This window comes from Rhizobium sp. USDA 4016, from assembly GCF_056279705.1.
In genome coordinates, this window is the sequence record NZ_JBWCCY010000004.1 from 599,059 (window position 1) to 714,401 (window position 115,343).

The window sequence follows — 115,343 nt, forward strand, 5'->3', positions numbered from 1 at the left end:
GTGGCTATCCCGTCATTTGCGTCGACAGTTATATCTCCGGCTCGCGGGACAATGTCCGGCCGTTGACGAACCATCCGCGTTTCCGGCTCATCGAGCAGGACGTTTGCGAGTTTCTGGAAATAGACGAGCCGGTAGACCAGATCTACAATCTGGCCTGCGCCGCATCCCCGCCGCGATATCAGGCGGATCCCGTCCACACGATGATGACCTGCGTCGCCGGCACGGGGAACCTGCTTGCCCTTGCCGAACAGCACAAAGCCTCCTTCCTGCAGGCTTCGACGAGCGAGGTCTATGGCGACCCGGCCGAACATCCGCAGCGGGAGGACTATCGCGGCAATGTCAGCTGCACAGGACCGCGCGCTTGCTACGATGAGGGAAAGCGCGCAGCGGAAGCTCTTTGCTTCGACATGCTGCGTGCCAGTCGCGTGGATGCGCGGGTCGCCCGCATATTCAACACCTACGGGCCGCGCATGCAGGCGAATGATGGGCGGATCGTCTCCAATCTGATCGTGCAGGCGCTTTCGGGAAAGCCCCTCACCATCTATGGAAGCGGCATGCAGACCCGCTCGTTCTGCTATGTCAGCGATCTTGTGGGTGGTCTGATGGCGCTCATGGACGTCGAGCCCAATCCGCGCATGCCGGTCAATCTCGGCAATCCGGGTGAATTTACCATCAATGAGCTTGCCGAGATGATCCGTTCGATGGTGCCGACCCGTTCGGCGATCATCTATAAGCCGCTGCCGAAGGATGACCCGCAGCGTCGCCGGCCGGATATTTCCCGTGCGAGCGAACTGCTCGACTGGCAGCCGACTGTGCCACTTCTCGAAGGGCTCGGGAATACAATCGACTGGTTTGCCTACAACCTTCGCGATCGCAAACAGCGACGGGCGGCAACGCCGCGTCGTCATCGCAGCACGGTTGTTTCACAATCGGTCTCCGCGCAAAACTGACTTGAACGGATCCAAGCGATGAGGGACCTAACGCTCAAACGTCGCATCAGCGAACTCGGCCCCTGGTTTCAGAACATGCGGCTCGGTGAGGTTGAAACCGCCCCCGATCATTTTCTCGGCGACTATCCCGCGTTCAAATGGCAAGGCTTCAAGCATGTCGTGCCGGAGGATCTGGGCGGGCGCAGCGTTCTCGATATCGGCTGCAATGCAGGTTTTTATGCGATCGAGATGAAGCGGCGCAACGCCGGGCGGGTGCTCGGCGTCGATTCCGATCCGCGCTATCTCGCGCAGGCACGTTTTGCCGCCGATCATTTCGGCTTCGACGTCGAATTCGAGCAGATGTCGGTTTACGATGTGCCGAAGCTCGGGGAGACCTTTGACCTGGTGCTCTTCATGGGCGTGCTTTATCACCTCCGCCATCCGTTGCTGGCCCTCGATCTCCTCTACGAACACGTGGTCGGCGATTTGATGCTGTTTCAATGCCTGCAGCGCGGCGACGAGCGGATCGCCACACTGGAAGAAGATTATGACTTTTCGGAATGGGCGGTGTTCGATCGGCCGGATTTTCCCAAATTGTTCTTCGTCGAGAAGCGTTATGCCGCTGATCCCACCAATTGGTTCATTCCCAACAAGGCCGCGGTCGAAGCGATGCTGCGCAGTTCCGGGTTCGTGATAGAGGCCAATCCCGAGCGGGAAGTTTATCTCTGCCGCCGAGGGCGGCGACCGTACATGGTCGAGCCACAGCCTATGTAAGGCAGGCGTTCATGGGCGATCCCGCTTGTTTCCTTCTCGATCTGTTAACCGCACCGCATCCGCCTTTCGCGTCCGGCGATCCCGTACCGACGCCGGAAGACGCCAAGCACGGCAGCCAGGTATTTGCCGCGGGTGGTGTTGCCTCCTGTCTTCACCGGGCCAGCCCGACCCGAAGAGCAAGCGAGGCAGCTCGAGACGAGGCTACTTGTTCAGATCCTTTGCCATCTGCAGGTGATGCTCGAGAGCAGGGCGTGTCTTAGCGGCCCAGGCTTTCAACTCGGCGTTCTCGCCTTCATCGCCATACCGCTGGAACAGGTCGACGGCGTCCTCGTGTACTGATTCCTGATCTGAATGGTATTGCTTTGTGAAATCGGCTCCCTTCAAACCCCGGAGCTTTTCCAGCATGTCCTGTTTTGAAGAAGTGATGGCGGTCGGGAGTGTCGCCTGAACCTTGCCACCGCTCAGTAGCCCGTTGAGCTCTTCGGTCGTTTTTGTATGGTCGGTCATCATCTGTTGGGCGAAGGCCTTGGTCGGTCCGTCCGCCCGCTCCAGCGCAAGCTTGCTCGACTCGATTTCGAACATGTCGCTCGTCGCGGCCTCCTGCACAAAATCCTGGGTGCTCGGCGCCACTCCAATCAGGCTGTTGACGCCGGTTTTTTCGGTAGCCGATTGCGCGAGAACAGGGCTTGCGATCAGAAGTACGATCGAGGCAGTGGCGAAGCGGTTCATGGGGATCTCCTTGAGACTATCTTCAGTGTGCTCCCAACTCGGCATGCGCCGAACTGTTCCCGAAGTTGTCTAACGACTGTTTTCTTCGGGAGCGGTTATGAAAGTGCGCGGAATGCTCTTGGTCGGCACTTCGCGATAGAGTTGGCCACATATCGTCAGCGATCGGCGCATGGCGGCTATGCGATCTTCGGCATCTTCGAAGGAGTAGGCCCATATGTCGGTCGCCCAGATCTTTCCGTTCATCTTGTATTCCAAAGCGAATCTGAACATTGGGCGTTCGTCACCGTCGACGATCACGAATGGCATATCCGGATCGTTATCGCCTTTCCTGATTTTCTTAAGCTCCAGGACTTGCACTGGCTGCTCCTTGGGATTGCAGATGACATTGCGCATGCGCATTCGATTCGCTCGGTCCCTGAGATGCGCAAGGCTTGTAAGCTCGTTCAATTCACCTTGCGGCCCTCGGATGCCTCGTCAATGAATGACCAGATTTGTCTCTTCGGCTGCGGCCTGAAATTCAATACGGGCATCTTCAGGATTGATTCGCCCTTCGACCGCTCCCTTGCAGGCTTTTTTGCCCTGATGAAACGAGCGCCGGAGCGATTGGGCCACATATCGGTCAAGCAGATCAGCGTTCTGCGGCTATGGCAACAAGCTTTTTTCAGGCGACGCTTGAAAGGCACTCAACGATCCATATGGTCATCAGACGCTCCCTCGTCGTTCAATGGAACGCAGGAACTTGCTGATTTTTCATAGGAACGTATCTGCTGAAAGCCAGCCGTGCACGCATGGAAAACTTGATTTCTTCTAAGCGCGGTTCAACCGGCAGCGGAACAACGTGAGCCTTTCTGATGCTCACCTACATGCCCGACACCAATATCTGCATCTATGTGATGAAGACCTACCCGCTGGAGCTACCGCATGAATTCAACACGCTGGCCGAACAGCTTTGTATATCGAGCATCACGCTCGGAGAATTGCATTACAGGGCGGAAAAATCGGCTCGCCGCATCGAGGACCTGATTGCGATCGAGCATTTCGTGGCGCGGCTGGAGGAGCTGCCTTTCGGAGACAAGGCGGCGGCGCCCTACGGGCGGGTCCGGGCCGAGCTTGAGCGAGCCAGAACGCCTTGCGGTTCCCATGACATGCTGATTGGCGGCCATGCTCGCAGCGAAGGATTGATCGTCGTCACCAACTACATGCGGGAGTTCGCCTGAATACCGGGTGTCCGGGCGGAAAACTGGGTGTAATCTTCAACCGTTGACCAACGTTGAGCATTGGTGGTTCGCCCGCCCTGCGAGCGGCCGACAGCCCTCAAATTCGCAACCCGCAAATGCAGAAGATTTGCCGCCAGATTTCAGAAGGAACGGCTTCGCGGGTGCGCCATGCACAAGGGCATAGCCTGCAATGGCGGCGGGAACCGCGAAGATCACGGCGATGGCAAAGGCGCAGGATCGGTGAGCGCAGCGCGACCGCGCCGACTATCTGGCTCAGGTGACAAAGGCGAAGCAATTGCTCTTAATTAAGGCGCTATAAGTCGCCAGTGATTTCACCTTACGCAGGGTTTTAACTCCCCTGGAAGCTGCGAATTTTCTCCAGGATCTCCGGGGCGATCTCAAACCGTCGCGCCTTGCCGCGCCCCATCGAGTTCTTCACGAAGCTCTCCGTCAGCAGCCCGCGCCGAACCAACGGGTCTACCGTTTCGGTTACGCCGGTGCGCGTCAAACCGGTGGTTTCGACGATATTTGAAAGCGTTAGCGGCTGATGTCCCTGGTGCATGATGTAGAGGACACTCATCATGCCGATCTGCTTCAACCGCGACTGAGGCGTTTCATCCTCCAGCGGATTGTCAAAAATCTCGTGGAAGATGAAGGCTGAAAAGGCAAGGTTGTGCCATTGAACGTTGAGTGCTCTTGTCATCTGTTTAACTGCATAATATAAGGCTGTATAAATTTCCAGACGACACAGGCGCCGGCGGGCATCGTTGGCGTGTTGATTGCGGAGGGACGGCTCATGAAAAACCTTCTGATCAGGACGTTCGTGGCTCTTCTCAATATCTCGCCATCATATCTCATTTCAGGGAGTCATGCGCGGGCCGATGATTGGGGATGCGAGGTTATCCTATGCCTTTCCAATCCCGGCGGCGCAACGCAATTTACCGAATGCCGCCCGCCGATTGAGAAACTGTGGAGAGAACTTGCAAAGGGCAACGAATTCCCGAGCTGCAACGGCCATGACTTTACGGCATCTCCGCCCGGATACGCCCCTTACTATTGCGACAAAGGCTACCGCTTAACGACGCGATACAGCGATCGCGGACGGCAGGTAAGCTGCATCTCGACCACACCGCAGACTGTCTCAAACAATGAATGCTACCCAGACAGCGAGCGCGGAGTTCTTTCATCCGCCTGGCACTGGAATGACGGGCAGCGACAGTGCCGGCGCTACGTTACAATGCGGCCGCATATGCGCGCGAGGCCGCACTACGTCGACGTCACCATTGACGGGGTCGGAAACCAAAGGGTGTGGTACTAAGCAATGCCAGTCGCCTTCGTCGATCTTGCGCAGGCATGCGCTCCCAACATTGCGATCGAGACGATTGCTGCAGTTGTTAGCCTGGAGAGCAGTTTTCAGCCCTATGCGATCCGCATCAACAGTGGCCCGCCGCTTTCGGATCGGCCGGCATCGAAGGCGAAGGCAATTGAGCTCGCCACTTCCCTCGTTGCGGCTCACCAGGACATCCAGATCGGTCTTGGCGGTCTCGGCTTGGAGGAACTGCACAAGCTGAAGCTTTCCATATCGGATGCATTCGATCCCTGCATGAACCTCAAGGCCACCGCCACTCTTCTCGATGGGTATTATCGCCGTGCCTTGCGCGCAGGCGCCGATGCGGCGCAAGCGGAAAACATCATGCTTCAGTCTCATTACGGTCGAGACGATCCGTCGCTGGGCAAACTGGTCGGATATGACGAGCAGGTCCGCCAGGAAATGGTCCGGCTGTCCCCCAAACTGGCATCGCTTTCCATTGCCGAGCCGCGCATTGAAGCTCGCTTCGAGAAACCCGCAGACATTCAGGATGTGTCAGCGGTCGCAAAACGCCTTCCCCAAGTCGATGAGACCGCCTCATGGGACGTCTTCAATTCCCGGCGGCGATCTTCGGTTCTCGTGTTTCAGAATGATCGATCGGAGCAAAGTGAATGACTTCAAAATCCAATCTTCGCCCTGTCGCTGCCTCTGCCTTGATGGCCGCAGCCATCGTTGCATGCATGGTCGAACCGGCCTTCGCCCAGGCCGCAGGCATCGAAACCGTCCTGCAGAATATCGTCGATATGCTGACCGGCAACATCGCCCGCCTGCTTGCGGTCATCGCCGTGATCATCATCTGCATCGCCTGGATGTTCGGCTACATGGATCTGCGCCGTGCCGGCTACTGGATCATCGGCATCGGGGGGATCTTCGGTGCCACCGAACTGGTGAACACCATCGTCGGGAGCTGAGCGACATGGCGACAGCTCCCGACATCGAAGAAGACACCCTGTTCCTGGCCTGCACCCGGCCGGCGATGATTGCCGGTGTGACGATGGAGGCGATGGGCTTGAACATCGTGCTGACGACGATCCTCTACATCACGGCGGGATCGATTGCCTATGCGCTTGTCGGCGTCGTCTTCCATTTCTTGTTCCGAACGCTCGTCAAGCACGACCATAACATGTTCCGGATCCTGGTTTCTTGGATGGAGACCCGCGGTCGATCGCGCAACACCTCCTATTGGGGCGGGGCTACGCTCTCGCCGCTCAAGCTCACCAGACACTATGACGAAAGGGACCTAAGCCTTGCCTAGGAACGCAACGCTTCGATCCCGCGAACTCGGGCCGGAGACCTTTATTCCTTATGTGCGCCATATCGACGAGACGACGATCGGGCTCGGCACCAGAGCGCTGATGGTGATGATCGCGCTCGAAGGCGTCTCCTTTGAAACAGCTGACGTCATCGACCTCAACAGCCTGCACCGCAACCTCAACACGCTCTACCGGAATGTCGCCGATGAGCGCCTCGCACTTTGGACGCATGTCATTCGCCGTCGCGACAACGGCTATCCGGAAGGACAATATGCCAATCCTTTCTCCGATGCACTGAATTCAAGATATCGCGCGCGCATGATCGGCGAGGATCTGTTTCGCAACGATCTCTATCTTTCACTGGTCTGGCATCCCGCACGCGATCCCGCCGAAAGAGCCATGAACCTTCTCTCCCGACTGCGCAGGGCACGCAAAAGCGATGTCGAGCTCGACGAAACGGCGCTAAAGCACCTGCGCAGCAAGCTATCCGACATCACCGCCGGCCTGAAACGCTTCGGGCCTCGCGTGCTGTCCCTCTACGAGCAGGACGGCATCCTGTTTTCCGAGCCGAGCGAAGTCCTTCATCAAATCGTGGGTGGCCGGCGCGAGCCCATTGCGTTGACGGAAGGAAGGATTTCATCGGCGATCTATTCGGATCGGGTGATTTTCGGCCGCGAGACCATCGAGATCCGTCACGAGGCCGAAAGCCGCTATGCCGGGATGTTTGGGTTCAAGGAATATCCGGCAGCGACCCGCAGCGGCATGCTCGACGGCATCCTGACGGCCCCGTTCGAGCTCATCCTCGCACAATCCTTCGCCTTCACCTCGAAAGCGGATGCGCGCAGCATTATGGGGCGCAAGCAGAACCAGATGGTCAGCGCCGGCGACAAGGCGGCGTCCCAGGTCGAAGAACTCGACGCTGCGATGGACGATCTCGAATCCAACCGCTTCGTACTCGGCGAGCATCACCTCACGCTTTCAGTCTTCGCTTCCTCAGTCAAAGCGCTCACTGACGATCTGGCGGAGGCCCGATCGCACCTTACCAATGGCGGCGCGGTCGTCGCGCGCGAAGATCTCGGGCTTGAAGCGGCCTGGTGGGCACAACTGCCCGGCAACTTTCGCTACCGCGCGCGGTCTGGCGCCATCACATCCCGGAATTTTGCAGCACTTTCGCCTTTCCATTCCTATCCGACCGGGCAGAAGGACGGAAATGAATGGGGACCAGCCGTTGCCCTGCTGAAGACTGCGTCCGGCTCGCCCTTCTACTTCAACTTCCACCACCGCGACCTTGGCAACACCTTCATCTGCGGTCCCTCGGGTGCCGGCAAGACCGTCCTTTTGAACTTCATGCTTTCCCAACTCGAAAAGCACGATCCGCATATGGTCTTTTTCGACAAGGATCGTGGGTCGGACCTTTTCGTCCGGGCGGCGGGTGGCGCTTACCTGCCGGTGAGGAATGGCGTTGCCACCGGCTGCGCGCCGCTGAAGGCACTTGAGCTGACTGCGGAAAACAAGGTGTTTCTCACACGGTGGATCGGCAAGCTGGTCGGATCGGCGAAACGTGAACTGACGGTCACGGAGCTGCGCGACATCGCCTTGGCCGTCGACGGCCTGGCGGACCTGCCGGTCGAACGGCGTTCCATCGGCGCCTTGCGCGCCTTCCTCAACAATACCGACCCGGAGGGTATCGCCTCGCGGTTGAGGCGGTGGGAAAGGGGAGGGCCGCTTGGCTGGGTATTCGACAACGAGGCCGACGAGATCGGGATCGGCGCCAAATTCGTCGGATACGACATGACAGATTTCCTCGACAACGAGGAAATCCGCACACCGTTGATGGCCTATCTCTTCTTCCGCATCGAGCAGCTGATCGACGGGCGCCGCATCATCATCGTGATCGATGAATTCTGGAAGGCCTTGCAGGACGAAGATTTTCGCGACCTCGCCGAAAACAAGCTCAAGACGATCCGCAAACAGAACGGGCTCATGCTGTTTGCGACCCAAAGCCCGCGCGATGCCATTGTCTCGCCGATCGCCCACACGATCATCGAGCAGTGCCCGACGCAGATCTTCCTTCCCAATCCGCGTGGCGATCGTGCCGACTACGTCGATGGTTTCAAACTCACCGAACGGGAGTTCGAGCTTGTCGCTCGCGAACTGTCGGCCGAAAGCCGCCGCTTCATCGTCAAGCAGGGACACAACAGCGTCGTCGCAGAACTGAACCTCAAAGGCTTCGATGACGAACTCGACATATTGTCCGGCCGCACCGCCAACGTGGAACTCGCCGAGGCGATCAGGGCGGAGGTCGGTGACCGGCGAGAGGACTGGCTGGCGGTATTCCGGCAAAGAAGGAGAGCGGGATGATGCAAAGAAAAAGCGCAGGGTTTGCTCTTATGGCGGCAGCTGCCTTGCTGTCGGCCGCAATGGCATCCGCACAGGGCATTCCGGTCATCGACCGGACGGCGATCGTAAAGCAGATCGAGAGCATCACACAGCTGAAGTCGCAGCTCGACACGCTGAACCAGCAGCTCCAGCAAGCCGAGCAGCTTTATGGGTCGTTGAACAAGATCACCAACATGGCAGATGTCGCAAGCCTCTTGAACGACCCTTCGATCCGCAAGGCACTGCCACGCGACTTCAGTGCCGTCGAAGGCCTGTTCAAGGGGTCAGGTACCGGCGTCTTCGGCAATTCTGCTTCGAAATTCCTTGAGAGCAACTCGACCTATCGCACCGACGCCAATGATTTCTACGCCCAGGAATTGTCGCGCGTCCAGAACCAGAATGCAGGGCAGATGAGCCTTGGCCAACAGATCTATGATGCAGCCACTAAGCGCATCGAGGGCATCGATCAGCTGCGCCAACAGATTTCCAGCGCCGCCGATGCCAAGGACGTCGCCGATCTTCAGGCGCGGCTGCAGGCCGAGACGGCGTTTCTTCAAACCGACCTGCTGCGCATGCAGGGTTTGCAGATGGTCCAGCAGGCGCAGGTGCAGGTCGATGACCAGCGAGAGGCGGAGGATTGGCGCAAACGCATGGACGCAATGGGGGCGGCGCTCAAATGAAACATGCCCTTCCTGCAGTGATCGCGTCCGCCCAGCCGGTTTGCGCCGGCCAGACAGATGCGGGTGATGAGGCTTTGCTCGCCAACGTCATGGCCGAGTGCTGCAACAATCCGGTCAGACATGCTGACACGCCCAACACTACAGAGGCGGCGGGGCTGCAGCTTCTTCGAATTCGCAAGTTACCCGGAGGCTAAGAGATGTATCAGGTCTTCAGTTTCGTGGACGGGCAGTTCAAGTCGCCCCTGGAGACGTTCATCTCGTCGGGCACCGCAAACATTGCCGCCTGGGTGAGTGGGCCGCTCACCGCGGCGCTGACGCTCTACGTCGTGCTTTACGGCTACCTTGTGCTGCGCGGTTCCGTCCAGGAGCCCATCCTCGAGTTTGCGTTCCGGGCAATGAAGCTTGCAATCATCGTCATGCTGGTAAGGAACGCCGGCGAGTACCAGACCTATGTCACCGGTCTGTTCTTCGAGACGCTGCCCAAAGAGATTTCCGAGGCGCTGAACTCGGGCACCGCGCCGAGCGCCTCTACGTTCGACAGCCTGCTCGACAAGGGTCAGAAGGGCGCCCAGGAAATCTGGGCCCGTGCGTCCTGGCCGGTCGACATCGTCACCGGCATCGGCGGGATGATGGTCATTGGCGCGAGCTTTATTGTCGCGGCGATCGGTTACATCGTTTCCCTCTATGCGCGGCTGGCCCTTGCCATCGTGCTTGCGATTGGCCCGATCTTCATTGCGCTTGCAATGTTCCAGCCCACTCGCCGCTTCACCGAGTCCTGGATTGCGCAGCTTGCCAATTTCGTCATCCTCCAGGTCCTGGTCGTTGCGATCGGTTCGTTGTTGATCACCTGCGTCGACACGACGTTCACGGCGATCGAAAGCTATTCCGACGTGCTGATGCGCCCGATCGCGCTCTGCGCCATCTGCCTTGCAGCGCTTTACGTCTTCTATCAGCTGCCCGGTATTGCGTCGGCTCTCGCCGCAGGCGGGGCATCCTTGACCTACGGCTACGGCGCTGCTCGCGACGCTCACGAAAGCACGATTGCCTGGGCAGCCTCGCATTCGGCAAGAGCGCTCGGGCGAGGAGCCCGCCCGGTTTCGCGCCGTCTCAGACCGGGAGGGGAAAAATGACGTTCGCTCTCCTCAAGAAACGGACAGGTTGTGTGCGCATGCTTCGCATCGTTTCATTGTTTCTCATCGCCGGGGCACTTCCCGCCTGCAGCTCGATGACACACCCGCTTCCCAAATGTGACGGCTACTTCCGCCGGCCCCTGAACCGGGCCATGTGGCAACGGGAGGACGACGGCAAGCTGAAGCAGCCTGCGTCCGCCCCGGCAAGCCATGCCGCCTCCTACGCGCAGCAACCTGCCCCGGCCACGCCAGCCGCCTTCGCACACTTCGATGTCGAAGGTTCTTACCGTCCGTGCAAGGGCAAGTGACATGGTGACGCCGGATAATCTGAAGAGCTACTTCGACAAGGCGCGCCGGTTCGATCAGGATCGGCTGATCCAGGTGGAGCGTTCCGCCCGCATCGCCTGGTTCGTCGCTGGTTGTGCCGGCATCGTGGCCGTCGTCTCCGTCTTCGCCATTGCCGGGCTCACCCCGTTGAAAACGGTCGAGCCCTTCGTGGTCCGCGTCGACAACTCCACCGGCATCGTCGACGTGGTCTCCGCATTGACGTCGGCCGCCGGGAGCTATGATGAGGCCGTCACCAAATATTTCGCCGCCAAGTATGTGCGCGCGAGAGAAGGCTATGTGTGGAGCGAGGCCGAGGAGAATTTCCGGATCGTTGCCTTGCTCTCCACGCAGCCAGAGCAGACGCGTTTCGCTAGTGTCTACCGAGGCAGCAATCCGCAATCTCCGCAGAATATCTACGGCCGCAGCGCGACGGCGCGCATCAGCATTGTTTCCATCTCCCTGATCAATGCCAACGTGGCCTCCGTGCGCTACATGCGCACGAACACCCGCGGAGACGACGTGCGCACCACGCACTGGGTCGCAACGCTCACCTTTTCCTATGTCAACGCGCCGATGTCCTCCACCGACCGGCTGGTCAATCCCCTGGGCTTTGCCGTCAGCGAATATCGCGCCGATCCGGAGGCCGTCGATTGAAACAGATATTGCTGATCGCCTCGGTTCTGAGTTTTGGTCTTTCATCGACGGCGGTTGGCCTGGAAATTCCCCGCGGCGCATCAAAGGATAGCCGTATCCGCTTCGTCGATTATCAGCCCTACAACATCACGCGGATCGTCGGGACGTTGCGGTCGTCGGTGCAGATCGAGTTTGCCGCCGACGAGGAGATTGCCCATGTCGCGCTTGGCAATAGCGTTGCATGGGAGGTGGCGCCGGCAAGCAACATCCTGTTCCTGAAGCCGCGGGAACATCAGCCGGTGACCAATATCTCGGTTGTGACGGCCAGGCGCGACGGATCGACCCGCAGCTATCAGATGGAACTGACGGTGCGGGACGGAACGGTCGAAGCCGGACAGAACACCTATTTTTACGTGAAGTACCGCTACCCGGCCGATGAGGCGGACCGGCGCCGTCAGGAGGCCGCCGCCCGTGCCCAGGCTGCTGAGGCCGGTCGGGCGGACCAGGTGCTCTCGCTCCACGAGGCCTATGGGCCGCGAAACTGGCGCTATTCGGCGCAAGGTTCCGTGTCACTCGAACCGCAGGCCATCTATGACAACGGCAAAGTCACCACTTTCGCCTTTGCCGGCAATCAGGAAATGCCGGCGATCTACATGGAAAACTCCGACGGCACCGAGGGCCTGGTTCCAAAATCCGTCGACGGCAATCTGGTGCTGGTTCATGCCATCAGCCGCAAGTTCATTCTGCGGCGGGGAGGGGATGTACTGTGCGTGTTCAACGAGGCCTACGATCGTGTCGGGGTCAACCCTGAGACCAACACGACGTCACCGTCCGTCGAGCGTGTCGTCAAGACGCAACCCGCTATCGCGCAATAGGAGAGTGTCATGGCTGCGGAAGACAACACACCGATCCCTGGAGAGCGCGCGGAAACATCGACCGGGCGGCGCCGGCTCGACAACAGCCCGATCCTGAAACGCGGCGCAGTTGCCGTTGCGATCGTTGCCTTCGTTGCTTTTGCGCTCTGGTCGATGCGCGGTCAGAACAAACCGCCAGAAGGAACCCACCCCGAGCGCGTCGTTATCCGCCAGACGTCGGATTTCGAGCCCGCCAGGGAGCCGGTTCAACCAGTCGTGATCCCGACGGAGGTGCAGCTGCCAACGCCTGTGGTGACCGAGGAGCCGCCGGCTGAGGAGGATAAGCTCCTCGACGCTGCCCGCCGCGCGCCAGTGATCGCTTATGGCGGCGAAAAGGCGCCGGCTACCGACCGGCAGAACCAGAGTTCGGATGCTCCATCGAACGACTTTCCGTTCGACGCTAATCCAGGCACTCTCGGTTCGCAGGCGGATAACGAAGACCAGCGGTTCAACAGGATGCTGACGCCGACGCAATTGCAGGGCTCGCGCGCCGGCATGCTTGGAAATCGCGATTTCATCGTCGCCATGGGAACGTCCATCCCTTGCGTGCTCGAAACAGCGCTTTCCTCGGACCAGCCGGGCTTTGCAAGCTGCGTCATCAACCGCGATGTGCTGTCGGACAATGGCCGGGTCGTGCTGATGGAGAAGGGCACCCAGATCGTTGGCGAATACCGCGGCGGTCTTCGCCGCGGTCAGAAGCGCCTGTTTGTTCTTTGGAGCCGTGCCAAGACGCCGAAGGGCGTGATCATCACGCTCGCGTCGCCTGCGACCGATACTCTCGGACGTGCCGGCATGGACGGCTTTGTCGACACCCACTGGTGGGAGCGTTTCGGTAGCGCGATCCTGTTGTCGATAGTCGGCGATGCGACCTCCTACGCGAGCAGCCGGCTGCAGGAAGGCGATGTCGAGGCGCCAGATACCACGAGCGCCGGCCAGCAGGCCGCGGCGATCGCGGTGGAACAGTCGATCAATATCCCGCCGACGCTTCTGAAACACCAGGGCGACCTGGTCTTAATCTTCGTGGCGCGGGATCTTGATTTCTCTGACGTTTACCGGCTTCGCGTGACGGAGCCTCGCAACAGGATCTATGACCGCGCCATTTTCGGGGATTTCAGCCCGGCTTCAACTCTGGTCACCAAATAGGTACGCCGATGACGGAAGGAGCAGATTGCGGTGTCGTGCGCGAGCTTCTTGCACCAATCTCCGCCTTTCTGCGCGACATGTCGCTTTACGAGATCATCGTCAACTGGCCAGGTCAGGTGGTGACCGAGGGGAGGGCCGGATGGCAGACCCACGATCTGCCGGATCTATCGTTCGACAAGCTGATGCGTCTCGCCCGCGCTGTCGCAAGCTATTCCAATCAAGCGATCGATGAAACACGGCCGATCCTGTCGGCCACCCTGCCAGACGATGAGCGAATCCAGATCGTGATCCCACCGGCAACGACGAAGGGAACGGTCAGCGTTACGATCCGAAAGCCGTCGTCCGTTTCGCTAAGCCTCGACGATCTCGATGACGGCGGCCTGTTCGACGATGGCGTGAAAGCCGAAAGAGACGGCAACGCGTCGGGCCGCAAGCTTTTGGGGTTCTACAGGAACAGGTCCTACAAGGCGTTTCTGCGCGAAGCCGTCCAGGCGAGAAAGAACATCATCATTTCCGGCGCAACGGGCTCCGGCAAAACGACCTTGTCGAAGGCGCTGATCCGTCATATTCCGTCAAGCGAGCGGATCATTTCGATCGAAGACACGCCCGAGCTGGTCATCCCGCAATCGAACCACGTTCGTCTCTTTTATTCCAAAGGAGGTCAGGGCCTGGCGAAGATCGGCGCCAAGGACCTGCTGGAATCTAGCCTGCGCATGCGGCCGGACCGAATTCTGCTGCAGGAACTGCGAGACGGAACGGCATTCTATTACATCCGCAATGTCAATTCGGGGCACCCAGGTTCGATCACGACAGTGCATGCCGACTCCGCGCAGCTCGCCTTCGAACAGCTGACATTGCTGGTCAAGGAATCGGAAGGCGGCAGGGACCTCGACAGGCATGATATCCGTGAGCTGTTGATGATCGCCATCGACGTCATCGTCCAGTGCAAACGCATCGATGGACGGTTTCGGGTGAGCGAGGTCTATTACCGGGACGCGCAAGCACCCGGGAGCGGCGTCGCCGTTGTGAAAGCCGGTCAGAAATGGCCAGCTTGTGGGGGCCGCAGGACTGAGAGGCAGAGGGGGAGGTAAGCTCGTGATGGTTGAGGTGGTCGGAGAGAGGCCCTGGCCGCTCCTTCATGGAGCACCGCGGGTCTCGAAACCAATTGCGATCAGGAAACAGAATCCCAAGGTGGTGTTTGAAGGCACGGTCGAGGATGTCCGCGGCTATCGCGACGACGTGCGCGATCCTGACAACATCTCGAAGCGTCTGGCGGAAACCGAGGGCGCTCGGATCGCGAAGGAGGAAGCTGAGGTTGCCGAGATCGTCGAGACGGAGCGCAAAAATTCCGACGCCGGCTTCCTGACGTTTTAACCAGTAACCGCTATAGCCGAGCCATCATCAGGAAAGGCACATGACGGACACCGAGGACGAGCAGCAATTCACCACGAAAACCGAACTGTTGCGATGGAATGAGACCTTGAAACACCACGCTTCCTGGTGCAATACGATTTCCGGTGGTATCTTGTCCGCAGGGCTCTTTTCGCCGATTGTGGCACTCTTGGCACATCGCGACGTTGTGACCATCGCGACCGGCTTCGGTTTCTTTGGCTATTTAATTGCCGCGATTCTGGCCCATATCTATGGCGAAGGCTTCATTTTGAAGCTCAAAGGAGATGATAGTGTTCGACCAAAGTAACCTGTTCAACATCATCTACATTGCCCTGCCACTGGTCGGGATCGTTATCCTGGGCGGCCTGATCTATATGCAACGCCACCACTAAATTCCGTCTTGCGCCAGCCCTAGGCCGTCGTCGCCTCTGACGAGGAACCTCAGCTTATAACTCATCGATGCTGACCTCGATCTCCTTTTGCCCCTTGCGGGCATCGGCGATCGCATTCAGCTCGAAATCCTCCAGCTGGTCCATCAGAGCTTCGAAAGACTTGGCCGGCACGCAGTAGAAGGCCGGCTCGTTTCGATTGAGAATAGCTACGGGAAAACCTTCACCGGCGGCGACTGTGCCCATTGGGCTTTTCTTTAGCTCCGAAACGCTTGCCGTTATCTCGGCGAGGATTGTGTGCGGCATTTTTAACTCCCTGAAATCGGTACCATAGATAGCATTCTAAAGAGGCGATTTCGATGGCTCGAGAGCGGCGTCGTTGTCGTGAAAGCTGGTCAGAAATGGTCAACTTGTGGGGGCCGCAGGACTGAGAGGCAAATGGAGAGGTAAGTTCGTGGTTGAGGTGATCGGAGAGAGGCTCTGGCCGCTCTGCTCCACACCAACATTGCCAACCACGTCATCAAGGGCGATCGGCCCGACATTGGTCCGTGTTCAGTTCCCTGGGAAATACGCGATACGACGGGATCCCGCTGCAGGCGGCGAGCGGCAAGGTCAGCGTGGTCGTATTCGCATGCGGCGGACATACCAGGGTGTCCGGCGAGAGTCGATCGGCAAATCTGTGTGATATCGCGACATTGAAAAGTATTCTAAGTGCTATTATATTAGCCCTTAAGCTCGGTAACTAAGATATGTGCTATTATGTTCGCATTTAATTTGAGTTCTCCCGCCGAGGTAATAAAAGATCTCTCATCAAGAATGAAGCGTCGACGTATTGACGCCGGCCTCACGCAGAGGGAGCTCGCGACAAGGGCTGGTGTTTCATATGGATCTTTAAGACTGTTCGAAGAGACAGGAAAGATTTCGCTCGAAGCTATCGTGAAGATCGCGTTTGTCCTAGAAGCCGAGGCTGAGTTCGAGCACCTGTTTCCGCCTCGGCCGCCGAAGACAATTGACGATGTCGTTGGCCGACCTGTCAGGCAGAGGGTGCGGAAGAAGTGAGATTCACGCCGATCCGAAAAATGAGTGTCGTTCTCGATATCGAGGGGAGGCAGAGAAATCTAGGGACCCTCGCGTGGAGCAGCGACTCAGCCACCGCCAGGCATCGTTGAACTACGAACATCTCCATAAGCTGACGTTGATGATGACACGTGACAGTTCCGAAGTCCTCCGCATGTTTCGGCATATGGTCTTCAACGTGTATGCTCGGAACCGAGACGACCACGCGAAAAACCACGCCTTCCTTATGAGCGCAGACGGACGATGGAAGCTCTCTCCCGCCTATGACCTTACCTTCTCCGATGGGCCTGGCGGAGAACACAGCGCTGACGTTGCGGGCGAGGGGAGAAATCCAGGCGTGCAGCACATGCTGGCCGTCGCTAGGACAGCATCGATCCCTGATCGCGACGCCAAGGATGTCGTCGATCAGGTCCGAACAGCTATTGAACGCTGGCCACAATTTGCTGAGCAGGCGGGACTATCGAAGTCCCGGACAAACGAACTTGATCGGATTCTTAACGATAGGAGGCCCGCTCAGGCACTCCGCCATGACGATTCGAGATAACTCCATCCCTGCACGTTCGCGGAAACCAAAATGCAGGGATGATGATGACGGCGGCTACGATTCGGGCGGAGCAGCCTCCGACCTAGGCGCTGATCGCCACGAGCTCGTTGCGGCTGTGATGAATATCGCCGGAAATGGAACCGGCGACACGATCTGGAAAGTGCCGGGGTTCTCGACTGGTCGACGATGACGCACAACCCTTTTGTGGACGTGACCAAGGACACCACCACGCTCTACGCCAGCGATCGTGATGTCTTTTTGTTTTTGGTCGACGATACCCGTCCGATCGAAGCCGGGCGGCTGGCGAATGGCGAACCGGACCTTTATTTCCGCGGCTTCTATGCCTGGAACTCCGAAGTCGGATCGAAGTCCCTCGGCATTGCTTCCTTCTATCTTCGCGCGGTCTGCGCCAACAGGAATCTCTGGGGCACGGAAAATTTCGAGGAGATCAATATCCGGCACTCCAAGTTTGCCGGTCAGCGTTTCGCGCACGAGGCGGCGCCCGCATTGACAAGTTTCACGAATTCCTCGCCCGCACCCTTCGTCGCCGGCATCCGGGCGGCCCGCGAGCGGATCGTAGCCAGCAACGATGAGGATCGCCAGACCTTCCTGCGCCGGGCGGTTTCTCGAAGAGCGAGACCGGCAAGATTATCCAGACGGTCCTGTCCGAAGAAGGCAGGCCGCCGGAATCGATCTTCGATTTCGTCCAGGGCATCACGGCCTTGGCGCGCGATAAGACCCATCAGGACACCCGCCTCGAATTGGAAGGCAAGGCTGGGAAACTGCTCGAGCAGGCGTCCTGACCATCGGCCAGTCTGGCTGGCTAACCCGAAAACGTCAGACATCTCCCCGAGAGAACTCGTTGCCCGGCGATCTGCCGGGCTTTTTCCCCTCGGCTGACATCGGCGCTGGCTTGCATTCGAGCGCTGGCGGCGAGATCGAGGCACCTTCGCGCAAGCTCGCTCGGAAGGAGCGGCCGATCGTCACTTGGTTCTGGCATGCTGGTATCACAAGATTACAACTTGCGGCGTTCCGCACTTTCAGCTAATTTAGCCGCCGCTGTATGTTCGTTTGAGGGGCGGCTTCCAGCCGACGTTCACATGTCCTACGATCTTTCAGTCAATGGTAAGAACTACGCCGTCGATGTGGATGGCGATATTCCGCTTTTATGGGTGCTGCGCGACACCATAGGTCTCACTGGAACGAAATTCGGCTGCGGCATCGCCATGTGCGGAGCCTGCACGGTGCATGTCGATGGTGTGCCCGTGCGCTCGTGTGTGATGCCGGTCGCCGACGCGGCCGCCAAGCCGATCACCACGATCGAGGCGATTGGCGAGACTGACGAAGGCGCTCGGGTACAGAAGGCCTGGCTGGACATCGATGTCGTCCAATGTGGTTACTGTCAGTCTGGACAGATCATGTCCGCCACCGCGCTACTTGCTGCCAATCCGTCGCCCACCGACGACGATATCGATGCCGTCATGGCCGGAAATATCTGTCGATGCGGCACTTATCCGCGCATTCGGGCGGCGATCAAACTGGCTGCCAAGGCGGGGTGATGCGATGTCCATCCACGACCAAGTCAACCTTGCTGTTTCGCGTCGGCATTTTCTGATCGGCGCATCGCTGAGCGGAGCAGGCCTGGTCATCGGCCTTCGGCCGTCGCCGTCATGCGCTGCCGCAGAGGCGTTTGAAGCAAATGCCTTCATTCGCATTCCTGCAGAAGGCAAGATTGTTTTCATCATGCCCTCCGTGGAGATGGGGCAAGGCATCTATACCTCGGTGGCGATGCTGCTGGCCGAAGAGCTGGAAGTCCGCCTCGATCAGGTCACGCTGGAGCATGCACCTGCTGATCCTGCACGTTATGCAAATCCTTTGATAGGTGATCAAATCACCGGCGGTTCCCTTGCCATTCGCGCTGTTTACGAGCAGATGCGCAAGGCAGGTGCCACGGCCCGGATCATGCTGGTAAACGCTGCTGCGCATGGTTGGAACGTCGCAGTGGATACGTGCAAGGCCGAGGCCGGGCATGTCGTTCACGCTGCAAGCGGCCGCCGCGCCGACTACGGGAGCCTGATACAGGCTGCAGCATCAGAGCCCGTTCCGCAGGAAGTTCCGCTAAAATCCGCGTCCAGCTTCAAAGTGATCGGCCAGTCCATCCGACGTCTCGACAGCCCCGAGAAGGTCAACGGCACGGCCAAGTTCGGTATCGACGCCCGCCCGGAAGGCGTGTCCTATGCGGCGATAGCGATCTGTCCCCACTTCGGCGGGAAACTGCGATCGGTCAAGGATGGACCGGCAATGGCGGTCAAGGGGGTCCGACAGGTCGTCCGGATCGAGGATGCAGTCGCCATCGTGGCCGACAATACTGGTGCCGCACGCAAGGGGCTTGCAGCACTTTCCATCGAGTGGGAGCAGGGCGCCGATGGTGCTCTCTCGCTGGCCGATCTCGAGAAGCGCGCGGAGGACGCGATCGGCGGCAGCGCCTTGCCCCACATAAACGAAGGCGATGTCGCAAAGGCGGAATCCGAACACAAGCCCGCCCTTGAATTCGTCTACCGCCTACCGATCCTCACGCATTCGGCGATGGAGCCGATGAATTGCACGGTTCACGTCCGCAACGATAGCTGCGACGTATGGGTCGGCACCCAGGTGCTGGGCCGGGCAAGACAAGTGGTTGCTGACGTCACAGGCCTCCCGTTGGATAAGGTCGTCGTGCACAACCACCTTCTCGGTGGCGGTTTCGGCCGGAGGCTCGATGTCGACGGCGTCATTCTGGCGGCGAAGATCGCAAAGCAGGTGGATGGCCCGGTTAAGGTCACCTGGAGCCGCGAGGAAGACATCCGCCACGACTGCTACCGCTATCTAAATTACAGTAAGATCACCGCGACGCTGGGTGCCGATGGCATGCCGGTTTCCTGGCGGCATCGCGTCATCGGCCCATCCGTGATGGCGCGTTGGCTACCGGCCTTCACGCGCGATGGCATAGACCTCGACATCATGACTGGTGCGGAGACGCCGTATGCGATCCCGAACAAATATACGGACTTCGTGCGCCACGAGGCTCCGGACGGAATGTTGACGGGCAACTGGCGCGGCGTCGGTGCCACGCGCAACGTCCCGGCAATCGAAGGCGGCGTCGACGAACTGGCTCACGTCGCGGGCATCGACCCGCTCGATTACCGCAGGCGGCTGCTTCAGCATAAGCCGCGCCTTCTAGGTGTCCTCGACCTAGCGGCGGAGAAGGCGGACTGGTCGACCACTCTCCCCCAAGGCAAGGGAAGGGGTATCGCCCTTTTGGAGGATTTCGGAAGCTTTGCCGCGATGATCTCCGAAGTAAGCGTAGGGGAAGATGGCAAGCTCAAGACCGACCGCATCATCTGCGCTGTCGACTGTGGCCAGATCATCAATCCAGACACGGTAGAAGCCCAGATACAGAGCGGCATCATCTACGGCCTCAGCGCTGCACTCTACGGACGCATCACGGTCCAGAACGGTGCCGTAGTGGAGGGCAACTTCGACGATTCTCCCGTTCTGCGAATACACGAGACGCCGAAGATCGAGGTGCATATCGTGCCCAGTTCCGAGGCACCAGGCGGCATAGGGGAGGTTGGCACACCCGGTGTTGCACCCTCGCTCTTCAATGCGATCTTTGCGGCAACCGGCAAGCGGCTGCGGTCGCTGCCGATCGATCAGAACGAATTGCGGAGAGTGTGATCATGGCCAAGCGGTTTCTCGCTATCCCGCTCGCCGCTGTTGTCGCTACGATCGGGAGCGTTGCCGGCTTAGGACCATTGGGCTATGCCGAAACATCGGATGGTGGAGCGCTGAAGACCGTCTCCGATTTCGATGCGATAACGGAGACCAGCGCGCGCTCGAAGGCTATCTTCGAAGAAGCCAGCCGTGTCATGACGCATCCGCGCTGCATAAACTGCCATCCGGCAACGCGCAGCCCGACGCAGGGAGAAGACTTGCATCAGCATGTGCCGTTGATGAATGCCAGCCAAAGCTCGCTGGGTCCGGCTGGGCTTGTCTGCAGCACTTGCCACGGTGCGGAGAATCGTCCGATCGTAGGCAGCCGCATGAAATCCATTCCGGGCAACGCACACTGGTCATTGGCACCGGCCAGCATGGCCTGGCAAGGGCTGACGGTGGGTGACATATGTCGGCAGGTAAAAGATACAAGCCGGAACGGCAATCGTTCGCATGCCGACCTCATACGCCATATGGGCGAAGACCATCTGGTCGGCTGGGCTTGGCATCCGGGGGAAGGACGCAGTGCCCCTCCAGGCTCGCAGGAGACCTTTGCCGCGCTCGTCGCCGCCTGGGTCGAGACTGGTGCCGAATGTCCAGATTGAGCAATGGCACTCTTCTAGACAGCCGTTGGCGAACCGCCACCCTTGTAGCATTTGCCAGCGTAACTCCGGAATTTTAACGCAGTTCACGGAGCTTGCATCCCCCACGGGGCCTACTCTGTTGTGGTTCGTCCAGCTGCGCCGTCCTGTCGAACTGGCAGCGACCGGCTGATCGCGAGACAGGTTGAATCGGCGTCATCATCTTCCCTGGCTCCGGCATCACCGGTAATCTCGCCGACAAGGCCCGCCGCCTCGGCATTCCCGTCTGGCAGGCATCAGGAGACGGCGCGTGAGCGCCGTTTTCCTGCAAGTATGGAAATTATGGATATTATGGCGGTCAAGGAGGTGAGCTGACCATGAAACAGTTTACCACGGGCGATCTCAACAAGCGGATTGGCGATGTCACGGATGCGGCGGCGCGTGAACCAATCGTGATCACCCGGCATCGCAAGCCCCGTTATGTGCTAATGAGCTATGAGCACTATGAGCGCATACGCGCCGGCGCTGATCCACGCCGAACCGTGAAGGCGAGTGAGATGCCGGATGAGCATGCCGAACTTTTCGCCGACGCGCTCGATCGACTGTCACGCGGCGAAGGATATGACGATGGTTCGTGAATATCGTCCCGGCGAAATCGTCACCTATCCCCACCTCTGGACCTGGCAGCAGGACCCCGGTGGAACTAGGGACGCAAGGAGCGGGCCTCGTCTGCGTTGGGATCGCCGTTCGCTCAATCTGCGATAAGTACTAATTAATTGGCTTGCGCTTGCATAGCGTGAAGCTGTCCTGTGGCATTCGGCCTTGCCCAATTCCAGAAGATACCCGGGCAGTTTGACAAAAGGGGCCGGTTCCCGGATCGTCTGTGCTCGACGGCAAGCTTGGAAGCCGTGTTGGCGAGATTTCAATTCGAATGGGAGGATGGCATGAACGACCACGTTTACAAGAAGGTCGAACTGATCGGCAGTTCGAAGACCTCTGTCACGGAGGCGATCGAGACGGCGATTTCGCGGGCCTCAAAGACGATGAGAAACCTCGAATGGTTCGAAGTCGATCAAATCCGCGGACACATCAAGGATGGTGCGGTGGCCCACTACCAGGTGGTCATGAAGGTCGGGTTTCGCATCGACGACTGATGCGCTGCGATTGGCGAGAACCCTGCCAACTCCCACATTGTCTTCTGTCATGGACCCAATGGGCAAAGACGTCTGATGCACTCGCCCTGGAAGGGGCGAACATGGAAATGGCGTTGGTGTCGAGAAGAGAGCTCACAGATCAACTTTGCGGGAGGAGACCGGGTTGCGGGCGAAAACATCGTCGTCGAGATCGAGATCGGCCGGAAAGGTCTTCAGGTACTGGACCAGGCTAGGCCGATCCTTCCGGAGTGCCTTCCTTGCTGCCTCTGCGGCTCCTACGCTGACGAGGGCGGCGGCGGCGCGACCGTGCGCGTGATCGTTACAAACTCGCCAGCGGCGGCTTTATCGATAACATGAGAGAACGACGCCTTTGCGTCCTTTAGACTAACTGTTGACACTGCGTGTCTCCTGAAAAAGGGTCATTTGGGACTCCTTTTGGAAATTGACGCCGACAAAATCAAGCAAGAATTTCAACCGCTTGCCACGTTGGTTGAGTTTTCTCGCAGTGCGCGGTGCTGTGCCCATTCGTGCTCACCTGGATCATGCAATCCCGCCACATGCTTGAACTCGTGGCCAGGACCAGCCCGCTGGCCCTCGCCTTCCGGCGATCAGCAGGTCGTAACGTCCGATCGGCGTCCCCCTGGCGGTGAGGGGCGAATTTCCCCGTCATAATGCGCTTGACGCTAAACTCGTTATGTGAGGTCGAAATTGCCACTGAAATATGATTTTCTCCAAAATTCCCGTCGTTCACTTCAAGCAAGGATAATGGCACCCGCACGTGACGTGCTGTAATATGCTGTTTGAGGCTCACCCAGGAAGATCTGGTATGGAGCGCCGTCTAGCAGCAGTCCTGATTGCGGATGTCGTCGGCTACAGCCGAATGAGCGAGGTCGACGAAGAGGGAACGCGTGTCCGCTTCCACGCCGACCTGCACGAACTCTTCGAGCCGAAGATCGCCACGCATCACGGCCGCCTGGTAAAGACCATGGGCGACGGCGTGCTCGTAGAGTTCCACAGCGTGGTGGATGCCGTGCACTGCGCGGTGGAGGTTCAACAGGAGAAAGCCGAGCGCAACACAGCACTGCCGCCCGAACAGAGGATGGTTTTCCGCATTGGCGTCAATCTCGGCGACATCATCGTCGAAGGCGAAGACATTCACGGCGACGGTGTCAACATCGCCGACCGCATGCAGGTGCTGGCGGAACCCGGCGGCATCGCAATATCCGGAACCACCTATGACCAGGTGAGATCGAAGCTCGCGGTCGGTTACCTTGCGCTGGGCGAGCGGAGGGTCAAGAACATTGCCGAGCCTATCCGGGTCTATCGCGTGGTGCTTGACCCCGCAGTGGAACGCAGCACCATCGGAGCGACGAGGACCCTGCGAGCTTGGGCTATTCCCGCAGCCGCCATGGGTATCGCTGTCTTTCTATTGGCGGGATTGGCATGGTGGCAACCTTGGCAGACGGAGGATGCTGCCTCCATTGCTGCTGTCGACACCCGACCGTCCCTCGTCGTGTTGCCTTTCGACAACCTCAGCGATGACAAGGAGCAGGGCTACCTTGCCGATGGCATTACCGAGGATTTGACAACGGAACTGGCACGCATTCCCGGCCTGTTCGTAATTTCGCGCAATGCTGCATTCACCTTTAAAAACAGGGCCAGCATGCCATCAGAAGTTTCGACCCAATTGGGCGTTCGATACATCCTGGAGGGCAGCGTACGTCGTGCCGGGCCCGAAATGCGCATCAATGCGAAACTCATAGACTCGACGACCAGTGGCAACGTGTGGGCGGAGCGGCTCGACGGGGCATGGAGCGACGTGTTCGAGCTTCAGGACAAGATGGTTGGGGAGATCGCAACCGCCCTCAAGCTTCGCCTGGTCACGAGCCATCAAGTTGCATCGATCGCTGGTGGAACAAATAACCTCGCCGCATACGAGGCATATTTGCGCGGTCGCGAACTGGAACTGAGGGAAAGGCCGGAGGACTGGGTGGAAGCCGTAAAGTACTATGAGCGGGCTCTGGCGCTTGATCGCGCATTTGGCAATGCTGCGGCGGCACTCGCCTGGATGTATCGGGAAGCACATTGGACCGAGGCACGGTCGAAAGTGTTGGGGCTTACGCAGGATGAAGCCCGCAGCAAGGCAGACGCCTATTTCACGCAGGCCGCCAAGAATCCCTCTCCGGCGTATTACAGACTCCTCACGGCAAAGCTGAACCAGATGCAAAGGTCCGATGAGGCGATCGCCGCCGCGGAGCGGGCCATAGCGCTCGATTCGAGCGACCCTTCCAATTACGAGTGGCTGAGTGCGGCGATGATTTTTAACGGCAGGGCCGAGGATGGTCTCGGCTACCTTGATGCCGCAACACGTGTGGATCCCGATTGGTCACGCTGGCGCTACTTGCTTGCCGGGCTCGCCTACTTCTCGATGGACCGCTTCGAGGAAGCTGTCGTTGCCTTCGAAAAGATTGCTCCGGAATCGAAGGAAACCTCCTATTGGGACTTTTGGTCCAATTACCAGGGCCTGATGTTGCTCATCTCCGCCTATGGGCAACTGGATCGACACGCTGATGCTGCCGCCGCCCGTGAGAGGTTGAAGCCCTACCTGGCCCAAGCGCAAGAACCTGAATACACAGGGCTGATGGCTGCGGTCGAATTCCCGTTCAAGAATTACGTCGACCTGGAAAGAGTGCTCGTGGGTATGCGCAAGGCAGGCGTGCCGGACCTGCCTGAGGGTTTCAGCCCGAAGCCGGAAGATCGCCTCGACGGCGACGCGATAAGGTCTCTCCTCTTCGGTCACGAAATCCAGGGGCGCAATATCGAGACAGGCGAGGCATATCGGCGAGTGACGGCACCAGACGGCACGACAGTGATCACCGTCGGAGAATGGTCCGATCAGGGGAGCAGCAAAATCGAGGGCGATATGCTCTGTTCCATCTACCCGACGCGGTGGCGTTTCTGCGGCGTCATTGTCCGCAATCGCGACGGCACGTTCGCCCAAAAGAACGAGTATCGGTTGATTCTTCAGTGGGACAGGTTCGAATTCTCGATGGTGAAGTGAGCTGCGGTCTGACTGAAGTACACTTAGGCGGCCGGTGCAGCCTAACTCCGCGAGATTGTGCTCCATCCTCGGGCTCCTATGCGCCCAGCAATAGAACTTGTGCACGACAATCGCGGAGAAGCCGATGCGTCGTTTCGCAATCATCAATCGCGGGGCCGACGATCTTCAACGACTTTGCTGAATGAGTGGCGGCGGATCGGTTCATAGCCGTGATGGATGTGCAGCTTGCCGCGCCCAGACAGAGCTCGCCGATGGTGTCCTCGATATTGGCAAGCGCCTGCGCGCGACGATGCAGGCCGATCTGTCCCGCGTGGTCAAAGCCGGGTGGAGCTTCCGCGCCTGTTGAGACTCGGCGAAGACCTTTGGCAGAGACCGGGATTGGTCAGGGCGAGGTTCCCGAAGATTGCCGCGCCAGGCTGGCATCGAGCGAAATACGTCCCTGTGGTCGGGCGGCGAGGCGGCGGCGCAGCGATACCGCCGTGAGGCACTGAAGTCTGGCGGTGAGGCATGCCAGGCTCGCTTGTGGGCGAGGATGGACGAGGAGGCGTTGATCCGGACGGTGCCGTGCATCATGGGCGCGGGCGGTCTGCAGCCGGGACGAATCGGATGGCCACAGATGGACATCTCGCCCATCGGCCGCATCGAGGACCATTCCCGTTTTATGCCGCCTTTTAAGGGGCCGGCCGCCATCAGCGTCAACCCGCAAGGGGTTCCCCTGCGCTTGCGCTCCGGTGACGCCTGCGGCTCGGCCCCTTCTTCGGGCGCCATCGGGAATGGTCCCGAGCAACCGAAGGAGACAATACCATGGCCACCACGATCGCAACCCTGACGCAGAAGACCGACGGCACCCTCGAAGGCGTCTTCGCCACCATCCGGGTCAATGCCCCGATCGCCATCATCCCGAACGCCAACAAGGCGAGCGAGGAAGCCCCGGACTACCGCGTCATCCACCGCAAGACCGGCTTTGAAATCGGCGCCGCGTGGGCCCGCATCGCCCGCCAGACCGGCGAGGAATACCTCTCCGTCAAGCTGGAAGCACCGGAAATCGGCGTGATCTTCGGCAATCTCGCACCCGCTCCAGGTGGCGAACCGAACCGCAAGGTCATCCTCTGGAACAATCCGGCCTAATCCGGAATGCCGGCCCTGGCAACGGGGCCGGCCCCACCCGCGAACGCACACGCATCCGATCCGAGGAGCCTCCCATGAGCCGCTACACGATCACCGTCAAGAAAACCGCCTCCCGCCATAGCGATCCCGACGCCGTCATCGGCTACGACCGGCCGCTGCAGACCTTCTTCCTGCAGGCTTTTCCGGACGAAGACGGCGATGACCTCGCACTCTGGCTCGGGACCGAATTCCGCGCCTTTGAGACCATTTGCGCCCGGCGAGCAGCAGCGCTGGCGAAAGGTTATGATTTCATTCCGATCTCATCGGGCACACTTGGGAAGTTGCTCGACGACTACTCGCGCGAAGCCCTTCGATCCGTGCCGGACGGCATCATCCAGGATCTTCTGTCCAGTAGAGCCCCGAGCGACTGAGGCGTCAGTATTTCCGTACACAGGCAAAAACCCGAGGCTTCCGGTCGAGCTCGACCACCTGAGCTTCCCGGCTCTGGTCTACGCGACGCGAGCCGAAGACGGTATCCAACATCTGGTCCGCCCCAACCGGACTGAGATCCCGGCCAACCAGCCGCCTCGCAAGCGGACACGGATAACATACAGCATTTACAACAATGCTGTATCTGGCGGATTTGTGTCCATAAAGACGCTATAATCGCCGGCACCAAATACCTATGGAGACCAGCATGCCCCGCACAGGTGGTTCCTATTCGACAAGTGATCTTTCCCGGAAATCTGGCGATATCATCGCCGAGGCACTGCGCCATCCAGTCACGATCACCCAACGCAACAAGCCGCGCCTCGTGCTTCTCAACATCGATGACTACGAACGCCTGATGCGGCAATCCGATGTCCGTTCAGTCGGCATGCTTGAAACTATGCCGCGCGAGTTGCTCGACGAATTCGAGGCCGCGGTCGACGCCTATGCGGAGACCGACGAGGCCAGCCGGTGAGCAGCTATGACGACATACAGACCGCGACGGTCATCCGCTATCCCTATCTCTGGGCTAGAGAGGCCGGCAACAGCAAAGCCTTTTTCCTTCCCCTTCTCCGCGAGTTCATAGCGCGTCGCAAGTCGTTTACCGAGGTCGGCCGGTCCAGATAATGCCCAGAATTTGCCCCCGCCAGCGGGGCGGGGCTGGGCTCACCCTCGGCCTGGAGGAACCCGGCGGCATGCGGCTGAACTCTTAGGAATACGGTCGCGACCCCTGGTCGGGGTCGCGGGTTCTCTTCTTTCTGCCCTCCCATTCTACGGCTGCTCAGCCCGCGTCAAGGACGAGCGTGGGCCCCCGGTTTTATCTCCGCTCCGGTTCCCTGCGCTCCGACAAAACCGGCACCCCACTCGCCGGCCCCTGCCGGTCGCGTTCCGCGATCCCTGACACGCGCGTCGTGCGCACGTAGTCCCGTTGACGTCATCAAAAGGAGACGATCAACATGACCACTATCGATCAAGTCAACGAACTGCGTGCCGAACTTCGGAGCTGCTACTTCACCAAGGAAGAACGGGCCAAGGCCGAAGCTGAACTCACCGCCCTGATTGCACAGGCGCAGGCCGGGGACGAGCAGTTCGAACGCGAGATCGAAATATTTCTCGCTAACCTCGAATGACGTCAGTGAAGACGAGGGACAGTGAACCTCTCCTCGGCGCTGGCTGGGCAACGCGGCCGACGTGCTGGCCGTCAATGCTCCTGATCGCCAATTACTTGCCGTGGCGACGTCGGCGAGGATTTTCTCAGATAACTGAAAAAACAGTGCCAACCGGAATAGTCAGTCGGCTCTAGACATATCTGTCGTCTCTCCGCTGAACTCTCCTGCGCTTGAAATGTAGATAGATTGATATACATTATAGTTGATTCCATCTACATGTGAGCGCCATATGGCAATCAATGTCAATAATCCGGAAGCCGATGCTCTCACGCGCAAGTTCGCACAAATGGCAGGGGTTACGATCACAGAAGCGATCGTCATCGCCATGAAGGAAGCGATAGAGCGCCGGCGCAATACCGAAACGCCGCTGCAGACCGCGAGACGGCTGCGGGAGAAGCATCGGATCGCCATCAATGACGTAGCGAGGAAACCGCTTCCACGCGAGGCCTTCGATGAGATGTGGGACGAAGACTGATGTTTGTTGACGCCTGCGCGATCATCGCCCTTCTATCGGAGGAGCCGGAGGCGGAGCGGGTCTCAGAAGCGATCGCTTCGACGAAAGGCCCGATGACATCGCCGATCGCCGTGCTGGAAGCTGCTCTGGGGCTTGCCCGTCCGGACAAGTTCAACATTTCGGTTCAAGCCGTAGAGCCACTGCTGCTCGAATTTCTCGACGAGCGAGGGGTCGAAATTCGCGAGCTGCCGCCGGCGATGGAGACGACCCGGCTTGCATTGTCGGCGGCGCACCGTTACCGCTCAGGACGCCATGGTCTCAATCTCGGCGATTGTCTGCATTACGCTTGCGCCAAATATTATGACGTGCCGATCCTGGCGACAGATGACGAATTTCGGCAGACCGACGTCGAAACGGTCCCATGACAAGCTTCCCTGGTGACGCTCCTAGTGCCGGTCAGTGCAATCATACTGAGTGCGTTATTTCTCGGTGAGCGGTTGGAGCCGTTCGAATTAGCCGGGATGGCATTGATCATGGCCAGCCTGATCTCATAGATGGCAGGATTTTCCGCCGCTGAAGCAGTCAATGTATAGGGCGCTTTTAGCCGCATAAATTGCCCCTGACGCGTGCCGCCGACTTTGAAACTGTCCTTGCTGCAATCTGAAGGTGCGCGAGCGGCGATAATTGGATTGCTCAGCCCTCCGCGCGCTCCAGTTTCGCGCATCACGCGCGAGCAGCCGGAATAGGATTAATTAACGTCCCGGAGAAGCAACGAAAACCTATACCTAATATTGGCGAAATACGGCCTTCAACTCGCAGACTTCATTGTGCCAAAATAATCTTATTTTGCTATACTCTCGACGAGAGGGTTTCGCGATGCTGCTCGATCGAGAGGGTCCACTCGAAACGTTGCTGAGCGCAATGCGGAGCGCTGCGGCCGGGCACGGCAGCACTGTGCTGCTCGAAGGCGAAGCCGGAATCGGCAAAACCTCTCTCCTGCGCGAGTTCGCGGAGCATGCCGACAAAGGCTGCCAGGTATTGTGGGGCTGGTGCGAGGCGCTTTTCACGCCGTGCCCGCTCGGACCCATGCAGGACATTGGGCAACTGCTTGACCCCCGTGTGGCAGCACTGCTCGATCAGGCGGCTCCGCCGGAGCGGCTCTTTCCGGCACTGTTGAATGTGCTCCAGCACGCCAGTGTTGCGATCGTACTCATCTTCGAGGATGTCCACTGGGCCGACAACGCGACGCTCGACCTGATAAAATACCTCGGTCGCCGCATCTCCTTGCTTCCAGTCGTGCTAGTGCTCAGTCTGCGCAGCGATGAAATCGGCGCCGATCATCCCCTGACGCATGTCCTCGGCGATCTTCCGTCCGCATCGGTCACCCGCATTGCGCTTGAGCCGCTGTCTCCCGAAGCGGTGACGGTGTTGGCTGAGCAGGCGGGCCGCTGCGCCGCCGATCTCTATCGCGTTACGGAGGGCAATCCCTTTTTCATCACCGAACTTTTGGCAAGCGGCGAGGCGGAGCCAGGGCGTGTACCAGATTCGATACGCGATGCGGTCTGGGCGCGCCTGTCTCGACTGACAGCGGGTGAACGCAAAGTGCTTGAGGTGATCAGCATTGTGCCAGGCAGCGTGGAACCGTGGCTCATCCGGCCTCTGCTCGGTGTCGAGGCCGAAGCACTGGTAGACCAATGCGTGGCGCGCGGATTGTTGCGGCAAGACGACCAAGGCGCCGTGATGTTTAGACATGAACTTGCTCGGCAGGCGACGCTCGACCGGCTGCCGCCGAACGTTCAAAGGTCGCTCCATGCAAAGGTGGAGGCGGCGATATCGCAACTCCCCACGACCCATGCGTCTGCCCTGCTTTCACGCCGGGTACACCACGCCGCCGGGGCCGACGATGGCGCGCGCGTTCTCGAACTGGCGCCACAAGCCGCGGCACATGCGGTGCGCCTAGGCGCTCACCGGGAGGGGGCTTCACATTTGGCGACAGCTCTCAGATACGTCACGCAAGCCACACCGGAGTTGGCCGCCCAGCTTTACGAGGACTGGGCCTACGAGGCGGGACTGGCTCTGCTCGTCTATGAACCGGTGATTGAGGCGCATCATCGTGCTATCGCGATTTGGCGCGAACTCGGACGCACCGACAAGATCGGTCCTAATCTGTGCAGGCTGTCACGGCTGCACTGGCGCCGCGGCGAGGGCCAGCCGGCGGAGGACTACGCAGACCAGGCGGTGCGCGAAATGGAAAAATTGCCGCCTGGCTCGGAGCTCGCGATGGCCTACAGCACGCGCTCTCAACTTCACATGCTGCATTATCGCTTCGACGAAGCGATCGATTGGGGCTTGCGCGCGATCTCACTCGCCGACCAACTGGGCGAAATCGAAACGCGCGTCCACGCTTTGAACAATGTCGGCACCGCGCTCCTTTTCGCCGACCGTCCGGGCGGCCGCGAGCGGCTGGAGGAAAGCCTGGCGCTGGCGCTTGAGCACGGATTTCATGACCATGCGGCGCGAGCCTACACCAACTTCGCGGAATGCGCGGCCGTGTCCAAGGACTTTGTCCTGGCTGAACGCTTGTTGTCCGAAGGCATCGCATTCGCCACTAGGCACGATCTCGATTCAGCGGCGCAATATCTGCTCGGCCGGCAGGCGCAGCTTCGCATGGAGCAGGGCCGTTTTCGCGAAGCTGAGACCGTTGCGCAGGGCGTCATGAGTCTCGAACGCCTACCGATGGTCATGCACCTGCCGGCGCTCACTGTGCTCGGAACCGTGCGCGTGCGACTGGGTGAGCCCGGCAGCTTGGCGCTTCTCCAGCAGGCGCTCCAAGAGGGATTGGCGACCGGCGAGCTGCAACGAATCGTGCCAGTCCGTCTGGCGCTGGCCGAAGCAGCCTGGCTTGACGGAGACGACAGTGCTGCCCATGAGCAATTAAACGCCCTCGTCGGGATGGATCTCGATAACTTCCGTACCTGGGACTTCGGCGAACTCGCAGTGTGGTGGCAGCGATGCGGTATCGCCAAACCGCTGCCCGCGCCGAAGGCGAAGATTCCTTTAGCGCGTTCCGCCGAGCTGCGCGGCAATACGCTGGCGGCGGCAAGGGAGTGGGATCGCCTGGGGCTTCCCTATGAAGCGGCGCTTGCCCTGATGCAGGTTCGAGGAGCCGATGCCGGGCCGGCATTGGCCCGTGCAGTCACGACGTTCGAGTCGTTGGAGGCGCGTCCCGCTGCGGCGCTGGCGCGAAAGCAGGCGCAGCGCTTGGGTGTTGCGGGCCAGTTGCCGAAAACCCGCAGAGGGCCATATGGGGCGGCCCGCCGTCACCCGCTTGGTTTGACGTGGCACGAACAACAAGTGCTTGCCTTGATCGCAGCGGGCATGAGCAACAAGGAAGCCGCCCAGCGTTTGTCGCGCTCCCGGCGCACGATCGAGCATCAGGTTTCCGCCGTCCTCGGCAAATTCAACGCCGCCAATCGTATGGAGGTCCTCCTGCGCCTACGCGGCGAGCCCTGGCTCCTGTAAGCCGCTGGCGCGTTGCAAGCCGTCGCAAACTAATTTGAGCGCGAATTTAGGGTACCCGCCGCCGGGAAATTGGGTGACCGTACCGATGTGCCCGAGCTGCTTCGGGCATAGGCTGAGTTCTGCCATGGGAAAAGAATGCCCAGGCAGGATCGCTCGCGGAGGAGGGATAGCGATGACCAGACGTTCTACCGCATATGCAATGGCCTTACTCGCCACGACAGGCGTCGCCTCGGCCTCGGAACTGGCGCCAGAGAACGGCTACAGTATTCATCTCGACCGCTTCAATGGTGCGGTCTATTACACGGTCGAGAAAGACGGCGGCTACCGGGTGGTTGCGACCATGGCGTCCGGAGAAGAAGCACAGCCGATCCGCTTCGTCTCCACACTCGGACCGGGGCAGCGGCTAATGATTTCCGTCCCTCGAGCCGTCGGCCAGCCGTCCGCCGACTTCGAGATCTTACGTCATGGCGAGGTCCTTCTTGTGCAGGAGCCCAGCGTGACTCTGATCGATAACGTGTCGACCAGCGCCATAATCGAGGAGTGATCCTTTTGGCCGGTCCGAAATTCTGATTCCGGCCCTGCCCAACTGGACTTGCCGGGCGAGCGACCCGACGGACCATCAACCCCGCAGGGCTGGTCGGGGAAAGAGCCGAGTGAACTTTACGTGCGAGAAAGTGACTTTCAAAGCACACGAAGTTGGCTCGGCTTTTGCGGCAGCCGGCTTGTGACACAGTTAGGGCTCGATTCCTCTCGCCATTGGTTCGCACGAACTCGCTATCGGATAACGCGGCCGATCGCGCCGCTAAGCGCCTTCGAGGCATAGGGAGATGCGTCCATTGCAGCGCCTGCTACTGTTCGCTGTCGTCGCCTGTGGCGTCGCGGTGGGTTCTGGGCGATCTTCGCAGGAAGACGCGGCCGCCGAGAAGTTCTACAAAGTGGTCGATGGGAAGGCCGATGCGCGGACCTACAACGGTTACCGGCGTTATCATGCCGGCTGCAACCATTGCCACGGCCCCGATGGAGTCGGCTCGACTTTCGCATCCTCTCTCGTTAACCGGCCGCTCGATATCGACACGTTCAGGCGTGTCGTTCGCGATGGCCAAAGCACGAGCGGGAGCTCGGCCATGAAAGGGTTCGCCAATGATCCCAATTTCGCTCCTTATATCGACGACATTTACGCCTATTTGCAGGCCCGCGCTGACGGCGCTCTCGGCCGCGGGCGGCCCAAAAGAGTGGAGCCGTAGAACCGCGTCGACGGACGAGGCAAGCCGATTTCGGGCGCGATTTCTTTTGGGATCCGAGCGCGCGGTTCGGTCGAACAGATTGCTAGCACTGGCGCGCACGACGATCCTCGAAATCTCTCGAGCAATCTGCAGCGCCAGCCTCTGGCGACCTGCATTCTGTCCCGCTGTCCGGCGTCTGGTGCATTCGGGTATCCCCCAAGATGCCCTGGGGACAGCGAGAGCGTCGAGCATCCCTTCGGCACGACATAAAGCATGGATGAACCAGGGCGCGTGCCTGATGCGCCGGGGAAAGGCGTCGGGGGCGAGTTTAGCTCGACGGCGCTCGCCGACAATCTGCGAGGAGCTGTCAGTCTTTTTCGGCATTCCCGGCCCAATGGGGGATCAGCGAGCAATCAAAGCCTCCCGCTTATACCGTCCAAGCCTAGGACGCTAAACCGCCATTGGTTGAATTTGCCATATAGGACCGCGAATCTCGGCAGACCGCGTCGCAACGGTTTCCTGACTTTCTTCCGCTTCACACATGGTCGGCTCCGTGGCGGGAGCACTCCGGAGCCTCAAGTCAGAAGCAAGACGAATCGCAAGCAGTCCTTGGCCGCCTGACGATATCGGTTACCGGTCAGAGGTTGGTTTTGACGAAACGGTTGGCCTTGGCCGCCTCGTTCATGTCCTTGCGCCGAAAATAGATCGCTCGCCCGCAGCGGATCGGACTTTGGCCTTGGACGATAACGATCTGTTCGTCCTTTCGCATCGACTGAGTAATCTCGTGCGGCATGATCAGCGGCCTTCGCTGAAAATTTACGCTCTCCGATTGGCGAGATCCCGTGGTAGAACTGCTCCAGCCGACATTGCGCGACCGGCCCTTTACCTCGACGGTCATTTCCCCGCATTGGGCCGAGACGTTACGCGCCGTGTCGAGTGCCTTGACTGCGGCATAGGAGGCAAACGCGCAACCGTCGATCCATGAGGTCGCTCCGTCCTTGCCGAAGTGTCGTTCCAACTGTCCAACCGATTGGTACATGAGCATCAGCGAGATTCCGTATTTGCGGCCACGGTCGCGCGCTTCTTCCAGCACGCGCATGTAGCCGAGCAGGTCGACCTCATCGAGCATGAACAATGTGCGGCGGTCGAATGCGCCATCGGCCTGCACCATGGCCTTGATCAGCGAGCCGATGATCACCCTTCCGATACCCGGATACGAGCGCAGGATGGCAGCCGGGATGTTGAGGAACACATCCTTCTTGCCAGAGACGATATCGCTGGATCTGAAGGCGTTGCCGCAGACGAGACCAGCGTAACTGTCAAGCGACAGCCACTGCGTGTCCTTCGAGGCCGTCGAGTAGACGCCGGAAAAGGTCTGCTCCGTCATGTTGGTGAAAACGCCGAGGGTTTCGCGGATGAAGGCGGACGCTGAGTTCTCCTGAACGTCGCGCAGCATGGCGAGCACCGATGGCTCCGGCTCGGAAACGATCTGGCGCAAACTGCGCAGAGTTCGCCTTCCGGCATATTCTGGCGAGAGCATGACATGCGCAAGCAGGCCGGTCAGCAGATTGTGCGCCTGGTTCTGGAAGTAGGCGCCGCTTGACGATTCGAAACGTGCGCTTTCCGACAACAGCATATGTGCGATGCCGACGATGTCCGCTTCCTTGCGGGTCGACGTTTCAATGCCGTCGAGGACGTCGAAGCCGGTTGCCGGATCGGCAGGATCGAGCACCATCACGTCACGGCCGAGAACATGCCTGCGGTACTCGACAACCATCGGCGCAACTTCTGTCGACGGGTCGAGGCAGATGAGCGGACCGGCATATCGAAGGGCCGTCGGCACGACATTGCTGGTTGTCTTGAACCCGCCGGAACCGGCGAAGAACAGCATATGCGTGGAGTCGAAATCCTGCTTGTAGGTCAGGAGCGGCGCCCTGCCGCCTTGTCCCCACGTCGAACGATCGTTCGGGTCGAAGGAAAGCTTATGCACGAGTTCGCGATCGACGCGATAACGCTCGCCGACGACGATTTCGCCATCCGGCGGGAAAAGTCTTGCGGCCGCACGCATCGAGAGCCAGTCGGCGTCGCCGAAGGTTCCACCCTTGGCGCGTTTGACCGGATCGGTGACGACGACGGAGATGCGCGCCGACACCGCAACGATCAGAAACCCGAGAAACGATCCAACCACGGCGAAAGCGTCGAGATAAGAAAGCGCCTCGGCCCCAGTGATGATGCCGCGCTCAACGGAGGGAGAAAGACGTCCATATTCCCGCAAGGCGTAGAAGCCGGCAACGACAACAAAGCCGAGAAGGCTTGCGATCGCGATCGGCCGGCGTCGATGCAACGGCAAGGGCCAGACCGTCAGAAGCCCCGCGAGCGGCCCGAGCAAAAGTGCGGGTACGGGTGTCGACCGCAGGAACCAGTATTGAGTCTTCCCCGACATGCCGGCGGCCAATCCATGCCATAGCCAGCCGGTCACGTAGACGGCAAATGCGGTAACGGCGAGAGGGACGAGAACAAGCAGAAGGCTCGGATGCAATCGATGCTTCAATGCCATTCCGCTTTCTCCTGAACAGTATCCAGCGAAGGGGCTTCAATGAACGCCGCTTTGCCGATGTCGCGCAGCCGCTGGTGTTCCGGCGAGCCCGGAGCGATCCGGGCCAGTTCGAGCAGACCGCCGAGCAGGAACGCCCGGTCGGCCTTCGATAGACCGGCCTTGACGACGATTCCGCCGAGGAGGATTTTCTCCCGCGCCTCGCGCTTGCGCTCAGCCGTCATGTGAATCCGCCGCCGGCGTTCCAATCCGGCCAGCCTCCGGTCGATACGGTTGAGGTGATGCGCCGGCTGTGTCCTTCGGTTTCTTTTGAAATCGCGCCGCGATCTCGGCGACGATCCCATCGAGCTCTCCGTCGGATAACTCCATCTCCGCCAGGCCCGCTTTCGTCGCGGCGTGAGCAAACCGCTCGGCGGATTTTACTATCAAAAATCTTCTGCGTTCCTTCAGCTTCTCGATCTGCGCGTCGAGTTCGGAAATCGACAGTTTTGTTGCCATTGGTGACGCTCCATTGTGTCCAGTCATTATCATGTTCGCATTTATACGCACTAGAACAAGTTAGTTAAATAGGCTATTTTGCGTGGACCGCAAGAATCGAGAGCGGAATTCTCGCCGCTGGCCGTCTTCCGGAAAAGCGGCATCACCCAGTCGGGCCGATCGGTTTGAGGGCGCAACATACGTCGCTTGAGCGACGTACTCGGAAGGTCAGGAGATGGTCGTGGCGATCATGTTCGTCAGAGCGCAGATGATCAGCAGGGGAGCGGGACGCAGCATCGTCTCGGCCGCCGCCTATCGCCATCGCACGAAAATGAGCGATAAGCAGGTCGGCACGACGTTCAGCCGTCGCGGCGTTTCGTCGGAACTGGCGCATGAGGAGCTGGTCTTGCCGGATGAGGCGCCGGCGTGGCTGCGCAAGGCGATCGACGGACGCGCGGTCGCCGGCGCCAGCGAGGTGCTCTGGAACGCCGTCGATGCCTTCGAGAAGCGGGTCGACGCGCAGCTTGCTCGCGAACTGGTGATTGCTCTGCCGGGAGAACTGACGCGGACTGAGAATATCGCCCTGGTGCGCGAATTCGTCCGCGACAACCTTACCTTAAAAGGAATGGTTGCAGACTGGGTCTATCACGACAAGGATGGCAATCCTCATATCCACCTGATGGTGACGCTGCGTCCTTTGACGGAAGAGGGGTTCGGGCCGAAGAACGTGGCGGTAACAGGAGCAGATGGTAAACCGCTGCGCGTCGTCACGCCGGACCGGCCGAAGGGCAAGATTGTCTATCGGTTGTGGGCCGGCGACAAAGAAACGCTCAAGGCGTGGAAGCTCGGCTGGGCGGACACTGCCACTCGACATCTGGCGCTCGCCGGTCATGAGATCTGGCTCGACGGCCGCTCGTACGCTGAACAGGGGCTGGACGGGATCGCACAGAAACATCTCAGTCCGGCAAAAGCGGCATTGGCACGCGAGGACAAGGGGGTGTTCTTCGCGCCGGCGGAGCTTGCCCGCCGGCAGGAGATAATTGATCGCCTGTTTGCGGATCCCGAACTCCTGTTGAAGCGGCTTGCCAATGAGCACTCGACCTTTGATGAGCGCGATATCGCCCGAGCGCTCCATCGCTATGTCGACGATCCGGCGGACTTTGCCAATATCCGTGCGCGGCTGATGGCATCGAACGATCTCGTCACATTGAAGCCGCAGCTATTCGATCCGCAAGCAGGAAAAGCTGCAGAGCCGGCAATCTTCACCACACGCGACATCCTGCGCACCGAATATGACATGGCGCAGTCGGCCCGGATTCTCGCGGAGCGCTACGGGCACGCCGTCGACGATCGGCGGATCACTGAGGCGATCGGAAGCGTTGAGATGCGTGATCCGCAAAGGCGCTTCCGGTTCGATGCGGAGCACGTGGATGCTGTCCGGCATGTCACAGGCGACAGTGCCATTGCTGCTGTCGTCGGCCTGGCGGGTGCGGGAAAATCCACATTGCTCGATGCCGCGCGCCTCGGCTGGGAAATCGAAGGTCGCCGGGTGATCGGTGCTGCGCTTGCCGGAAAGGCTGCCGAAGGCCTGGAAGACAGTTCCGGCATCAAGTCGCGGACACTCGCATCCTGGGAACTCGCCTGGGCCGACGGTCGCGACAGGCTTGGGCGCGGCGACGTGCTGGTGGTCGACGAAGCCGGCATGGTCTCGTCGAAGCAAATGGCGCGCGTCCTCAAGGTTGTGGAAGAAGCAGGCGCAAAAGTCGTCCTGGTCGGTGACGCCATGCAGCTCCAGCCGATCCAGGCAGGTGCTGCGTTTCGGGCAATCACGGAGCGGATCGGCTTTGCCGAGCTTTCTGGCGTGCGCCGCCAGAGCGGCAATGGGCACGCGACGCATCTCGGCTGTTTGCGCGTCGCGAAGTCGAACAGGGTCTGGACGCTTATGTAAAGCGGGGGCATCTTGTCGAAGCGGAGACCCGGGAGGAAGCCATCGGACGCATCGTTTCCGACTGGACCGATGCTCGTCGTGAGCTGCTTCAGAAATCCGCCGATGAAGGAAGCCCGGGCCGTTTGCGCGGCGACGAATTACTCGTTCTCGCTCACACCAACGTGGATGTGAAGCGCCTGAACGAGGCATTAAGGACCGTGATGACGGCCGAGGGCGCACTCGGTGACAGTCATGCCTTCCAGACCGAACGCGGGGCGCGCGAGTTTGCCAGTGGCGACCGCATCATCTTCCTCAAAAACGCCCGTTTCTTCGAACCGCGCGCAGAGCATCCCGATGCCCAATATGTCAAGAACGGCATGTTGGGCACGGTTGTTTCGACGACCGATAAACGCGGCCGGATACTGCTTTCAGTGCACCTCGACAATGGCCGCGATGTCATCTTCAGTGAGGACAGCTACCGCAATGTCGATCACGGTTATGCCGCGACAATCCACAAATCGCAGGGTGCCACAGTCGACCGGACGTTCGTTCTCGCGACCGGCATGATGGATCAGCATCTGACCTATGTGTCGATGACCCGCCACCGCCACCGCGCCGATCTCTACGCGGCCAAGGAAGATTTTGAGGCAAAACCGGAATGGGGCAGGATGAGCCGGGTCGATCATGCCGCCGGCATCACTGGGGAACTTATCGATGTCGGTGGGGCACAATTCCGCGAAGACAAGGACGTCGATCCGAGCCCCTACGCCGACGTCAAAACGGATGACGGTGTTACGCATAGGCTCTGGGGTGTGAGCCTGCCGAAGGCACTTCGGGAGGGCGGGGTAGACGTCGGGGACACGGTCACTCTGCGCAAGGACGGAGTTGAGAAAGTCAAGGTTCAGGTCCCTGTCATCGACGAGGAAACCGGGCGGAAATGTCTCGAGGAAAGGGAAGTGGATCGCAATGTCTGGACTGCCCGACAAGTCGAAGCCGCTGTGGCCAGGCAGCAGCGCATCGAGCGGGAACGCCATCGGCCGGAACTGTTCAATCAGCTCGTCGAACGGTTATCGCGCTCCGGCGCCAAGACCACCACGCTCGATTTCGAAGATGAGGCCGGCTACCAGGCTTTTGCTAGTGATTTCGCGCGACGCCGCGGGATTAGTAATCTCGCGGAGATCGCCGCCGGGATAGAAGACTACGTTGCCCGGCAGCTGGCCCGACTTGCCGGAAAGAGGAAGGAACTGGCGGTGCTGTGGGAACGGGCAAACGTCGCTCTAGGCTTTGCGATCGAGCGCGAGCGGCACATCACTTATGATGATCGAGTCCACGCACCATCCGTAGAGCAGACCAGGGTCGAGGACACGCGGTATCTTCTGGCACCTGTGACGTTTTTCTCAAGGGGCGTGGACGAGGATGCGCGGCTGGCGCAACTGGCTTCAGCCGGTTGTCAGGAACGTCAAGCGATCCTTCGCGCTCAGCTCGGGAAGATCTTTGTCGATCCGGGTGAGGCGCTTGCCTTGCTGAACGACCGAGCTTCACGCGCTGACGCCATGCCCCGCCGGCTTGCCGACGACATCACGCGTGCGCCGGCCCAGCTCGGACGTTTGCGCGGCTCGGACCGTTTAATCGATGGGCGGGCGGCGCGTGACGAGCGCAATGCCGCGATTGCCGCTCTTGCTGAACTAAAGCCGCTGGTGCGCGCCCATACTGCGGCGTTCCGGAAGAGCGCCGAACGCTTCGCCGCACGTGAACGGGTGCGCCGCACGCATATGTCGTTTTCGGTTCCGGCGCTATCAATGGCCGCCCATGCGCGTCTCAGCGAGATCGAGGCCATCCGCCAAGCAGGCGGGGAGGAGGCTTATCAAACTGCGTTTTTGTTCGCCGCCGAGGATCGCTCCGTCGTCCAGGAAATCAAGGCGTTGAGCGACGCTCTGACGGTTCGCTTCGGCCGGAGCGCCTTTACCGATAGGGCGAATGAGCATGTCGAGCGCAACGCCATGGAGCGCATGCCGGAGGATTTGGCGCCGGAAAAGCGCGAGGAGCTGGTGAAGCTTTTTACGGCTGTGAAGCGGTTTGCCGAAGCGCAGCATGAGGCCGAACGCCAGGATCGCTCGCGGGTTGTCGCCGCTGCGGCCTTTGATCCGGAGAGGCAGAAAACCTCCGCCCCGCCGCTCCTTGCCGCGGTCACAGAATTCAAGGCGCCGGTCGAGGAGGACGCGAAAGCAACCGCCATGTCGACGCCGCATTACCAGCAGCGCCGCGCAGCCCTTGCGGAAGCGGCGATCAGCATCTGGCGTGATCCGGCCGGAGCGGTGACGACGATCGAGGCGCTGATCACAAAGGGTGTCGTGGCGGATCGCATCGCTGCAGCCGTCGCCGGCGATCCTCAAGCTTACGGAGCGCTACGCGGTTCGGACCGCCTGATCGACCGGCTGCTTGCTTCCGGGCGAGAGCGCAGGGATGCGCTGCAAGCGCTTCCGGAGGTTGCCAATCGCCTGATCGCCCTTGCTTCGGTTTACTCGATTGCCTTCGATGCGGCTCTCCGAACGCTCGGCGAAGAACGGCGACGCATGGGAATAGCCATTCCCGGGTTGAGCAGGGGCGCCCGCGATGATCTCGTGCGCCTCACCTTAGCGGTCGCGAAGAACCCGCGGGCGCTTACCGGAATGGTCAGCGCGCTTGATCCGAAGGTCCGCGACGAGTTCGCTGCGGTGAGCAAGGCACTCGATGCGCGCTTCGGGCCTGGTGCCATCGGGCGCGATGAGAAGGACGCCCTCAACATGGTGCCGCCGGCCGACCGAAAGGCATTTGATGCGATGCGGACATCGATCAAAGTCTTGCAGCGGGCAGTCCGGATTGAAAGCAGCCAGAAGGTCCTGGCCGAGCGCCAGGCGCAGGCAATCGGTCGTGGGCGCGGTCTCAATCAATAGCGCGCGAAAAGTATGGCCTGCAATCGAATGGCCGTCCTGATGGGCACAAAGCGTTTGGGGCGGCTATCACGCGCATTTCGCGTCGTCGCATTGACCCGTCGCAAGCGGCGCCCGACCACGGCAAAATCAATCTTACTGTTGCGTCGTGCCTGCAGGCGGCGTGACGGGAGCAGGTGCAGCATTATTGTCTGTCGGCGCGGCCGGGGTTGGTGGAGCCAGCGCGGGTTCGGAATTGCGGGTCGAAGCTGTGGTCTCTGGATCGGTGTCGGGTCCGCTAGACCATTGGGTGAGGGCGAAAGCGCCAATCGCAATCAATCCTACCGCTGCAATCCATGCGACCCAATTCGTGCGGCGATAATCAACCGGTGTGGTCCGAAGGTCGGGATCACGGTTTGAATTTTTAGGATCGTTCGTCATTTGGTATCTCCTTGTGGGAGGAGAATGTCGTGACACGCTATTGGTTCCAGGGGTCTGGTCAGGGCATTGCCCGTACCGAATTTATCGCCGAACACCCGGCACGATAAAGCGGCGCGACTGCTCGACGGCGCTGTTCCTTATGTTTGCCGCCATTTAGAGATCGCGTAGGCTGTGACTATCATGGAAGCCCTGATCACGCAGTGGCAGACGGAAAATGGCGTCTCGCACTGTCGTTGATTGTTGAAATGCGGAAAAATGATCCGGTTTAAAGCGGACTCGGCACCATTCTTGCTTATCGTTTCATGATCACTCACGAGAAAAGGGATTCGCCATGCAGCAGACTGAAACTGTCCAAAGCGAAACTGCCGAAAGCGTGGTGTTATCTGTCAGGGGATTGACGGTCAGCCTACCCAAAAACATGGAGCGGACGCATGCTGTACGCGATATCTCCTTTGACCTGAGACAGGGAGAAATTCTCTGCATCATTGGCGAATCCGGCTCGGGAAAATCCGTGACAGCCAACGCCATCATGGGTTTGCTACCATCGGCGATCGCCGTAACCGGTGGTAACATCTTGTTTAAAGGGATGGATCTTATACAAACGGAAGAAGAGAGCTTGCGCGCCCTGCGTGGCCGCGCTGTTTCGATTATCTTTCAGGATCCGCTCTCGGCGCTCAATCCGCTGATGACAATCGGCGACCAGATCGCCGAGGTGATGGAGGCCCACAAGATCGGCACGCGAGAAAGCCGTGCCGTCAAGATCCTCGAGTTGCTCGATGAGGTGGGCCTGCCTGATCCGGCGCTGCTGCAACATCAATATCCCTTCCGTCTGTCGGGCGGTCAGCGGCAGCGCGTCATGATCGCGATGGCGCTGGCGCTCGACCCAGACGTGCTGATTGCCGACGAGCCGACGACGGCGCTGGACGTGACCACACAGGCGCAGATTCTGGAGTTGATCCGCAAGATCCAGCGTCGCAAGAACATGAGCGTCATGTTCATTACCCATGATTTCGGCGTCGTCGCCGAGATTGCCGACCGCGTCGTCGTCATGGAAAAGGGCAGCCTCGTCGAGGAGGGGCCGGCGAATGTGGTGCTCAATACGCCGGAGCATCCCTACACGAAACGCCTGATCGCCGCTGTGCCACGCATGAGGGCGAAGGACCGCGAAGGTACCGCCGATACGCCGATGGTGCTGGAAGTCGCGAACCTGAGCAAAACCTACCACACGTCGGGAGGGTTCTTTTCCAGGAGCCGAACAGTCAAAGCGGTCAACAACGTCAGCTTTTCGATCCGCAAGGGCCGAACGCTCGGCGTTGTCGGGGAATCCGGCTCCGGCAAGTCGTCGCTCGGCCGCGTTCTGCTCAAGCTGATGGACTGTGATGACGGCAAGATACTGTTCGACGGTCGTGATATCGCGCCCATGTCGAGCGATGCCTTCCGGTCGATGCGCCCCTACATCCAGATGATCTTCCAGGATCCATTCGCCTCGCTCAACCCGCGCCACACGATCGGCAAAGTTCTGACCGTCGGACCGATCGCTCATGGCGTCTCGCTGCATGAGGCCAAGGTAAAAGCGCTTCGGACGCTCAAGCTGGTAGGGTTGGACGAAGGTGCCTATGACCGCTTCCCGCACGAGTTCTCCGGTGGCCAGCGCCAGCGGATCGGTATTGCCAGGGCGCTGATGTTCGACCCGCTTCTGCTTGTGGCCGACGAAGCGGTATCGGCCCTCGACGTGTCGATCCAGGCGCAGATTCTACAACTGCTGACCAAGATCCAGAAGGAGACCAAGGTGGCGATGATCTTTATCACGCACGATCTGCGGGTCGCCAGCCAGATCTGCGACGAAGTTGCCGTCATGTACAAGGGCGAGATCGTCGAATACGGCCCGCCCTCACAGATCTTCCGCGCACCTCATCACGATTATACCCGCAAGCTCGTCTCGGCGATCCCCGGCAGCGAGTGGGAGCCCGCCGCCTGACATCAATTTCGGAGCGTGACTAAACCGTCCTGCTGAAAAGCAAGGCAGTTTTTGTCGTTTCTGCCTCCCCTTCATGGTCTGTTCGCCTATCTGATAGGCATTCTTTTTCCGTGAACAAATTAGCGCCGAAGCCTCAGAAAAAATAGTTGCATTTGTCCACTATCTAGCAAATCATCACCGTCGAAAACGACGCCTGACACTGCTGGAGATAAGACTGAAACACCTGTTTCCTTACCGGAAAACAGGACGCTATCCCTTTGTTTTTCGGAGCGTTAGTGCCGTGCTTGAGTCAAAGAAAACACCACCCATATCGATCGGCGACATCGACCTCGATGTGCTGGAAGATACACTCAGCTTCTATATCCGTACCGTCAATCTGGCGGTGTCACGCGATCTCGACGAGCGGCTGGAGGGCTGTGATGTCGCCCGCGGTACGGGGAAAATAACCACTCTGCTGATGGTCGATAGCCACCCGGGGATCCGCCCGTCTTTTATTGCGCAGCTCATTCTCAAGGATCGATCCGCGATGGGCCGGCTTGTCGATCAGATGGAAAATCACGGGCTTTTAAGGCGCGAAACGTCGGTCGACGATAACCGTGCGCAAGAGCTTTATATCACCGAGAAAGGCGCGCAATTGGCGGTACAGGTGCGAGCCCTCGTCACCCAGCAATCGAAGGATTTTTTCGCCTTCATTCCCGAAGACGAGCAACGCCTGCTGATGGATATCCTGCGCAGAGCCTACCGGCGGATCGCCGGCCTGCCGTAAACCGCTTCCGGAGATCGTGCCATGCCGGCAAAACGTGTCGTATTAATTTCGGGAGCCAATCGTGGCATTGGCGCGGAGACGGCCCGGCTGCTGAACAGTCAGGGATGGTGCGTGTCGCTCGGCATGCGCAAGCCGATTCAGCCGGATTGGGCAGATTCCACCACGGCAATCGTCTTTCCGTACGATGCCTACGATCCTGAAGGTGAGAAATCCTGGGTCGAAGCCTCCATCGCCACGTTCGGCCGCATCGACGCCATCATTGCGAATGCGGGCATCATGATCCCAAAAACAGTCATCGAGGCAGACGAAGACGACTTCGACCGAACGATGACGGTCAACGTCAAGGCACCGCGCCGGCTTGCCAAGGCGGCTTGGGAACAGCTCACGGCCAGCGGCCGCGGCCGGGTCATCATTCTCGGCTCCCTCTCCGGCAAGCGTGTGAAGAGTGCGACTGCCGGGCTTTATTCGATGTCCAAGTTCGCCGCAATTGCACTTGCGCATGGCATCCGCCACACGGGCTGGGATTTCGGCATTCGCGCCACCGCGGTCTGCCCGGGATTCGTTGCCACTGATATGGCACGCGGCATCACCAGTCGCGCCGACGACCAGATGACCGATCCGCGTGATCTCGCCCGCATCATTGCCATGCTGCTGGACCTGCCGAACGAGGCGAGCGTCGCCGAATTCACCATCAATTGCCAGCTTGAGGAGTCCTACTGAATGCCGGGACCTTACGTTGTTCCTGTCCACGGGGATGCTGACCTGCCCAAGGAAGTGGATGTCGTCGTCATCGGCGGTGGCATTATCGGCACCTCGACGGCACTCGAACTGGCCGAAGGCGGCCTGCGGGTCGCGCTGTGCGAAAAGGGCGGCATCGGGCATGAGCAGTCGAGCCGCAACTGGGGCTGGGTGCGCATTTCCCGGCGCGATCCGCGCGAAGTGCCGCTGATGGCGGAGGCGTTGCGGATCTGGAGCAGCCTCGATCAAAGAACCGGCCGCGCCACCGGCTATACCCGCGCCGGCATCATGTTCACCTGTGCCAACGATCAGGAATTTGCAGATCATGAGCGCTGGAAGCGCAATCTCGAGGGTTATCAACTCGACTCACGGATGCTCAGCGGCACCGAGTTCAAGGCTATGTTCCCGAATGCGAACATGGTCATCAAGGGCGCGCTCTACACCACCGCCGACGGTCGTGCCGAGCCACAGAAAGCGGCTCCGGCGGTCGCTGAAGCTGCGCGCGACAGGGGTGCTACTATTCTGACGGAATGCGCAGTCCGCGGCATTGAAACATCGGGCGGCAAGATATCTGGTGTCATCACCGAGCGTGGTCCGATTGCCTGCTCCGCCGTTGTGCTGGCCGGCGGCGCCTGGTCGAGCCTGTTTTCCGGTAATCTCGGTATCAACCTGCCGCAATTGAAAGTGATGAATTCGGTGCTGCGCACCAGCCCCTTGGAAGGCGGGCCGGAACAGGCCATCTGGTCCAAGGGGTTTGCTGTGCGCAAACGCCAGGATGGCGGCTACACGATCGCATCTGGTCATGAGAATGTCGTCGATATCGTCCCGAAATCCTTCCGCTATGCCAAGGATTTCATGCCGGCGCTCGGCAAAGAGTGGCGCTCGCTGAGGTTCCGTCTGGGAGGCCGCTTCTTCGACGAGGCACGCATCGCCAACCGCTGGACGATGGATGAGGCAAGCCCGTTCGAATATAATCGCGTGCTCGACCCGAAGCCGGCAACCAAGCTTTCCGATCTGGCGCTCGCCAACCTGAAGAAGGCCTTTCCGGTCTTCGAGAAGGCGGAGATCGCCCAGCGTTGGGCCGGCTACATCGACGTGACGCCGGATGCCGTGCCGGTCATTTCAGCGATTGATAGGATCCCGGGCTTCCATATAGCCACCGGCTTTTCCGGTCATGGCTTCGGCATCGGGCCGGCCGCCGGACGGCTGATGGCCGATATCGTTACCGGTAGGCCGCCGGTCGTCGACCCTAAGGATTTCCGTTTTTCACGCTTCTCCGATGGCTCGAAGATCGAGCTGATCAGCGGCTTCTAGTCTGCCCGAATAAAGAAGGCAGATCGCATAACGTGCAGAAAACGAAGTGGAACAGTGACTGAGCAACAGCAAAGGGAGCAGACCGATGTCTGACGAAACCAAGAATGCGATTCTCAATCCTACGCGCCGCCAGGCGCTGACCATGATGGCGATGGCCGGCGCATCCGGCTTGATCATGCCCAATCTTCTCGGCCGCGGCAGGGCATTCGCAGCCGCCCCTCCCGCCAAGCCGACCGGACAGATGATTGTGGGTTTTTCGCAGGAGCCGACTGTTTTCAACCCGCATATGCCGCATATTGAAGTCGATGAAGGCATTCATTTCAGCCTGTTCGATCCGCTCTTTGCCATTTCCCCCGAAGGCAAATTTACGCCGGCGTTGGCACTGGAGGTGCCGAGTGTCGAGAATGGCGGCATCTCCGCTGACGGCCTTTCCTGGAAAGTTAAACTGCGCGAGGACGTCAAATGGCATGATGGGACGCCGTTCACCGCCGATGACGTCAAGTTCACGTTGGAGCTCCTGGTCGATCCGGATTTCCGCAGCTGGCGCAAGACGGGGCATGAACTGGTGCGCGAGTTGACGGTGGTCTCACCCACCGAAATCACCTGGAAAATGGAAAAGCCGTTTGCACCCTATCCGTCGATCCTGGCGTCGACCTTCATCGTGCCGAAACACGCTTTGGGCGCTGAAAAAGACAAGAACACGGCGCCCTTCAACGCTGCTCCGATCGGCACAGGCCCGTTCAAATGGGTGGAGCGGGTCGCCGGCGATCACATCACGCTCGAAGCCAATGCCGACTATTTCGGTGACGGGCCATATCTTGAGCGCGTGATCTACAAGTATATTCCGGATCTCACGGTTCTCTATACGCAGTTCAAGACGGGCGACATCGACGTGGTGGGCCTGCAGTGGATCACGCCCGACCACTATGAAGAAGCCAAAGCGCTTGAAGGCAAGGCCGTTCTCGTCGTGCCGGGGTCTACGGTCGAATCCGTCACCTTCAACATGGAGAAGCCACAGTTCAAGGATCTCGCAGTTCGTCAGGCGCTTTATCATGCGCTCGACAAGGCAACGATCATCGACGCCCTGTATTATGGCCTGCCGACGCCGACCGAAAGCTACATGCCGCAGCAGTCCTTCTATGCAAATCCCGACCTGCCGAAGCACGAATACGATCCAGAAAAGGCCAAGAAAATCCTTGATGATGCCGGATGGGTACCGGGCAGCGACGGTATTCGCGCCAAGGATGGCGTCAAGCTCTCCTTCTCCAACTCGACGACTGCCGGAAACCATATCCGCGAACAGGTGCAGCAGTTCATGCAGCAGTCGTTCAAGGATATCGGTGTCGAAATGACCATTTCCAACCTGCCCCCCGCCGTAATGTGGGGCGAATACTGGATGATGTCGCAGTTCGATTCCGTCGTTGTCGGCATCGACTTTTTGACCGGCGCCGATCCCGATACGTCCGACTATTTCAAATCGACGTCGATCGGCGCCAAGGGTGGCGCCGGACAGAATACATGGCAGTATTCGAATCCCGAGGTCGACAAACTCCTAACCGAAGGTGGCCAAATCTTCGTGCCGGAGGAGCGCAAGAAGATCTATCTCAAGATTCAGGAGATCATGCGCGCCGATCTGCCCTTCATGCCGGTCTTCCAATACGCGCAGGTGCGCGGCCACAAGACCGGTGCCGAAAGCGTCGTTCCGAACGTCAATACGCGCATCGACAGCTGGAACGTCGGAAGCTGGTATTGGGCTTCCTAGGCCGCCTGCCTTTGAGCAACCCTCTCCCGTTTCGGGGGAGGGTCCAACGAAGCGTCTCGACGTCCCTGACCTGATGTCCACAATAGCAATCGGAGAGACTGCGATGCTGCGCTATCTTCTCGGCCGTTTATGGCAAAGCCTGATCCTATTGTTTCTGGTGTCCATGATCGGATTTGCAGTTCTCAATCTGGCGCCCGGTGGTCCGTTGTCGCAATATGCGCTGACACCGGGAATGACCCAAGAAGCGCTGGACCGAATTGCTAAGCAGATGGGCCTCGACCGGCCATTGCCGATACAATATCTCGACTGGCTGCGGCACCTTTTGCAAGGCGACTGGGGCCGCTCCTACCGCGACAGCCAGCCGGTTCTCGGCATTATAATGGGTCATCTTTTTGCCACGCTACTGTTGATGGGGTCCTCGACCGTGCTTTCGATCGCTGTCGGCACCTGGGTCGGGATCAAGGGGGCAACAAAGCGCTATTCCATCTTCGATTATACCGCCACCATTGGTGCTATGGTGGCGCTGTCGATCCCGACTTTCTGGTTCGGCCTTGTCGCCATCTACCTGTTTTCCCTCAAGCTGAAATGGCTGCCGGCCGGGAACATGTACACGATCGGCGACGGCTCAGTCGCTGACTATGCCATTCACCTGATCATGCCGACCGTGGTTCTGGCGTTTGTCAACGTGGCGGTCTGGAGCCGTTACATGCGCACTGCAACGCTCGACGTCATCAACCAGGATTTCGTGCGCACGGCAAAGGCCAAGGGGCTTTCGGAGCGACGAGTGCTGATGAAACACGTGATTGGCAATGCGTTGCTGCCGATGATCACGCTTGCGGGCCTGCAGCTGCCAACCATCCTCGGCGGCGCGCTGGTCACCGAAACGGTGTTTACCTGGCCGGGTATGGGCCGGCTGTTCCTCGATAGTCTCGGCTATAACGATTATCCTGTCGTCATGGGGCTTTTGATGTTTTCCGCCATCCTCGTGCTGGTCGGCAGTCTTATTGCCGACCTTCTCGTCGCTTTCGTCGATCCGCGCATCCGGCTGGGTTAGGAGAAAAACTATGTCAGCAACCCTATCCATTTCCCGCTCTGCGAAAGCGCATTGGTGGCAAAGCCGGACCTTCCGCCGGTTCGCCCGTCACCGGCTAGCGATGCTCGGACTGCTGATGATTACCGTTTTGGGGCTCGCCTGCATTGTCGGTCCCTCTATCCTTCCCTACGACGAGCTCTACATCGATCTGCGCGCCCGCTTTGCGCCGCCCCTGACAGGCTACCATATTTTCGGCACCGATCCGCTGGGCCGCGATATCGCAGCGCGCCTGTTCATGGCCGGCCGTATTTCGCTGTTAGTCGGTTTCTTTGCGATGTTGCTCAGCACCTTGATCGGTACTGTCATCGGCGTCTGTGCAGGCTACTATGGTGGACGCGTCGGCGCAGCGCTAATGCGCTTCGTCGACGCCTTCCTGTCCTTTCCCAGTATCTTTCTGCTTCTGGCGCTGGCGGCCTTCATCAAGCCGAGCCCTTTCATGATCACGGTCATCATCGCGGTGACGAGCTGGATGGAGATTTCCCGCATCGTCGAGGCAGAGGTGCGCTCGTTGCGCGAGCGCGACTTCGTGCTGGCGGCGCGTATGCTCGGCCTTTCCAACAGCTGGATCATGTTCCGCGAACTGCTGCCCAATGCCATTGGCCCGATCATCGTCGCAGCAACCCTGACGGTCGCCCGTGCAATCCTGCTTGAAGCCTATGTCAGCTTCCTCGGCTATGGCATACAGCCACCGCTACCAAGCTGGGGCAACATGCTGAACGGCGCGCAGCAATATCTCGACAGGGCGCCATGGCTGGCGATCGTGCCCGGCGTTGCCATTACGCTTGCCGTCACCAGCTTCAACTTTATCGGCGACGGCCTGCGTGACGCGCTCGACGCCCGCAGCGATCTTAGCTGAGAGGAGGCGATGCGCACGTTTTCTCCTTTCAAGACGACATTGTGGTATGCGACCGCCACGCCAGCTCCCGACACGACGAGGCTGCAAGGCACGGTCGACGCGGATGTTTGCATCGTCGGTGGTGGTTATACCGGGCTGACGACGGCACTGGAACTTGCCCAGGATGGCTTTCGTGTCGTGCTTCTGGAAAGGGAAGAGATCGGCTTTGGGGGATCCGGTCGCAATGCCGGACATTGCACCCCGACCTTTACCCATTACAGCCTGCCGGAATTGCGCAAGATGCTCGGCGAGCCCTGGGCCGAACGATTGATAGTCCGCCAAACCCGCGCCAACGATCGCGTTTCCGATATGATAAAGCGCTACCAGATTCAGTGCGAGTGGCAGCAGAATGGCTACGTCATGGGGGCTTCCTATCCCGCCATGATGAAGACGATCGAGGAGAAGGTTCGGACCTATAACGCCGTGGGCGCTCGAACGCGAGTTCTTGATCGAGACGAAGTCGAAGCGGTAACGGGTAGCCACCGCTTTTATGGCGGTTGGATGCATGAAGAAGCAGGGCATCTCAACCCGCTCGGTTATTCTCGCGGCCTTGCCCGTGCGGTGATCCAGGAGGGAGGCGTAATCCACACGAATTCGCCCGTCACCGGATGCCAACGGCAAGGCAGCGGTTGGGTGATCAGCACGGACAGGGGCAAGGTCTTGGCCGATAAGGTGATTTTTGCGACCGGCGCATACACGGTCGGCGGCTGGCCGAAGCTTGACCAGACATTCAAGATCCAGAAGGTATTTGTCGCGGCGACACAGCCGCTTTCCGATGAGGAGCGCAGGTCGGTCCTACCGCAGAATACGACCATTCATGATGGACGCGGCGATATCTTTGTCTACAAATACAATGCCGAGGGGCGGATCGTCGCCTCGATGTTTCCCATAGGCCGGCGCGGCCGCGACGTGGATTATACCCGCACCGTCATGAGCGACCGGCTGAAATGGCTGCACCCGCAGATCAAACAGGATATCCGCTGGGAATATTTCTGGTTTGGTGAGTTGGATATGCAATACCAAACCGTCCCGCGTCTCTATGACCTGGCGCCTGGTGTCGTGGCTCTCACTGGCCTTTCCGGCCGCGGCGTGCCCACCGGCAGTATGCTGGGCGGCATTCTTTCGGAATGGGCAAAAGGCGTGCCCACGCAGGACCTGGCGCTGAAGCTTGAGCCGTTGACCGTCGCGCCCTTCTATATGAACTACGGTCCGCAACTGATGCTGCGCTACTATCGCGTCTCAGACTGGATCAAGGCCAAACTCGCAGGCGTACCACTCCCTCCGCACGCCTGATGTGGACCATGAGCCAAGCCGCTTGCGCAGTGGCAATTTGAGGGCGAATTACTGGCCGTCTGCCTGTGCGCGCCCCTGGAATTAATGGCGGCCCTTGGAGCCTTGATCGAGATGGCAGATCTCGCGGGTGTCAAAATCCCGGTGTCCGACCCAGCGCTGTACTACGCAGCTGACCTTCAAAATCGTGCGTAGCCAGCCATAACGCTGAACTTCTCGCCGAATCCTTAGTCGTCTCGTTACGCCGATTCAGCGGCTTGCGTCTGGGCGATGATTGAAAGGGCGGAACGCCGCTTCTGTGCATCCGGAGTAGAGAAAGCTCCATCGAGTTGCGAGGCATAGGATTGCAATTTAGCAAGCTCGCGATCAGCAACATCGACTTGCAAAGCTTCGGCATAGTAGCGTCGGTAAACTGCCGTGCAGCGTTGCCGAGCAGGAAGTAACCCACCGCACGATGTGACCCGTTTCTATTGCGGATGAATATCGGAGGGTATGCTAGCCTCGCAGAAAACCGCGGCGTCGTGGCCGCCGCCTGACGGGACAGGGACCGGATTGACGCCCAGGCTCTCCGTTGCAAGAGCGAGCTTTGCAATAAGCGACTTGCTGCAGTGCGCGGGGCTGGTCCACAATGCTTCGCCGAAATCGAACCGGACGCTGCGCCCGCGCTCGATGCGCGCAATATGAAAAGCCCGCAAAACGAAGGCCGATGTAGATGTCTGACTTAAATTGAATCGCGAGCAGCGTAGACCCGATGGACTAATGCCCGCAAAAGAAGCAACGTCAACCGATCCGAGTTCTGTTAAATGCGGACCACCTGATGAAATAATCGCCGATTAAGAAACCATTCTCACATCGGAAATGATCCGGCGCGCTGACAATGTCCCCAAGCTCCTTGTAACTCATTGATTCTACTAATTTCGTTTTTGCCCCGCTTATCGAGGCTAGGTGACAACCAGGCAAAGAAAAACCCGCCAGTGAGGGCGGGTTTGGCAGGTGGCGTCAAGCCGAATTTTCAGAGATCGTGCCGACTGTAAAGAAGTGGTCGACCACTGAGGTTTTTGATCGCCGGAGGGATGCCGGATTTTTCCGAGCTTCCGAACCACATCCGCCGGCGGCTTGCCCTTCACTTTGGCAACAGCAGCGACAGAGATGTAGCGCCGGTCGAACTTATCGATCTCCTCCTCCGTCGTCACAATCGCCGTGCCGAACCGGTAGTTGACGTATTCCGATTGGATAATCCCTCTCCGCATCAACGCGGCCGCCTCTTAGTGGTTGATGTCGAGGCGTGCTGCGACTTCGTCGGGATGCATCCAACCCGGATAAGGCACCTTCTTCTTGGTGCGAACCTCTCCCGTCGAAAGAAGGATTCCTTCAAAGAGATATTCCGGCTGGTAGACGACCTGCTTTAGTTCTCCGTCCGCAAGCAGCACGAGCACCTCGTCGATATGGGACCAGTTGCGAAACGGGAGTACGCTACGGCGTCGACGCCTGCTAAAAGTTTACCGGCTGAGGCCTTGGAGGGGTTTTATGGAGTCTCGACGAATTTGGACAACGAAAGAGGCCGAGGGCGATTTTGTTCGTTTGCTGGAGCATGCCAGAACCGTTGGCCCCCAGGAGATCCGAGACATATGTGCTGAAGATCTACGACGACCGGACGAAAGAGGACGCTGCGAAGTTCCTCAAAAACAGGCCGAAGTATTAGATTTTGGCGTCTGTTGGCAAGGATTCGTTAACCCTAGGTTATTTTTTTAGCAAGATGTTTTGCCGATCGCGCGGTCGAGGAGCGTAGGCTGCCGTGTCGACGCGCGCAGAAGCTGCATCAAGTGGAACTCGTAGCGAATTCTCACTTCGCTGCGGCTACAGACCTGCATGCCACTGGACTGATCATCCAAAGGGACAATGAAGCACTCGGCGCAATCCGACAATTGGCGCCGAAGAAAGATCGACGCAGCGCTTCCGCTATTATGGATGCCGATATCGCAATATAATCCGGATAAGTTCGCGGTGATGGACGGTTACATTGACTGCATAAGTTAAGCGTGAACATTTTCTGACCAAGCGTCATCGTTCAAGCGATGATAGGGTAGCACAGAGCAACGAGATTAGGCGGGCTTCATGGATAGCTTTTCAATTACAGCCGATTTAGATCACGACAGCGCGCCTACGTCGCTGCCAAAAAGCCGCTCGGGATTAAGTGTTAGGGTCCTGGAGCCGCGCGATACGGTGGCAATTCGTGAAATCCTCAGGCAGCATCATGCAACGACCGTTTTTCGAGATCAGCCTTTTTCGGACTGGAAGCTGAACCAACACTACAGCCTAATATTTTCACGGCCGTCGAGGATGATTGCGCCCATGGTGGAGTGGGCCGGGAAGCCGGTAGGGGTAGCTTGGGCAGTTGCGGATTCGTATATTCTTTCCGAAGGTCCACTCTTCGTCACCGTGCATGTCATTGCGGTCGACCTTTCCCTTGGACCCGTTCGGCGGGCAAAGGTCTTTTTGGCACTTGTTGGCGCGGTACGCCAATGGGCCGCGTCGCTGAATGCCAGCCATTCTTTTATTCATGTGACAACAGGTTCGAACATCGAGGCAACGGATCGATTGATGAAAGCCGCAGGCGCTCAGTTCGTCGGAGGCGCCTATGTCGTGTGATGAAGAAATTGATCACGGCAAATGAGTGCCAGCATTCGCCAATAGGCATTCCGGAGGATTGCCGTCCACGATCGTAGATCGTCACAGGCTCTCCCAAGCGTTAGGCGGTGATGGACAGACCGCGATAACCGAGTGATGGCGCGAATTTAAACTCAACTGATGGAATAGCTGACGGGGGCACACAAGACCGGGTTCCCGGCGGGGTCCTGACCGTAAAAAAACCTTACTTGAAACTGCATTTGATGTGACGCAGCGTGCCGCGATCCGATTCCAACTTGTTTGCCCACAGAGACTTTAGTGTCAGCAATTCGAAAGGTCCTGTTTGGACTAACCGCAGCTTTGATAATTGTGATTGTCGTCAGTGCCGCCTGGCTCTGGGAAGTGGCGGGGGCTTACGGTTTCAACACTATATTGCGGCGCGGCGGAACCTATTGGATCAATGTGAAGCCTGACGACGAACGCCTGTCTGCCTCCATGCAATTGGCGTTGAACGCCGCGATCCCACCCGTTCTGGCCGGGCCGCTGGCTTGGCAAGAGCCAGAGACAGGCTTCGAGGTGGCGGAGTTACCGGTTCTTGCAGACGGGCGCGAAGTCGACCGGATATTTCTTAGCAGGATTGACCCGACGCGCTTTCGCTTCGTCACTCGCAATGCGCCGATGGGTGACATGGGTGTTGATGAATGGGAGCACGCATTGCCCAAGGCCGTGCTGATAGTCAATGGCAGCTACTACGATAAGCATGGCAGGCCTGATACCCCGTTCATCGGTGAAGGCGTTGCGATGGGCCCACAGCAGTATGATGCAAAGGCCGGGGCCTTCGTTGCTAGCAAAGACGCTGCCGATATTCGCGATCTGACCTATCAAGATTGGCAGGGCGCCTTTGTCGGCGCGGCAAACGCTATGGTTTCCTATCCGCTCCTGATCGGCGATGATGGACAGACCCATGTGAATGTGAAAAGTCGCTGGCTGGCCAATCGTACCTTTGTCGCCAAGGACGGCTTGGGACGCATTGTGATCGGTACGACAAAGGAAGCGTTTTTTTCTCTCGACCGATTGGCAGCGTTTCTTAAGACGTCGCCGCTGAATCTCAAGGTCGCCCTAAATCTCGACGGTGGTCCTATCGCATGTCGGAGCGTCCGGCTAAATGGCTACAAACAAAAATTTTATGCGAGATGGGAGGCGCAGGTGGACGACGACAATGTCAGTTTGTTGCGGTGGCCTATTTCTCAGGCTACCTGGGCCATGCCAGTGGTCTTAACTGTCGAACGGAAATAAGCGAGGAACCCTGAAAACTGAAAGCCGAAGATGAGCCGTCTCCACCGACTCTATTTTTGAAATTGAAACGCCAGGCCCGGCGTTCGGGGCAAGACCTTGAGGCGTCTTTCCTTCGAGATGGCTTGATGTACCTTCACCCGCAAGAGGCAGACATTGCTGTGTTTCGACCAAGTCCCGATTTACTGGAGCGCCGATGATTCAACCCGGCGACTTCGCTAACGGCGGCAAACGAACGTAGGGGTTATCAGGATCATATGATCCTTTGGGTTCGCCTTTGCTGCCTTTGATTAGGCCGGGAATCAGATGCCCGCCAGGACCAAACAGATAATCGCTACCGGCGCAAAGATGCGCGAGCGATCGATAATTGAAATATCTGAACCGGTCGTCGGCGAGGAATGCGGCTTCATTGTAAGCTTTGCCGACGATCTTGGAGTAGCCTGCCTGCGCCATGTAAGCTCCGCCCACCTGCCTATCTATACTGGCACCGTCGCACATGTTGCCCAGAACCAACGACAATTTGAATATTCGCAGCGTTTCAGCGTCTTTGTTCGGCAGTGGCTTTGAGGCTTCGGCAAGGTCGTGGTTGGTGGACGGGTGGTTTGTCATCGTCTTGCGCCAAGCCGGGGGGAGGTCTGCTGCCGCGCAAGTTAGCACCGACAGACCCATCGCGATTGAGATCAAAGAAACACGTCTGAACGCCCTAAGCACACTATTGCTCCACCTTAACATTCGTTTTTCCATGCTGTGCAATGTATTTTCGTCTTAAGCAAGAACGAAAACTGGTGCATCCGTCCGCCGATAGCTCGCCGCAGCTTAATCCACTCTTCTAAGACACCGAGCAACAATGTTGAGCCGGGGTCCGGTTAATGAGGGTGACGGCAAACCGCAGCAGAATTTAGCCAATACTGGTGCAGATCCACACGGACCGCTTCACTCCCAGTATTTTCCCGGTTTGAAGTTGAGGTGCAGTTCATGTTTTTCCAAACAGGAAGCATAGAGGCACCTCAAAAGATGAATGAAATCGAAAGGTCAGGCAACCTCCGTTGGGTATAAATCATCCTTTGATTGTATTTTGTGGCAAAGTTGTAACGGTATGATCGCTAAATTAGAATTACTCGGAAAGGTCGTAGACTATGACGCTGATTTACGCCTATCTCTTCGCGACGGCTGTGGGGCCATAATCGGCTCAATGTTCGACAATCTCTTTTTTCTGTTGTCGACGCCGACGCTGGAGGCATAGTACTTGACGACTGCAATGAATCTCAACAACAGATGGCCTGAAAATATACTCCACATAATTTCGGTTGCCCAATTAACAATAATTGGTGTGATGTTCGTTTTATCCTCCGTTATGTATTACGATTCGCAGGTAATTCACATATTTGATGATAGTTATGAATATCCAGAATTAACTTCTTTTCTGAAGGATGTTTTGTTTATATTTTTGATATGGGGACATTCCGTATTTTTTTTAGCTTCAACATTATTCTATCGAAGCTTTTTCAGAATTCATCGCGTAGCCCACATATTGATACTCGCATATAGTTTCTTGTCCACATACGGCATCGTGGCAATAATTTATCTGGTTTTGCTTTGGAACAATCGGCTCTACGGCCTTTGATAATCATTGGGGAACATTATGGCTGAATCTACCTCGATTTTCCTTGGGGCAACCGGCACTTATATCTTTAAGACCGGCGCGCTAGCAGACCAGTTCGCTTCTCGCTTTGGTATTTCTAAGTATGCGATTATCGGCGCAGTGGCGAACGAGTACGACGCAAGGTATGCTTACAGTGTTTTGGATGGGCGCGGACCTTTTTACCAAACTGTAACGGATCAGCTCGCGTCATGGCGGAATACAAGTAGTTCCGATATCGAAGGCTATTATCTTCAATATCAACTCGACTTAAAAAGTGGAGTTAATGTTAGTAGCGCCTCGTATAAGCTATTCAATCCCGCTGCTACAGACATTGGGCCGGGCAATATTCGGATTTCTACAGCTATAGAGCTGGTCCAATCGGCATATTCAGAAAAGGTCAGGACAGGACAGGATCTTTCAGGGCTGGCCCGCTACTACGGACGCTACGACAGCCTGGTTACGGACCTTCTCAACTTTGACAACCCCGTCGCCAGTTACGAAATTGCGGCCGCTTATTTGAAGCAGGGAGAAAATTTCTTTCGCGGAAAATCCGATATAGCTTGGCAACAGTTGACGCCCGCTCAGCAAGAGGCCTTACTTGTTACATACTATAAGATTGGACCTAAAAGACTTTCGACCACTATTGACCAGAGACTCAATGTCGCTGCCGAAACCGGCGGTGCTTTTACATATAACCCGAATGGAGATGGGGGCGCACAACACCTCGTCAATCGAGACTTGATCGTTACGCAGGCTGATTTGTCTTCTGCGACGTACGGCGGGTACACCGGTCCTCAGACAGGTTATGATACGCCTTCCGAACTCAACGCAAGCACGCGCCCCGAATTGCCTCCTTCCCTTTCCGATATCGTACCCGCAACACCGATAAGCGAAATCACCAATCCGACAGTTTTTACACCTCAGCCATTCGCACCGATCCCCACAGTCACGCCTCTTATTCCCGGCGTATCTGCCACAATCACGCCGATCACGCCTACCCCGGCTCCGACACCGAATGTGCAACCTTCCTTCGGAGGCAGCGGCAGTTTTTCAGGGTCGGGACGAGGCGGCTACCAGTACGAGAGCGGCGAGGGCAACCCGAGGGGCGACTATTCCAGCGGCGCGCATTATAGATCCTCGCCCAGCGGCGGACCGAGTTCATCGGGTGGCACCGGCTCCTCTGGTGGTCGTAAGACTTCCAGAGGCTACCACAGCGGCGACGCTTCGTACGGCGAGATGGTTAATGGGTCTTTCGAGCGACACGGGATTGCAGCTTTTGACGGCTACGAACGAGTTGACGGCTACAGCGGGAACTCTGGGAGGTCGTCTGGGTCAAGTGGAAAACCCGTTCTGCTCGACATTTCCGGCAACGGCCTGAACGTCGACGATCTCTCTTCGTCCTCGAAGTTCCTCGACCTTGACGGCAGTGGCTATCAGAGCCGGACGGCTTGGGCGGGGCAGGGCACCGGCGTCCTGGTTCTCGACGCGGACGGCGACGGCAAGATCAGCCGCTCCAGCGAATTCGCCTTCACCGAATGGGATAGCTCGGCCACGACCGACCTCGAGGCGCTGAAGCAGGTCTTCGATAGCAACGGTAACGGCAAGCTCGATGCCGGTGATGCCCGCTGGTCGGAGTTCAAGGTCGAACTCAATGGCCAATTGGTTTCGCTCGATAGCCTTGGCATCACCTCGATCGACCTGACGCCGACCGGCAGCGGCCAGAGCTTTGCCGACGGCTCGGCGATCACCGGAACGACGACGTTCACCCGCGCCGACGGCACGACCGGAACAGTCGGCGACTCTGTTCTTGCGGCCGACGGCAGCAAGTATATCATCCAGACAACGAGCACGACCAATGCCGATGGCTCGGTCGTTAAGGATATCCTCGCCTACAATCCCGATGGTAGCCTCGCCTTCCGCAACCTGGCCACCACCAGCGCCGACGGCAATACCGTGCAGACGCAATTCGACGACGACGGCAACGGCACCTTCGACCGGTCGCAGAGCACGGTTCTGGCCGTAGACGCCAGTGGCGTCCGAACGAAGACAGTGTCGAACGTCAACGCCGACGGCTCGCTGGGCGACCGCGCCACGACCGTCACCAGCGCCGACAAGCTGACCATTACGACGGCGCTCGACCATGACGGCGACGGTGCCGCCGACGAGCGCCAGACCTTCGTCAAGCACCCCGACGGCTCGTCGACCACGACGACGCAATCGCTCAGCGTCGACGGCACGGTATTGACCGAGGTCGTCATCGAAGCCAGTGCCGATGGCCTCATCAAGACCAGCACGATCGATCTCAACGGCGACGGCATGATTGACGAGATCGTCTCGGAGACCACCGTCGTTGCCGCCGATGGCAGCCGCACCAAGACGGTGGGCGATCGCGGCCGGGACGGCACGCTGCTCGCCAGCACGATGACGCTCATCAGCACCGACAACAAGACGAAGACGGTGTCGAACGATGCCGACGGCAACGGCACGGTCGATACCCGCACTGAGACAGAGACAACGGTTGCCTCCGGCGATATCACGGCCCATACGACGGTCTCCAACGGCGACAATTCGTTGCGCGGCGAGACCACATCGGTTACCAGCGTCAATGGCTTGTCGAAAACGGTGTCGTCTGACGTGACCGGCGACGGCGTCGTCGATCTGTTCGACAGTGACATCACGGTGATGGGCGGCGACGGTTCACGCACCCAGACCGTCCAGCAGGTGAGCGCCGACGGCGCGTTGCTTGCGAAGACCGTGACGACGACCAGCGGCGACCACAAGGCGATTACCATTTCCGCCGATGCCAATGGCGATGGCGCAACCGACAGCCTGACCAGCATCACTGTCGGATTCGACGGCACGACGACGAGGACGACAAACACATTCAATGCCGATGGCTCGCTGATCACCAGGACCGTGGCAGTATCCACCGCCGATGGCCTGTCGAAGACCACGTCTGTCGATGCGGACGGCAATGGCACTGATGACCGCATCGTCACCGACGTGATCGTCGCGAATGCCGACGGCAGCCGCACGGAAACGATCACGACGACGAGCGCCAACGGTGCAATTATCGGCAAAACGGTGACGACCACCACAGCCGACAGCCTGTCGCAGACCGTACAGTCCGACCTCGACGGCGACGGCAGCGTCGATCAGGTCGTCACCGACACGATCACGCTCGGCGCGGACGGTGCGCGCACCGAAACGGTCGCCGTCAAAAGCGTCGATGGGACGCTTCAGGGACAATCGACCACCGTTGTCAGCGCCGACCGCAAGACGGCAACCGTCACCATCGACGCGGATGGCGATGGCAATATCGACAGCCGTCAGGTGAGGACGGTCTTTGCCGACGGCCATGCCGAGACGAGCCGTACCGACTACGCCGCCAATGGCGCAATTCTCGCTACCCGCATCGACACGGTCAGTGCCGACGCTCTGACGACGACGTCCACCTTCGACGTCAACGGCGATGGCATCGCCGACCGGATCGTCAGCGACCAGACCGTCATCAACGCCAATGGCAGCCGCACCGAGACAGTGTCGCTGTCGACCGCCAATGGTACGCTGCTCGACCGGCAAACGATCGTCACATCAGGTAATGGTCTTGCCGCGACGACTAGCGAAGACGTCAATGGCGACGGCGTGATCGATCTGCAGAATATCCAGGTCACGACGCTGAACAGCGATGGCTCGGTCACCAGGACTGTTTCCAATCTCGGTGGCACTACGCTTGCCAATCGCACCATCACGACCGTCACCGCCAATGGCCTGTCGACCCAGACGGACGTCGATGCGGACGGAGACGGCACCGTCGACAGAAGCCAGATCTCGACCCGCACGCTAAACGCCAATGGCTCGACACAGACAACCGATGCGGCCAAGGCTGCCAACGGAACGCAGATCGCAACGGCAACGACGGATGTCAGCGCCGACAGCAGAACGGCGACAAAGACCTTCGACCTCGACGGCAATGGCGTGATTGATGTCCGGGAAACGATTGCAATCAACGCCGCCGGCCTGATGACCGATATGGTCGAGACCTACAAGGCGGACGGCAGCCTCGACAGCCGCTCGGTCGTCGGCACCGCGGCGAACGGTCTTTCCCGGACGTCGAGTTCCGATCTTGATGGTGACGGCGTTTTCGACCTGGTCGCAACCGACACGACAGTGCTCGATAGCAACGGCGGCCAGACCCGCACGGTGTCCGAGTTCGGCGCCGGCAATGTGCTGACCTCCCGCACGACCACGAGTGTCAGCGCCGACGGTCTGACGAAGTCGGCCACCTGGGCCGACGGCACCGGCACGACCGTTCGCTCGAGCAGTGATGTCACGGTTTTGAACGCCGATGGCGGCACGATGGAAACGCTCTCCTATTTCGAGGCCGATGGCTCGCTGGAAAGCCGGATGATCGCCGAGGTGACCGCCCATGGGCTGTCGACCACCGTCACCACCGACCTCGACGGCGACGGTGCTGTCGACCAGCGCTCCATCACGACCAAACAGGCAGATGGCAGCGTCAAGCAGGTGCTTGCCGATCTCGCGTCCGATGGCATCGTGAAGGATACGAAGACCATCACTGTAACGGCAGATGGCCTGCAGCGCACGGTCGATTACGACAGCGATGGCAATGGCACCGTGGACAAGGAAACCACCAGCTTCACCGTCCTGAATGCCAATGGCAGCAAGACGACGACGGTGCAGGAACTGGTTTCCAGAGCAGACGGCCTCGTCGTCAAAAACACGACGGTTGTCGACAGCTCGGCCGATGGCCTCACCATCTCGATCCAATGGGATACGGCTGGTACCGGCAGCTTCGACAAGAGCCAGACGGATGTCACCGTGCTCAACGCCGACGGCTCCCGCACGCGGACGATCAGTGCCTTCAATGGCGCGTCCCTTGCAAGCCGTCATCTGATCACCACCAGCGCCAACGGCCGCACGATCACCGAGCAGTGGGATCTGACGGGCTCGGGTTCCTACGGTCAGACGGCCACCGATGTGACGGTGCATAACGCCGATGGCACCACGACGCGGACGATCAGCAGCAGCAAGGCGGATGGCACGCTCCTCTCCAAGACCGTGACGACCACTGACGTGAGCGGCAGGGTTATCGCTTCGGGCGAGGAGCGGACCGGCTTCACCAACCAGACGCTCACCGATACGCGTGAAGTGCTCGCCGACGGCGCCATCCGCGAGACGCTGGCAACCACTGATGCCAGCGGTCATCTTGTCGACAAGACGACGATGTCGACCAGCGCCGATAGGCGGACGGTCACGATCGACCGTGACGCCAATGGCGACGGCATCGTCGATCAGCGTCAGCAGACGGTCACCGCCAATTCCGGCATCGTCACTGCGGTCACGACCGACTTCAACAGCAATGGTACCGTGCGTGATCGCTCGACCCGGACCGTCTCGGCCGATGGCCGCCATACGACGATCACCTGGGACTTCGACGGCGATGGAGACAATGACCGCCAACGCAGTGTCGACGATACGATCCGCGCCGATGGCAGCCGCACGACCGTCACCACCGACATCGATATGCAAACTGGAACCCTTGCCGCCGAAACGACGGTAGAGGTGTCCGCGGACGGCAAGGGGATCACCACCTCCAAGGACGTCAATGGCGACGGCACCATCGATCAGGTGGAAACCGTCACCATCGATCCGACGGGGGGAAGTGTGACCGTCGCCACCAACAACGCCACCGCCCGTGATACAGCTTACCTGGCGCAGGGCGGTATCTATTGGAAGCAGGCGATTGCCGCCAAAAGCGAGACCACCAATTCGCTCGACGGCCGCACGACGACGATCAAGCAGGACTACGATGGAGACGGAATCTTCGAGACCACCCTGCAGTCGGTGGTGCAGATCGACGGTTCCATCGTCACGACAGTGACGGAAACAGACGCCGCCGAAACCATCAAAGCCAGGGGCACGATCGCGACCAGCGCCGACGGGCTGATCACCAAGCTGTCGAAGGATTCCGACAACAACAGCACGATCGATCACACCGAGACGGCCGTCACCCATGCCGATGGTTCGGTCACGCTGACGAAAGCGGACTTCAATAGCGGCGGCTCCCTGACCCAAACCGTCGTCGATACCGTCAACACCCTCGGCTCACTGACCAAACGTGTGACGTCCGACGGGCTTGGCCGCAAGACCGCGCAGACGGACATTGCCGCCGACGGCAGCGCGGTGATCACCACCTTCGATGCTGCGAGCGGCCAGACCCTGAGCGTCAGCCGAACCACGAAAGCCGGCTTGCTCACCAGCGCCATCTTCTATGACCCGCTCAATGCCCAGACCTGGATAAGGGTCGAGCAGCAGTTCGACGCTGCCGGCAAGAAGGCGTCGGAGACCCAGTATAAGGACGACGGCACACGCGCCGAAGTGACCTTCCATGTCGCGACCGGTGCGCAGCAGAAGATCCGGTATTTCGACGCCACGGGCGCCTTGACGGATATCACCGAGTTCGACGTGACGAATGCGGCAACCTGGTCGCAGACGACGAAGACATACAATGCCGCCGGGAAGGTCACCGTCGAACTCAAAGTCAACGACAACGGCACCAAGACCCAGGTCAACTTCGATACTGCTGCCCGCAAGACCTCGCAGATCGACACGGCCGCCGATGGCAGCACGGTGACGACGGCGTTCGATGCGGCAAGCGGTCAGACGCTGAGCATCAGCCGGCGGACGACGGCGGGCGTGCTGACCAGCGCCACGCTCTACGATCCGCTGAACACGCAACCCTGGATGAGGGTCGAGCAACAGTTCGACGCCGCCGGCAAGAAGACCCTGGAGACCCAGTACAAGGACGACGGCACGCGCACCGAAGTCACATTCCATGTCGCGACCGGCGCGCAGCAGAAGATCCGGTATTTCGACGCCACGGGCGTTTTGACGGATATCACCGATTTCGACGTCACAAATGCGGCAACCTGGTCGCAGACGACGAAGAAATACAATGCCGCCGGACAAGTCGTGTCGCAGGTCAATCTCAACGATGACGGCACCAAGGTCCAATATACCTTCGACCCGACCGACGCGAAGACGTGGTCGACCTACCAGCAAAACTACAATGCGGCTGGCGCGCTTACCTCCGTTGATCAGACCAACGACGACGGCACGCACAACACGGTCACCTACGACGTGGCCAACAATCAGAGCTGGTCACGCTATGAGCGATATAAGGATAGCAGCGGTCGCCTGCTGAACCAGACGAACTTTAATGATAACGGCACGAAGGACGTCTTCAGCTACGATCCGACCGACGCGCAGCCCTGGTCAACCTACAAGCAAACCTTCAATGCGGCGGACAAGCTTACTTTCATCGATCAGACCAATGACGATGGCACGCACAACACCGTCACCTACGACGTTGCCAACACCCAGGGCTGGTCCCGTTACGAGCAATACAAGGACAGCAGCGGCCGGCTCCTGAACCAGACGAACTACAACGATAACGGCACGAAGGACGTTTTCAGCTACGATCCGACCGACACGCAGACGTGGTCAACCTACGAGCAAAACTTCAATGCGGCGGGCCAACGTGTTTCGATCGATCAGACGAACGATAACGGAACAAGGTTCTCTGTCTCCTATGACCCAACGGACGCGCAGAATTGGTCAAGCGTTGAATATTCCTATGATGCAAGCGGTCGAAAGACGAATCAAGTGTACAAGTACGACGATGGAACGAAGAAGTTCTATACTTGGGATGTGACGAACGCGCAGACTTGGTCGTACTATATTGTTTATCAGAACGCTGCTGGAAAGACGACAAGCCAGAACACTTACCACGATAATGGAAACTATACGATTTATACCTATGACCCCGCAGATAAATCCAGTTTCACGGAGGAGATAAAGAATTATTATGTCAACGGCGAACTGATGTCTGAAACGACATACCTTGATGATGGCCGAAGCTCGTTCATAAAGTACGATTATAGGGATAATCAGGACTGGCAACGCGATGTATATTCCTACAGATCGAATGGAACACTTGAAAGTAGAACACTCTATCAGGACGGCTATGGAAACTGGATAAGTTACAGATACTATGCATCTGGTAATCTGCAATCCTATTCGAGATATGAAAGAGGTACTCAAGCGTATTTTGTTACTTACGCAGCTCCAGTGTTACTGGATCTGAACGGTGACAATCATATCGATCTGCGCCCGTTGGATTCAGGAGAGCTTTCCTCCTCTCCCGTCCTATTCGATTGGAACGGGGAAGGCTCGCCGGCTGCGACAGCATGGGTTGGCCCCGGCGACGGCTTCCTGGCCATCGATCTTGCATCGAACGGCGAAGCAGGCGCCGACGGCCTGATTGACCAGGCGCGCGAACTGGCTTTCGCCGCGACTGGGTGGACGAGGACCAGGCAGCAGCCAACGGCGGCTCCGTCAGTGACCTCGACGGCTTGCGGCTGGTCTTCGACAGCAACCATGACAACGTCCTCGATGCGCAGGACGATCGCTGGAGCGAGTTCCGCGTCTGGCGCGATGCCAACCAGAATGGCCTCACCGACCAGGGCGAACTCCAGACCATGTCGGAAGCCGGGATCAAGCTGGTCAATCTGCTGCACACGCCGGAAGGTGCCCAGGCCTTTGCGGATGGTTCAGCCATCACCGGCACCAGCAGCTATGAGACGGAAGCCGGCGGCAAATTCCTCGTCGGCGACGCCACGCTGGCTAATCGGGCAGCATGATGGCGACCGGAATTGACGCTTGGGAGCAATCCTCCCAGGCAACACGCCTCTTGCGCGAGGCGCCCTGTCGATGAGCGTTGCTCTTCTTGACAAGGATGAGGACCAGAAGGCGGAAGCCCTCGGGGCGAACGATGCTGGCCTTGCAGCGATTGCCGCGATTGCCGGATATTTTCGCATTTCGGCTCGGCCCGATACGCTTGCACGGGAACTTGCGCTCGACCAGCCGGCACAGCCGGATGACATCATGCGCGCTGCCAAGATCATCGGCCTCAAGGCCCGCACCGTGCGTGGCGTCCGCAAGGAACGTCTGGCGACACTTCCGGTGCCGGCAATCGCCTGCCTGCGCGACGGCTCCTTCGCCATTCTCGGCGCCGCCAATCCGGAAGGCCTCTATCAGCTCATCAATCCGATCGACTTTTCCGCCCGGTTAGTCGCGCCTGAGGCGCTGCTTGTCGAAACGTCCGGCGCGTTCATCCTGGCTCAGCGCCGTTTTGCCGGTCCAGGTGCTGCAGGCGCAAGCTTCGGCTTCCGCTGGTTCCTGCCGTCGATCTGGCGCTACCGCCATGCCTTCGGACACGTGCTGCTCGCCTCGCTGATCGTGCAGATCTTCGCGCTGATCACGCCGCTGTTCTTCCAGGTCGTGGTCGACAAGGTGCTGGCGCATCGCAGCTATTCGACCCTCATCGTGCTGGTCGTCGGATTGGTCGCCGTTGGGCTGTTCGACGTGCTCCTGCAGTATATGCGCACCTATGCGCTCTCCCACACCACCAACCGCATCGACGTCGAGCTCGGAAGGCGGCTGTTTCGCCACCTCCTGAACCTCCCGCTGAACTACTTCGAGACGCGCCCGACCGGCCAGACGATCGCACGCGTTCGCGAGCTGGAGACCATCCGCAACTTCCTGACCGGCCAAGGGCTGTTTTCCGGGCTCGACCTGATCTTCACCTTCGTCTTCGTCTTCGTGCTGTTTTCCTATTCGACGCAGCTTGCCTGGATCGTCGTCGCCTCGATCCCCTTCTATCTGGCGATCGGCTTTTTGATCCGGCCGCTCTTAAAGGACAAGATCGACGAGAAGTTCGAGCGCGGCGCCTATAGCCAGCAGTTTCTGGTCGAGACGGTCGTCGGCGTCCAAACCCTGAAGGCATCCGCCGTCGAGCCGGTGGTCGCCTCGCAATGGGAAGAGCGGCTGGCCGGCTATGTGCAGTCGTCCTTTGCCACGACGATGCTGGCGGCCAAGGGCCAGAACGCCATCCAGTACATCAACAAGATCACCTCGGCGGCACTGCTGCTCTTCGGCGCCCAGGCGGTGATCGACGGTGAGCTGACGGTTGGGGCACTTGTTGCGTTCAACATGATCGCCGGCCAGGTCTCGCAGCCGATCCTGCGCTTGTCGCAGCTCTGGCAGGATTTCCAGCAGGTCCAGGTGTCAGTCGCGCGGCTGGCCGATATCCTCAATGCGCCGGCCGAGCCGCGGCCCTCGGTTGCTGTTAGTCTGCCGCCGCCGCGCGGTGCCATTGCCTTCAAGCATGTGAACTTCCGTTATGCACCGGATGGACCGGAGATCCTGAAGAACATCACCTTCGGCATAAAGCCGGGGGAGGTGATCGGCATCGTCGGTCCTTCTGGATCCGGCAAGTCGACGCTCACCAAGCTTGTCCAGCGCTTCTATGTGCCAGGCAGCGGCCAGGTATTCGTCGACGGCCAGGATATCGCCCAGGTCGATCCGGCCTGGCTGCGCTCGAACATCGGCGTGGTTTTGCAGGAGAACATGCTGTTCAACCGTACGATCCACGACAATATCTGTCTGGTGAACCCGTCGATGTCGCGGGCTGCCGCCATCCGCATGGCGCGGTTGTCCGGTGCCGATGAGTTCATCGCCAAGCTTCCGCGCGGCTATGACACGCTGATCGAGGAGAGGGGAGCAAACCTGTCCGGCGGCCAGCGGCAGCGGCTGGCGATTGCCCGCGCTTTGGCAACCAATCCGCCGATGCTGATCCTGGATGAGGCGACAAGCGCGCTCGATTACGAGAGCGAGCGGATCATTCTCGGCAATATGCGCGAGATCGTCAAAGGCCGCACCGTCATCATCATCGCGCATCGCCTGGCGACCGTCAGGCATTGCGACCGCATCATCGGCATGAAGGACGGCCGTATCGTCGAGGAGGGCACGCACGAAATGCTGCTGGCCCGGCCGAACGGGCTTTATGCGCATCTCTGGGAATTGCAGACGGGGTTCAATCAGGCATGAACATGCTCGTGCGTCCTCGAAAGCCCGGTGGTGGACGGCAGCCGAAGCGGCCGCGCGCCGACAATGCGTTTCTGCCGGCAGCCCTCGAGATTCTTGAGACACCGGCCTCTCCGATCCGGACTGCCTTCATGTGGTTTATCGCCGTCGTCGTCGGCAGCGCGTTGCTGTGGAGCTATTTCGGCAAGTTCGACATCGTCGCCACCGCCCAGGGAAAGATCCAGCCGACCGGCCGGGTGAAGGTCATTCAGTCGATCGAGACCGGCAGGACGGTATCGGTTCCAGTCACCAACGGCGCGAGGGTCAAGGCCGGCGAACTGCTCGTCGAGCTCGACGAAACCGAGTTGAAGTCCGACGAGGACGGCGTGCTGACAGAGCTTGAGGCATTGAATGCCGAAGTCGCCCGCCGCAAGGCAGCGGTCGCCGCAGCCCGGCAATGGCAGGCCGAAGGACTCTGGTCGAGGGATCGGCACGTATCCGAAACACAGCTCGATCTCCCGGAGACCATTGCCGCTGATGTCCGGGAACGGGAGGCAGGCATCTACAAGGCCGACCTGCTGCAGCTCGACGCCGCCCTCAGGAACATCGCGGCGCAGCGCATCCAGCAGCAGGCGGCCATCGACAGGCTCGATCGGACGATCGCCGCGCAGACGGCACTGGTCGCGACGCTTTCCGAACGCGTCAAGATCCACGACGCCCTGATCGATCGGTCGGCCGGAACGAGGGCTGCTCTGATCGATGCGACGCAGACGCAGCAGGAAGAGATCGCCGTTCTGACGGCCGAGATCGGCCAGCTTGCCGAAGCCAGGGCCTCGCTGGCCGTGGCAACCAGTGACAGTGAAAAGACGCTTGCCACCTTCATTGCCGACAACATCGGCCGCCAGGGCGAGGCTTCGCGGCGGGCCGACGGATTGAAGCAGCAGCTCGTCAAGGCGAGCAAGCGGCGCCAATCGATGACCATCCTCAGTCCGATCGATGGCACCGTGCAGGCATCCGCCATCACCACCGTCGGTCAGGTTGTCAGCGCCGGCGCCGAACTGATGCGGATCATTCCGGGCGACGGGGCGCTCGAAGTCGAAGCCTATCTTCCGAACCGGGATATCGGCTTCGTTGCCGTCGGCCAGCCGGTCGTCATCAAGGTCGAGGCTTTCCCCTTCACCCGCTATGGGACCATCACCGGACAGGTGACCGCCGTCGCCCGCGACGCCATTCCCGAACCGGATGCCGGCCAGCTCGAAGGCGATCCCGCCAAGGCCTTGCAGAGCGCGGTTCCCATCGCCAATGCCCAGCGCGTCCAGAACCTGGTGTTCCCCGTCACGGTCAAGCTGGATACGCATGCGATCGACGTGGAGGGCAACAGCCAGCTCCTGTCGCCCGGTATGGCGGTGACGGTCGAGATCAAGACCGGGCAGCGGCGCATCCTCGAATATCTGTTCTCGCCACTGGCCGAGATCGCGTCTGGAGCAATGAAGGAGCGGTGAATGGCAAAAGGCCGTTTGGCTTTGTTGTCTATTTCAAGTTCCCCCCGGGCCCAGCCCTTCACATCTGGCACCGTCGTTGCGAGGCGTCGCAAACAGCAGCCCCTCGATCACGGCAAAGGGCTCACCTGCAGTCGGATACCACGAGATTTCCAGCCGCTCATCCGACGTCGTAAGAAAAAGACCACTCTCAAGCAGCAGCTGAAGAGCATGGCGGACGACGAGATTGCTCGCACCGACCCATAACAGGAGGCCTCCCTCGAAGATCCGGACGATTGCCTTGCCTTCGTCGAAGGTTAGTGTCTGTTCCGCCTCGTTGCCACTGACCCTCCGGGCGAGATGGGAGATCGGCAGGGAAATCTGCTCAACGAGGTCGCGCGGGTTCGACGCCAAGACGTAGCTCTCGGCGGCATGCCCATAGGTTTCCGCTTTAATTGTCGCCTGCCCTCTCGTTTCCACCAGTCCGTTACCTCCTTGACCCCTGGGACAGCCCATGCCTCCAAGGCCGCTGGTCCGCGGCACGATGCAACCGTCGGCCTGACTTAGTGCACGCTTTGCCGGCGCCCTCGACTGCTAATTCTATTAGTCGCCTAAGGGAGGAGATTGGTGTCCAATACGCAGTGAACCAATTTGTATCGGAGTTGCTTATGCAGATACTGACTGTCCGCTCGACCGCTTGCGGTGAGTTTGCTGACCTGATCGATTCGATGCATAGGCTGCGTGCCCGGGTCTTTCGCGACAGGCTGAATTGGGATGTAAAGGTCAGAAACGGCCTTGAGGCTGACGAGTACGACCAACTCGATCCCACTTACATCCTTGCCGTATCGTCGGCGGGCAAGGTTGCGGGTTGCGCCAGGCTTCTTCCGGCGATGGGGCCGACAATGCTCGCCAACACCTTCCCGCAACTGCTGTCATCGCGCAGGCTCGACGTGCATGCGCGCATGGTCGAAAGCTCACGTTTCTGCGTTGATACGTCACTCGCCCAAACTCATACAGGCGGCTTTCTACACAAGACAACGCTCATGATGTTTGCAGGCATTATCGAATGGTCGATCGCAAGCGGCTTTCATGAGATCGTCACGGCGACCGACTTGCGTTTCGAACGAATTCTCAAACGTGCCGGCTGGCCAATGCAGCGTCTTGGGGTGCCGTGCCCGATTGGAAATACCATTGCCGTTGCGGGAACCCTTCCTGCAAACGCGGAAAGTTTCGAACGCCTTCGCCCCGTCGGCTACCGATCGGCAATTGGAAAGCGCGATGATGTCGCGGCATGACGCGAGCCTAATGGCTCGAGTGTTTTAGGAGTGAGAATAGAAGGCGCGCTGCGTTCCGCCACGTACTCTTCCCTGCACCGTATCGGCGTGTGCGCCGGAGTCAGGAGCCAGGCAAGGAGAAATGCAACTGTTTAAGCCCTTCTCCGTGGCTCGCGCGGTGTTCTGCTGGAAGTGGGTTTGTCGTGAACGATCGGAACTGGCGCCAAGGGAGAGAGAATTGACGTCGAGGAGGCCCCAGATCCTCATCGGTTCAACCGACGCGGACTACTACCTGTTGCTTGTCCACATTTTGGAAGCCGAAGGATACGACGTGACGTTGGGCTCGGGCGTGGAGGAGATTGTCCATCTCGCGCGCGAAAATCACGTCGATGCGATCCTTCTAGATTGTCGCTCCGGCGAAACCCTTGCGCCAGACACGTGCCTGAGGCTGAAACAGGAGCCACAGACCGTGGGGATAATGACGGTCGCCCTGGTCGGGCCAGGTGCCGAGGGTCGCTTCATCGATCTGCTGAAGGCTGGAATCGATGAGAATTTCGTGAGGCCGATTGCACCTTCCAAGCTGCTCGGATTTCTGCGGAACCGGGTTCTGTTCCAGTCCGGCTCGCATCCTTCGGCGGGCGATGCACGCATTCTCGCCTATGCGGGAATTGAACTGAATACTGTCCGGCACAGTGTCAGGCGCTTTGGTATCAGCGTTCATCTCGGACCAATCGAATTCCGGTTGCTGCAATTCTTGATGGAGAACCGTGAGCAAGCTTGCAGCCGCGCGCAACTCATCGAAGCTGGTTGGCCGGAGCGCCGCTACGTCGATGCCAAGACGGTCAATGTGCATGTCGTGCGGCTGCGCAAGGCATTGAATGTGGCAGGCGGATCCGATGTGATCCGGACGGTCAGGTCATCCGGATACATGCTGGACGCCTCCCGCCTGGATGATCCGGACGGGGCGGCGGATCGGCCGGGCGAGGAGACCGACAGCTAGAACTGCATCATGGCCGTTAAAAAGGAGCATTCGTCATGGATATCGTTATCCGCAATGGAGCCCTCATCACCGGCGATGGCAAGGCGTTTCACAAAAGAGCGACCGTCTACGTCAAGGACGGGAGGATTGCAGATATCCAAATTGGGAGTGCTGGGACGAGCGACGAAATCGCGGCGCGAACAATCATTGATGCGACAGGCAGCATCGTCATACCAGGCATCATCAATGCACATGCGCATGGATGCATTTGCGGGCCGTCGATGCCGAGCGGCTCGCCCCCGCTCTATGCTGACGACATCACCTATTTTCGCAATCGGCATCTTCTTCAAGGAACAACTACTCTTTTGAATGTCTGTGGTTTGGCAATGGCCGATGAGGTCTATTCTGACGGCGAGGTCCACCATCAGATGGATATTCGTGTGTCCACGGCACATACGCTCAAGAACATCCAGGCAGCCCTTGCCGTCGACGGCAGAGGCCTGTCAGTGCCGCACCTGAGTGCGACGATCGATGAAATGCTTGCGGCCGGCGCGGTTGCACTTGGAGAGGCTGGCGGCGGGCAGACATTGGGCGGCGGGGCTCAGGAATACAGGTTCATTCCGGAGGCGGTTCTGCGGGAGACTGGGATCGAGGTAACGCCCGCAACGGCGAGACGCCTGAAGGATGTTGTTCTCGGCCGCTTTCTCGATCAAGCCGGTGGAATGTCGGGTCCGATGCTGGAGGATGAGTTGGAACGTGCGGGCCTGTCTCCGCATGTCACAACTGAGCGCATCCGCGAGATCATCACACGATCCGTAATGCCATCCGTCGCACTCTCCCTCGACGGCTTCGATGAGATCGCTGGGGAGGCGGCGCGGGTCGGCTACCCCGCCATTTTCCACAACGCAGCGCCATCCGCAAAACGCTTGTGCACGGTGGTTGAAAAACATCCAAACGCACTGATCGTCGCCGGGCACAGCAATCATCCGAGCTTCTTGCCGGAGGAGGCCGTTTCGATTGCCCTCGACTTGAGAAGCAAGGGTGCGGTTATAGACGTTTCTACACTGGACTGCATAAGCACGCATTGGCGCAATGACGCCTCCAACCTGGATGCGCTCATCGACGGTGGTTGCGTGGATACGATTTCGACCGACTTCGCGGGTGGTCATTGGGATGGCATCCTCGAGGCGATTCACCGGATGGTAAGAAAGGAGCAGCTGTCGGCCCCAGCAGCGGTAGCGCTTGCCACCGGGAACGTCGCGGCCGTCTTCCCGCAAATGGCAGGGGATCGCGGGCTGATAGAAAAAGGCAAGCGCGCGGATTTGACCGTGGTTGACCACGTGAACCTTAGTCGTGTCCGGCATGTCGTAATCGATGGCCGTGTTGCCGTCAGGAACGGCGTGCCAGTCTGACGGAAGGACCCAAACAAAGCTTGGTGCTGACCAATATAAATAATTTCAAAAAGCCTTTAATTGACAAAAACTTGGCCCATACTTGGAAGTAAACTCGGGTATGGGTCTGGTATTTGCGGTCTGTGAGATTCCGTGATCATCCCGGCATATTCCCGCCGATACTCGTCATGGCCGGAAATACAGGCCGGCGTATGACTTCCACAGGCAGGTGCCGGCTATTCGAGAATCAATTCAAAGATTTCCTGACGTGCGCGCTTGCCTGAAAAAAGGAGAACGCTCGAAAGCAAGGCCCGATCTTTCACAGGTCGATTGGCCGGCAATGCGGCTTACGAAAGACTTCGACGTCTGCATCTTTCGCATTCTGAGTAGCATCGCGGATCTCGAGGAGAGCCGTCGATGGTTCGTTGGTCAAGGCTTTGCAGTTCGTCCAGTTCGGCAAGAGCCTGAGTCACCCGGTTGGTCGAAATCACCTCTGGTCTCCCGATATGAAGTCTCGATCGAAAATCACCGATTCAATCAGAAGATCGGACACCAGCTCAACTTCATCCAAGTTTGGGCTTTGAGAGGAGTGTCGGCACAAATCTCGGCAAGCGACAATCACGAAGCACTGGAAGTCACCTTAACGCTAACTTTTCTTTGATCGAGAGATAAATGGCAAAAGCCGCCGGCGGACGTTGCCGACTGAAGGCGCCATTTCACTGAATTAACGGCATACGCAGACATTGGAGGAAAGGAGCGGCGTCTCCTCTGTTCATTGCCGCAAGCCCGTTCAGGATAGTGCGTTGCGCCTTAGGACGGAGTTTTTTCCGAGTCGCTCCGCGAAACTTGTCGACAAGCTCATCCCAATCCATCGGCCGCGCCTTGTCGCCGCGTGGCGCCGTGACGTCAGAGGTCACTGTCGTACCATCGCTTGCGTGCAGGCACAAATGTGCGAGCGTTTCCGTGGGGAAGCGCCTGTCGATGTCGTGGTCGACCAAAAGATGCACCTTTCGGGCAAAGTCGCATAGGTCTGGTCTGGCGAGTTGGGCCTCGCCAATCGGCGCAAGTGCTGCAATTCCATCGATGGCGGCAATCGCGATGCAATAGGGGAGGCTGTATTGGATATCGGTCAAGGTCTTTGGAGAGACAGAATTGGCAAGCCGAAGAGCCCACTGAAATGTATGCACGTCTATTGAAACGACCTTCTTTGGCGTAAAGTCGACACGGCGAAAGACCGCCGCAAGCGCGTCAAGAGCAGGATGAATGTAGCGGCAGCAGGAGTATGGTTTGAAATAGACATTTGAGATTTCCATCGGTTGCTCAAAGCTTGCAGCGATGACCAACGGATCGAAATGTGAATGGTGATCAAGCAGATCCAGCGGGCCTGTAAATCCTCGCTCGGCGAGCTGCAATGCGAGGAGCCCGGTTACCACGCTCCACGGGATGCCTTCCTTGACCTCATTTCCAGTGCATTTCGCGTAGCCCGAGCTTCCGTTTGCCTCCTGGTTCGGGGCCAGTACTCCGGCAATCGAAAGAGCCTGGGCTAGTGCTGCCGGACCGGTGCCATAGAGACTCCCGGCCGCGGCGACGGCGCCATACCCTGTCCAGCGTCCAGATTGCCGGCTCCTTATGGCATCGGGATTTTGCGCGACAGCAATACGGATACCGGCCTCATATCCGAGAGCAACGGCGGCTAGGATTTCGTCGGCGGGCGCATCGGTCTCACAAGCCACCGACAAAGCAACGGGTACGACGGCTGCACCAGGATGACCGCGCGCCCCGCGATGACCGTCGTCGAAATCGAGCGCCGATGCCGAGGCAGCGTTGCAGAAGGCCGCAGCCGTTGTCCCCAGGCTTTCACCGGTAAACCAAATCGGTGCGCGGCCGACTCCAAATTCTTGCCGGGCGATCTCGCGCACAACACGCGCACCGCCGACCTCGCTTCCTACCACTGCTGCAGTCACCGCGTCCAGAATGCAGCAAAGGGCGCTTTGTCTCGCCTCGGCTGGCAACGCGGCGGAGGGATAGGTCATCAGATGATCTGCCAGGATCCGGGTGGTGTACATCTGTGCCTCCGGGTACCATCGTTTCCACTCATGCGTGAACGGGCGAGCCGGGAGGTGGCGCTGCGCCAGCGCCGGGCCTGAGCCAGGTTTCGTAGACGTGGGCGGCGACATAGAGGTCGAGCATCGGCAGACCGACGCAGGTGATCAGGATCGGGCGATCCGGCACGTCTTCAACCTCAGCGACGTCTTTAAAGCCGGTGATCCCGAGGAAAGGGCCAAGTTGCTCCAGCGTTGCGCCCATCCGCGAGAAATAGAGCGCAAGGCTTTGTGAGTTGCGCCGGGATACCATGGAAACGTCATCACAGACTGCGAGGCCTGACCGGAGAACCGTTTGAATGTGGTCGACAGGCGTTTCGTCTCCGCCAAGATGCAGAAGAACGGCATTCGCGAATATATCCGGCGCTGCGAAAACCGGCTCGCTGGCATTGGAGGCGGTGATTACGAAGCGGCAATCCCGCAGCTTGCGATTGTCCGAAGCAGCCTCAAGCGGAACTCCCGCGGTCGGTCCATGTTTTTCGACAAGCCGCCGCGCGGAAGCTCCCGATCGGCTGCGCACGTAGATCGTCGAGATAATATCCTTTCCGAAGTGGCCAAGCGCTTTGACGATTTCCTCGGCAATTGGGCCTGCTCCAAAGAGAAATACGGATAGGTCGTTTTCCTTTGAGAAGAAGCGCTCGAGGGCGACCGAGGCATAGGTTGCCGTTCGTGCTGCGGAGATTTCTGTCCCATCGATCACGCAAAGGGGACGCAGCGTGAAGCTGTCGAGGAGAATGATTGTCGAGGCAGAACGGGGCCTGCCAAAGCGGCGGTTTATTGCATTGGCGCCGACCACTTTGACCGCCGCATACCGGCCTCCGACGCTGGAGAGCGCAGAGAGCTTCCAGCCCAATCGCTCGCCCTTGAGTTCGTCACGATAGGGCTGAAACTCCGGTTGCTTCCAAAGTTCGGCTTCACTGAAGGACAGGACGGACTTCAGGCCGTGTGCCCGTCCGAGACGCATGTCGGACCAAACCTCTTTGGCTGCGTTGTGAAGATCACCCGCATTAAGGCGGACGCCGAGACATGCCATGTCAGTATGCGAAAAATATCTGGCTACGGTCTCCATCGCTATCCTCCATTGGGGTCCCACATCCAACCAATGTGGCTATGGGAATCTCGCACTTCGGTGGCGGCCGTTAAAGGAAAGATCGGGACATGTTTTTGTTGTCGGAGGGATGCTTGTGTGGAGAAAGAAAGGCTCGCGAAGTTCCAATATTAAACTTTCTTAGTCCTACGGATCTTTATTGTTGCGGAGAATATGGCGCAGAGCCGTCTGAACTGGCCGGCGCTTAAGTGGAAAATGCCACTCCTGTCCTAACGCCCGATCGCACCGTCGCAGTTTCACCGTGACGTTGCCGGGGCAAGGTCAGCCCTCAGAGAACCGGTTACCCGGCGGCTTCGCAGGATAGGCATATTGCTGCGTGCCAATCCCCTAATGCCTGTTCCGCTTTTCAGCCGCATCTGCGGAACCGATCGAGTCGCCTGACCGGGACTTATAAGCATAGATTCCACCCGCTATGCGGTTGCGCTCTTTAAACGGCTCCTGAGACGCAGCGGACCAACGGCTGAACGGAAGTGGCGCTCTTTAGGTTCTGCAAATTATCCAGCATTTCAAGGGAAGCCCACTCTCCGACTGCCGAGCTCGTGAGCCGCCGGAACTTTGTTTCGAGAGCGGACTCCTGCATAGGGTTGGCAGCCTCCCCCTCAGCAAATGGCACATGCTTTTCGAGCACTCGTCCATCCTGAAGCTACAAGCAAGCACTTGCTGCATGCGGCTCGCGAGATAGGTCGCGCGCCGAACGAGGCATAAATTCTATGATGGCCTGAAGGCTCCCAGCGATATCGTGACGCAGCCAGTCGTCCGCGAACCAATCCGGGCCAGGTTCAACGCCAAGGACTGCCATCGCAATAGCATGGGGCGCGCTGAACTGCGCCGCCCACATGTCTTTCGGCCGCACAGTGCTGAATGGCGGTTCGCAAACGATTGGAGGTGCCGTGACACTCAGCTTGATGCGCTGGCCGGCCGCAGTATCAATTCCGGCCATTGTGAAGACGTCGCGGCACGCCTGCACGCTGCTCTGGATAAGCCGGCAACAGCTGAAAGGTTTGAAGCCGACTTTTGAGATTTCGTAGGTCGAACCGAAGCCACTGGTCAATTTGCCGAAATCGCACTCGTCAGCCCCGGCCATACGCCAGAACCCTGTCGGACCCTCGAAGACATCCAGTGGGCCCTCGAAGCCCGCCACAGCAAGCCGCGCCGCGTTGACGCCCGTCTGCACGGCTGCCCCGAAGTTGTTTTTCGCCATTGATGGTGTTTTGCCGTAGACGGTTTTCATGACCGAGGCGACTGGTGCATTGACGGCGGCGATCGCGATTGCTTGCGCCGCTTGTCTTGCCTCAAGCCGCATCAACTTCGCAGCCGCTGCAGTCGCCGCGAATAACTGCCATGTCCCATGCCCGTGTATTGTCTTTCTGGGCGTTTGATGAAGCAGCGAGATCCCCACACGACAGCTGACCTCGTAACCGACGACGACCGCTTCAAAAAGGTCCGCACCCGAACACTCCCTATGGGCGGCCATCGACAACGCGGCTGCGATGACGGTGGCGCCGGGGTGGCCCTTCTCGTAGATGTCATCGAAGTCGAGCGCATTGATAAGTGACGCCTTGCGAAGGCCGCCATTCCAGAATCGAGTAACCGGACACCAGAGCCGGTCGCATGGTTACCAGTAAAAAAGCTGTCCATCATGCGGGAGACTGGCAGATTACGCGCGCCGAACAGGCAGCCAATCGAATCCATTATGCAAAGCTTGCTCTTGTGAATGACCTCCGGCGGAAGACGCGAGCAAGATTCCGCGGCGATATATTCGCCGATCCTTTGGGCTATTGAGGGAGTCATGGTTTTTTATCCGGTTGGGCGGACGGACGATGGCTACGTCGAAGTCTACGGGTGTCTCGTCGTCTCGCCACTACAAGAATTTGGAGCACTGTCACGTCGCCTGCCGGTACAGGAGGAACAACTGCACGAGCCGGCGATACTGCGATCGAGGGATGTTCGGGCCAATCCTTCGAAGTTTGTCCTGTGCGATGCGGTCGGAATGAGCTGCCGGACCGCCGTAACGCGAGCCCGATCGATGTGAGTAGCAAGCATGCCGACCTGGTCGGCCGCTCGGGCGATCACTTGGCCCCAGGGATCACAGACAAGAGAATTGCCATAGGTGAAACGCCGTTCCCCATTCGCTGCGACATAGCCACCCCATTGTCCGCAGGCGACGAAATAGGCCTGGAGTTCGATAGAACGCGCACGGCAGAGTGCTTCCCAATGGTCCTTACCCGTTTGCAGCGTAAAGGCTGCTGGTAGAATGACGACATCGACACCCGCACTCGAAAGCGCATCGAAGAGTCGGGGAAAACGAAGATCGTAACAGATGGCGCAGCCGATCCTAAAGCCGTGCGCTTCGTAGATGAAAAGTCTATCGCCAGGGGCCACTGTCTCGGATTCACGATAGATCTTGCCATCCGGCGCTTCGATGTCGAATAGATGGATTTTCCGGTAGCGTCCGACCTCCCGACCCATCGGGTCGAAAACCACCGTCGTGTTATATATCTTTGAACTTCCTCCGATCCTTTCGAGCAGACTTCCGCCGTGAATCCAGATCTGTTCTCGAGCCGCGAATTCCTGCAGCATTCGATAGGCCTTGCCGCCCGGCATGTCGTCAGCCGCGGTGAGCTTCTCTGCAGCGGTTCCACCGGACCAGTCGAAATGCTCCGGAAGCACCATGAGGTCTGGTCTATCGCGTTCCATTGCCTGGTGCATCAGGGTCTCGGCAGCGTGCAGGTTGAGATCGCGGTCGGGCTGGGAATTCATCTGGATGAGGGAAATTTTCATGATACGACCTGGTCCAAATCAAAGATGGAATGGCCGGCCTCAAGATGGGGCCGCAGCTGAAGCGAATGCCGTTGTCGTCTGAGAGCAAAGTCGGCGACGCGGCGCATATGCGAGGGTTCGGCAACGAAGACGCCCTCGTGATCAGCGAGGACTGCATAGCCCGGCAGCACGGCTGCACCACCGCACGCAATTGGGACGTTAATTGCGCCACCGATCCTGTGCCGACGGCTCGTCGTCTTGGATGAGACGCCGCGGCACCAGACTGGAAACTGGCTGGCCCGAATCTCTTCGACGTCCGTGCAGGGTCCATCGACGATGACGGCCACCGCTCCGCGCGCGCGGGCAGCTGCCACGACACCGCCGCCGACGCAGGCAACGTCGTCCTGATCAACCCGGGAGATGACGAGAGCATCTCCCGGGGTAAGCAGATCGATGGCCTTGTAGATGACGGTTCCATCGCGGCCTGGTGCGGCCACCGTGATCGCCGTTCCAATCGCCTTTGCCGGAAAGACGGGGGTGATACACGCGCCCACGAATCCGACATATTCGAAATGGCCGATGGTTGCGGTTTCGACATCCGCAAGGAGGGTTCGCAATGATTGCGGAATGGCCTTTGGCCGCGTTCTCATCCGGTATGGTTCAGTCATTCGACAAAACTCCGATCGTCTCTGTCATTGTGCGTCAGATCGGACGTTCGCCGGCTGTCGTCGTCCGATGCATGATGCGGATGGTGTTCGGATCGAAGGAGTCGCGCCGGTGCATCGTGCAGCGGTTGTCCCACATCATGATGTCGCCCACCTCCCATTTCTGGATGAAGACTTGGGCGGCACTACCGGTCGCGTGTTCCCAGAGCTTTGTGATCAGATCGACGCTCTCGTCGAGCGGCATGCCGACGATCCAGGATCCTTCAGACGTGCCGCCTAGGTAGAGAGCCTTGCGTCCGCTCTCGCCGTGGGTGCGGACCAGGGGATGGACGACGCCGCTCCACTCGCGAAAATCACGGCTCTTCGGCTCGGATTTTCCAAGGCGCAGTTTGCCTGTTTTGTCATAGACGTTCTGGAAGAAGATCTGACGTCCATCGATAGCCTTGCGCAGTTCGTCGGGAAGCGTTTCGTAAGCACGGTAGGTCGACAGAAAATATGTATCGCCTCCGGAAGGAGGGACTTCGATCGCTCTGAGGATTGCTCCTGCCGGCGGACGTTCGTAGAACCAGGTATCGGTATGCCAGGTTGCTTCGCTGTTGCCGAGCGCGCCGCTTGGCTTGCCGTCCCTCATCACATTGCTGATTACCAGGATCTCACGGTGCGTAGGGTGTCCGCCTTCCTGCAACTGCTTCGGATGGATGACAAAGTCGCCGAAATGACGGGAAAAATCCACCTGCTGTTGATCGGTAATGTGGGCTGCACGAAAGCGGACAACGCCGTATTGCAGCCAGTATGATCGGACTGCGGCAATGTCTTTGTCGTCATAGTTGGAGAAGTCGAACCCAACGATGTCGGCGCAGACATTGTTAGAGTTCTGGACCGCGGAAACCTTCGTTCTGGTGAGCATTCTTGTGCCTCCTTTAGGAGATCCCGGACTTGGGATCGCATGAAGTCTAGCCAAGGGTTCGATGAGATATCCAATATCAATTATTCACTATTGATATTGGATTACTATTAATCGAGTTACTGCTCGAGCAACTGGACCGCGGAATGGGCAATGGCAAGTTCAACGCGACTGCCAACAGAAAGCATGTCCAGGCGCGTGGAGCGGATCATGGATTTTAACGTCGTCTCATCATTCACGGACAACCAGGCCTCCAGATAGGCGCCGAGGTTGACGACCTTCTGGACGGATGCCGTCAGGAGGTTCACTGGCCCATCCATGGCGCCTGCCGCATCTGCAAGCCTGACTGCCTCGGGCCTTATGCAACAGAACCGGGCCTTGCCCGGAACGAGGTCCTGCGGCCAAGCGGCGATGATCGGGAGGTTTGCTTCTCCGAGCAATACACGCACGCACGCGTCATCGATTGCAGTGTCATCCAGACCCGAAACCGGCAGGATATTGGACTTGCCTATGAAGTCCGCCACAAAGGATGTTCTCGGTTGATTGTAGATGTCCGCCGGCGAACCTTCCTGCGCCACGACACCGCCTTGCATGACGATGATCCGGTCGGACATCGCCATCGCTTCTTCCTGGTCATGCGTCACATAGACGAAAGTCATGCCGAGCTCTTGCTGGATTTCCTTCAACTCGACACGCATGGCCTCGCGAAGCTTCAAATCGAGGTTGGAAAGCGGTTCGTCGAGAAGCAGGACAGAGGGAGACGGCGCAATGGCACGGGCGACCGCCACTCTCTGCTGCTGACCGCCCGATAGCTCTTTGGGATAGCGCTTTTCGAAGCCCTCGAGATGAACGCTTTTCAAGGCGCGCGCGACTTCCTCAGAGATGTCTTGGCGTGGTTTGCCCTGCATTTTGAGGCCAAAACCGACATTCTGCGCGACCGTCATGTGTGGGAATAGCGCGTAGTTCTGGAAGACGAGCCCGATCTTGCGAGCCTCCGGCCGGACGCCTGCCTGATTGCGACCGCGGATGCGGATCTCTCCGCTCGAGGGTTTTTCGAATCCGGCGATCATATTCAACGTCGTTGTCTTTCCGCATCCGGAGGGGCCGAGGATGCTGACGAACTTGCCTTTCGGAACGGCAAGGTTGATGTCGTCGACGATGCAGTTGGCGCCGAATTGCTTGCTGACCGAAAGAAGCTCGATATCGTTGTTGCTCATTTGCTACCCCCTTGGAAATGCGCGGAGAACCCGCCGATCTTTTCGAAAACGATGATCGTGCCGAGGACGAAGAGGAGTGATGCGACGTTCACTGCCGCAAGCACCGGGTCCAGGCTGTATTCGAGATGATTGATGACGGCGATCGGGAGCGTCGTCTGTCCGGGTCTCACGAGAAAGACAGACAACGGAATATTATTGAACGAAATGATGAAGGCGAAGGTCATGCCTGAGAACAGGCCGGAGCGGATCAGCGGCAGAAGTACATATCTGATCCGCTGGACCTGTCCCGCGCCAAGAATGCGGGCGGCCCGATCTAACCGCTTGTCGAAATTGAACATCGCGGTCGCCGCCATGCGCATGACATATGGCATGGTGAGGACGATGTGGGCCATGACGAGCCCCGGTGTCCCGAGCAGCTTGTAAAGGCCGGCCGACGACAGGAAGAGAACAATCGCAACACCCTTGACGATCTGTGGCACAGCCATCGGCGACAGCAGGAACGACATGATGGCAGCGTTGCCCGGACATTTCTGATAAGCGACGCTGTAGGCTGCAAGGACGCCCAGCAAACCGCTTGCGAGACTGACGATGATCGCCAGCTCTGCACTGAGCAGAAAGGGATCAAGCCAGCGGCTCTCCAGAAGCGCCGGATACCACTGAAATGTCCAATCGCCCGGCCAAAAGGTGACGGCTGACGTAGGGCTGAAGGACGCTGCAACAACGACCAAGAGCGGCAAGGTGATGAATGCAAGAATTGCAATCAGCGATGCCCTGAACAGAATGGTGAGCAATCGGTTCATTGAAGTCTCCCGAGACTACAGGTGAAGTTTCTGTTGAAGGCGGGATTCGAGCCTGGATCCGATAAAAGCCGAGATCAGCATCATGGCGAGAAGGACGTTGGCCATGACCGCCGCAAAGGACCAGTCGATGTAGAAGAGCACTTGCTCGTAGACCATCGTGGCCATGACCTTGAAGGCAGCACCGCCGAGGAGGGCCGGGGTGGCGTAGGCGCTTGCCGCCATCGTAAAGGCGATCAGGAGCGAGCTTACGATTCCCGGCACAGAAAGCGGCAGGACGATGTGGCGGATGACTGCAAGTCTCGAGGCGCCAAGGATCTGAGCCGATCTTTCCAGATTTGGATTGATGCCCTGGAGGCTCGTGAGCAGAGAAAGGACGCCAAATGGCAAGATCACATGCGTCAGCCCCACCACGACACCGAACAGGTTTTTCGACAGGGGCAAGGGCTCGGAAATCAGTCCGGTCCAAATCAATGCTGAATTGATAAAGCCCCGATCTTCGAGAATGACAAGCCAGCCATAGGTCCGAAGCACCACGCCTGCCAGCTCAGGGGCGATGGCAAGAGCAAAGACGAGCGTTCGCCAGCGTGATGTCGAGCGTGCAAGATAGTAGGCGAGGGGATAGGCCAGGATCGTCACGGAAATGGCGACCAATCCCGACATCACGACGGTGCGTCCGAGGCCCGCAAGTACAAGCTCGTCGCTAAAGAAGCGTCCGTAGCTCGCCAACGTGAAGGTGCCGGTCTCCTGGTCCTGAAAGCTGAGGCCGAGCATCAGACCCATCGGGGCTGCGAAGAACAGGAGCAACACGATCGCCGGCAATGATAGCGGCACAAACACCTTGAAGGGAAAGGCGATGCGTGTTGGCCGTTGCGGAGTGGAGAAAGCAATCGTCGCCATGATCCACCTCACTCGGCTGCGGCGACGACGTCGCGTTCCCAGCGTTTGCCCCAGGCTGACAAGCGCGTGGCGACCGCCCCGAGATCGGGCAGGAGGAGCGCCTTCAGATCAGCCTCAGTGGTGATTTGCTTGGCGCGGATGTCGACGGGAACGTCGATATCCGTCCTTGCGCTTCCGACCTTGTACCCCGTAACCCAGGCCTCCTGGCTCGTCTTTTCGAGAAAGAAATTCACGAACCTGAGTGCCGCCTGCCGGTTCTCGGCGTCCTTGGGGATGTTCAGAGTGGCGACAAGGGGAATCGACCCCTCCTTCGGCAGAACATAGTCGACGGGCAGTCCGCTATCGGCCAGAAGCTGGGCCCGCCCATTCCAGAAAGGCATGGCCCAGACCTGGCCGTCCTTGATATAGGTTTCCATGACCGAGGAGGACTGTTCAAAACCGATCGATTGTTTGGCAAGTTTTGCCATGGCGGCAAAGCCGGGTTCGACGTTGTCGAGCAGGTCGCCGCCATTGGCGACCGAGAGGACCTCCATCAGGTAGGCGGCCATGATGTTCTGGAAGGTCGGCAGGATGATCTTCCCTTTGAGGCTCTCGTCGAGAAGCGCGGACCAGGAATCTGGCGCCTTCGGTAGCTTGTCCTTGCGGTAGAGCAGCGAGAGATACTGCACCTCGTGAACGGCGCCGCAGGGCCCGGCGACGGCTGCAATCGCTGGAGACAGACGTGCAAGATTGGGAACGGTCTCTGGTGTGAATTTCTCCAAGAGGCCCTCCTTGCATCCATCGAGAGACTGGGAGGCAGTCATGACGACGACGTCGAAGCCGGGCCGTCCGCCGGCGGCCTTGATCTTTGCATAATCTTGCGACGCCGAGCCGACCGCATCGTAAAGGACGTCAATGCCGAACTTGACCTCGAAGGGTTCAATGATCCGTTCGCGGATGATGTTTTCATAGGGGCCGCCGTAACTGTTGACGACGAGCGTTTCGGCGCTGCCGGATGTGGCCAACGCCAGCGATGCGAGCGCAGTCGCGCTGAGCATTGAAAATTTCATGGCTGTTCCCTTTGATAGTTGTCGATCCGGCGACATTGCGCCGAGCGATTGGGAAATTTCCAATATTGTTTCGTGGCCATTGATATGAAATTCATATCAATGGCGTTATCTTTCGCCGCGGGCGGTGCGCAGCAACGCGGAATGGAACCGTGTACGTCGGACCATCGAAGCGCGCGCTGAAACGGCGCTCGGCGCCCCCGACGGCGCGCGCGACGTCAAGCGGCTATGCAGCCGCATCGTCAGTCCGAATGGCAGATGTCCGCGACCAGGTGTGGGTTGGATTTTAGGGATTTGAAGACATTCACCCAGAACCGGAAGTGGCTTTCGCGCTCGAGGTGCCTTGCCTCGATGGCGCGCTTCGCCGCGGCGGTTACCGCATCGCAGCCGTAGAATTCCATAGCGAGTTCTACGGCCGCCGCTACCGCGACGTCATGCTGCATATCCGCCCCGAATGAGGGGTCTGGGTTATGTTCCAATAGCTTCGACATGGAGACTCTCCTGTGAGAGTCCGGCGCAAGAAAAATGTGGCCGGACGGTTTTCACAGCGAAGTCGAGATCGCATTGTCCGGAAGCACATGCATCCTGCATGTCGGCTAAGTTGAATCTTAAATCACTTCCCGCTGAAGATGAAGTAAAATATTCTTGTCCGCTGGTTTCTGGAAGCCCTGCCATTGGCGCAGCGGTCAGCTGCCATCGCTTGCGCGCTCCAGTTCAGCCAGATGCTCGCTACAGATGGACGCGACAGTTTGATGGAGATGCTCCGTCCGCTCCAGCAGCCAGCCAAGCGCTTCTTCAGTGATTTCGAAGTGCTTCGAGTAGCGCGCCTTCACATAGGCTTCGTTGAGGATGTTGTACCAGGCGGCATAGCGGTGCTGGTCACGCGGCCAGGCGTCGATGAGCCGGCGGTCCTGTTCTTCAGCCAGTCCCCGCAGGAATTTCAGATTGTGTGATGGTGGGCTGTAATTGGTGCGTACGAGCAAGAAGGCTGAGTAAGCTTGTTCGATTGCCTGATGTAGCAGAAACGCTGCCTCCTTGAGGTCTTGCTCTCTCACGCAAAAGGCTGCGGTCTTAAGAAAAACCCTGGCATGGGGTATTCGATCCTCGAAATGCTCCTTCGCCAGTCTATACGCATCGACGGCGGAGAGCTTTCTCGGTTCGGCCAACGGCCGGTCGTCGAGCTCATAGAGCACGATGCCCTCGCGCAGGATGTCGACGAAGAAATACCGGCCGTCGGCCAGGAAGTTGTTCACCTCCCTGGCGCCGTGGACGATGAGCCCGACCGGCGTCTGCACCTCTTTATCCCACATGAGCCGATCGGTCGCCCTGTCCCAGTATTGCGGTTCTGCCAGTTGCTTGGAATTGACGATGACGAGGATGTCATAGTCGGAGCGGTAGCCCTTCATCGTGTGTGGCTCGTCGACCCAGGTGCCGCGCGCATGCGAGCCAAACAGGATGATCTTTAAGATCCGGCCGCGCTTCTTGAAGGCGGCAGACGTGCCTGACAACGCATCGGCAAATTCCTCATGGATGATCGCAACGACGCGGGCAAGCTCGCGCTGCTTTTTTTCCGGCAGATGTTCCAAGGACGATCGCATGCGTCCATCGATAGGCCAAAGACGATTCGCCGTCCACTACTGGAAATTATAGGAAGTGCGGTATTAAAAAGCAGCGGATTGATCTTGATGCGCTATTAATCGATGATCTAGGGCGTGGGCGCGACCGAATTACGACCGATACCGGAGGTACGCGCAGAGAGGATCGCGAATGGAACTGCGTCAGATCAGATGTTTCGCAATTTTAGCCGAGGAACTGCACTTCGGCCGGGCAGCGGCCATGTTGTCGATGGCGCAACCAGCCCTCAGCCTTCAAATCCAGACGCTCGAAAAGGAGCTCGGAGTTCAGCTCCTCATCCGCTCAACCCGCCGAGTTCAGCTGTCGAAAGCCGGCGAAGTCTTCTACGAGCGGTGCATCCGTATCCTGCAAGAGGTCGAAAACAGCTCCTCCGTCGTCCAAGCCGTGGCCGGCAAGGATGTCAACAGGATCACTATCGGCACAATCTATCCCGCCACGTTCGGCGTCCTCCCACAGTTTCTAACGAGGCTTGGCAAGCGATTCCCCGATATCCAGATCCATATCAGCAGCGGCTCCACCGATGCGATTGTCCGCGATATCGAAAAAGGTCGTGTGCACCTGGGCTTCATCCGGCCGGTCGAAAACATCGGGTCGCTGCGCTGGCAGAGCATCGCCAATGAACGGTACTTCCTCGCAGTACCGGCTGGCAGCGCGCTTGCAGAGGCAGAGAAAGTCACAATGAGCGATTTGAAACGGGAGAGGATCATTTCTTTTTCCCGTTCCAATCTCTCCTACACGGAAAAGTTCTTCTTCGACCAGTTCAGGAAGCATGGGCTTCTCGATAACGTTGCCTGCAGCTGCGACGACACGCTCTCACTCGTCTCACTGGTTTCTTCCGGCATAGGCGTAGGCTTCGTTCCGGAATGGACGAAGGATCTGCCCAATCGATCATTTCTACTTCGTGAGGTGCAGGACATGAGCTTCACAATCGGCTTGGGACTCGCCTGGAACAAGGAAGATCCGACGGCAAACCGCGACGAGATAGTCGAGATAGCCCGATCGCTTGCATCAGCACCCCGAGCAAGCGGTTCAAGATGAAGACGCTACCAATGGCTTGACGTAGCCTGTTGAAATCTACGGTTGCCGAGAACGCAGAAAAAGGCAAAGAATAGCGGGCCTACTCGCGGAAGTCGAAACAGGCGGAGTCGATCAGACAAGGGTGTCTTTGCCGATCCGCTAATCGTCAAGACATTTTGATCGAGAGCGACCAACAGTTTCCACTACTTCAACTTCCGTCGACAACGCGGACGTCTGTTGGCGGATGATACAGGGAGTTCAGAAGGTGAAGATCTGGCTTCAAAAGCTAATTGATATTTCGGCTTTGGCGCGAACCAGAGAGATGTTGAAGGACGCGCTGTCCGGCCTCACCCGGGAGTTCGGTTTCGACTATTACGCCTACCTCAACGTTCAGCCGAGCGGTACTTCTGCTTTTTCTAACTATCCTGCCGACTGGCAGGAGCGATACTTCACGAACAAGTTGGACGAGATCGATCCTATCGTCGCAATCGCCAAATCCACGATGAGGACTTTTGTCTGGTCCTCCGAAATCTCAAAAAGGCGCGCGTCAAAGCCGATCCGGCGATTTTATACGGATGCCGCCGACTTCGGTATCCGATCTGGCATTACCGTTCCTGTTGCAACGGCATTCGGGCGCGTGTCAATGTTGACGGTTGCTTCGCATAAACCGTCCATTTCCCTGGCTCGAGAGATAGATCAGGTTGCCGCCGCAATGGCTGTCGCACAGCTCCATGCAAGGATTGAGCAAGCGGAGTTTGATCCGACCGCAGAATCGAGGATTCGACTGACGCTGAAACAAGTCCAACTCTTGAAATGGTCGGCCGAGGGCAAGTCTATGAGAGCGATGGCTACCATCGAGAATATGACCTACAGCAATGTGAACTTTCAATTGAATAAAGCTCGTAAAGCCTTGGACGCGGGCACTCTGCCGCAGGCAACAGCTCTGGCCACGAAGCTGAAGCTGATATGACGGCCGTAGGTGAAGATGCATGCCGGCAAGAACCTCGCCGGACGGGTCTTGCGCGACGCGGCGAATGACGTGCAGTTCGCGTGTTCCCAGATGCGGGAGGAACACTGTAGGCGTGAGCGCCGGGCACGACACCATCGCATGCGTGTCTTGCAGCTACCGCACATTGCTTGAGGATGAAATCGGGTTCTGCGGTTCGCGACGCTGTCGATCGGACGAAACTTGTCTCACAATCAAATTGAAGCCGAGGGACTCACGCGTTATGCCGCAACGAGGTTGGTCCCCTTTGTTCGTGCTGCTTAGCGCCATTCCCTCATGGTTGAGATTACTATAAACCCACTCTCGTTTGGATTTGAAATCGTACTGCATGGATTTCAGTGATAGAAGACCGTCCCAATGCGCATCTGTAACGATTTGACAAGATTCTTCGATGAGCCCTGACCAGAAATCGATTGAAGTCCGCGACCGTGGAAATCGAAAGAGTGCGGAAGATCCCCGAACCAGTGAGAAAGAACTCGACTCGATTTTATCACGCGTGGGCGTGGAATCGACGGAGCTAGGCCACACCGGGCGCTGGATCACCATTGCCTCAGGAGAGGCGGCCGCGCGGCTCTCGGCGCGGCCAGTTTTGATTTCAGTTTCCGGCTCGGGCAGCTCGCTCGGCCGAAGGCCCCGTGTTTATTTCATCCGGGAAGCTGGGGCACCAAATCCAGGAGTTCGGTCATTTCTGACGGATCGCGATGGCCGGGGCCAGTTCCTCGGCTACGTACCAAGAGGACTTTTAGCTATCATGCTAATTCCTGACGAGATAACCGTAAGCCCTGACGATGTAGATCGGCTCCAAGTACGACTCCGACCGCTTGGTTTTGTAGAGGCCGCTTTGCGGCTTTGTTGCGTCCGCCCGCGTATGCTTTTCGACATTGGACGACTTCTCTTCTGCGGCAATAGAAAGGGTGTGAGGGTACGCTTTAAAGAGGGTATCGAAACGCTTTATTCTCCCAAGTATCGGAAGTGGGTTGATGCCCAAGAGACCGCCCTAATTCGCGGCAGGAATATGAATATCGGAGGCGCGGGTTCTCCAGAGGTGCTGGTCACCATTGAGGGCGGCGTTTTTAGAACGAGTGCGGAGCATGATGCTGCGATTTCTGCAACGCGGGCCAGCCTGGAGCGCCAGACCTTGCGAACATTCCGCGAGGTCGAGTCGTTTGAAGTTTCTGCGCTTGCCGGCAAAAGCCATTTTTGGATTCGTCTGCCGTTGGGCATGGTGCTCCATCCCTTCGCCCTTGAAACGCTGGCAGAAGCGCTTTCCGCCAATTCTGACGCTGTTGCGGTTTATTGTGATGAAGACCGCATTGGCGGAGGTCGACGTAGGGATCCTCTCTTCAAGCCGGCTTGGAACCGGCCTCTCGCAGAGGCAGGCTATTTGCCGCTTGAAGGCGCTATGCTACGCCTCGCCGCACTGCCGGCGGAAGCTGATTTCAAGATGGCAACTAGCCCGCTAGTGCTTCTGGCCGCTGGAGAGCGCGATGCAGTGCTGCACGTGCCGCTTATTCTCATGCATCGCGCGAACAGGCTTTCACGAGTTGTTTGCGCGACAAAAGCGCCGGCACGCGATCCGGTGCCAAGGGTCAGCGTTGTCATCCCCACTCGGGATCGGGCAGATCTACTTGCCGCCTGCCTCGATGGTCTCCTGAACCGTACGCAGGGAGTGGAACTTGATATCATAGTAGTTGACAATGACAGCCGTGAGCAGGCGACTTTCGACCTTTTCGCGCGATCGGACATTGCCTCGCGAATTCGTCGCCTCGAGATGCCTGGTGAATTCAATTTTTCACGCGCGTGCAATTACGGCATCGCCATAGCACACCATGAAAAAATACTACTTCTCAACAATGACGTTGAACCGTTGTCTTCTGACTGGCTTTGTGCGCTGTGCGATGAACTGGAGGACGTTGCCGTTGGTGCCGCTGGTGCCCTACTACTTTTTCCAGATGGCCACGTGCAACATGCGGGCGTAGCCCTCGGCGACGGCTCAGTGGCGCGTCACGTCTTTCACTTCTTGAATACAGAGGATGGACGCAATAAGGGCTTCCTCGAATTGCGCCGTGACGTCGCCGCCGTTACAGCAGCCTGCCTACTGACACGCCGCAGCCTATGGGAGGCAGTTGGCGGCATGGACGAAAAATCACTTGCAGTCACTTTCAACGACGTCGACTATTGCTTGAAGCTGAGAGCTAAGGGTCTGCGGATCGTATGGACGCCCGAGGCTCGGCTCCTTCACCGTGAGTCCGTATCGCGTCGCGCCTTCGCGAGTGCGGGAAAGCGTGCGCAGCAAGCCGCGGAGGAGCAGTCGATGGCAGAACGCTGGGGAACGTTACTTGACGCCGACCCTTTTGATAATCCAAATGTGATGCGGCGCGGAGGCAGCGAGGTGCTGGTAGCGCAACCGATCTACGCTGGGGTAAGGGCATATCATCGTGATTCTTTCGCATCAGGCGAGGCTTCGTGACGACATTTTCAACGGCACTGGTAGGCGCTTGGCCACCGGACGGCATGCAGCATAGGCAACTCGTTGAATGACCACATTCACGATCCGCGAGCGCCTTGAAGAGGCAGCGGCAGCCCGGCAGCAGCTCGAGATGCCATCAGCCTGACTACCGCTTGGGTACCATCCTTGCTGGATTCGCGAAGCGACTTATCCTCAATCATCCGAGAAAGGTTTTCCAGCCAACTATCCACAGTGTTGTCGGCAAAAATTTCATCGGGATGGCGATTGCGGCCATATACTTCACACCGCGAGTAGATGCCTGCCGCGCCCAATCTGAAGCAGTCGATCCGCTTTGTGTCCGATCTCGCGTCATTAACTCGACCGGGCATAAGCGGAGCTAGCAATATATCGGCACCTTCCGTTTGCGTATAGATCTTGAAATCTGGCCATCTCATCTGTCGCAAAAGCCGAAGTTGATCGGGATTGATGCCGCTCTCGGTCCAAATTGCCTCCGTCCAGGATGTTACTACTATCTCCAAGAATGCCTGTGGATAGCGAGCTAGCGCGTCGCGTACGATGTCCCTCAGGAAAAGATGCTCGGCACGATGAGCGCCTGTAGAGTAGAAGGCAAGCTTAATGCGCTCGTCTTTTTCTTTAAGCGTGGGGCTTTGATCCGAAACGAGTGGAGCCGGCTCCAGCAAGACCGGCGTAGTGGACCTGACATCGGTGAGCCTTTGCTGTAGCTCCGGCGTTGAAACCCAGAGATCAGAAAGAAGATGGTTTAATTGCAGTAACGGAAAGCACGCAAGGCGCGCGAGCTTGGCCCGATATTTGAATGGAGCACTTTTGTCGACGACAGTGCCGACAATGTCATCGTCGACCAGCAATGCAACCCCCGCGAGGGTATTGCGATGTCGTGCAAGCCAAGAAATTTGTGAATGCCTTATGTAACGGCAGATAACCACAAACAGCCCGGTGGTGTCGAGGCCGGAGAGTTCATCGCCGTCGATTGAACGGACGACATACGGCACGTCCCCGAGCTCAGCGAGTCGACTCTCGAGATAATATGTAAAGGTTGGATTGGGGCCTCTAGTCAATACGAGTACTCGCCTGACTGGCATTTGATAGCCATCTCGGCGCAAAGTCAGGGGACGCGGAAACAGTTTCATTAACAAGCGGCGTAAATCTCCTACGAGGATTTTGGCAGCCCTTGATAGGCTGTCGAGCCTTGGGTCCGCAATCCGGAACCTGATAAATAACGGCACCTTCGGCAAAAATCACTGTGGCCCCGAATTTCGGCGAGCTCCTTCGGAGCTTTGCTTGTCAACTTAAGATAAAACCGCATTCTTCAATATGCTATCGCCCGATCCGGAGCAGGTATTGCGAGCCAGTTTATAAAGCTGAGAAGTCTCTCCCCTAGTAGACGGCGAATCGTCTTTGTCCTATCGATAGGCACATGCGATCATCCCTTCAACATCTGCCGGAGCAAAAGCAGCGCGAGGTTGCCCGTGTCGTTGCGATCATCCGCGAGGAATTCACGGACGCATCGTCAGGCAGCTCGGCGGCCTTCAAGAAGCGTGGCCGGATGTCGAATGTCATCCGGGTTCTATGCCCGCGGCACCTGGCTCGACGAGCCGCGCACCATAAAGGCTCCGAGTACGACATCCTGGTACACGTAATTCCAAGGCGCTGGCTGAGACGCAACATTGGGACAAGGCCACCGATCGGCTGATGCGGGACAAGGAATGTCGGGCGGAAGATGCAATGCCAATCGCTGCAGACGAGACCGTTTTAGTTTTGGTCTTTCATTTATAAGGAGTCGCAAACCTGCGCGTATTGTTTTACATCGAGCCGGTCACCTTTCGACTAGACCCACTATTTGTTGCGACGTGGGTCACATGGATCGCGCAAATCATATCGCTGAATCCGGGTATATTTTTTGGATTTGTTTCCAGTAGCACGCTATGTGCCGAACTAAAAAAGTATCTTAAAGATACACCATGTGAATGTTTCCCGAATAATCAGAGGGCGTTACTAGAGGCATTCAGCTTTGACCGTCACGCATATGCGCGAGATCTTTATGGAAAACCAAAACTTACGAACGCTGCATTACGCGACCGCGTGATTGAGGTAGACAATCAATTTCAAGCTGATGTGATAATTAGTTTCACGCAAAACCGATACCTTGAGGAACTCTTTGCCGGCCGAATACTCTTTTGGGAACTAAGCCCTTTTCCGCGAATGAATGGCGCCATCAGCTTTTTTATGGATCCAGTTGGGCATCAGGTGAACAGCCTTCCGAACCTATTCAAAGAACGGATAATTGACCTTTCACTGTCAAGACAACAGGTCGAAGGCATCGGAGAAGTTTGGAATAGCGAGATCGTTGCCCCTCTCCTTGCGAACCCTCTGACAGCTTACATAGAAGATTGGTTACAGCGAAACTGCGTAGGCAAGCAGATCGCTCTTCTCGCGCTGCAACCGCCAGACTGGCCAACCTACGAAGCTTCGTGGCGCAGCAGTCCGATCGATCAGATGATTATGCAATGTGCAGCGGAGATCCCAACCGACTGGATGATTGTGCCCGTCTTCCATCCGGATCAAAGCGTGCCAGAGACCTTGTGCCAGGTGATAGAGGGCGATTTTTCGAACGTCCGGTTCCCGCCGCGCGATCTAATATCGGGAAAGGGCGAGTTCTTTCTCCCCCACGTTAATGCGGTGATATCTATCTCATCCTCGCTCTCCGTGCAGGGCATCTTTCACGGAAAGAAGGTCGTCAGTTTAGGGCAGAATCAATTTACGGCGTTCACTAAGAACGCGGTTCAAAGTCTGAGCGAGACAAGTCCACTGCCTTGGTCGGCCGCTGCTTCATTACTTGCCTTTTTGTCAAACAGATACAGCTACTCTGTTCAATCATGCGTAAATGAGCCGGAGTTTGTGACACGCGCGATTCAGCCACTTCCAGGCGATATTGAAACCTATTTCGATCTGTCAGACTGGACATCCTGTCGTCTTGCGACGTTTTTGCGGAGTTACCAAAATATCTGTTAGCGAATTTGTGTTAAACAGGCCGGCTTGGGGGCCACTCGCTGTGGTCTATCGTCCGTGCCTATCGCCATAAACTTATCTTTGCGGTAAAGACCGCGCAAATCGTAAAATTGGATTTGGAGCTCAATGCAGACGTCTGACTTTCTGTTCCCTTCTGATCTACAGGCCACCCCAACGGTTTTTAGAAAGATACTATTCATCGGCTCTTGTCTCTCGGAGGCATACTGCCGCCGTCTTCGACACGAATGGCCGGAGACAATGGTTGACCACATTCTGTTCAACAACGCCGTTGAACTGCCTGAAAAGACTAGCGATGAGCTGAGCGACTATGATGTCCAATACATCCAGTTGCCGCTTCGTTCATTGCTGGGGGATGGCATAGTGCGCTTGGCCGATGCCGACAAAGCCGGTGTAGATTGGATTTCTCACGCCAAGCACAACCTGGACATCATGTTAGAGAAGGTACTGAGTTATAGCAATCAGACCGGTTTGTTCACCCTGGTATCTAATTTCATTGTGCCTCAGGGTTCGACAAGCGCTGCTCTTTCGCAGTCGAACGAAAGCGATGATATCGCGCATATCGTGCGTGAGTTAAACCGACATCTCGTTGATGCACTTAAGATGAAAGCTAATGTATACATCGCCGATATCGACGCTATCGCAAACTCGATCGGGAAGCGTTACTTCCTCGACGACATCTTGTACTTCTACACGCATGGATCCGTGGTCTATACAGATTGGACCGGTCACGAGAGAATGCCACACTGGACGGCGCCAGAGCCGGGACGCATAGACAGTCTCCCAGATTTCGAAGAGTTCTATCCGAACAAGACACCGGAGTTCTTCGGTGCGGTTTTTCGGCAGATAGAAGCACTGTATCGAACGGTTCACCAGATCGATATGGTGAAGCTGGTCATTTTTGATCTTGATAACACGCTATGGCGCGGGCAACTCGTGGAGCACTATCAGCCTGGGCTTAGGTGGCCTTATGCGGACGGATGGCCTTTAGGCTTGTGGGAAGCGGTCCATCACCTTAAGCGCCGCGGCATAATGGTTTCAATCGCTTCCAAGAACGACGAAGACTACGTAAGGGCGAATTGGGAGAAAGCGGCAACTCTTGGCTTCCTTAGGTACGATGACTTCCTTGTCCCCAAGATTAATTGGAAGCCAAAGGCCGATAATATTCAAGAGACGATGCAGCAACTCTCATTGACGGCGAGGAGCGTTGTATTTGTCGATGACAACCCCGTCGAACGCGAATCCGTAAGCGCTCAAATTCCCGGTATTCGTGTCATCGGCTCCAACCCCTTCTTGACGAGGCGGATTCTGTTGTGGTCACCGGAAACCCAGACTGCAAAGCTAACATCGGAATCGACCCGACGCGAAGAAATGCTAAAGGCCCAAGTCGATCGAGAAAAAGCTAAGTCGACTTTGAATCATCAAGAGTTTTTGCAAAGCCTGAATACTCAGGTCGAGATCTGGCCAGTCAGTGGCATTCAGAGCCCCTCGTTCAATCGCGTGTTCGAGTTAGTAAACAAGACCAATCAATTCAATACTACCGGCACGCGCTGGTCCACCGAGGATTATTCTAGGTTTTTCTCTCAAGGCGGCTCCATCTTTGCATTTAGAGTTACAGATAAATTTACAGATTACGGCACGGTAGGCGTAGTATTTGTGAAGCGTAACACTATCGTTCAGTTTGTGATGAGTTGCCGTGTCCTTGGCATGGATATCGAGACAACCGTTCTCGATCTCATCGTAAGCAATATAAAGAGAGAAACCGGCTCCGCGTCCATCAATGCTACGCTGATTGAGACTGAGTCCAATACGCCATGCCGCTCACTTTACCCGAATTATGGCTTTGCGCATCTTGGGGGAGAAACATATGAGCTTGGTTCCCATCGTGGAGCGCGCAAAAGCCACGTGTCGCTGAAGCTCTTGGAGCCGATGTGACCTGCGTTCGAAATGTCCGCAATTACAATTCGTCACTGTTCGGACAGTGGTCGCGCGGGAGTCGGGTTGCAAGCCATAAGCGATGAATAAGAGCATGTACGGGCGATTCAGGGTATGGTGGTCTCTCCTTAACCTCCTAGCATGCTGAAAGCTATGATCCGAAGTGCAATTTCTGCGTGCTGGCTGTTGCTTTTTATGCGGTGATTTGATTGACCATTCTAGAAATTCTTCGACTCATGCTGAGGTGACCTTTGCGATCGATATTAAAACGTGCCGGTAAGCCGACAAGATCACTATTGCGGAAGGCCGGCTTCCTTCCGAAGCCCAAGAGTACCTGGAAGGCCTACAAAGATCTCCGCATTGCCTTCGATGCTAATCCGACTGATGAAAAGGGGAAAGCTCTACAGCAGTTGATGGGTACGACATCCAAATTTCGCGATGTCTCCGATGCGATGGAGTCGGAATTCGACGCTCAATTCTACCTCTCAGCCAATTCAGACGTCCGGATTCACGGGATTGACCCCTATTTCCATTACCTGCTTTGGGGATGGAAGGAGGGCCGCTCACCTTCTAAGTTCTTTGACCCAGCCTATTATCTCGAACGGAACAAAAGCATAGGCCGGCAAGAATTTCCGTTGGTTCATTATTGGAAAAAAGGCAAGAAAGCTGGCCAGGTAGCCAATTCAATCAGCGATAGGCTCTGGTTTGTGCCTTCGGTTCCTGAGGAATCGGCATGGGAAGATTTGCAGCATGCGAGACGCGTTGAGAAAACCCGCACGGTTGTGATAATTCCCGTCTACAAGGGATATGAAGAAACGCTTGCCGCCATTTTCCACGCTCTCCATTCACGCAACGGTGACCCATACAGCTTGCTGGTTGTCAATGACAAAAGCCCAGATGAGCGACTCTCCGCGAAACTTGCTGAATTGGCACGCAAAAACCTATTCGACTATTTTGATAGCCCCACGAACCGTGGGTTTGTCCAAACCGTCAATTATGCATTGAAGAACCTGTCGGGCGATCTCGACGTGGTGCTTTTGAATTCTGACGCTTACGTCTTCCCTGGCTGGTTTGGCCGAATGATCAAACACGCGGATGATAATAGTAAGGTCGCTACAATCACTCCTTTATCCAACAATGCAACGATTTGTAGCTATCCCATGTACGATCGGGATAATTATCACGCGCTGGAGCTAACACCTCAAGCCTTGGATCAATTGGCAGCCAAGGTAAATTCCGGCCTGTCGGTTGAAACTCCGACAGGCGTCGGTTTCTGCTTTTACATGAGGCGCTCCGCGATTGATAAGATCGGACCGCTCGATGAGGAAGCCTTCAAAGTCGGTTACGGTGAAGAGAACGACTTCTGCATGAGAGCACTAAACGCAGGAATGACTAACATCATTGCTGGTGACGTCTTTGTCTTCCATACCGGCTCCGTTTCTTTCTCAGCAATTAGAGAGGAGAATTTCACAAAAGGTCAATTGAACTTAGAGTACAAGCATCCAAACTACAGTCGCTTGGTCAGGAGTCATGTTCGAGCCGATCCCGAACTGTTCATGCGGCGAAATCTTGATCTAGCGAGACTTGTGTCCGCATGCAAGGGCAGCACGTTGCTGATCACCCATAAGTGGTCTGGCGGCATTGATACTTACTTGGCTCATCTTCGGAAAGAGCTGCAGGCAAGTGGCCAGAAATGTGTGACGCTACGTGTTCATGATCTTCATTACGCCACCATTGAGAGTCCTGAGGGTGGCCCATTCATCCCTAATCTGGCGGGCATTGATATGCGTACAGAATGGGATTTTCTCGTAAAAATACTAACAGATCTGTCACCGTCGCTCTTTCACGTCAACAGTTTCGCTGGCCTACAATGGCATTGGCAAAGGCAATTCTTGGAGGCGCTCGGCCAGCTCAACCATCCCACCACGTTCATTGGCCACGACTATTCTCCTATCAGTTACCACTATCAGTTGATTCGGCCCGACAGTACATTCGCTGGCGTGCCAGATCTCCAGACGCGAGAAAAGTGGAACACTATGAAGGATCACTCGGGGAGCTTTGATGCTTGTGATCCGAACGAGCGGTTGCAGGTATATTCTGAGTTCTTCGCTAAAGGAGTGACCGTACAAGTCCCGAGCGAGTCGACGAAGAAGATATATCAGGAAGTCTTTCCATCTCTCCAGATTCAGGTCATGCCGCATGATGATCATCTTCCAGAAACGGATGTAGCCGTTCGTCGTCCCAGCGACGGTCGAATAAGAGTAGCGGTCGTCGGTGCGATCGGTAACCACAAAGGTAGCGATGTACTTGCAAGCTTGGCAACCGATGCAAAAAACAAAGGGTTGCCAATAGATTATCATCTAATTGGCTACAGCAATGACGATCATTATCTATCGACACAAGGCGTGTCACTATGGGGACGTTACGCATCAGAAGAAGATGCTTTGCACCAGCTCGACGTTGTTAAACCCGATCTTTTTTTCATCCCCAGCATATGGCCAGAAACATTCTGCTACACGCTCTCGATGGCGCTCAAAAAGAAGATTCCTCCCGTGGTTTTCGACCTCGGCGCTCAAGCGGAACGTGTTTCCTCGATAGACTGGGGAGTAATCATACCGTTTGAACTATCGACAAACCCCTCTCTTCTGTCTCAAAAGTTGATGGACCTACCGATCGACGATCTGTGGAATACGCGTGATCAAATGTCCATGTCTATCTTGAAGGCTTCATGACGCGCAACTGATGAAACGTTTCTTCAGACTGATGCCGGGGGCGGATCTCATCATGTCACTACCATGTCAATCGGCGGCGTATTGAGCAGAAACTACTGCCGTGGAGCCTGTCGATCATGCCGAAAGCCGCCTGATCGGACGCTTACATCCTAGCCAGGCTCGCCAAGGCTTATGTTGCTTGCAATTCGCCTGCTGGGCAGTAAGACAGCGCATGAGCGATGACCTCAAAGAAGTGCTGCGGTACCTTTATGCGGCTGGCGCGGAGAACGTGCCAGCCCACGATATTGGTTGGCACTCTGACATGACCCCAGCGCTCGTGAAGGCCGTACATATGGGTTACATCCGCTATCGCGAACGAGATGGCGTGCGATACTTCTATCTAACGGCTGCAGGATACGATACGCTCGGTGCAAAGCGTCTGACATTCTCGCCAGCGAATTGGCTTTGGCAACGATTTCTCGCTCTGATCGGCCTTCGGTAGCGAGGATAGCGCAGATCCGTGTCGACGCTCTTGCCCTGCTTTCTGAGGGTCTTCCATAGCTTTGAGAACCTGCTTCAGCTTGGAGTAACCAGTGTTCTGCCCCTACGTTGTTCCTAGATGGATGAACGAAGGGAGTTTCTCCATGGAGACTGCGTTGGAGGTTCTCACGACCGGAAAAAGCTGGGCGTGAGGGCATCGCACTGGCCGGTTGAGGTCAAAGCGCGGATCGTGTCAGAGAGTTTGGGGCCGGACGTGACGGTGAATGAGGTAGCGGAGCGGTATGGGCTGAAGCCGAACCATCGATCATCTTGGCGCACGATGGCGCGGCAGGGCAAGCTGGTTTTGCCCGCGCCCGAGGATGCCGTGGAATTCGCGGCGATGGTTGTCGAGACGACTGCTGCCGCGCCGGCGGTCAACGAAGTTTCGTGCCCGAGGTCATCGGTAACGTATCCCCACGGTGACGGCCGCCTTGCTGAAGAGGGCTGAAGACTGCAAGTCCTAGTGCAAGCACTAGGGATATCAAAGCAGCTTGTTGAGGTGATCACATCGGTCGAGCGACGTCGGCGCTGGTCTCGGGAAGAAAAGGAGCGGCTGGTCGCGGCAACGTTTGAGCCGGGAGCCAGCGTATCGGAGATCGCGCGATCGGCTGGTATCCATTCCGGCCAGTTGTTCCGCTGGCGCAAGGAACTGTGCCAGGTATCGGCACCCTCAGTCTCACAGTTTATCCCTGTCGAAGTTGTCGCGACCTTGCCAGCGCCTGATGCTGTGGAAACGGCCCCGCCGGCGCGGTCGCGCAAGAAGACGAGCCTCGTGACGATCGAGCTTGGCCGCAGCCGGCGCATTCGCGTCGAAAGTGACATTGACACCGAAGCCCTGGTTCGGATCCTCGATGTTGTGGAGCGGCGATGATCCCGGTTCCGAGTGGTGTGAAGGTGTGGCTTGCCACCGGCTATACCGACATGAGGAAAGGCTTCCCCGGCCTGGCATTGATGGTGCAGGAGACGTTGAAGCGCGATCCGCATAGTGGTCATCTGTTCTGCTTCCGCGGTCGTCAAGGCGGGCTGATCAAGGTGATCTGGCATGATGGGCAGGGCGCTTGTCTGTTCACCAAGAAGCTCGAGCGCGGACGGTTCCTATGGCCGTCGGCAGCCGACGGAACGGTGGTGATCACAGCGGCGCAGCTTGGTTATTTGCTCGAAGGGATCGACTGGCGGATGCCGCAAAAAACCTGGCGGCCGACGTCGGCTGGATGAGCAAAACCGCTGGCATGACGGGAGCGAATATGATTCGGTCAGCCGCATCGACGCGGTGTTCGACATCGAGCGCGAGATCAATGGCTTATCTGCCGGTGAACGGCTGGCGCGACGGCAACAAGACAGTCGTCCTCTCGTCGACGAGCTTGAGGAATGGCTTCGTTCTGAACGAACAAAGCTGTCGCGCAGCTCACCGGTCACCGAGCCCATCGATTACATGCTGAAGCGTTGGGAGGGCTTCACGTCCTTCCTCAAGGACGGCCGGATCTGCCTCAGCAATAATGCTGCTGAGCGGGCGCTGCGTGGTTTTGCTCTTGGCAGAAAAGCGTGGCTCTTTGCAGGCTCTGACCGGGGTGCGGATCGCGCCGCCTTCATGGCGACGCTGATCATGACCGCCTTATGCCGCGCGCGGCATAAGGCCGTTTATGCCGACCGTCGAACTATGCCGAGCACCTCTTCCAACATACCAGTTGAAACGCGCTTCTCTCGCCGTTTCGGTTGGAGACTTGTCATTGATACTCGGCATAGTTCTCATGCTCAGAGGGCATTCAGGAATTCCAGAAGCCAGTCGTTTGGTCGAAATCGCTCGGCCTTGGCGCGTTCGTACGGCTTCAGCTTTGCGAGCGCGGATTCCTTTAGTTCAAGATGTGCATGAAGATAGGTCAGCGTCGTTTCCATCGCCTCATGGCCCAGCCACAGGGCAATGACCGAGCAATCGACGCCCGCCTGTAGCAACTCCATGGCAGCGCTGTGCCGCAAGACATGGGGCGATACCCGCTTTGAGCGAAGGGAGACGCAGTGCTCGCGCGCTTTGGCGACATATTTGTTCAGAAGTGCCTGCACGCCGTCGGCGCTGAGCCTGCCACCGTGCATATTCGGAAAGAGAGCCGTTGCGCCTCGCTTCCTTGGTTCCTTGAGCCAACGCCGGAGGGCTTGCTGTGCAACCTTTGTGAGCGGCGTACTTCGCTCTTTACGGCCCTTGCCGACGCATTGCACATGCGCACCCTGGGCGAGCATTACGGAGTCTCGGTCAAGATCGATGATCTCCGAGACCCGCAGCCCCGTTTGCGCAGCCAGCAATAGCAGAGTGTAATCGCGGCGTCCCAGCCACGTGCTTCGATCCGTGCAGTCCAGGATCGCTTCAATCTCGAGCCTGGTTAGAAACTGAAGCTGCCGCTTGTCACATCGCTTGCTGGGGATCGCGAGCACCCGCTGAATGTGGGCGCTATGTGCCGGCTCCTCGAACGCCGCATATCGGAAGAAAGATCGGATGGCTGTGAGGCGGAGATTCCGGGTCCTCACCGAGGCGGATCTCTTCGTCTCAAGATCCTCCAGGAATGCGCCGATGAAAGGAGCGTCCAAATCGCGCAGTGTCAACTGAGATGGGGATCTCCCAAGGCGCGTCTGTGCGAACGCAAACAGGAGCCTGAAGGTGTCGCGATAGGAGGCAATGGTGTTGGAACTTACACCTCGATGCTTCATGAGCCGATCTGTGAACCACCGCTCGATCAGCACGGCCAGGTCGTTTGTGCGTCTCATGACCGAACCTCCCAGCGCTTATCCAATCGCCGTACGGCATGGTTCATCAGTTCCGGCGCGGCGGACAGGTACCAGTAGGTGTCGCGAACATTGGCATGGCCGAGGAAGGTCGAGAGAACCGGCAGCTCGCGTTCCACATCTTCGCCAGCGCGATGCCAGTTGATCAGGGTCTGGACGGCGAAACGGTGACGAAGATCATGAATCCGTGGGCCATCGCGATTCCCCTCCTGCCGTAATCCGATTTGCCGGGATAGTCGCCAGAACACGCGATGCACGTATTGATGCAGCAATCTGCCGCCCTGTTCGGCGACGAAGAAATAGGGACTGCGCGGCGTACCAAGGTGTGCATCGCGTCGGGCGGCATAGTCTGAAAGGACACCGATTGTTGTGGCATGCAGCGGGACCAGCCGTGACTTGCCGAACTTTGTCTCTCGGATAGTGAGGACGCCCTGGTCGAGATCGACGTCGGCCCGGAGCAGGCCGAGCGCTTCGGAATGGCGCAGTCCGGCCACCGCTATCAGTCCGAACAGGCAGTGATATGTCCAGCGTCGAAGGGCACCGGCCGGCGGCAGCGAAAGTGCTGCCGCCAGAAGCGCCTGAATCTCGATCTCGCTATAGATGTAGGGCTTTGTCCGCCGTGCCGGCGGCACAGCGTCGCTTGGTGGCACTTCCGTCAGAGGATCGAAATGAGTGAGGTGCTGGGCAAAGCAGCGCACATCAGCCAGGCGGATGGACCAACTCGGCTGTCGGCCCATCAACGTCACCCATTCCATTGCCAGGTCAGTCGTGATGGTATCGGCGCCGCGGGCTTCCATGAAGGTGACGAATGCCGCCAACCGTCGTGCCGGACCGTCGTATTTGTATCCCAACCCTTGGCGCATGCCGACATAGCGCTTGAGCGCAGTGCGAAGCCGGCTCATTGGAGACCTCCCGGCCAGGGTAGGCTCAGTTCACGCAGCTTCTCAATATCGAGCTTGGCATAGATCCTTGTACTGTCGATGCTTCGATGGCGGAGCAGTTGGCCGATCTCGGCAAAGCTGGCGCCCGACCGCAAAAGGTCGGTCGCGAGGCTGTGGCGGAAAAGGTGGGCACCGTGATGCGCATAGCCGTCAATGCCTGCCCGTTCGAGTGCTTGCTTCGCGATCATCGTGATGGCGCAGCCGGAGGCAAAACCCACGTGCGGCGCAAGTGTTCGCAAGAAAACGCGCCGACACGCTGAAGCGGGCCGCCCATGCCGGATATAAGCCACGATAGCTGTTCCGACGTCGTGACGTAGCGGCATAATCGCTTGCCGCCGCCCCTTACCGTGCACGAGAATCGTGCCCGACTGCCAGTCGATATCGTCAAGATTGAGGGTGGCAACTTCGCTGGCGCGCAAACCGAGCTTGGCCAGGAGCATCAGAACCGCATAGTCCCGATAACCCATTGCCGTCGTTCGATCACAGGCATCGAGAACCTTCTGGACCTTCTCTGGCGGCAGGAATGTTGGAAGGCCGGCAAGTCGCCAGCGGCGGATGGACGGCACGCAATCGGCCAACGCCGTCGAAATGAAGCCCTTCAAATGCAAGTAGCGCAGGAAGGCACGTACCACCACGCACAGGGCTTTGCCACTGTCGGCGGAGCCATCGAGCGCATGTCGCTCGACATAACCGATGACGATCTCCGGGGTGAGCGCTGCAAACCCATCTACGCCGGCAGGACAGACCTCCCGCAGAAATCGATGTGACAGCAGCTTGTGGCTTCTCACCGTCGAGACGGCGAGCCCTCTCTCATTCGACAGATATGCCGCGAATACATCGACAATCTGCTCGTGCTCTGTGCGCTCAACCGGGAGGGCGGCTGGTATTAAGCCCTCTTGCCGTAGAGCAGAAAGCAAGCGTCGGAGCGCCGATCGGTCGCCTGTGTCGGGACTCCAGTGTTTGAAACGATGCTCAAGAAAACGATCGACATGAACTTCGCTTAAATCCTGCGGATCATGTCCATTGCCAACATGCCAGTCCATCAGGTCTCGAAACAGGCTCAGCGAGCGCCAGGTGCATTGCCGACCCAAGCCTTCGTTCGACATTTTGGCGGCGTAAACGCGCGCAAACTCCCGATATGGACCGTAGACTAGCTTCCGATACAGTGCGCTGCGCTTCAAATAGTCACTTGCGTTCATGTGTCCTCTCCTTCGCGTCAATTGCGACGGAGAGACCCTACGCTATGCCTATTCGGCTACCGCTATGTTACAGAAAACGTTGGCAAAAACTTGATTAATCGGCATAGTTCGACGGTCGGCATAAACGGCCAAGCTCAACGATATCGATCCGCAAGCCTGGCTTGCCGACGTGCTCGCCCGCATCGCCGACACCCCAATCACCAAGCTGGAGCAACTGCTCCCTTGGAACTGGTCGGCCTTGGGGCCGATTGCCGAAAAGGCGGCATGATCAAAGGACTGGATCGGCGATGGGATACCGCAACACCACGCTCTACACCCTTAAATATGTGGCTGAGATGCTCGACGAGGACGAGGACTTTCTCCACGATTGCTCCATCGAGATGTTCTCAGAAGATGGACGTTTGAGTGCCTACGACACCTATCCGGCATCTGAACTGAGCGAAGCCATCGTCGTCTTCACTGAAGACGGTATCGATAATCTTCAGCACATCGTCAATGTACGCAGAGAAATGCGTGACGCTCCACCCAAGCCTGCCGCTACCACACGGCCGGAGCCGTAGCTGCTGCGGCCTTCACCGGAAGGGTACTCGGTAACCGACGATTGCCACCGCCTTCCGGACTACGGGGTGATGGGGTAAGACACGTGTTTAACGACGTCGTTAGCGACGTGTCTTAGACGAGGTTTATGGTGCGTGCCGAAGTTCTTGGTAAGGAACGGCGTCGTCGTTGTTATGACGAGAAGAAGCGCGACATCGGTAAGACCGTATGTCCGTCTTCGTGGCAGAGGCGGCTCGGCCTACACTGGTCTTCCGAGGGTTGCTTGGGTGAGCCGAGCCGATCCTCAGAGCGATCCAGTAATTAGCTCAGGATGTGAACTTCTATGTCTGTTACCGTGTCTGATCATAGAACCTTCCATATGATTGAGGCCGTCGCAAGCCCACTGGAAGGAACTCCGCGGCAAGTGCGGTGACCAATGCGCTCCTAAGAATGTAGACTCACTGCAGACGCGGTACTTCGAAGGCGGTTCCCCACGAAGGGATACCTTCCGAGCTGTATGTCAGTAGTTCGTGCTAGGCGTTAAACAGCCTCCGATCAAGCGACAAACGCTTGGACATGAAGGCGGGTAGCTTTTCATGGTGAGCGCCGAGACAATGTCCGGTCACTAGCGCCACTCGTTGGCCAGCTCTTTCGATACGGTCCTTGAGCGTCACTTTACCAAAGCGACCATCGAGCTTCTGCCGAAATGCCTGAAAGATAAATTTCCCCATCGCGCGCAAAGCTTGCAGCGGGTGTGCTGATAATCTGTAGCCAAAATACTTTCTGAAGTTCCGCGACTCATCGAACGCCCTCCTAAGCTGTTCCGTGAAGCTATAGTCGTGGGAATGGTAGACCACAGCTTGCGGCGCATAGGCTTTCCAATAACCCGCCTCGATAATACTTCGCGCCCATAACTGGTCTTCGGCGAATTCCACATCCGGATAGGGGAAAGCTTCCCACACAGATTTGCGCATCAGCGAGTTGTTGTCGGAATAAAAGTGCAGCAATTTCCGCCAGCCCTCATCTGCCTCATAACGCGCCGGATCGAGATCGCGATATACGATGAGCGGGTGGCGAAGAAAGCCTTGGAAATGCCGATCCAGATCGCTCTTGGTGAAGGGTGAGGCTTTATCATAGGCAATGTGACGACCGAATACGCCGGCGATGCGCGGATCCTGTTCGGCAGTGGCGACTAGGTCGGCAAGCCAATGCTCATCGACAGGTTCGGCATCGTGAGTCAGAAACGCAACGAAATCCGCATTGGCTGCCTCAATTCCGAGATTCCTGGTCCTGCCGTGCCCAAAGTCCTGCGGCGCGATTTCGATCAGGCGGACCCGCACCAGCCCGCGGAGATACTCCTTCGTGCCATCGCTAGAACCGGAATCGACTACAATTATTTCATAGTCCCACGGTGCTTGCTGGGCGAGCACCTTGTCCATAACCCTAGGCAGAAAAGGCATCGCATTTTTCGTAGGGATAACAACGGCGCAGCGAAGCTTCGTCATTATCGCGCTCCTTGCTGCACGACGAAGCTGACCCGCTGCTGAATTGCCGCCTCAACGAGACGGGCGGACTTTTCCCAGGAGAGGTCCTTGACATAGGCAGAGCCGCGGTCGCGAAGGTGCTCTTGTTGCTGCGGTGCCTTGAGCAAGCGCTCAATTTGATCGGCAATGCCCTCCGGCGTTGGCTCGGCGAAGGCTATGGCGTCGTTCGGAAAAACGGATCGGACTGTATCGAGATCAAGATCGATGACAGGCAGCCCGCAAGCCATCATTTCCTTGTTCACGAGAGAATGGTTGGTCGCGGAGAACACTACGCCGACAGTTGCCTCGCGATAAAGCTGGGCAAGTTCGTGGCTCTTGAGGATACCGAGATCGCGATAGGGGAAATCGACGCTGAGCTTTCCAAGCCGCCACCCGAAGAAATCCACCTCAAAATCGACATTGCGTTTGTGCAAAACTTCGAGAGCCATGAAGGCCAGCGCGACGGCGCGGCGCGGCGTCACGTAGCGCGCATAAAGCGCGATCCTGTTACGGTGGCGCTCCTTGGCCACGGAGTTGACGTTGTAGACATCTGCGTCATAAGCAAGTGGCCATGACATTGACCAGCGCCCGAACTGCTCGGACATGCGCTTATGGAGCCAATCTCCCGCGCATAGGCAATCGAAATCAAAATTATAGGTGGCTTCCGTCAAAAGCGCTTCGGCTCCCGCAGGATAAAATGCCGATTCGTAATCCTGCACAAAATAGAACTTGCGGGTGAACCGCTCCATGGCTTTGACCGGGTAGCAAGTGAACCGGTCTGTCGCAATTAAGGCATCGCCTTCGGCATCAGGCGTCACTCCTTTGAAGAGTTCGACCGATCCGGAAAACTGCTGAAAGTGCTTGTTGATCGTCTCGAGGGCCGCAGCTCCCGACTTATGGATACTTGGATTCTGCACAAGAAAACGGACGTCGTGGCCGAAACGCTCCAGATAGCTCGCGATCCGGAAGATAGTCATGTGCCCGCCCGCGCCGGGTCTGAAGTCTGGAATGACCCAAGTGATGCGAAGCCGGGACAAATCCGGACTGTCAGCGGGAGGCCTTCCACCAGACGGCTGATAGCTCACGAATCTCTTGAGATAGTCAACCTGTCTTTCGATAGGAGTCATTTTCTGTTTGTTAAACCGCGCAAAACGCACCAAATGTCGCGCGGCGGACGATAAGGACACTGATACCATCTCCCTGGATTCGTGCTCCAACAAAAGTTTCCGGGCCTGGACAAACCCTTGCCTGGTTGCTCTTGTTGCTGACTGCTATTCAAAGTTCAAGGTAGCTTTTGCAAATTCCCGCACCTATAGATGCCTTGCGTTCGTTTGTGTTGCTGCATCCTTCCCTTTTCTTCTTTTTTGTCATTTTCAAGCATAAGATGTATATCGCCGCGGTCATGCGAGCAGTCGGCGAACATTGGAAGTCCTAGCCCAATGACGAAGCATCAGGTTAAGGTGATAACATCGGTCGAGCCGAGCCAGTGTTTCAGTGTTTCGTAACTCGCAGGGATCGGCCAGCTACATGTGAGACAATTCGTCCAACTGACGTAAGGAGTGATCTGAAACCTTCTGGACTGATCGACCTACCACTACACCTCCCGACCGACCCGATCAGGCCGCTGGAATGTCGCATCCGCGAGATCTGCGCGCTACGGTAATCGCCGCGTGCACGTCCTGCTGGAACGCGAAGTATGCATCGCTTACTCAACGGCCGCTTTGGAGCAAAATGTCTGAATCAACACTTGTTACTGACACTTTGCGGAATGCCCGCGAGAAGTTGGAGGATTAGCGCCGATAGTATAACGAGGAACGGCCTCGGGGCGATCGGCAACAAAGTGCCGATCTCATCAACGTAGAAAGCTTCGCGCGCGGCTGCCGAAGCGGCTTAAGCGCTTAGCATATAGGGACGTAGTATGCGTTCGAGAAACAGCCCGACTGCGACGCTGCCAATTGCAAATCCAATCAGATAAGTTCTGTCAAGAAACTGGCTTGGGTAGCCGAGATAGTAAGCCGACCTTATCCACTCGACGCTGTGGAATACCGGATTCCAAGAGCATGCGTACAGGACCTGCTCGGGAAAGGCCTCAAGATAAATTGGCGCACCCGAAGACAGGTAGAAAATGATCATAGAGAGGCCATAGACCATCGCAAACATCGGTGCGATAGCGGTTATCACACTCGCGACAATGCCGAAGCCCAGAGCCAAGATGATGGTAAAAAAGAATGCGAGAAGGGCTTCCGACGGATTTGTCGGGATGGGGTTCGAACCAAACGATATTAGGAAGACAAACATGATTAGTAGGGCAATAATAATGCCCATGAATTCTAGGAACGCCCGTGCAAGCACGATATCCAACAGTCTAACGACCGGAAAGGCCATCATCGATTTGTTGGCAACGAGCGATACGGACATGAATCGAGAGAGATAGGTGAACGTCAGTGCCGGCATCAATCCTGTAGCGAAGAAGAGGCGCAAATCATCGCCGAATGCCGAATCTTTTCCAACAATATTATAAAAAATCAATAGGATAGCAACGTGCGTCACAGGGAATAGCGGCACGATTAGAAAACCCAATCCATGATTGAAAAACCGGCTGCGGATATCTCTCATGATGACAGCATGCATCACGTTAACTTTTTGCATCATCGCGTTCTTGACCGAGATTACAGGAACACGCTGATTCTGGCGGTGCGCGGGCACGAAGTCGCTCATTTCCTATCCTTCAAGAGCGCCATAGGCTGATCCTATTTTCAATCCAGTTTTTTGCGAACTATTAATACTACGCCGCATGAAGCGCCACAGATCGCTGCAAAGGCCAGCAGGCACAGAAAGAGGTTCAAAGGCACGTTGGGATATGTGTCCTCGTCCGGCAGCGTCGGCTCGGTAAAATTGTCGACATAGACCAACTGCAGGGAACTAACGAGCTTGGTTTTTTCCAGATCTTCGATCGCCGATTGCAGCCTGCTTTCCGCCATCTTCAGGTCAAGCTTGAGGTTGTCGAAAACCTCCGAATAATCCGCGAGATTGCCTGCACGGTCTTCGGCGGCGCCGGCAGTCTTCGCCCGCAAGTTCTTCGCCTGTTCTTCGAGGCCGGCTAGCCGTCTGTCGATGTCGGACAGTTGTGGCGAACCCGCGCCGACGCTCTGGCTCAGTGCCACCCGGCGACTCTTCAACTCGGCGATACTCGACTCAATATTTGTCAGAACCGTAATCGCGCTCTGCGCCGAAAGGCCGATATCAAACACACCCGTCTGGTTCTGCGTGTCCCGGAGCCTCCCGCGCAAGTCGCTTACTTCTTTTGTTGCGTTGTCGATGTCTTTTTGAGTGGATGCGAGGAGGTCACTCCACATTCCGGAGCCAAGCCTGTTTACTTGATCCTCCGACAGTTTCAGCACCAGCGCCACGAGGTCGCGAGCCTCTTGGGGCGTGAACGCGGTAATCCGCAACTCTACGATACCGCTCTTTGGATTGACCGAACTTGAGTAACGCTTTTTCCAGTATTTAAGAATGTCATCCTGCGTTGCATCTGATCGAAGACGAGAGATTCTATCGATGTCATCGCGGCCGAAAAGTTGATGGAGGTCTACGTTCTTTTGAAGATCTTGAATGATTGCAGGGCTACCGAGATAATTCAGAAGAACAGCTGTGTCCTGTACAATTTTCATCTTTAGTTCGACTGAGTCGCTTGAATATCTATCGCGCGATAAAAACGGCACTGATGATCGTACGATGAAGCGAACTTCCGAGACATAGCCGGGGCTTGCAACAAAAGCGTAGTAGACAATGCTACCGGCCATTGGCAGAACGAACGTCACACCAATGATGATCATCAAAAGTGCCGAGAAGACGCGATCATGCATTCGTGGGGCAAGACCGGCCAAACGATACAAGTTCCGACGACTTCTATTCTCAAATGTCAGTGCGCGCGCATAAGAGCTTAAGGCCGCTGCCATCTTCTGATGCCGGCTAAGAGCGGGGGGTAGCTCTGTCTGGATCAACTGCTTATCTTCTGTGACTGTCTTTTCCGACACGGGCTTCCCACCTGGTTAGCGATTAAGGCGCATGTATGTTGCGATGCCTTCTTCGACATTGTCGAACTGCACCATATGTCCATCAATCAAGACGATCGCGACATCGCAATAGTCTTTTATGGTATCCATATCGTGGGAAATGATGATAACGTCCGATTTTTCGCGACGTTGCCTGAAGGCTTCTCGGCATCGCCTTTGAAAATTGGAATCTCCGACGGCCGTGATTTCGTCCACTAGATAGCAGTCGAACTCAATGGCCATGGAAAGACCGAAGGCAAAGCGTGCCATCATTCCAGATGAATATGTTCTGAGCGGTTCGCTGAGATAGCTGCCGATTTCGGCAAACTCCGCCACAAAACGCAAAACGCGATGAAAATCTTCGCCATAGGCGCGTGCGACAAACTTAAGATTTTCTTTTCCACTCAATAGGCTATTCAGGCCGTTGGCAAAACCCAGTGGCCAGGAAACACGCACTTGCCGGTGGACGCGACCTTTATTCGGAAGCTCTGCACCGGAGATAAGGCGCATTGTTGTCGACTTTCCAGCGCCATTTACACCCAGCAAACCATAAGAGCGTCCTGAAACGAAATGCATGGACTGATTGCGCAGGATGTAACGGCGGTGAGTCGCCGTCTTATAGTATTTGGTTACATTCTCGAGGGTAATCATGATCAAACACGGTGGTCTTCAACGGACATCCAGATCAGTGTTGCCGTCATCCACAGTGTGAACAGGCCTCCCGTGAGGATAAGCCACTCGGAAAAGCGCTCCGGATATTTCGCTTCTTCTGGAACGTGAGAATCCGAGAAGATTGAAACGAACGTGGTTCGTTTCAATGCAGTTGATTTTGCTGTATCGAGGTTCCGGACCGTTGCTTCATAGAGAGCCTGCGTGACGATCCGACGCGTCTCCAGGCGCGAGAACTCCGTCAGGCTGCTCGAAAGCTGTGTCTCGCCTGTCGTGTTTTTGCCGGCGAGACTGTTCTGGCGGAGCTGAATTTGATCATCAAGCGCCTTGATTGAACGGCGCAGTTGGCGCCCACGCGCGGTATCATCGGCCTTGGCCGCTTCCAGTGAGTTCAGGTCAACCAGCAACCCGAGCTTTTGTTCAGTTAGCTTCCCGATGATTGTGCTTGCCATTTTAGCTGACGACGTAGGGTCGAAAATGCCGGTCTTGTTCTGATACTCTCGTAAGTCGTCAAGCGCAGTCCGGTATTCATTAAGGCTTGCCATCACGTCATGCTCACCGCGATCCACCAGATCCTTCTTAGCCTTTTCCGAAATCTTGTCGATCATTCCATCTGCAGCCGCCAAAGCCGTTTTAGATATTCTAACGGAATCTTCCGGCGAGAAAGCACGCACAGTAAAGATGACAATGCCCGAAGGTCCATCGACATATGTATCGACATGTTGCGTCCAGTATTTGTGAAGATCCTCGAATGAGGCATCGCTGGGCAACCGTGACAGCATGTCGATATCGCCCTTGGAGAAGAAGCTACGCAGCCCAATTTCTGCATCCAGCTTCCTCACTATTTGAGGAGATTTGAGATAGTTGGCGACAATATAGGAATCCTGAGTTAGCGAATCGCCGCCGACGATGGAGCGACCTTCTCGCTTTTCTGAGGTATCAAAGCGCTCGCTGACGCCAATGGTGCGGACAACCAGCCGAGTTTCGGAAATGTATTGGCCGCTTGCAATCAGGCAATAGTAGATAGCAGCGACAAGGCTAGGAACCAAGACAAAGGTTATAAGGGAGTTTTTCTTGGTGAAAAATAGCCCGAGAAGTATGGACGCGCGCCCTTTATCGGAAAAATTTGCAGGATCATTTGCCGTGTCGCGCATCGCCTTCTTAGCATCGTGAACGGCATAACCGACTTCTACGCTCATATTTCGTTCCTGTTGGAGAATCACGCGCGTGTCGACTGCGTTGGCCAGGACGTGCTGAATGTTCTTCTTGGTTGGTCTGCTGTGCTCCGCCGCCGCGTACGCAAACTACGCATTGGTCACGCCTTTTATCACCATAAGGATATTCATGGTAGATGTGGCTTCAGCGTGGCATGAAAAATGAAAGTTTGAACCGCGACCTTACCCATCGCCCTTGCGAAGTCGCGATCTGGCTGCGGTTCACGCCACTGAAGCAAACATTTCTGTTTTGAGGGCATTGGCGCAAGGCGAGCACAGTTAAATGCAAATCTACGGAATCTGCCAGTTCGCCACATGCTGGAAACGTGACTGCCTCTCGATCGTTTGTTGCATTTCAATGAGACCGTTTTCCCGACAGGCGCGGGCCTCTTTCATGCCACCTCACATGGAAAATCTGCGTCAAGTCGGTCATAACACATCAGTCCTCTCCACAGTATCGCCTCCCGGTTCCAAGCCACCCGACTGCATCACAGCAGCTCGTTTTGCCGAGCCTGATCAAACTCGCATTCGGTCGGCGCTGTCGCGGCCGTGCCAGAATCCCGCTTGCGGCGGGTGGGGCTCAGGACGACGAGACAATTCTCCATTACCGGCATTTCGCCCTAGTAGCATTCGGCTCGTCGGCCCGGATCCGCCAGGATTGATGAGATCCTGGTAGATTTCGGAACGGGTTATGTGTGGTGACAATCAAGCCCTCTTCATGGGCCACTCGATGAGACATCCGAGGCGAATTATATCGGCGACCGCTCGACTGTTAGCGCCTTGCGCTCCCGGCCAATTCGTCGCCGGTCTTCCTCGTCGGGCGATGGCACCCGTGCAATTGAGGACACACGTGGCTCTTCTCTCTTGAACGCCATCAGGTCCCGAAGCAGTGCCTCGCCATCGATGCGGTCCGTCTTCACTCGCCGGTGGCGACGCGATGTCGCAATCGATGTTGCGTCCACGAGATGGCTTTCGATCCCCGCCTTCTCAAGCACGCGATGGATCCAGAAGCCGTCGAGCCCGGCTTCCTGAATGGTGACGATAGGATAGTCATTCCTGGTTTTTGCCGGCATCTCTCCCGCAACTTCGAAAGCAGACCAAACAATCCGGCGACGTCTCCTGCCCTCAAAGAGTGTTTCGACATGCTCTCGCCGTCCTCCGGCGATAGCGATGTAATCAGCCAGGTGAACGACTCAGCTCCAGTGAAACGAAGATTGCGCCAAGATTCGTGTGGATGGCGATCGCGGCTCTTTCGATCTTGAACATCGGGGCCTCACAATAAGTGCGTTAGGTTATGGCCACTCATTCTGCAGAAATGTCGGCCGTCGGGCACTCATGGGACCTCCTTCTGATCGACAAGTGATTTTCTAGGCCCCTAGGCCTTGACAACGTGTTTGAGAGCAGAGCCCAGGGAATGAAGCAGAGTGCTTCATTTTTGAGAAATGAGGCAACGAGGGCAAGCAAAGCTGGAGGCTGGCCATCACCATGTGACATTGGGGGCGCTTGTGCACTCTCCGATATTTCCCCATATACGCCCGATCACCAAAGAGCGACTCGTCGAAGCCAAATGAATTTTTGCGTTTACCAAGATACCGGAACTGAAATCCACGGCTATCTAGTGCCAGATGGATACGCCACAAAACCTAAGGTACACGTAAAGATCAATGGGGAAGACAAGGTAACCGAAGTCTATTGCTGGGTGTTCGTCGAAGGCGCAAGGAGCCAGGGCCTTCACGAAACCGGAAACGTCGGATTCATCCTCAGCGACGACAACGTGCCCGGCATTAGCACAGCTCCTCAGGCTGAGGTGTTGGATCCCGAGAGCGGGATTATCTTCTATCGCCGCGCGCAACCAGGCCAATATATTCCTAAGAAGGTCTTGCGCCTCGAGACGGCGTACGTCCCTCATCGCGAGCTAGACTTCTGTCTGAAGCCGTACTTCCAGTTCTTTGAGCACGGCGTAGAGCATTTCGGATTTGAGACGGTGCGGCAAATGCTGGAAATCCTGCACCAGCCGTCGGTCTACGTTTCAGGCCGCATCCTGCTTAAGAATTTCCGCATCTACATCGACTACAATATTGATACAACGATGGTTTCTTTGCGTGACCCGTTTTACGAACTGGCGATGCGTCTGATTGTTTTCAGTCGATACAACGAGCAAAAATTTAGCTTTGTCTCGCCTCGAGACAGGACCCTGTTCAAGCCGGTCATGGATTGGTTTGATGGAATTGCCCTGCACGATGACGAGGCGGTCGCCAAAGCGATCCGCGGCGCACCTAAGGACACGATTAACCTGCTATCGTCGCCCTTCACTCAGCAGTTGGTTGCTGACAACCCTTCAGACGCAGCGACTCTTGATAGTGTCTCGCAGGCGCTTGATTGCCTGTCGCAGTTCACTCTCTTCGATGCAGGTCGCGATCAAATGACGTATCCAAAACACATCGAAGAATTATTCGAGCTCCCGGAGGGAACTGTGCGTATGAGGCCACAGCTAGAGTCAGCACATCAACTTGCAGATTTCCTCAGGAAAATTGGCAGAGTTGAGCACCTGCTAGAAGCTGACCTAGTCTTGTACCACTTTATCCAAAAAGCAGTGGATCGCGCGCAACGCGGTTGATTTAACGGAGCGGCTCTATATTTTACGTCCACCACAATGAGAGTCAGGCCTGTGTTGTTTAAAAGAATGAAAAACCTTGTCCAAGAGAACAGTCTTCTTTGGGGCGAGGAGGTTGCCGAGGATTACCATGGCGCGGCGGCGCGCGACATGCAGGCGCACTGGAATGGCATCATAGAGCCGACGATCCGGCGCCATCCGATCAGCTATACCAAAACAATCGACTTTGCGTGTGGCTATGGTCGCAACACCGACTTCCTCTTACTGCTCGCTGATCACGTCACAATGATCGACGTGAACAAGCACAACGTCGAATACTGTCTGAAGAAGTACGTCGGCAACCCGAAGGTAAGCGTAAAGGAGTGCAATGGCTACGACCTGCGCAACATCGACGACAGGGCGTGCAGCTTCTTCTATACCTTTGACAGCATGGTGCATTTCCCGCCGGATATCGTGAAGGCGTATCTACCTGAGTTCTTCAGGGTACTCGCGCCTGGCAGCTATGCCTTCATTCATCACTCGAACTACACCGCTGGCGGATCAAAGAGAGACTTCCGGGAAAACCCGCACTGGCGCAACTATATGTCTGCTGCGATATTTGCCGACCTTGCTAAGTCCGTCGGGTTCTCCATTGCCGAGCAGACGCTCCATCATTGGGGCCTTCCGGACCTCGACTGCGTTTCGGTCATTAAGAAGCCCTAGTAGAGGCTTGAGCACAGGGTTCGAAATGACCACGGGTTTCGCGAATGCGGCGTTTCAGATCGGCCTAATCGGGGCGGCGAGAAGTTGG

At 57.7% G+C, this 115,343-nt stretch carries 100 protein-coding genes and 7 pseudogenes (1 of these 107 running past the window's edge); 72 read left to right on the forward strand and 35 right to left on the reverse strand.

Annotated features, from left to right (window positions below):
- Together ACZ9DP_RS18240 and ACZ9DP_RS18245 are read left to right on the forward strand one after the other, a co-directional pair.
- Positions 1-950 carry the 3' portion of a UDP-glucuronic acid decarboxylase family protein gene (locus ACZ9DP_RS18240; RefSeq protein ID WP_476203148.1) on the forward strand. The gene continues 97 nt to the left of window position 1, outside the view, so only the last 950 of its 1,047 coding nucleotides appear in the window; its start codon lies beyond the left edge, outside the window; it ends in the stop codon at positions 948-950.
- Positions 951-968: 18 nt separating this feature from the next.
- A complete protein-coding gene (locus tag ACZ9DP_RS18245) occupies positions 969-1,703 on the forward strand; it encodes a TIGR04290 family methyltransferase (protein WP_476203149.1) in 735 nt (244 codons plus the stop codon).
- Between the two features lie 201 nt (positions 1,704-1,904).
- Here the strand turns inward: ACZ9DP_RS18245 and ACZ9DP_RS18250 are convergent, their stop codons facing one another.
- Complete coding sequence (locus ACZ9DP_RS18250; protein ID WP_476203150.1) at positions 1,905-2,432, reverse strand: DUF4142 domain-containing protein; 528 nt, start codon at positions 2,430-2,432, stop codon at positions 1,905-1,907.
- A gap of 141 nt (positions 2,433-2,573) precedes the next feature.
- Here ACZ9DP_RS18250 and ACZ9DP_RS18255 point away from each other — a divergent pair, with 141 nt between their 5' ends.
- Together ACZ9DP_RS18255 and ACZ9DP_RS18260 are read left to right on the forward strand one after the other, a co-directional pair.
- The gene (locus ACZ9DP_RS18255) at positions 2,574-3,188 is read left to right on the forward strand and encodes a hypothetical protein (protein ID WP_476203151.1); all 615 of its coding nucleotides are present in this window, start codon (positions 2,574-2,576) and stop codon (positions 3,186-3,188) included.
- Between the two features lie 95 nt (positions 3,189-3,283).
- Positions 3,284-3,649, forward strand: coding sequence for a PIN domain-containing protein (locus tag ACZ9DP_RS18260; RefSeq protein ID WP_476203152.1), 366 nt, complete (start codon positions 3,284-3,286; stop codon positions 3,647-3,649).
- 349 nt (positions 3,650-3,998) lie between these two features.
- On the opposite strand, the gene ACZ9DP_RS18265 is transcribed toward ACZ9DP_RS18260, so the two are convergent.
- On the reverse strand, positions 3,999-4,352 hold the full coding sequence (locus ACZ9DP_RS18265; protein WP_194727963.1) for a MarR family transcriptional regulator: 354 nt from the start codon (positions 4,350-4,352) through the stop codon (positions 3,999-4,001).
- 93 nt (positions 4,353-4,445) lie between these two features.
- Here ACZ9DP_RS18265 and ACZ9DP_RS18270 point away from each other — a divergent pair, with 93 nt between their 5' ends.
- The 14 genes from ACZ9DP_RS18270 (at position 4,446) to ACZ9DP_RS18335 (ending at position 15,176) form a co-directional block, all read left to right on the forward strand.
- Positions 4,446-4,967 (forward strand): hypothetical protein, encoded by a 522-nt coding sequence (locus ACZ9DP_RS18270; protein WP_476203153.1) that lies wholly within the window; start codon positions 4,446-4,448, stop codon positions 4,965-4,967.
- 3 nt (positions 4,968-4,970) lie between these two features.
- Positions 4,971-5,633, forward strand: coding sequence for a transglycosylase SLT domain-containing protein (locus ACZ9DP_RS18275; RefSeq protein ID WP_476203154.1), 663 nt, complete (start codon positions 4,971-4,973; stop codon positions 5,631-5,633).
- A complete protein-coding gene (locus ACZ9DP_RS18280; RefSeq protein WP_476203155.1) occupies positions 5,630-5,929 on the forward strand; it encodes a TrbC/VirB2 family protein in 300 nt (99 codons plus the stop codon). The genes ACZ9DP_RS18275 and ACZ9DP_RS18280 overlap by 4 nt, the downstream gene beginning before the upstream one ends.
- Before the next feature lie 5 nt (positions 5,930-5,934).
- Entirely contained in the window at positions 5,935-6,273 is a 339-nt protein-coding gene (locus ACZ9DP_RS18285) for a VirB3 family type IV secretion system protein (RefSeq protein ID WP_476203156.1), read from the forward strand.
- Complete coding sequence (locus tag ACZ9DP_RS18290; protein ID WP_476203157.1) at positions 6,266-8,632, forward strand: VirB4 family type IV secretion/conjugal transfer ATPase; 2,367 nt, start codon at positions 6,266-6,268, stop codon at positions 8,630-8,632. The genes ACZ9DP_RS18285 and ACZ9DP_RS18290 overlap by 8 nt, the downstream gene beginning before the upstream one ends.
- Positions 8,632-9,330, forward strand: a complete 699-nt coding sequence (gene virB5, locus ACZ9DP_RS18295) for a P-type DNA transfer protein VirB5 (protein WP_476205399.1) — start codon at positions 8,632-8,634, stop codon at positions 9,328-9,330. The genes ACZ9DP_RS18290 and virB5 overlap by 1 nt, the downstream gene beginning before the upstream one ends.
- A 197-nt stretch (positions 9,331-9,527) precedes the next feature.
- Positions 9,528-10,460, forward strand: coding sequence for a TrbL/VirB6 family protein (locus tag ACZ9DP_RS18300; RefSeq protein WP_476203158.1), 933 nt, complete (start codon positions 9,528-9,530; stop codon positions 10,458-10,460).
- Between the two features lie 38 nt (positions 10,461-10,498).
- The gene (locus ACZ9DP_RS18305; RefSeq protein ID WP_194730207.1) at positions 10,499-10,768 is read left to right on the forward strand and encodes a hypothetical protein; all 270 of its coding nucleotides are present in this window, start codon (positions 10,499-10,501) and stop codon (positions 10,766-10,768) included.
- A gap of 1 nt (position 10,769) precedes the next feature.
- Positions 10,770-11,441: a VirB8 family type IV secretion system protein gene (locus ACZ9DP_RS18310; RefSeq protein WP_476205400.1), complete on the forward strand. Its 672-nt coding sequence runs from the start codon at positions 10,770-10,772 to the stop codon at positions 11,439-11,441.
- Positions 11,438-12,295: a P-type conjugative transfer protein VirB9 gene (gene virB9, locus ACZ9DP_RS18315; protein WP_476203159.1), complete on the forward strand. Its 858-nt coding sequence runs from the start codon at positions 11,438-11,440 to the stop codon at positions 12,293-12,295. Before ACZ9DP_RS18310 ends, virB9 begins: the two co-directional genes overlap by 4 nt.
- Before the next feature lie 9 nt (positions 12,296-12,304).
- Entirely contained in the window at positions 12,305-13,477 is a 1,173-nt protein-coding gene (gene virB10 / locus ACZ9DP_RS18320; protein ID WP_476203160.1) for a type IV secretion system protein VirB10, read from the forward strand.
- An 8-nt stretch (positions 13,478-13,485) separates the two neighbouring features.
- Positions 13,486-14,568, forward strand: coding sequence for a P-type DNA transfer ATPase VirB11 (gene virB11, locus ACZ9DP_RS18325; RefSeq protein ID WP_476203161.1), 1,083 nt, complete (start codon positions 13,486-13,488; stop codon positions 14,566-14,568).
- A gap of 4 nt (positions 14,569-14,572) precedes the next feature.
- Positions 14,573-14,851, forward strand: a complete 279-nt coding sequence (locus tag ACZ9DP_RS18330) for a hypothetical protein (RefSeq protein ID WP_476203162.1) — start codon at positions 14,573-14,575, stop codon at positions 14,849-14,851.
- Positions 14,852-14,891: 40 nt separating this feature from the next.
- Complete coding sequence (locus ACZ9DP_RS18335) at positions 14,892-15,176, forward strand: hypothetical protein (protein WP_183928683.1); 285 nt, start codon at positions 14,892-14,894, stop codon at positions 15,174-15,176.
- A 139-nt stretch (positions 15,177-15,315) separates the two neighbouring features.
- On the opposite strand, the gene ACZ9DP_RS18340 is transcribed toward ACZ9DP_RS18335, so the two are convergent.
- Positions 15,316-15,564, reverse strand: coding sequence for a type II toxin-antitoxin system Phd/YefM family antitoxin (locus ACZ9DP_RS18340; protein WP_476203163.1), 249 nt, complete (start codon positions 15,562-15,564; stop codon positions 15,316-15,318).
- Between the two features lie 453 nt (positions 15,565-16,017).
- On the opposite strand from ACZ9DP_RS18340, the gene ACZ9DP_RS18345 reads away from it, so the two are divergent.
- The 9 genes and pseudogenes from ACZ9DP_RS18345 (at position 16,018) to ACZ9DP_RS18385 (ending at position 22,367) form a co-directional block, all read left to right on the forward strand.
- Entirely contained in the window at positions 16,018-16,317 is a 300-nt protein-coding gene (locus tag ACZ9DP_RS18345) for a helix-turn-helix domain-containing protein (RefSeq protein WP_476203164.1), read from the forward strand.
- Between the two features lie 142 nt (positions 16,318-16,459).
- Complete coding sequence (locus tag ACZ9DP_RS18350; protein WP_476205401.1) at positions 16,460-16,879, forward strand: HipA domain-containing protein; 420 nt, start codon at positions 16,460-16,462, stop codon at positions 16,877-16,879.
- A 97-nt stretch (positions 16,880-16,976) separates the two neighbouring features.
- Positions 16,977-17,682, forward strand: a pseudogene (locus ACZ9DP_RS18355) (DUF932 domain-containing protein); the annotation flags it as partial.
- 59 nt (positions 17,683-17,741) lie between these two features.
- Positions 17,742-17,927, forward strand: a complete 186-nt coding sequence (locus ACZ9DP_RS18360) for a hypothetical protein (RefSeq protein WP_476203165.1) — start codon at positions 17,742-17,744, stop codon at positions 17,925-17,927.
- Positions 17,928-17,979: 52 nt separating this feature from the next.
- The gene (locus tag ACZ9DP_RS18365) at positions 17,980-18,438 is read left to right on the forward strand and encodes a (2Fe-2S)-binding protein (RefSeq protein ID WP_476203166.1); all 459 of its coding nucleotides are present in this window, start codon (positions 17,980-17,982) and stop codon (positions 18,436-18,438) included.
- 4 nt (positions 18,439-18,442) lie between these two features.
- Positions 18,443-20,596, forward strand: a complete 2,154-nt coding sequence (locus ACZ9DP_RS18370; RefSeq protein ID WP_476203167.1) for a xanthine dehydrogenase family protein molybdopterin-binding subunit — start codon at positions 18,443-18,445, stop codon at positions 20,594-20,596.
- Positions 20,597-20,598: 2 nt separating this feature from the next.
- Positions 20,599-21,237, forward strand: a complete 639-nt coding sequence (locus tag ACZ9DP_RS18375) for an Isoquinoline 1-oxidoreductase subunit (protein WP_239597474.1) — start codon at positions 20,599-20,601, stop codon at positions 21,235-21,237.
- Positions 21,238-21,590: 353 nt separating this feature from the next.
- Positions 21,591-21,851: a type II toxin-antitoxin system prevent-host-death family antitoxin gene (locus tag ACZ9DP_RS18380; RefSeq protein WP_476203168.1), complete on the forward strand. Its 261-nt coding sequence runs from the start codon at positions 21,591-21,593 to the stop codon at positions 21,849-21,851.
- A 306-nt stretch (positions 21,852-22,157) separates the two neighbouring features.
- Complete coding sequence (locus ACZ9DP_RS18385; RefSeq protein ID WP_022718555.1) at positions 22,158-22,367, forward strand: dodecin; 210 nt, start codon at positions 22,158-22,160, stop codon at positions 22,365-22,367.
- 132 nt (positions 22,368-22,499) lie between these two features.
- Here ACZ9DP_RS18385 and ACZ9DP_RS18390 read toward each other — a convergent pair.
- Positions 22,500-22,765, reverse strand: a pseudogene (locus ACZ9DP_RS18390) (type II toxin-antitoxin system Phd/YefM family antitoxin).
- Positions 22,766-23,193: 428 nt separating this feature from the next.
- Here ACZ9DP_RS18390 and ACZ9DP_RS18395 point away from each other — a divergent pair.
- The 12 genes from ACZ9DP_RS18395 (at position 23,194) to ACZ9DP_RS18450 (ending at position 33,413) form a co-directional block, all read left to right on the forward strand.
- Complete coding sequence (locus tag ACZ9DP_RS18395) at positions 23,194-25,428, forward strand: adenylate/guanylate cyclase domain-containing protein (protein WP_476203169.1); 2,235 nt, start codon at positions 23,194-23,196, stop codon at positions 25,426-25,428.
- Positions 25,429-26,232: 804 nt separating this feature from the next.
- Positions 26,233-26,556 carry a DUF736 domain-containing protein gene (locus ACZ9DP_RS18400; protein ID WP_028740169.1) on the forward strand — a complete coding sequence of 108 codons (324 nt, stop codon included), beginning with the start codon at positions 26,233-26,235 and terminating at the stop codon, positions 26,554-26,556.
- A gap of 74 nt (positions 26,557-26,630) precedes the next feature.
- Positions 26,631-26,966 (forward strand): hypothetical protein, encoded by a 336-nt coding sequence (locus ACZ9DP_RS18405; RefSeq protein ID WP_476203170.1) that lies wholly within the window; start codon positions 26,631-26,633, stop codon positions 26,964-26,966.
- A 266-nt stretch (positions 26,967-27,232) separates the two neighbouring features.
- The gene (locus tag ACZ9DP_RS18410; RefSeq protein ID WP_074069438.1) at positions 27,233-27,499 is read left to right on the forward strand and encodes a type II toxin-antitoxin system prevent-host-death family antitoxin; all 267 of its coding nucleotides are present in this window, start codon (positions 27,233-27,235) and stop codon (positions 27,497-27,499) included.
- Positions 27,496-27,651: a hypothetical protein gene (locus tag ACZ9DP_RS18415; RefSeq protein ID WP_476203171.1), complete on the forward strand. Its 156-nt coding sequence runs from the start codon at positions 27,496-27,498 to the stop codon at positions 27,649-27,651. Before ACZ9DP_RS18410 ends, ACZ9DP_RS18415 begins: the two co-directional genes overlap by 4 nt.
- Before the next feature lie 329 nt (positions 27,652-27,980).
- Complete coding sequence (locus ACZ9DP_RS18420; protein WP_476203172.1) at positions 27,981-28,154, forward strand: hypothetical protein; 174 nt, start codon at positions 27,981-27,983, stop codon at positions 28,152-28,154.
- A 268-nt stretch (positions 28,155-28,422) separates the two neighbouring features.
- Entirely contained in the window at positions 28,423-28,668 is a 246-nt protein-coding gene (locus tag ACZ9DP_RS18425) for a type II toxin-antitoxin system VapB family antitoxin (protein WP_476203173.1), read from the forward strand.
- Positions 28,668-29,072, forward strand: coding sequence for a type II toxin-antitoxin system VapC family toxin (locus tag ACZ9DP_RS18430; protein ID WP_372413836.1), 405 nt, complete (start codon positions 28,668-28,670; stop codon positions 29,070-29,072). The genes ACZ9DP_RS18425 and ACZ9DP_RS18430 overlap by 1 nt, the downstream gene beginning before the upstream one ends.
- 24 nt (positions 29,073-29,096) lie before the next feature.
- Positions 29,097-29,201 carry an EamA family transporter gene (locus ACZ9DP_RS18435; protein WP_420882117.1) on the forward strand — a complete coding sequence of 35 codons (105 nt, stop codon included), beginning with the start codon at positions 29,097-29,099 and terminating at the stop codon, positions 29,199-29,201.
- 322 nt (positions 29,202-29,523) lie between these two features.
- On the forward strand, positions 29,524-32,169 hold the full coding sequence (locus ACZ9DP_RS18440) for an ATP-binding protein (protein WP_476203174.1): 2,646 nt from the start codon (positions 29,524-29,526) through the stop codon (positions 32,167-32,169).
- A 172-nt stretch (positions 32,170-32,341) separates the two neighbouring features.
- A complete protein-coding gene (locus ACZ9DP_RS18445; protein ID WP_476203175.1) occupies positions 32,342-32,713 on the forward strand; it encodes a hypothetical protein in 372 nt (123 codons plus the stop codon).
- A 283-nt stretch (positions 32,714-32,996) separates the two neighbouring features.
- Positions 32,997-33,413 carry a c-type cytochrome gene (locus ACZ9DP_RS18450; RefSeq protein ID WP_476203176.1) on the forward strand — a complete coding sequence of 139 codons (417 nt, stop codon included), beginning with the start codon at positions 32,997-32,999 and terminating at the stop codon, positions 33,411-33,413.
- Positions 33,414-34,029: 616 nt separating this feature from the next.
- Here the strand turns inward: ACZ9DP_RS18450 and traG are convergent.
- From traG to ACZ9DP_RS18465, 3 genes are read right to left on the reverse strand one after another with little or no spacing between them, the layout of a single operon-like run.
- Complete coding sequence (gene traG / locus ACZ9DP_RS18455; protein ID WP_476203177.1) at positions 34,030-35,949, reverse strand: Ti-type conjugative transfer system protein TraG; 1,920 nt, start codon at positions 35,947-35,949, stop codon at positions 34,030-34,032.
- Positions 35,940-36,170 (reverse strand): conjugal transfer protein TraD, encoded by a 231-nt coding sequence (locus tag ACZ9DP_RS18460; protein WP_476203178.1) that lies wholly within the window; start codon positions 36,168-36,170, stop codon positions 35,940-35,942. Before ACZ9DP_RS18460 ends, traG begins: the two co-directional genes overlap by 10 nt.
- The gene (locus ACZ9DP_RS18465; protein ID WP_372413809.1) at positions 36,160-36,444 is read right to left on the reverse strand and encodes a TraC family protein; all 285 of its coding nucleotides are present in this window, start codon (positions 36,442-36,444) and stop codon (positions 36,160-36,162) included. Before ACZ9DP_RS18465 ends, ACZ9DP_RS18460 begins: the two co-directional genes overlap by 11 nt.
- A gap of 220 nt (positions 36,445-36,664) precedes the next feature.
- Here ACZ9DP_RS18465 and traA point away from each other — a divergent pair.
- Positions 36,665-41,283 (forward strand): annotated as a pseudogene (gene traA / locus ACZ9DP_RS18470) (Ti-type conjugative transfer relaxase TraA).
- A 132-nt stretch (positions 41,284-41,415) separates the two neighbouring features.
- Here traA and ACZ9DP_RS18475 read toward each other — a convergent pair.
- The gene (locus tag ACZ9DP_RS18475) at positions 41,416-41,700 is read right to left on the reverse strand and encodes a hypothetical protein (RefSeq protein ID WP_476203179.1); all 285 of its coding nucleotides are present in this window, start codon (positions 41,698-41,700) and stop codon (positions 41,416-41,418) included.
- A gap of 331 nt (positions 41,701-42,031) precedes the next feature.
- On the opposite strand from ACZ9DP_RS18475, the gene ACZ9DP_RS18480 reads away from it, so the two are divergent.
- The 8 genes from ACZ9DP_RS18480 to ACZ9DP_RS18515 all read left to right on the forward strand — a co-directional run bounded on the left by ACZ9DP_RS18480 (position 42,032) and on the right by ACZ9DP_RS18515 (position 51,539).
- Complete coding sequence (locus tag ACZ9DP_RS18480) at positions 42,032-43,678, forward strand: ABC transporter ATP-binding protein (RefSeq protein ID WP_476203180.1); 1,647 nt, start codon at positions 42,032-42,034, stop codon at positions 43,676-43,678.
- Between the two features lie 280 nt (positions 43,679-43,958).
- Positions 43,959-44,444 (forward strand): MarR family winged helix-turn-helix transcriptional regulator, encoded by a 486-nt coding sequence (locus ACZ9DP_RS18485; RefSeq protein ID WP_476203181.1) that lies wholly within the window; start codon positions 43,959-43,961, stop codon positions 44,442-44,444.
- A 21-nt stretch (positions 44,445-44,465) separates the two neighbouring features.
- Complete coding sequence (locus tag ACZ9DP_RS18490) at positions 44,466-45,164, forward strand: SDR family NAD(P)-dependent oxidoreductase (protein ID WP_194727931.1); 699 nt, start codon at positions 44,466-44,468, stop codon at positions 45,162-45,164.
- Entirely contained in the window at positions 45,165-46,496 is a 1,332-nt protein-coding gene (locus ACZ9DP_RS18495; RefSeq protein WP_476203182.1) for an NAD(P)/FAD-dependent oxidoreductase, read from the forward strand.
- An 85-nt stretch (positions 46,497-46,581) separates the two neighbouring features.
- On the forward strand, positions 46,582-48,258 hold the full coding sequence (locus tag ACZ9DP_RS18500) for a peptide ABC transporter substrate-binding protein (RefSeq protein ID WP_476203183.1): 1,677 nt from the start codon (positions 46,582-46,584) through the stop codon (positions 48,256-48,258).
- A 103-nt stretch (positions 48,259-48,361) separates the two neighbouring features.
- Positions 48,362-49,312 (forward strand): ABC transporter permease, encoded by a 951-nt coding sequence (locus ACZ9DP_RS18505; protein WP_194727928.1) that lies wholly within the window; start codon positions 48,362-48,364, stop codon positions 49,310-49,312.
- Positions 49,313-49,322: 10 nt separating this feature from the next.
- Positions 49,323-50,207 carry an ABC transporter permease gene (locus ACZ9DP_RS18510; RefSeq protein ID WP_476203184.1) on the forward strand — a complete coding sequence of 295 codons (885 nt, stop codon included), beginning with the start codon at positions 49,323-49,325 and terminating at the stop codon, positions 50,205-50,207.
- Between the two features lie 9 nt (positions 50,208-50,216).
- Positions 50,217-51,539, forward strand: a complete 1,323-nt coding sequence (locus ACZ9DP_RS18515; protein WP_476203185.1) for an NAD(P)/FAD-dependent oxidoreductase — start codon at positions 50,217-50,219, stop codon at positions 51,537-51,539.
- A gap of 938 nt (positions 51,540-52,477) precedes the next feature.
- Here ACZ9DP_RS18515 and ACZ9DP_RS18520 read toward each other — a convergent pair.
- Together ACZ9DP_RS18520 and ACZ9DP_RS18525 are read right to left on the reverse strand one after the other, a co-directional pair.
- Positions 52,478-52,786, reverse strand: coding sequence for a hypothetical protein (locus ACZ9DP_RS18520; RefSeq protein WP_476203186.1), 309 nt, complete (start codon positions 52,784-52,786; stop codon positions 52,478-52,480).
- 15 nt (positions 52,787-52,801) lie between these two features.
- Positions 52,802-52,966, reverse strand: a complete 165-nt coding sequence (locus ACZ9DP_RS18525; RefSeq protein ID WP_476203187.1) for a hypothetical protein — start codon at positions 52,964-52,966, stop codon at positions 52,802-52,804.
- Between the two features lie 685 nt (positions 52,967-53,651).
- On the opposite strand from ACZ9DP_RS18525, the gene ACZ9DP_RS18530 reads away from it, so the two are divergent.
- Entirely contained in the window at positions 53,652-54,185 is a 534-nt protein-coding gene (locus ACZ9DP_RS18530) for a GNAT family N-acetyltransferase (protein ID WP_476203188.1), read from the forward strand.
- A gap of 297 nt (positions 54,186-54,482) precedes the next feature.
- Entirely contained in the window at positions 54,483-55,460 is a 978-nt protein-coding gene (locus ACZ9DP_RS18535; RefSeq protein WP_476203189.1) for a phosphodiester glycosidase family protein, read from the forward strand.
- Positions 55,461-55,658: 198 nt separating this feature from the next.
- Here the strand turns inward: ACZ9DP_RS18535 and ACZ9DP_RS18540 are convergent, their stop codons facing one another.
- A complete protein-coding gene (locus ACZ9DP_RS18540; protein WP_476203190.1) occupies positions 55,659-56,066 on the reverse strand; it encodes a hypothetical protein in 408 nt (135 codons plus the stop codon).
- Positions 56,067-58,335: 2,269 nt separating this feature from the next.
- Here ACZ9DP_RS18540 and ACZ9DP_RS18545 point away from each other — a divergent pair.
- The 3 genes from ACZ9DP_RS18545 to ACZ9DP_RS18555 are packed head-to-tail and all read left to right on the forward strand — an operon-like array spanning position 58,336 to position 69,551.
- On the forward strand, positions 58,336-65,841 hold the full coding sequence (locus ACZ9DP_RS18545) for an adhesin (RefSeq protein WP_476203191.1): 7,506 nt from the start codon (positions 58,336-58,338) through the stop codon (positions 65,839-65,841).
- 54 nt (positions 65,842-65,895) lie between these two features.
- Positions 65,896-68,073 carry a type I secretion system permease/ATPase gene (locus ACZ9DP_RS18550; protein ID WP_476203192.1) on the forward strand — a complete coding sequence of 726 codons (2,178 nt, stop codon included), beginning with the start codon at positions 65,896-65,898 and terminating at the stop codon, positions 68,071-68,073.
- On the forward strand, positions 68,070-69,551 hold the full coding sequence (locus ACZ9DP_RS18555; RefSeq protein WP_476203193.1) for an HlyD family type I secretion periplasmic adaptor subunit: 1,482 nt from the start codon (positions 68,070-68,072) through the stop codon (positions 69,549-69,551). Before ACZ9DP_RS18550 ends, ACZ9DP_RS18555 begins: the two co-directional genes overlap by 4 nt.
- Before the next feature lie 33 nt (positions 69,552-69,584).
- On the opposite strand, the gene rctB is transcribed toward ACZ9DP_RS18555, so the two are convergent.
- Positions 69,585-70,007 carry an SMa0974 family conjugal transfer regulator gene (gene rctB / locus ACZ9DP_RS18560; RefSeq protein WP_476203194.1) on the reverse strand — a complete coding sequence of 141 codons (423 nt, stop codon included), beginning with the start codon at positions 70,005-70,007 and terminating at the stop codon, positions 69,585-69,587.
- A 188-nt stretch (positions 70,008-70,195) separates the two neighbouring features.
- Between rctB and traI the strand changes: the two genes are divergently transcribed.
- The 3 genes from traI (at position 70,196) to ACZ9DP_RS18575 (ending at position 73,192) form a co-directional block, all read left to right on the forward strand.
- The gene (traI, locus tag ACZ9DP_RS18565; protein ID WP_476203195.1) at positions 70,196-70,822 is read left to right on the forward strand and encodes an acyl-homoserine-lactone synthase; all 627 of its coding nucleotides are present in this window, start codon (positions 70,196-70,198) and stop codon (positions 70,820-70,822) included.
- A gap of 217 nt (positions 70,823-71,039) precedes the next feature.
- A complete protein-coding gene (locus ACZ9DP_RS18570; protein WP_476203196.1) occupies positions 71,040-71,801 on the forward strand; it encodes a response regulator transcription factor in 762 nt (253 codons plus the stop codon).
- Positions 71,802-71,836: 35 nt separating this feature from the next.
- Positions 71,837-73,192, forward strand: a complete 1,356-nt coding sequence (locus ACZ9DP_RS18575; protein WP_476203197.1) for an amidohydrolase family protein — start codon at positions 71,837-71,839, stop codon at positions 73,190-73,192.
- A gap of 695 nt (positions 73,193-73,887) precedes the next feature.
- Here the strand turns inward: ACZ9DP_RS18575 and ACZ9DP_RS18580 are convergent.
- The 12 genes from ACZ9DP_RS18580 to ACZ9DP_RS18635 all read right to left on the reverse strand — a co-directional run bounded on the left by ACZ9DP_RS18580 (position 73,888) and on the right by ACZ9DP_RS18635 (position 86,268).
- Positions 73,888-75,237 carry an MmgE/PrpD family protein gene (locus ACZ9DP_RS18580; RefSeq protein WP_476203198.1) on the reverse strand — a complete coding sequence of 450 codons (1,350 nt, stop codon included), beginning with the start codon at positions 75,235-75,237 and terminating at the stop codon, positions 73,888-73,890.
- Between the two features lie 28 nt (positions 75,238-75,265).
- On the reverse strand, positions 75,266-76,342 hold the full coding sequence (locus tag ACZ9DP_RS18585) for an ornithine cyclodeaminase (protein WP_476203199.1): 1,077 nt from the start codon (positions 76,340-76,342) through the stop codon (positions 75,266-75,268).
- Positions 76,343-77,024: 682 nt separating this feature from the next.
- Positions 77,025-77,930, reverse strand: a complete 906-nt coding sequence (locus tag ACZ9DP_RS18590; RefSeq protein ID WP_476205402.1) for an MmgE/PrpD family protein — start codon at positions 77,928-77,930, stop codon at positions 77,025-77,027.
- 287 nt (positions 77,931-78,217) lie between these two features.
- Entirely contained in the window at positions 78,218-79,162 is a 945-nt protein-coding gene (locus tag ACZ9DP_RS18595; protein ID WP_476203200.1) for a carbon-nitrogen hydrolase family protein, read from the reverse strand.
- The gene (locus ACZ9DP_RS18600) at positions 79,159-79,809 is read right to left on the reverse strand and encodes an RraA family protein (RefSeq protein ID WP_476203201.1); all 651 of its coding nucleotides are present in this window, start codon (positions 79,807-79,809) and stop codon (positions 79,159-79,161) included. The genes ACZ9DP_RS18595 and ACZ9DP_RS18600 overlap by 4 nt, the downstream gene beginning before the upstream one ends.
- Positions 79,810-79,843: 34 nt before the next feature.
- Positions 79,844-80,713: a TauD/TfdA dioxygenase family protein gene (locus tag ACZ9DP_RS18605; RefSeq protein ID WP_372432150.1), complete on the reverse strand. Its 870-nt coding sequence runs from the start codon at positions 80,711-80,713 to the stop codon at positions 79,844-79,846.
- A gap of 116 nt (positions 80,714-80,829) precedes the next feature.
- Positions 80,830-81,927, reverse strand: a complete 1,098-nt coding sequence (locus tag ACZ9DP_RS18610) for an ABC transporter ATP-binding protein (RefSeq protein ID WP_476203202.1) — start codon at positions 81,925-81,927, stop codon at positions 80,830-80,832.
- Positions 81,924-82,727 carry an ABC transporter permease gene (locus tag ACZ9DP_RS18615; RefSeq protein ID WP_476203203.1) on the reverse strand — a complete coding sequence of 268 codons (804 nt, stop codon included), beginning with the start codon at positions 82,725-82,727 and terminating at the stop codon, positions 81,924-81,926. The genes ACZ9DP_RS18610 and ACZ9DP_RS18615 overlap by 4 nt, the downstream gene beginning before the upstream one ends.
- 15 nt (positions 82,728-82,742) lie before the next feature.
- A complete protein-coding gene (locus ACZ9DP_RS18620; protein WP_476203204.1) occupies positions 82,743-83,624 on the reverse strand; it encodes an ABC transporter permease in 882 nt (293 codons plus the stop codon).
- Between the two features lie 8 nt (positions 83,625-83,632).
- A complete protein-coding gene (locus ACZ9DP_RS18625) occupies positions 83,633-84,673 on the reverse strand; it encodes an ABC transporter substrate-binding protein (protein WP_476203205.1) in 1,041 nt (346 codons plus the stop codon).
- Positions 84,674-84,912: 239 nt separating this feature from the next.
- Positions 84,913-85,161, reverse strand: a complete 249-nt coding sequence (locus ACZ9DP_RS18630; protein ID WP_476203206.1) for a hypothetical protein — start codon at positions 85,159-85,161, stop codon at positions 84,913-84,915.
- A gap of 195 nt (positions 85,162-85,356) precedes the next feature.
- On the reverse strand, positions 85,357-86,268 hold the full coding sequence (locus ACZ9DP_RS18635; RefSeq protein WP_476203207.1) for a nucleotidyltransferase and HEPN domain-containing protein: 912 nt from the start codon (positions 86,266-86,268) through the stop codon (positions 85,357-85,359).
- A 169-nt stretch (positions 86,269-86,437) separates the two neighbouring features.
- Here ACZ9DP_RS18635 and ACZ9DP_RS18640 point away from each other — a divergent pair, with 169 nt between their 5' ends.
- The 3 genes from ACZ9DP_RS18640 (at position 86,438) to ACZ9DP_RS18650 (ending at position 90,798) form a co-directional block, all read left to right on the forward strand.
- Positions 86,438-87,343, forward strand: coding sequence for a LysR family transcriptional regulator (locus ACZ9DP_RS18640; protein WP_476203208.1), 906 nt, complete (start codon positions 86,438-86,440; stop codon positions 87,341-87,343).
- Positions 87,344-87,587: 244 nt separating this feature from the next.
- Entirely contained in the window at positions 87,588-88,292 is a 705-nt protein-coding gene (gene traR, locus ACZ9DP_RS18645) for an autoinducer-binding transcriptional regulator TraR (protein WP_476203209.1), read from the forward strand.
- A 427-nt stretch (positions 88,293-88,719) separates the two neighbouring features.
- Entirely contained in the window at positions 88,720-90,798 is a 2,079-nt protein-coding gene (locus tag ACZ9DP_RS18650; protein ID WP_476203210.1) for a glycosyltransferase family 2 protein, read from the forward strand.
- Positions 90,799-90,875: 77 nt separating this feature from the next.
- On the opposite strand, the gene ACZ9DP_RS18655 is transcribed toward ACZ9DP_RS18650, so the two are convergent.
- Positions 90,876-91,808, reverse strand: coding sequence for a hypothetical protein (locus ACZ9DP_RS18655; protein ID WP_476203211.1), 933 nt, complete (start codon positions 91,806-91,808; stop codon positions 90,876-90,878).
- A 425-nt stretch (positions 91,809-92,233) separates the two neighbouring features.
- Here ACZ9DP_RS18655 and ACZ9DP_RS18660 point away from each other — a divergent pair.
- From ACZ9DP_RS18660 to ACZ9DP_RS18700, 9 genes and pseudogenes are all read left to right on the forward strand, one after another.
- Positions 92,234-92,520 (forward strand): annotated as a pseudogene (locus tag ACZ9DP_RS18660) (hypothetical protein); the annotation flags it as partial.
- 93 nt (positions 92,521-92,613) lie between these two features.
- Positions 92,614-93,828 (forward strand): hypothetical protein, encoded by a 1,215-nt coding sequence (locus tag ACZ9DP_RS18665; protein WP_476203212.1) that lies wholly within the window; start codon positions 92,614-92,616, stop codon positions 93,826-93,828.
- 255 nt (positions 93,829-94,083) lie between these two features.
- Positions 94,084-95,778, forward strand: coding sequence for an HAD-IIIC family phosphatase (locus ACZ9DP_RS18670; protein ID WP_476203213.1), 1,695 nt, complete (start codon positions 94,084-94,086; stop codon positions 95,776-95,778).
- A 296-nt stretch (positions 95,779-96,074) separates the two neighbouring features.
- Positions 96,075-98,510 carry a glycosyltransferase gene (locus tag ACZ9DP_RS18675; RefSeq protein ID WP_476203214.1) on the forward strand — a complete coding sequence of 812 codons (2,436 nt, stop codon included), beginning with the start codon at positions 96,075-96,077 and terminating at the stop codon, positions 98,508-98,510.
- A 211-nt stretch (positions 98,511-98,721) separates the two neighbouring features.
- Positions 98,722-98,991 carry a hypothetical protein gene (locus tag ACZ9DP_RS18680; protein WP_476203215.1) on the forward strand — a complete coding sequence of 90 codons (270 nt, stop codon included), beginning with the start codon at positions 98,722-98,724 and terminating at the stop codon, positions 98,989-98,991.
- A 117-nt stretch (positions 98,992-99,108) separates the two neighbouring features.
- Entirely contained in the window at positions 99,109-99,477 is a 369-nt protein-coding gene (locus tag ACZ9DP_RS18685; protein WP_476203216.1) for a transposase, read from the forward strand.
- Between the two features lie 51 nt (positions 99,478-99,528).
- Positions 99,529-99,900, forward strand: a complete 372-nt coding sequence (gene tnpA / locus ACZ9DP_RS18690; protein WP_476203217.1) for an IS66-like element accessory protein TnpA — start codon at positions 99,529-99,531, stop codon at positions 99,898-99,900.
- Positions 99,897-100,244, forward strand: coding sequence for an IS66 family insertion sequence element accessory protein TnpB (gene tnpB / locus ACZ9DP_RS18695; protein ID WP_476203218.1), 348 nt, complete (start codon positions 99,897-99,899; stop codon positions 100,242-100,244). The genes tnpA and tnpB overlap by 4 nt, the downstream gene beginning before the upstream one ends.
- A gap of 31 nt (positions 100,245-100,275) precedes the next feature.
- Positions 100,276-100,641: pseudogene (locus ACZ9DP_RS18700) on the forward strand (IS66 family transposase); the annotation flags it as partial.
- A gap of 140 nt (positions 100,642-100,781) precedes the next feature.
- Here the strand turns inward: ACZ9DP_RS18700 and ACZ9DP_RS18705 are convergent.
- The 3 genes from ACZ9DP_RS18705 to ACZ9DP_RS18715 are packed head-to-tail and all read right to left on the reverse strand — an operon-like array spanning position 100,782 to position 103,941.
- Entirely contained in the window at positions 100,782-101,783 is a 1,002-nt protein-coding gene (locus ACZ9DP_RS18705) for a tyrosine-type recombinase/integrase (RefSeq protein WP_476203219.1), read from the reverse strand.
- Positions 101,780-102,703 (reverse strand): tyrosine-type recombinase/integrase, encoded by a 924-nt coding sequence (locus ACZ9DP_RS18710; protein ID WP_476203220.1) that lies wholly within the window; start codon positions 102,701-102,703, stop codon positions 101,780-101,782. The genes ACZ9DP_RS18705 and ACZ9DP_RS18710 overlap by 4 nt, the downstream gene beginning before the upstream one ends.
- Positions 102,700-103,941 carry a site-specific integrase gene (locus tag ACZ9DP_RS18715; RefSeq protein ID WP_476203221.1) on the reverse strand — a complete coding sequence of 414 codons (1,242 nt, stop codon included), beginning with the start codon at positions 103,939-103,941 and terminating at the stop codon, positions 102,700-102,702. Before ACZ9DP_RS18715 ends, ACZ9DP_RS18710 begins: the two co-directional genes overlap by 4 nt.
- A 124-nt stretch (positions 103,942-104,065) precedes the next feature.
- On the opposite strand from ACZ9DP_RS18715, the pseudogene ACZ9DP_RS18720 reads away from it, so the two are divergent.
- A pseudogene (locus ACZ9DP_RS18720) lies at positions 104,066-104,209 on the forward strand (transposase domain-containing protein); the annotation flags it as partial.
- Between the two features lie 19 nt (positions 104,210-104,228).
- Positions 104,229-104,501, forward strand: a complete 273-nt coding sequence (locus ACZ9DP_RS18725) for a hypothetical protein (protein ID WP_476203222.1) — start codon at positions 104,229-104,231, stop codon at positions 104,499-104,501.
- A gap of 510 nt (positions 104,502-105,011) precedes the next feature.
- Here the strand turns inward: ACZ9DP_RS18725 and ACZ9DP_RS18730 are convergent.
- From ACZ9DP_RS18730 to ACZ9DP_RS18760, 7 genes and pseudogenes are all read right to left on the reverse strand, one after another.
- Positions 105,012-105,983, reverse strand: coding sequence for a glycosyltransferase family 2 protein (locus tag ACZ9DP_RS18730; RefSeq protein WP_476203223.1), 972 nt, complete (start codon positions 105,981-105,983; stop codon positions 105,012-105,014).
- On the reverse strand, positions 105,983-106,978 hold the full coding sequence (locus ACZ9DP_RS18735; protein WP_476203224.1) for a rhamnosyltransferase WsaF family glycosyltransferase: 996 nt from the start codon (positions 106,976-106,978) through the stop codon (positions 105,983-105,985). The genes ACZ9DP_RS18730 and ACZ9DP_RS18735 overlap by 1 nt, the downstream gene beginning before the upstream one ends.
- Positions 106,979-107,891: 913 nt before the next feature.
- Positions 107,892-108,719 (reverse strand): ABC transporter permease, encoded by an 828-nt coding sequence (locus ACZ9DP_RS18740; protein WP_476203225.1) that lies wholly within the window; start codon positions 108,717-108,719, stop codon positions 107,892-107,894.
- A 38-nt stretch (positions 108,720-108,757) separates the two neighbouring features.
- The gene (locus ACZ9DP_RS18745) at positions 108,758-110,038 is read right to left on the reverse strand and encodes a KpsE/RkpR family capsule polysaccharide export protein (RefSeq protein ID WP_476203226.1); all 1,281 of its coding nucleotides are present in this window, start codon (positions 110,036-110,038) and stop codon (positions 108,758-108,760) included.
- A 15-nt stretch (positions 110,039-110,053) separates the two neighbouring features.
- On the reverse strand, positions 110,054-110,707 hold the full coding sequence (locus ACZ9DP_RS18750; RefSeq protein WP_476205403.1) for an ABC transporter ATP-binding protein: 654 nt from the start codon (positions 110,705-110,707) through the stop codon (positions 110,054-110,056).
- A 2-nt stretch (positions 110,708-110,709) separates the two neighbouring features.
- A complete protein-coding gene (locus ACZ9DP_RS18755) occupies positions 110,710-111,924 on the reverse strand; it encodes a KpsE/RkpR family capsule polysaccharide export protein (RefSeq protein WP_476203227.1) in 1,215 nt (404 codons plus the stop codon).
- Positions 111,925-112,700: 776 nt separating this feature from the next.
- Positions 112,701-113,196, reverse strand: a pseudogene (locus ACZ9DP_RS18760) (transposase); the annotation flags it as partial.
- A gap of 157 nt (positions 113,197-113,353) precedes the next feature.
- On the opposite strand from ACZ9DP_RS18760, the gene ACZ9DP_RS18765 reads away from it, so the two are divergent.
- Complete coding sequence (locus tag ACZ9DP_RS18765; protein ID WP_476203228.1) at positions 113,354-114,556, forward strand: hypothetical protein; 1,203 nt, start codon at positions 113,354-113,356, stop codon at positions 114,554-114,556.
- Positions 114,557-114,622: 66 nt separating this feature from the next.
- Positions 114,623-115,255, forward strand: a complete 633-nt coding sequence (locus ACZ9DP_RS18770; RefSeq protein ID WP_476203229.1) for a class I SAM-dependent methyltransferase — start codon at positions 114,623-114,625, stop codon at positions 115,253-115,255.
- Positions 115,256-115,343 lie beyond the last annotated feature (88 nt).

What these genes read in the sequence shown, in the direction of transcription:
- ACZ9DP_RS18730 (WP_476203223.1), bottom strand. Translation starts at nt 105,983, where the DNA reads ATGACGAAGCTTCGCTGCGCCGTTGTTATCCCTACGAAAAATGCGATG.
- ACZ9DP_RS18735 (WP_476203224.1), bottom strand. Translation starts at nt 106,978, where the DNA reads ATGACTATCTTCCGGATCGCGAGCTATCTGGAGCGTTTCGGCCACGAC.
- ACZ9DP_RS18540 (WP_476203190.1), bottom strand. Translation starts at nt 56,066, where the DNA reads ATGACAAACCACCCGTCCACCAACCACGACCTTGCCGAAGCCTCAAAG.
- ACZ9DP_RS18495 (WP_476203182.1), top strand. Translation starts at nt 45,165, where the DNA reads ATGCCGGGACCTTACGTTGTTCCTGTCCACGGGGATGCTGACCTGCCC.
- ACZ9DP_RS18365 (WP_476203166.1), top strand. Translation starts at nt 17,980, where the DNA reads ATGTCCTACGATCTTTCAGTCAATGGTAAGAACTACGCCGTCGATGTG.
- ACZ9DP_RS18635 (WP_476203207.1), bottom strand. Translation starts at nt 86,268, where the DNA reads ATGCGATCGTCCTTGGAACATCTGCCGGAAAAAAAGCAGCGCGAGCTT.
- ACZ9DP_RS18510 (WP_476203184.1), top strand. Translation starts at nt 49,323, where the DNA reads ATGTCAGCAACCCTATCCATTTCCCGCTCTGCGAAAGCGCATTGGTGG.
- ACZ9DP_RS18405 (WP_476203170.1), top strand. Translation starts at nt 26,631, where the DNA reads ATGAGCCGCTACACGATCACCGTCAAGAAAACCGCCTCCCGCCATAGC.
- ACZ9DP_RS18580 (WP_476203198.1), bottom strand. Translation starts at nt 75,237, where the DNA reads ATGTACACCACCCGGATCCTGGCAGATCATCTGATGACCTATCCCTCC.
- ACZ9DP_RS18750 (WP_476205403.1), bottom strand. Translation starts at nt 110,707, where the DNA reads ATGATTACCCTCGAGAATGTAACCAAATACTATAAGACGGCGACTCAC.
- ACZ9DP_RS18740 (WP_476203225.1), bottom strand. Translation starts at nt 108,719, where the DNA reads ATGAGCGACTTCGTGCCCGCGCACCGCCAGAATCAGCGTGTTCCTGTA.
- ACZ9DP_RS18625 (WP_476203205.1), bottom strand. Translation starts at nt 84,673, where the DNA reads ATGAAATTTTCAATGCTCAGCGCGACTGCGCTCGCATCGCTGGCGTTG.
- ACZ9DP_RS18640 (WP_476203208.1), top strand. Translation starts at nt 86,438, where the DNA reads ATGGAACTGCGTCAGATCAGATGTTTCGCAATTTTAGCCGAGGAACTG.
- virB10 (WP_476203160.1), top strand. Translation starts at nt 12,305, where the DNA reads ATGGCTGCGGAAGACAACACACCGATCCCTGGAGAGCGCGCGGAAACA.
- ACZ9DP_RS18280 (WP_476203155.1), top strand. Translation starts at nt 5,630, where the DNA reads ATGACTTCAAAATCCAATCTTCGCCCTGTCGCTGCCTCTGCCTTGATG.
- ACZ9DP_RS18385 (WP_022718555.1), top strand. Translation starts at nt 22,158, where the DNA reads ATGAACGACCACGTTTACAAGAAGGTCGAACTGATCGGCAGTTCGAAG.
- ACZ9DP_RS18490 (WP_194727931.1), top strand. Translation starts at nt 44,466, where the DNA reads ATGCCGGCAAAACGTGTCGTATTAATTTCGGGAGCCAATCGTGGCATT.
- ACZ9DP_RS18725 (WP_476203222.1), top strand. Translation starts at nt 104,229, where the DNA reads ATGGGATACCGCAACACCACGCTCTACACCCTTAAATATGTGGCTGAG.
- ACZ9DP_RS18430 (WP_372413836.1), top strand. Translation starts at nt 28,668, where the DNA reads ATGTTTGTTGACGCCTGCGCGATCATCGCCCTTCTATCGGAGGAGCCG.
- ACZ9DP_RS18440 (WP_476203174.1), top strand. Translation starts at nt 29,524, where the DNA reads ATGCTGCTCGATCGAGAGGGTCCACTCGAAACGTTGCTGAGCGCAATG.
- ACZ9DP_RS18595 (WP_476203200.1), bottom strand. Translation starts at nt 79,162, where the DNA reads ATGAAAATTTCCCTCATCCAGATGAATTCCCAGCCCGACCGCGATCTC.
- ACZ9DP_RS18515 (WP_476203185.1), top strand. Translation starts at nt 50,217, where the DNA reads ATGCGCACGTTTTCTCCTTTCAAGACGACATTGTGGTATGCGACCGCC.
- traG (WP_476203177.1), bottom strand. Translation starts at nt 35,949, where the DNA reads ATGGCATTGAAGCATCGATTGCATCCGAGCCTTCTGCTTGTTCTCGTC.
- ACZ9DP_RS18520 (WP_476203186.1), bottom strand. Translation starts at nt 52,786, where the DNA reads ATGCGGAGAGGGATTATCCAATCGGAATACGTCAACTACCGGTTCGGC.
- ACZ9DP_RS18340 (WP_476203163.1), bottom strand. Translation starts at nt 15,564, where the DNA reads ATGCCGCACACAATCCTCGCCGAGATAACGGCAAGCGTTTCGGAGCTA.
- ACZ9DP_RS18350 (WP_476205401.1), top strand. Translation starts at nt 16,460, where the DNA reads ATGACACGTGACAGTTCCGAAGTCCTCCGCATGTTTCGGCATATGGTC.
- ACZ9DP_RS18250 (WP_476203150.1), bottom strand. Translation starts at nt 2,432, where the DNA reads ATGAACCGCTTCGCCACTGCCTCGATCGTACTTCTGATCGCAAGCCCT.
- ACZ9DP_RS18650 (WP_476203210.1), top strand. Translation starts at nt 88,720, where the DNA reads ATGAGCCCTGACCAGAAATCGATTGAAGTCCGCGACCGTGGAAATCGA.
- ACZ9DP_RS18480 (WP_476203180.1), top strand. Translation starts at nt 42,032, where the DNA reads ATGCAGCAGACTGAAACTGTCCAAAGCGAAACTGCCGAAAGCGTGGTG.
- ACZ9DP_RS18395 (WP_476203169.1), top strand. Translation starts at nt 23,194, where the DNA reads ATGGAGCGCCGTCTAGCAGCAGTCCTGATTGCGGATGTCGTCGGCTAC.
- ACZ9DP_RS18450 (WP_476203176.1), top strand. Translation starts at nt 32,997, where the DNA reads ATGCGTCCATTGCAGCGCCTGCTACTGTTCGCTGTCGTCGCCTGTGGC.
- ACZ9DP_RS18550 (WP_476203192.1), top strand. Translation starts at nt 65,896, where the DNA reads ATGAGCGTTGCTCTTCTTGACAAGGATGAGGACCAGAAGGCGGAAGCC.
- ACZ9DP_RS18685 (WP_476203216.1), top strand. Translation starts at nt 99,109, where the DNA reads ATGGATGAACGAAGGGAGTTTCTCCATGGAGACTGCGTTGGAGGTTCT.
- ACZ9DP_RS18585 (WP_476203199.1), bottom strand. Translation starts at nt 76,342, where the DNA reads ATGGAGACCGTAGCCAGATATTTTTCGCATACTGACATGGCATGTCTC.
- ACZ9DP_RS18615 (WP_476203203.1), bottom strand. Translation starts at nt 82,727, where the DNA reads ATGAACCGATTGCTCACCATTCTGTTCAGGGCATCGCTGATTGCAATT.
- ACZ9DP_RS18345 (WP_476203164.1), top strand. Translation starts at nt 16,018, where the DNA reads ATGTTCGCATTTAATTTGAGTTCTCCCGCCGAGGTAATAAAAGATCTC.
- ACZ9DP_RS18770 (WP_476203229.1), top strand. Translation starts at nt 114,623, where the DNA reads ATGAAAAACCTTGTCCAAGAGAACAGTCTTCTTTGGGGCGAGGAGGTT.
- ACZ9DP_RS18755 (WP_476203227.1), bottom strand. Translation starts at nt 111,924, where the DNA reads ATGAGCGTAGAAGTCGGTTATGCCGTTCACGATGCTAAGAAGGCGATG.
- ACZ9DP_RS18620 (WP_476203204.1), bottom strand. Translation starts at nt 83,624, where the DNA reads ATGGCGACGATTGCTTTCTCCACTCCGCAACGGCCAACACGCATCGCC.
- tnpB (WP_476203218.1), top strand. Translation starts at nt 99,897, where the DNA reads ATGATCCCGGTTCCGAGTGGTGTGAAGGTGTGGCTTGCCACCGGCTAT.
- ACZ9DP_RS18370 (WP_476203167.1), top strand. Translation starts at nt 18,443, where the DNA reads ATGTCCATCCACGACCAAGTCAACCTTGCTGTTTCGCGTCGGCATTTT.
- ACZ9DP_RS18460 (WP_476203178.1), bottom strand. Translation starts at nt 36,170, where the DNA reads ATGACGGCTGAGCGCAAGCGCGAGGCGCGGGAGAAAATCCTCCTCGGC.
- ACZ9DP_RS18305 (WP_194730207.1), top strand. Translation starts at nt 10,499, where the DNA reads ATGCTTCGCATCGTTTCATTGTTTCTCATCGCCGGGGCACTTCCCGCC.
- ACZ9DP_RS18670 (WP_476203213.1), top strand. Translation starts at nt 94,084, where the DNA reads ATGGTTGACCACATTCTGTTCAACAACGCCGTTGAACTGCCTGAAAAG.
- ACZ9DP_RS18505 (WP_194727928.1), top strand. Translation starts at nt 48,362, where the DNA reads ATGCTGCGCTATCTTCTCGGCCGTTTATGGCAAAGCCTGATCCTATTG.
- ACZ9DP_RS18605 (WP_372432150.1), bottom strand. Translation starts at nt 80,713, where the DNA reads ATGCTCACCAGAACGAAGGTTTCCGCGGTCCAGAACTCTAACAATGTC.
- ACZ9DP_RS18400 (WP_028740169.1), top strand. Translation starts at nt 26,233, where the DNA reads ATGGCCACCACGATCGCAACCCTGACGCAGAAGACCGACGGCACCCTC.
- ACZ9DP_RS18285 (WP_476203156.1), top strand. Translation starts at nt 5,935, where the DNA reads ATGGCGACAGCTCCCGACATCGAAGAAGACACCCTGTTCCTGGCCTGC.
- ACZ9DP_RS18375 (WP_239597474.1), top strand. Translation starts at nt 20,599, where the DNA reads ATGGCCAAGCGGTTTCTCGCTATCCCGCTCGCCGCTGTTGTCGCTACG.
- ACZ9DP_RS18530 (WP_476203188.1), top strand. Translation starts at nt 53,652, where the DNA reads ATGGATAGCTTTTCAATTACAGCCGATTTAGATCACGACAGCGCGCCT.
- ACZ9DP_RS18265 (WP_194727963.1), bottom strand. Translation starts at nt 4,352, where the DNA reads ATGACAAGAGCACTCAACGTTCAATGGCACAACCTTGCCTTTTCAGCC.
- ACZ9DP_RS18300 (WP_476203158.1), top strand. Translation starts at nt 9,528, where the DNA reads ATGTATCAGGTCTTCAGTTTCGTGGACGGGCAGTTCAAGTCGCCCCTG.
- virB5 (WP_476205399.1), top strand. Translation starts at nt 8,632, where the DNA reads ATGCAAAGAAAAAGCGCAGGGTTTGCTCTTATGGCGGCAGCTGCCTTG.
- ACZ9DP_RS18545 (WP_476203191.1), top strand. Translation starts at nt 58,336, where the DNA reads ATGGTTAATGGGTCTTTCGAGCGACACGGGATTGCAGCTTTTGACGGC.
- ACZ9DP_RS18765 (WP_476203228.1), top strand. Translation starts at nt 113,354, where the DNA reads ATGAAGCAGAGTGCTTCATTTTTGAGAAATGAGGCAACGAGGGCAAGC.
- ACZ9DP_RS18600 (WP_476203201.1), bottom strand. Translation starts at nt 79,809, where the DNA reads ATGACTGAACCATACCGGATGAGAACGCGGCCAAAGGCCATTCCGCAA.
- ACZ9DP_RS18500 (WP_476203183.1), top strand. Translation starts at nt 46,582, where the DNA reads ATGTCTGACGAAACCAAGAATGCGATTCTCAATCCTACGCGCCGCCAG.
- ACZ9DP_RS18575 (WP_476203197.1), top strand. Translation starts at nt 71,837, where the DNA reads ATGGATATCGTTATCCGCAATGGAGCCCTCATCACCGGCGATGGCAAG.
- ACZ9DP_RS18245 (WP_476203149.1), top strand. Translation starts at nt 969, where the DNA reads ATGAGGGACCTAACGCTCAAACGTCGCATCAGCGAACTCGGCCCCTGG.
- ACZ9DP_RS18630 (WP_476203206.1), bottom strand. Translation starts at nt 85,161, where the DNA reads ATGTCGAAGCTATTGGAACATAACCCAGACCCCTCATTCGGGGCGGAT.
- ACZ9DP_RS18380 (WP_476203168.1), top strand. Translation starts at nt 21,591, where the DNA reads ATGAAACAGTTTACCACGGGCGATCTCAACAAGCGGATTGGCGATGTC.
- ACZ9DP_RS18270 (WP_476203153.1), top strand. Translation starts at nt 4,446, where the DNA reads ATGAAAAACCTTCTGATCAGGACGTTCGTGGCTCTTCTCAATATCTCG.
- ACZ9DP_RS18680 (WP_476203215.1), top strand. Translation starts at nt 98,722, where the DNA reads ATGAGCGATGACCTCAAAGAAGTGCTGCGGTACCTTTATGCGGCTGGC.
- traI (WP_476203195.1), top strand. Translation starts at nt 70,196, where the DNA reads ATGCAGATACTGACTGTCCGCTCGACCGCTTGCGGTGAGTTTGCTGAC.
- ACZ9DP_RS18410 (WP_074069438.1), top strand. Translation starts at nt 27,233, where the DNA reads ATGCCCCGCACAGGTGGTTCCTATTCGACAAGTGATCTTTCCCGGAAA.
- ACZ9DP_RS18610 (WP_476203202.1), bottom strand. Translation starts at nt 81,927, where the DNA reads ATGAGCAACAACGATATCGAGCTTCTTTCGGTCAGCAAGCAATTCGGC.
- ACZ9DP_RS18475 (WP_476203179.1), bottom strand. Translation starts at nt 41,700, where the DNA reads ATGACGAACGATCCTAAAAATTCAAACCGTGATCCCGACCTTCGGACC.
- ACZ9DP_RS18335 (WP_183928683.1), top strand. Translation starts at nt 14,892, where the DNA reads ATGACGGACACCGAGGACGAGCAGCAATTCACCACGAAAACCGAACTG.
- ACZ9DP_RS18310 (WP_476205400.1), top strand. Translation starts at nt 10,770, where the DNA reads ATGGTGACGCCGGATAATCTGAAGAGCTACTTCGACAAGGCGCGCCGG.
- virB11 (WP_476203161.1), top strand. Translation starts at nt 13,486, where the DNA reads ATGACGGAAGGAGCAGATTGCGGTGTCGTGCGCGAGCTTCTTGCACCA.
- ACZ9DP_RS18420 (WP_476203172.1), top strand. Translation starts at nt 27,981, where the DNA reads ATGACCACTATCGATCAAGTCAACGAACTGCGTGCCGAACTTCGGAGC.
- ACZ9DP_RS18425 (WP_476203173.1), top strand. Translation starts at nt 28,423, where the DNA reads ATGGCAATCAATGTCAATAATCCGGAAGCCGATGCTCTCACGCGCAAG.
- ACZ9DP_RS18260 (WP_476203152.1), top strand. Translation starts at nt 3,284, where the DNA reads ATGCTCACCTACATGCCCGACACCAATATCTGCATCTATGTGATGAAG.
- ACZ9DP_RS18555 (WP_476203193.1), top strand. Translation starts at nt 68,070, where the DNA reads ATGAACATGCTCGTGCGTCCTCGAAAGCCCGGTGGTGGACGGCAGCCG.
- ACZ9DP_RS18275 (WP_476203154.1), top strand. Translation starts at nt 4,971, where the DNA reads ATGCCAGTCGCCTTCGTCGATCTTGCGCAGGCATGCGCTCCCAACATT.
- ACZ9DP_RS18710 (WP_476203220.1), bottom strand. Translation starts at nt 102,703, where the DNA reads ATGAGCCGGCTTCGCACTGCGCTCAAGCGCTATGTCGGCATGCGCCAA.
- ACZ9DP_RS18465 (WP_372413809.1), bottom strand. Translation starts at nt 36,444, where the DNA reads ATGGCAACAAAACTGTCGATTTCCGAACTCGACGCGCAGATCGAGAAG.
- ACZ9DP_RS18445 (WP_476203175.1), top strand. Translation starts at nt 32,342, where the DNA reads ATGACCAGACGTTCTACCGCATATGCAATGGCCTTACTCGCCACGACA.
- ACZ9DP_RS18715 (WP_476203221.1), bottom strand. Translation starts at nt 103,941, where the DNA reads ATGAACGCAAGTGACTATTTGAAGCGCAGCGCACTGTATCGGAAGCTA.
- ACZ9DP_RS18705 (WP_476203219.1), bottom strand. Translation starts at nt 101,783, where the DNA reads ATGAGACGCACAAACGACCTGGCCGTGCTGATCGAGCGGTGGTTCACA.